87 protein-coding genes and 3 pseudogenes (1 of these 90 running past the window's edge) are annotated in these 115,343 nt (G+C 48.2%); 36 read left to right on the top strand and 54 right to left on the bottom strand.

Going from position 1 to position 115,343, the window contains the following annotated elements; genetic code table 11:
• Window positions 1-761, bottom strand: a pseudogene (locus QN395_RS08975) (glutamine--fructose-6-phosphate aminotransferase); the annotation flags it as partial.
• A gap of 308 nt (window positions 762-1,069) precedes the next feature.
• Here QN395_RS08975 and QN395_RS08980 point away from each other — a divergent pair.
• Window positions 1,070-1,531: an Lrp/AsnC family transcriptional regulator gene (locus QN395_RS08980; protein ID WP_416200132.1), complete on the top strand. Its 462-nt coding sequence runs from the start codon at window positions 1,070-1,072 to the stop codon at window positions 1,529-1,531.
• Between the two features lie 58 nt (window positions 1,532-1,589).
• Here QN395_RS08980 and QN395_RS08985 read toward each other — a convergent pair whose 3' ends face one another.
• Both QN395_RS08985 and QN395_RS08990 read right to left on the bottom strand, forming a co-directional pair.
• On the bottom strand, window positions 1,590-2,420 hold the full coding sequence (locus QN395_RS08985; RefSeq protein ID WP_323491891.1) for a transporter substrate-binding domain-containing protein: 831 nt from the start codon (window positions 2,418-2,420) through the stop codon (window positions 1,590-1,592).
• A gap of 437 nt (window positions 2,421-2,857) precedes the next feature.
• Complete coding sequence (locus QN395_RS08990; protein WP_323491892.1) at window positions 2,858-3,535, bottom strand: Crp/Fnr family transcriptional regulator; 678 nt, start codon at window positions 3,533-3,535, stop codon at window positions 2,858-2,860.
• A 135-nt stretch (window positions 3,536-3,670) separates the two neighbouring features.
• Here QN395_RS08990 and QN395_RS08995 point away from each other — a divergent pair, with 135 nt between their 5' ends.
• The 4 genes from QN395_RS08995 to QN395_RS09010 all read left to right on the top strand — a co-directional run bounded on the left by QN395_RS08995 (window position 3,671) and on the right by QN395_RS09010 (window position 6,448).
• Window positions 3,671-4,249 carry an HD domain-containing protein gene (locus tag QN395_RS08995; protein WP_323491893.1) on the top strand — a complete coding sequence of 193 codons (579 nt, stop codon included), beginning with the start codon at window positions 3,671-3,673 and terminating at the stop codon, window positions 4,247-4,249.
• A gap of 57 nt (window positions 4,250-4,306) precedes the next feature.
• Window positions 4,307-5,062 carry a class II aldolase/adducin family protein gene (locus tag QN395_RS09000; protein ID WP_323491923.1) on the top strand — a complete coding sequence of 252 codons (756 nt, stop codon included), beginning with the start codon at window positions 4,307-4,309 and terminating at the stop codon, window positions 5,060-5,062.
• Window positions 5,059-5,895 (top strand): SDR family oxidoreductase, encoded by an 837-nt coding sequence (locus QN395_RS09005; RefSeq protein ID WP_322120522.1) that lies wholly within the window; start codon window positions 5,059-5,061, stop codon window positions 5,893-5,895. Before QN395_RS09000 ends, QN395_RS09005 begins: the two co-directional genes overlap by 4 nt.
• A 259-nt stretch (window positions 5,896-6,154) precedes the next feature.
• On the top strand, window positions 6,155-6,448 hold the full coding sequence (locus QN395_RS09010; protein WP_323491894.1) for a YciI family protein: 294 nt from the start codon (window positions 6,155-6,157) through the stop codon (window positions 6,446-6,448).
• Window positions 6,449-6,542: 94 nt separating this feature from the next.
• Here QN395_RS09010 and QN395_RS09015 read toward each other — a convergent pair whose 3' ends face one another.
• The 5 genes from QN395_RS09015 to QN395_RS09035 form a co-directional block, all read right to left on the bottom strand.
• Window positions 6,543-7,610 carry a porin gene (locus QN395_RS09015; RefSeq protein WP_323491895.1) on the bottom strand — a complete coding sequence of 356 codons (1,068 nt, stop codon included), beginning with the start codon at window positions 7,608-7,610 and terminating at the stop codon, window positions 6,543-6,545.
• A 376-nt stretch (window positions 7,611-7,986) separates the two neighbouring features.
• Window positions 7,987-8,682, bottom strand: coding sequence for a tetratricopeptide repeat protein (locus tag QN395_RS09020; protein ID WP_323491896.1), 696 nt, complete (start codon window positions 8,680-8,682; stop codon window positions 7,987-7,989).
• A gap of 241 nt (window positions 8,683-8,923) precedes the next feature.
• Window positions 8,924-10,294: a bifunctional UDP-N-acetylglucosamine diphosphorylase/glucosamine-1-phosphate N-acetyltransferase GlmU gene (gene glmU / locus QN395_RS09025; RefSeq protein ID WP_323491897.1), complete on the bottom strand. Its 1,371-nt coding sequence runs from the start codon at window positions 10,292-10,294 to the stop codon at window positions 8,924-8,926.
• 230 nt (window positions 10,295-10,524) lie between these two features.
• Window positions 10,525-11,241 (bottom strand): anti-sigma factor domain-containing protein, encoded by a 717-nt coding sequence (locus QN395_RS09030; protein ID WP_323491898.1) that lies wholly within the window; start codon window positions 11,239-11,241, stop codon window positions 10,525-10,527.
• A complete protein-coding gene (locus QN395_RS09035) occupies window positions 11,238-11,807 on the bottom strand; it encodes a sigma-70 family RNA polymerase sigma factor (protein WP_322121654.1) in 570 nt (189 codons plus the stop codon). Before QN395_RS09035 ends, QN395_RS09030 begins: the two co-directional genes overlap by 4 nt.
• A 345-nt stretch (window positions 11,808-12,152) precedes the next feature.
• On the opposite strand from QN395_RS09035, the gene QN395_RS09040 reads away from it, so the two are divergent.
• A complete protein-coding gene (locus QN395_RS09040) occupies window positions 12,153-12,458 on the top strand; it encodes a DUF4148 domain-containing protein (RefSeq protein WP_323491899.1) in 306 nt (101 codons plus the stop codon).
• Between the two features lie 193 nt (window positions 12,459-12,651).
• Entirely contained in the window at window positions 12,652-13,149 is a 498-nt protein-coding gene (locus QN395_RS09045; protein WP_323491900.1) for an RDD family protein, read from the top strand.
• Window positions 13,150-13,242: 93 nt separating this feature from the next.
• On the opposite strand, the gene QN395_RS09050 is transcribed toward QN395_RS09045, so the two are convergent.
• A complete protein-coding gene (locus QN395_RS09050) occupies window positions 13,243-14,502 on the bottom strand; it encodes a tetratricopeptide repeat protein (RefSeq protein WP_322120514.1) in 1,260 nt (419 codons plus the stop codon).
• A gap of 596 nt (window positions 14,503-15,098) precedes the next feature.
• Here QN395_RS09050 and QN395_RS09055 point away from each other — a divergent pair.
• The gene (locus tag QN395_RS09055; RefSeq protein WP_322120513.1) at window positions 15,099-15,851 is read left to right on the top strand and encodes an energy transducer TonB; all 753 of its coding nucleotides are present in this window, start codon (window positions 15,099-15,101) and stop codon (window positions 15,849-15,851) included.
• Between the two features lie 39 nt (window positions 15,852-15,890).
• Here the strand turns inward: QN395_RS09055 and QN395_RS09060 are convergent, their stop codons facing one another.
• From QN395_RS09060 to xdhA, 7 genes are all read right to left on the bottom strand, one after another.
• Window positions 15,891-16,400, bottom strand: coding sequence for a TspO/MBR family protein (locus QN395_RS09060; RefSeq protein WP_322120512.1), 510 nt, complete (start codon window positions 16,398-16,400; stop codon window positions 15,891-15,893).
• Between the two features lie 58 nt (window positions 16,401-16,458).
• The gene (locus QN395_RS09065) at window positions 16,459-16,884 is read right to left on the bottom strand and encodes a hypothetical protein (protein WP_322120511.1); all 426 of its coding nucleotides are present in this window, start codon (window positions 16,882-16,884) and stop codon (window positions 16,459-16,461) included.
• A 277-nt stretch (window positions 16,885-17,161) separates the two neighbouring features.
• A complete protein-coding gene (locus tag QN395_RS09070; protein WP_322120510.1) occupies window positions 17,162-17,578 on the bottom strand; it encodes a DUF1801 domain-containing protein in 417 nt (138 codons plus the stop codon).
• Window positions 17,579-17,746: 168 nt separating this feature from the next.
• Window positions 17,747-18,124 carry a DUF4087 domain-containing protein gene (locus tag QN395_RS09075; protein ID WP_322120509.1) on the bottom strand — a complete coding sequence of 126 codons (378 nt, stop codon included), beginning with the start codon at window positions 18,122-18,124 and terminating at the stop codon, window positions 17,747-17,749.
• A gap of 263 nt (window positions 18,125-18,387) precedes the next feature.
• A complete protein-coding gene (gene icmF, locus QN395_RS09080) occupies window positions 18,388-21,666 on the bottom strand; it encodes a fused isobutyryl-CoA mutase/GTPase IcmF (protein ID WP_322120508.1) in 3,279 nt (1,092 codons plus the stop codon).
• A gap of 669 nt (window positions 21,667-22,335) precedes the next feature.
• A complete protein-coding gene (gene xdhB / locus QN395_RS09085; RefSeq protein ID WP_323491901.1) occupies window positions 22,336-24,693 on the bottom strand; it encodes a xanthine dehydrogenase molybdopterin binding subunit in 2,358 nt (785 codons plus the stop codon).
• Complete coding sequence (xdhA, locus tag QN395_RS09090) at window positions 24,690-26,207, bottom strand: xanthine dehydrogenase small subunit (RefSeq protein ID WP_323491902.1); 1,518 nt, start codon at window positions 26,205-26,207, stop codon at window positions 24,690-24,692. The genes xdhB and xdhA overlap by 4 nt, the downstream gene beginning before the upstream one ends.
• Before the next feature lie 580 nt (window positions 26,208-26,787).
• On the opposite strand from xdhA, the gene QN395_RS09095 reads away from it, so the two are divergent.
• Together QN395_RS09095 and QN395_RS09100 are read left to right on the top strand one after the other, a co-directional pair.
• A complete protein-coding gene (locus tag QN395_RS09095; protein WP_323491903.1) occupies window positions 26,788-28,569 on the top strand; it encodes a methyl-accepting chemotaxis protein in 1,782 nt (593 codons plus the stop codon).
• Window positions 28,570-28,725: 156 nt separating this feature from the next.
• Window positions 28,726-29,073 (top strand): energy transducer TonB, encoded by a 348-nt coding sequence (locus QN395_RS09100; protein ID WP_322120504.1) that lies wholly within the window; start codon window positions 28,726-28,728, stop codon window positions 29,071-29,073.
• Between the two features lie 420 nt (window positions 29,074-29,493).
• On the opposite strand, the gene QN395_RS09105 is transcribed toward QN395_RS09100, so the two are convergent.
• Complete coding sequence (locus tag QN395_RS09105) at window positions 29,494-31,719, bottom strand: M3 family metallopeptidase (RefSeq protein WP_322120503.1); 2,226 nt, start codon at window positions 31,717-31,719, stop codon at window positions 29,494-29,496.
• Between the two features lie 347 nt (window positions 31,720-32,066).
• On the opposite strand from QN395_RS09105, the gene QN395_RS09110 reads away from it, so the two are divergent.
• Window positions 32,067-32,579, top strand: a complete 513-nt coding sequence (locus tag QN395_RS09110; RefSeq protein ID WP_322120502.1) for a GNAT family N-acetyltransferase — start codon at window positions 32,067-32,069, stop codon at window positions 32,577-32,579.
• Window position 32,580: 1 nt separating this feature from the next.
• On the top strand, window positions 32,581-32,796 hold the full coding sequence (locus QN395_RS09115; protein WP_322120501.1) for a DUF3820 family protein: 216 nt from the start codon (window positions 32,581-32,583) through the stop codon (window positions 32,794-32,796).
• 246 nt (window positions 32,797-33,042) lie between these two features.
• Here the strand turns inward: QN395_RS09115 and QN395_RS09120 are convergent, their stop codons facing one another.
• From QN395_RS09120 to QN395_RS21610, 6 genes and pseudogenes are all read right to left on the bottom strand, one after another.
• A complete protein-coding gene (locus QN395_RS09120) occupies window positions 33,043-34,596 on the bottom strand; it encodes a sulfite reductase subunit alpha (protein ID WP_322120500.1) in 1,554 nt (517 codons plus the stop codon).
• Window positions 34,593-35,627, bottom strand: coding sequence for an FAD:protein FMN transferase (locus QN395_RS09125; RefSeq protein ID WP_322120499.1), 1,035 nt, complete (start codon window positions 35,625-35,627; stop codon window positions 34,593-34,595). The genes QN395_RS09120 and QN395_RS09125 overlap by 4 nt, the downstream gene beginning before the upstream one ends.
• A gap of 73 nt (window positions 35,628-35,700) precedes the next feature.
• Entirely contained in the window at window positions 35,701-36,519 is an 819-nt protein-coding gene (locus QN395_RS09130; RefSeq protein WP_322120498.1) for a DUF4198 domain-containing protein, read from the bottom strand.
• 112 nt (window positions 36,520-36,631) lie between these two features.
• Window positions 36,632-37,145: pseudogene (locus QN395_RS09135) on the bottom strand (DUF2271 domain-containing protein).
• A 123-nt stretch (window positions 37,146-37,268) separates the two neighbouring features.
• Window positions 37,269-37,925 (bottom strand): PepSY-associated TM helix domain-containing protein, encoded by a 657-nt coding sequence (locus tag QN395_RS09140; protein WP_322121653.1) that lies wholly within the window; start codon window positions 37,923-37,925, stop codon window positions 37,269-37,271.
• Window positions 37,926-38,603: 678 nt separating this feature from the next.
• Window positions 38,604-40,205: pseudogene (locus QN395_RS21610) on the bottom strand (methyl-accepting chemotaxis protein).
• A 570-nt stretch (window positions 40,206-40,775) separates the two neighbouring features.
• On the opposite strand from QN395_RS21610, the gene QN395_RS09155 reads away from it, so the two are divergent.
• From QN395_RS09155 to QN395_RS09165, 3 genes are read left to right on the top strand one after another with little or no spacing between them, the layout of a single operon-like run.
• Entirely contained in the window at window positions 40,776-42,071 is a 1,296-nt protein-coding gene (locus QN395_RS09155) for an efflux RND transporter periplasmic adaptor subunit (RefSeq protein WP_322120495.1), read from the top strand.
• 10 nt (window positions 42,072-42,081) lie between these two features.
• Window positions 42,082-43,323, top strand: a complete 1,242-nt coding sequence (locus tag QN395_RS09160; protein WP_322120494.1) for an ABC transporter permease — start codon at window positions 42,082-42,084, stop codon at window positions 43,321-43,323.
• Window position 43,324: 1 nt separating this feature from the next.
• Window positions 43,325-44,074: an ABC transporter ATP-binding protein gene (locus tag QN395_RS09165; RefSeq protein WP_322120493.1), complete on the top strand. Its 750-nt coding sequence runs from the start codon at window positions 43,325-43,327 to the stop codon at window positions 44,072-44,074.
• A gap of 30 nt (window positions 44,075-44,104) precedes the next feature.
• On the opposite strand, the gene QN395_RS09170 is transcribed toward QN395_RS09165, so the two are convergent.
• From QN395_RS09170 to QN395_RS09190, 5 genes are all read right to left on the bottom strand, one after another.
• Complete coding sequence (locus tag QN395_RS09170; RefSeq protein ID WP_322120492.1) at window positions 44,105-45,097, bottom strand: CysB family HTH-type transcriptional regulator; 993 nt, start codon at window positions 45,095-45,097, stop codon at window positions 44,105-44,107.
• A 19-nt stretch (window positions 45,098-45,116) separates the two neighbouring features.
• On the bottom strand, window positions 45,117-46,187 hold the full coding sequence (locus QN395_RS09175; protein WP_322120491.1) for a sulfate ABC transporter ATP-binding protein: 1,071 nt from the start codon (window positions 46,185-46,187) through the stop codon (window positions 45,117-45,119).
• A gap of 39 nt (window positions 46,188-46,226) precedes the next feature.
• Entirely contained in the window at window positions 46,227-47,147 is a 921-nt protein-coding gene (gene cysW, locus QN395_RS09180; RefSeq protein ID WP_322120490.1) for a sulfate ABC transporter permease subunit CysW, read from the bottom strand.
• Complete coding sequence (gene cysT / locus QN395_RS09185) at window positions 47,147-48,016, bottom strand: sulfate ABC transporter permease subunit CysT (protein ID WP_322120489.1); 870 nt, start codon at window positions 48,014-48,016, stop codon at window positions 47,147-47,149. Before cysT ends, cysW begins: the two co-directional genes overlap by 1 nt.
• A 145-nt stretch (window positions 48,017-48,161) precedes the next feature.
• A complete protein-coding gene (locus QN395_RS09190) occupies window positions 48,162-49,031 on the bottom strand; it encodes an EAL domain-containing protein (RefSeq protein ID WP_322120488.1) in 870 nt (289 codons plus the stop codon).
• A 524-nt stretch (window positions 49,032-49,555) separates the two neighbouring features.
• Between QN395_RS09190 and QN395_RS09195 the strand changes: the two genes are divergently transcribed.
• Window positions 49,556-50,089 (top strand): cysteine hydrolase family protein, encoded by a 534-nt coding sequence (locus tag QN395_RS09195; RefSeq protein WP_322120487.1) that lies wholly within the window; start codon window positions 49,556-49,558, stop codon window positions 50,087-50,089.
• 136 nt (window positions 50,090-50,225) lie between these two features.
• On the opposite strand, the gene fahA is transcribed toward QN395_RS09195, so the two are convergent.
• Complete coding sequence (gene fahA / locus QN395_RS09200; RefSeq protein ID WP_322120486.1) at window positions 50,226-51,563, bottom strand: fumarylacetoacetase; 1,338 nt, start codon at window positions 51,561-51,563, stop codon at window positions 50,226-50,228.
• 24 nt (window positions 51,564-51,587) lie between these two features.
• On the bottom strand, window positions 51,588-52,928 hold the full coding sequence (hmgA, locus tag QN395_RS09205; protein ID WP_322120485.1) for a homogentisate 1,2-dioxygenase: 1,341 nt from the start codon (window positions 52,926-52,928) through the stop codon (window positions 51,588-51,590).
• Between the two features lie 138 nt (window positions 52,929-53,066).
• Here hmgA and QN395_RS09210 point away from each other — a divergent pair, with 138 nt between their 5' ends.
• The gene (locus QN395_RS09210) at window positions 53,067-53,972 is read left to right on the top strand and encodes a LysR family transcriptional regulator (RefSeq protein WP_322120484.1); all 906 of its coding nucleotides are present in this window, start codon (window positions 53,067-53,069) and stop codon (window positions 53,970-53,972) included.
• Window positions 53,973-54,093: 121 nt separating this feature from the next.
• On the top strand, window positions 54,094-55,230 hold the full coding sequence (locus QN395_RS09215; RefSeq protein WP_322120483.1) for an alpha-hydroxy acid oxidase: 1,137 nt from the start codon (window positions 54,094-54,096) through the stop codon (window positions 55,228-55,230).
• Window positions 55,231-55,348: 118 nt separating this feature from the next.
• Here the strand turns inward: QN395_RS09215 and QN395_RS09220 are convergent, their stop codons facing one another.
• A complete protein-coding gene (locus QN395_RS09220; RefSeq protein WP_322120482.1) occupies window positions 55,349-55,810 on the bottom strand; it encodes an Hsp20 family protein in 462 nt (153 codons plus the stop codon).
• A gap of 309 nt (window positions 55,811-56,119) precedes the next feature.
• Between QN395_RS09220 and QN395_RS09225 the strand changes: the two genes are divergently transcribed.
• From QN395_RS09225 to QN395_RS09235, 3 genes are all read left to right on the top strand, one after another.
• Window positions 56,120-56,668, top strand: a complete 549-nt coding sequence (locus tag QN395_RS09225; RefSeq protein WP_322120481.1) for a thymidine kinase — start codon at window positions 56,120-56,122, stop codon at window positions 56,666-56,668.
• Between the two features lie 201 nt (window positions 56,669-56,869).
• Entirely contained in the window at window positions 56,870-57,247 is a 378-nt protein-coding gene (locus tag QN395_RS09230; RefSeq protein ID WP_322120480.1) for a hypothetical protein, read from the top strand.
• Between the two features lie 354 nt (window positions 57,248-57,601).
• Window positions 57,602-57,943, top strand: a complete 342-nt coding sequence (locus QN395_RS09235) for a hypothetical protein (protein ID WP_322120479.1) — start codon at window positions 57,602-57,604, stop codon at window positions 57,941-57,943.
• Window positions 57,944-58,217: 274 nt separating this feature from the next.
• Here the strand turns inward: QN395_RS09235 and QN395_RS09240 are convergent, their stop codons facing one another.
• The 4 genes from QN395_RS09240 to QN395_RS09255 form a co-directional block, all read right to left on the bottom strand.
• Entirely contained in the window at window positions 58,218-58,694 is a 477-nt protein-coding gene (locus QN395_RS09240; RefSeq protein WP_322120478.1) for a hypothetical protein, read from the bottom strand.
• Window positions 58,695-58,985: 291 nt separating this feature from the next.
• Window positions 58,986-59,543 carry a fasciclin domain-containing protein gene (locus QN395_RS09245; RefSeq protein ID WP_416200131.1) on the bottom strand — a complete coding sequence of 186 codons (558 nt, stop codon included), beginning with the start codon at window positions 59,541-59,543 and terminating at the stop codon, window positions 58,986-58,988.
• 426 nt (window positions 59,544-59,969) lie between these two features.
• Window positions 59,970-60,674 carry an SDR family NAD(P)-dependent oxidoreductase gene (locus QN395_RS09250; RefSeq protein WP_322120477.1) on the bottom strand — a complete coding sequence of 235 codons (705 nt, stop codon included), beginning with the start codon at window positions 60,672-60,674 and terminating at the stop codon, window positions 59,970-59,972.
• A gap of 151 nt (window positions 60,675-60,825) precedes the next feature.
• On the bottom strand, window positions 60,826-61,137 hold the full coding sequence (locus QN395_RS09255) for a high-potential iron-sulfur protein (RefSeq protein WP_322120476.1): 312 nt from the start codon (window positions 61,135-61,137) through the stop codon (window positions 60,826-60,828).
• A 359-nt stretch (window positions 61,138-61,496) separates the two neighbouring features.
• Between QN395_RS09255 and QN395_RS09260 the strand changes: the two genes are divergently transcribed.
• Window positions 61,497-62,501: a MerR family transcriptional regulator gene (locus tag QN395_RS09260; protein ID WP_323491905.1), complete on the top strand. Its 1,005-nt coding sequence runs from the start codon at window positions 61,497-61,499 to the stop codon at window positions 62,499-62,501.
• Between the two features lie 423 nt (window positions 62,502-62,924).
• On the opposite strand, the gene QN395_RS09265 is transcribed toward QN395_RS09260, so the two are convergent.
• Both QN395_RS09265 and QN395_RS09270 read right to left on the bottom strand, forming a co-directional pair.
• Complete coding sequence (locus tag QN395_RS09265; protein ID WP_322120474.1) at window positions 62,925-63,707, bottom strand: 3-hydroxybutyrate dehydrogenase; 783 nt, start codon at window positions 63,705-63,707, stop codon at window positions 62,925-62,927.
• Between the two features lie 10 nt (window positions 63,708-63,717).
• Window positions 63,718-64,464, bottom strand: a complete 747-nt coding sequence (locus tag QN395_RS09270) for an acetoacetate decarboxylase (RefSeq protein ID WP_322120473.1) — start codon at window positions 64,462-64,464, stop codon at window positions 63,718-63,720.
• Window positions 64,465-64,814: 350 nt separating this feature from the next.
• Between QN395_RS09270 and QN395_RS09275 the strand changes: the two genes are divergently transcribed.
• On the top strand, window positions 64,815-66,548 hold the full coding sequence (locus tag QN395_RS09275) for an alkaline phosphatase D family protein (RefSeq protein ID WP_323491906.1): 1,734 nt from the start codon (window positions 64,815-64,817) through the stop codon (window positions 66,546-66,548).
• A gap of 76 nt (window positions 66,549-66,624) precedes the next feature.
• On the opposite strand, the gene QN395_RS09280 is transcribed toward QN395_RS09275, so the two are convergent.
• Window positions 66,625-67,908, bottom strand: a complete 1,284-nt coding sequence (locus tag QN395_RS09280; protein ID WP_323491907.1) for a hypothetical protein — start codon at window positions 67,906-67,908, stop codon at window positions 66,625-66,627.
• A 403-nt stretch (window positions 67,909-68,311) separates the two neighbouring features.
• Between QN395_RS09280 and QN395_RS09285 the strand changes: the two genes are divergently transcribed.
• The 3 genes from QN395_RS09285 to QN395_RS09295 all read left to right on the top strand — a co-directional run bounded on the left by QN395_RS09285 (window position 68,312) and on the right by QN395_RS09295 (window position 75,994).
• Window positions 68,312-71,875: a transglutaminase family protein gene (locus QN395_RS09285; RefSeq protein WP_323491908.1), complete on the top strand. Its 3,564-nt coding sequence runs from the start codon at window positions 68,312-68,314 to the stop codon at window positions 71,873-71,875.
• A 460-nt stretch (window positions 71,876-72,335) separates the two neighbouring features.
• The gene (locus tag QN395_RS09290) at window positions 72,336-75,059 is read left to right on the top strand and encodes a circularly permuted type 2 ATP-grasp protein (protein WP_323491909.1); all 2,724 of its coding nucleotides are present in this window, start codon (window positions 72,336-72,338) and stop codon (window positions 75,057-75,059) included.
• Entirely contained in the window at window positions 75,056-75,994 is a 939-nt protein-coding gene (locus QN395_RS09295; protein ID WP_322120468.1) for a transglutaminase family protein, read from the top strand. The genes QN395_RS09290 and QN395_RS09295 overlap by 4 nt, the downstream gene beginning before the upstream one ends.
• Window positions 75,995-76,169: 175 nt before the next feature.
• Here the strand turns inward: QN395_RS09295 and QN395_RS09300 are convergent, their stop codons facing one another.
• The 4 genes from QN395_RS09300 to QN395_RS09315 all read right to left on the bottom strand — a co-directional run bounded on the left by QN395_RS09300 (window position 76,170) and on the right by QN395_RS09315 (window position 81,547).
• Complete coding sequence (locus tag QN395_RS09300; RefSeq protein ID WP_322120467.1) at window positions 76,170-77,921, bottom strand: hypothetical protein; 1,752 nt, start codon at window positions 77,919-77,921, stop codon at window positions 76,170-76,172.
• 31 nt (window positions 77,922-77,952) lie between these two features.
• Entirely contained in the window at window positions 77,953-79,224 is a 1,272-nt protein-coding gene (locus tag QN395_RS09305; RefSeq protein ID WP_322120466.1) for a RimK family alpha-L-glutamate ligase, read from the bottom strand.
• Between the two features lie 45 nt (window positions 79,225-79,269).
• Entirely contained in the window at window positions 79,270-80,793 is a 1,524-nt protein-coding gene (locus QN395_RS09310; protein WP_322120465.1) for a pyridoxal phosphate-dependent decarboxylase family protein, read from the bottom strand.
• Between the two features lie 376 nt (window positions 80,794-81,169).
• Window positions 81,170-81,547: a flagellar protein FlaG gene (locus QN395_RS09315; protein ID WP_322120464.1), complete on the bottom strand. Its 378-nt coding sequence runs from the start codon at window positions 81,545-81,547 to the stop codon at window positions 81,170-81,172.
• A 664-nt stretch (window positions 81,548-82,211) separates the two neighbouring features.
• Here QN395_RS09315 and QN395_RS09320 point away from each other — a divergent pair.
• Window positions 82,212-84,608, top strand: a complete 2,397-nt coding sequence (locus tag QN395_RS09320; protein ID WP_322120463.1) for a DEAD/DEAH box helicase — start codon at window positions 82,212-82,214, stop codon at window positions 84,606-84,608.
• A gap of 122 nt (window positions 84,609-84,730) precedes the next feature.
• Here QN395_RS09320 and QN395_RS09325 read toward each other — a convergent pair whose 3' ends face one another.
• Both QN395_RS09325 and QN395_RS09330 read right to left on the bottom strand, forming a co-directional pair.
• Window positions 84,731-85,858, bottom strand: a complete 1,128-nt coding sequence (locus QN395_RS09325) for a methyl-accepting chemotaxis protein (RefSeq protein ID WP_323491910.1) — start codon at window positions 85,856-85,858, stop codon at window positions 84,731-84,733.
• 129 nt (window positions 85,859-85,987) lie between these two features.
• The gene (locus QN395_RS09330; protein ID WP_323491911.1) at window positions 85,988-86,455 is read right to left on the bottom strand and encodes an MCP four helix bundle domain-containing protein; all 468 of its coding nucleotides are present in this window, start codon (window positions 86,453-86,455) and stop codon (window positions 85,988-85,990) included.
• A 491-nt stretch (window positions 86,456-86,946) separates the two neighbouring features.
• Here QN395_RS09330 and QN395_RS09335 point away from each other — a divergent pair, with 491 nt between their 5' ends.
• The 3 genes from QN395_RS09335 (at window position 86,947) to QN395_RS09345 (ending at window position 92,782) form a co-directional block, all read left to right on the top strand.
• Window positions 86,947-88,620, top strand: coding sequence for an acid phosphatase (locus QN395_RS09335; protein ID WP_322120461.1), 1,674 nt, complete (start codon window positions 86,947-86,949; stop codon window positions 88,618-88,620).
• Window positions 88,621-89,079: 459 nt separating this feature from the next.
• Window positions 89,080-90,372 carry an HD-GYP domain-containing protein gene (locus tag QN395_RS09340; protein WP_323491912.1) on the top strand — a complete coding sequence of 431 codons (1,293 nt, stop codon included), beginning with the start codon at window positions 89,080-89,082 and terminating at the stop codon, window positions 90,370-90,372.
• 10 nt (window positions 90,373-90,382) lie between these two features.
• Window positions 90,383-92,782 carry an EAL and GGDEF domain-containing protein gene (locus QN395_RS09345; RefSeq protein ID WP_322120459.1) on the top strand — a complete coding sequence of 800 codons (2,400 nt, stop codon included), beginning with the start codon at window positions 90,383-90,385 and terminating at the stop codon, window positions 92,780-92,782.
• A 279-nt stretch (window positions 92,783-93,061) separates the two neighbouring features.
• On the opposite strand, the gene QN395_RS09350 is transcribed toward QN395_RS09345, so the two are convergent.
• The 4 genes from QN395_RS09350 to QN395_RS09365 all read right to left on the bottom strand — a co-directional run bounded on the left by QN395_RS09350 (window position 93,062) and on the right by QN395_RS09365 (window position 98,648).
• On the bottom strand, window positions 93,062-93,820 hold the full coding sequence (locus QN395_RS09350; RefSeq protein WP_323491913.1) for a LytTR family DNA-binding domain-containing protein: 759 nt from the start codon (window positions 93,818-93,820) through the stop codon (window positions 93,062-93,064).
• A 71-nt stretch (window positions 93,821-93,891) separates the two neighbouring features.
• Window positions 93,892-95,268, bottom strand: a complete 1,377-nt coding sequence (locus QN395_RS09355) for a sensor histidine kinase (protein WP_323491914.1) — start codon at window positions 95,266-95,268, stop codon at window positions 93,892-93,894.
• Window positions 95,269-95,386: 118 nt separating this feature from the next.
• The gene (locus tag QN395_RS09360; protein WP_323491915.1) at window positions 95,387-95,896 is read right to left on the bottom strand and encodes an ANTAR domain-containing response regulator; all 510 of its coding nucleotides are present in this window, start codon (window positions 95,894-95,896) and stop codon (window positions 95,387-95,389) included.
• Between the two features lie 259 nt (window positions 95,897-96,155).
• Window positions 96,156-98,648, bottom strand: coding sequence for an alpha/beta hydrolase family protein (locus QN395_RS09365; protein ID WP_323491916.1), 2,493 nt, complete (start codon window positions 98,646-98,648; stop codon window positions 96,156-96,158).
• 578 nt (window positions 98,649-99,226) lie between these two features.
• On the opposite strand from QN395_RS09365, the gene QN395_RS09370 reads away from it, so the two are divergent.
• Window positions 99,227-100,753, top strand: coding sequence for a peptide MFS transporter (locus QN395_RS09370; protein ID WP_323491917.1), 1,527 nt, complete (start codon window positions 99,227-99,229; stop codon window positions 100,751-100,753).
• Between the two features lie 81 nt (window positions 100,754-100,834).
• Here QN395_RS09370 and QN395_RS09375 read toward each other — a convergent pair whose 3' ends face one another.
• From QN395_RS09375 to QN395_RS09390, 4 genes are all read right to left on the bottom strand, one after another.
• Window positions 100,835-101,503: a hypothetical protein gene (locus QN395_RS09375; RefSeq protein WP_323491918.1), complete on the bottom strand. Its 669-nt coding sequence runs from the start codon at window positions 101,501-101,503 to the stop codon at window positions 100,835-100,837.
• 87 nt (window positions 101,504-101,590) lie between these two features.
• Complete coding sequence (gene metH, locus QN395_RS09380; RefSeq protein WP_323491919.1) at window positions 101,591-105,376, bottom strand: methionine synthase; 3,786 nt, start codon at window positions 105,374-105,376, stop codon at window positions 101,591-101,593.
• A 254-nt stretch (window positions 105,377-105,630) separates the two neighbouring features.
• The gene (locus QN395_RS09385; RefSeq protein WP_323491920.1) at window positions 105,631-106,599 is read right to left on the bottom strand and encodes a TerC family protein; all 969 of its coding nucleotides are present in this window, start codon (window positions 106,597-106,599) and stop codon (window positions 105,631-105,633) included.
• A gap of 118 nt (window positions 106,600-106,717) precedes the next feature.
• A complete protein-coding gene (locus QN395_RS09390; protein WP_322120449.1) occupies window positions 106,718-107,404 on the bottom strand; it encodes a Bax inhibitor-1/YccA family protein in 687 nt (228 codons plus the stop codon).
• Between the two features lie 303 nt (window positions 107,405-107,707).
• On the opposite strand from QN395_RS09390, the gene nhaR reads away from it, so the two are divergent.
• The 3 genes from nhaR (at window position 107,708) to QN395_RS09405 (ending at window position 111,867) form a co-directional block, all read left to right on the top strand.
• Entirely contained in the window at window positions 107,708-108,607 is a 900-nt protein-coding gene (gene nhaR / locus QN395_RS09395; protein ID WP_322120448.1) for a transcriptional activator NhaR, read from the top strand.
• Window positions 108,608-108,760: 153 nt separating this feature from the next.
• Window positions 108,761-110,074, top strand: a complete 1,314-nt coding sequence (locus tag QN395_RS09400; RefSeq protein WP_323491921.1) for an ABC transporter substrate-binding protein — start codon at window positions 108,761-108,763, stop codon at window positions 110,072-110,074.
• A gap of 71 nt (window positions 110,075-110,145) precedes the next feature.
• Window positions 110,146-111,867: a diguanylate cyclase gene (locus tag QN395_RS09405; protein ID WP_323491922.1), complete on the top strand. Its 1,722-nt coding sequence runs from the start codon at window positions 110,146-110,148 to the stop codon at window positions 111,865-111,867.
• A 359-nt stretch (window positions 111,868-112,226) separates the two neighbouring features.
• On the opposite strand, the gene fmt is transcribed toward QN395_RS09405, so the two are convergent.
• Together fmt and def are read right to left on the bottom strand one after the other, a co-directional pair.
• Window positions 112,227-113,201 carry a methionyl-tRNA formyltransferase gene (gene fmt / locus QN395_RS09410; protein WP_322120445.1) on the bottom strand — a complete coding sequence of 325 codons (975 nt, stop codon included), beginning with the start codon at window positions 113,199-113,201 and terminating at the stop codon, window positions 112,227-112,229.
• Window positions 113,201-113,740 (bottom strand): peptide deformylase, encoded by a 540-nt coding sequence (gene def / locus QN395_RS09415; protein ID WP_322120444.1) that lies wholly within the window; start codon window positions 113,738-113,740, stop codon window positions 113,201-113,203. Before def ends, fmt begins: the two co-directional genes overlap by 1 nt.
• A gap of 151 nt (window positions 113,741-113,891) precedes the next feature.
• On the opposite strand from def, the gene QN395_RS09420 reads away from it, so the two are divergent.
• Both QN395_RS09420 and dprA read left to right on the top strand, forming a co-directional pair.
• A complete protein-coding gene (locus tag QN395_RS09420) occupies window positions 113,892-114,998 on the top strand; it encodes a LysM peptidoglycan-binding domain-containing protein (RefSeq protein WP_322120443.1) in 1,107 nt (368 codons plus the stop codon).
• 55 nt (window positions 114,999-115,053) lie between these two features.
• On the top strand, window positions 115,054-115,343 hold the beginning of the coding sequence (gene dprA / locus QN395_RS09425; protein ID WP_323491924.1) for a DNA-processing protein DprA. The gene runs 898 nt beyond the window's last position; only the first 290 of its 1,188 coding nucleotides appear in the window; it begins with the start codon at window positions 115,054-115,056; its stop codon lies off the right edge, out of view.

Here is a 115,343-nt window from a genome sequence, read left to right on the forward strand (position 1 = left end):
TAATGACGATACGGACCTAATTCTGCCTGACCGGTATGCGCATGCACGGTACGGACCTCGCGTTGTACTTGCTTGCCATTGGTATCTACAATCCAGACTTTTTGTAGTTGCAGATCAACGACGTCGCCTTCTTCCAGATAAATAATCTGGTCGGTTGTACCCGCCAATGCCATTGCATCGGAGGCTAGAAAGTTTTCTCCTTGACCTACCCCGACGATTAATGGCGAGCCTTGGCGCGCACCGACTACGCGGTGCGGTTCGTCGCGGCAAAACACAGCAATCGCAAATGCCCCGGTCAGACGTTTGACGGCGATTTGTACAGTTTCAAATAAGTCGCCGCTGTACAGATGATCGACCAAGTGGGCTATGACTTCGGTGTCCGTCTGGCTTTCAAAGACATAACCAACGGCGCTGAGTTCTGCGCGTAATTCTTCATGGTTTTCAATAATGCCGTTATGGACTAAGGCAATCCGTGAATTCTCGGCATCGGGAGAAAAATGCGGGTGGGCATTGGATGACGATGGCGCACCATGCGTTGCCCAGCGCGTGTGGGCGATACCGGTAAAACCAGCTAAACCTGTTTGTTCTATTTGCGCTTGCAACTCCGTCACACGGGCGGTGCTGCGTGAGCGTTGCAGATGTCCGTCGACATGTAATGCGACGCCGCAAGAATCGTAGCCACGATATTCCAAACGTTTAAGACCTTCAACCAGGACGGGAGTGATATTGCGTTGCGCTACAGCGCCGACGATGCCGCACATAAGAACCTCTTAATAAAAATTTGAGAAAACGATAAAAAAATAAAGTGAATAAATAAGGCCAGTAAATTCGACGCTAATAAGGCTAATAAGGCTAGTAAGGCTAGTAAGAATCTTCAGCCCAAAAACGCAATTAAACATAAGATTGCAAAATTACTAATTTCACAGGATTGTGTCATCGTAAATCAGATCAAATGAAATTATCTTTCAATATTTAATTAGATTTGAACTAAAATTCAATTACGACTATTAAGTGAAATTAAATTTCATTTAAATAAAATTTATTTATTTAAATTCCATTGGTGAAAAGTATGATGACTCTGGACGAACTGGATAAACGCATTTTGCAGCAGCTACAGCGAGATGCGTCGGTCAGCAATCAGGCCTTGGCGGAGCTAGTACATGCGTCGCCACCGACTTGTTTGCGGCGGGTTAAGCGCTTATTGGATGAGGGTGTAATTGCTAAGCAAGTAGCGATTTTAGCGCCCGAAAAAGTTGGTGCAGGTTTGACGGCGATTGTAGAAATTACCTTGGACCATCAGGCCAGCGAGCATCAACTCGCGTTTGAGAAACTGGTGTCGGAAGAGCCAGCAGTGCAGCAATGTTATCGGGTATCGCCAGGACCAGACTTTGTGCTGGTGATACAGGTGGCAGATATGTCGGCGTACCACAATCTGGCGCACCGTTTATTTGCGGGGCAGGCGAATGTGCGGAATGTGCGGAGTTTTTTCTCTATGCTACGGAGTAAGTTTGAAACGCGGATTGAGATTTGAGTGGCGGTGTAAGCCAAGGCTTAATCCATAGCTTAATCCTAGCGTTTATGTTTAAAACCTAACGCGGACGAATACTTTCTTTCAGTATGTCAGCGTCATAATGATTTTGAAAACTTTTCCAGACTGCGCCGGATTTTTCTGCTCGCTGGAGTAAATCTTTAAGTGACGCTTTGTCTTCTTCGCTGAGTGAAGATTTAGAGATATACACGCCGCTGTCACCCCAGGGTAGCTCTTCTATCGGTTCGTACCTGAGCTTATCTAAAATATCTTTCGCCCGGTCATTATCTTTAATCGCACCGACAAAAATCGATGGTGCCATGATCGTGATATGGGTCGTGTTGGCTTTTAACATCCGGGCAACCGATACGGGGTCTGCTTCCAGAACGACTCTGCCTTGTTTGTTTAACTCTTTGACCAGCGCTTGATACGCGTCGCCATAATCATAGCCGCGCACTAGCACGACCTTGAGTTCTTTACGATCTAATAATTCCTGGGCAGTTTTGATGACAGGGCGGTTGATGTCGATGGAGATGATGGTTGCTCGATTAAAGACGAGCGGTATAAATATTCCGTACTTATCCCTCGCAGGTGTTCTGCTGGCGGGTATTAATAAATCGGCTTTTCCTGTATTAAACAGCACTTCTAGGCGCGACCTCGGTACATCGCTAAAGTTAAAACTACAAGCTTCTTTGCTTCCAAAGCTGCGTAAAATCTCTGGATAAATGCCGCTGATATTGCCATCAACGATGGTGACGCTTTGTCCGGTGGCAGATACCGGGACGTTAATCTCCCGCGAGCATTTTGCCCCAGCATCTGTCGCGACCGCAGCCATTGCAACAATGACAGCAGCGGCAGCAATGGTACTTAATCGGTAGTTTTGTGCAAACAATGTATTGCCTTGCCTTGTCGGGAACTGTAGTCACCACTAAGTCGGCTTAAACCTACGCTGGTAGCGGGTGCTGTCAGCCATCGCTATCAGCCATCTACACCACTCCATAAACATAGGCTATCGCTGCTCGTGCCGCAATTGAATTGTCGCAACACCGAGACGTATCTACAAGCATTGATTAAAATATTTGCACTGTTAAAAAGACGTGATTCCTCATAAAAATAATATACTCCCCATTATTTTTATGAAAATAAGCCAATTGTCCAATGATTATATGGACAATCAATATATACATATTAGGAGTATATTTAAATTAAGAGCGCCATTCAGATAGGTAAAGAAATAAATTGATAGCTTATTGATGCCAATATGCGACATCAGCACGCAACCCGGCACATGTCCAATAAACCCTCATGAGTGTCGTTTTATGCTGATATTTATTTAGATAATTTCTCTTCGGCGATAATTTCTATACAGCGATAGCCAAGCTGGATGACGCCTTGTTGCACTAATAATTTGAGTTCTTTAGACAGGGTTTGCCGCGTAATCCCCAGCATCATTGCCAGCGATTCTTGCGATACCGTTACTTTGGGGCGCGCATCTTTTGCCATACTCGCGTCGCCGTGCGCCAGCAGTAATAATCGCCGTGCGATGCGGGCCGGGGTTGATCGCAGCGTGGCGTCTTCTACTATGCCGTAGAGCAAACGGATTCTCGCTGCCAACATACTACTAATCCCAAAAGCAAAAACCGGCCGCTGCATTAAGCTCGCAAACACGCTGCGCGGCAGTACCAAAATCTCGGTTGGCCCCATCGCGGTTGCATCATGCGTGCGCGGCTGGTGATCAATTAAGGAGATTTCGCCAAACCAAGTGCCGCTTTCCAGCACGACCAAAATTGCTTCTTTACCCGCCTCGCTCAGGGTCGACATTTTGATGGTGCCCGACAGCACGGCATAAAACCCACCCGGCGCATCGCCTTGACGGAACAGCATTTCACCCGGGCGCAAGCGCAGCAGCTCGACCGCGCTGAGCATGCTCTTACGATCACGCAAGGGCAAAGAGCCAAACCATGGGTTATTGGATAGTTGCGGTAACAAATCAAGATGCGCGTTCATGCTGGCTCGATGGTGGTTTTGTTGTGGTTATCGGTGAATGGGACTTAAATTCCAATTGTAAATAATTTGACAGTTTGCAGTGTAGCCTGGTTGTATGGTGTAGGCACCAAAGAAAAATTAACTGGAGTGAGACAAATGACTACCCGTGCAAATTTCGTCCGCATGCAGGACAGTACACAGCAAGACTGGCAAGTGATTGGTGCCGAGTTTATGCAGTTTTCTAAAGGCTTGTCGGATCGCGTGATCAAGCACTTGCAGATTCTGGAAGGCGACTACGGTGGCTTTCCGATTGACCGCTACACCCACTCGTTGCAAACAGCTACCCGCGCCTGGCGCGATGGGCGCGATGAAGATTACGTCGTCTGCGCTTTGTTGCATGACATCGGCGACACTCTGGGATCGTTTAATCACCCTGATATAGCAGCGGCGATTCTCAAGCCCTTTGCCAGTGATGCTAATCTGTGGATGGTGCAGCATCATGGGATTTTTCAGGGGCACTATTTTTTCCACCATATTGGTATGGACAAAGATATGCGCGAGCAATTTCGCACCCATCCTCATTTTGAACATACCGCTAGCTTTTGCGAGCTGTACGATAATCCTGCCTTCGATGCTAAAGCAGAGACCTTGCCCATTAGCGAATTTGAACCCATGCTCAGGCGCTTTTTTGCCAAGCCACGCAACACGATTTACAAAGCGGCATTGACAGAGTAACCGCAGCAATACCGTTTTAAAATTCCATCATAAAATTAGGAGATCAAAATGACACACATGCATATTCCCTCAATTAAAGATCAAGTCAGCGCAGAAGAATGGCAGCTCCGTGTTGATCTTGCCGCTTGCTACCGGCTGGTCGCCATGTATGGCTGGAGCGATCTGGTCTTTACTCATATCACTGCCCGTATCCCCGGCCCGGAACATCATTTTTTGATCAATCCTTATGGCCTGATGTTTGATGAAATCAATGCCTCTTCGCTGGTAAAAGTCGATCAGCAATGCAACAAGATTATTGACTCACCTTTCCCGGTTAATCCTGCCGGTTTTGTCATCCACAGTGCCGTGCATGAAGCGCGTGACGATGTGCAATGCGTCTTACACACGCACACCCGCGCCGGTGTGGCGGTCAGTGCGCAAAAATGCGGCGTACTGCCCATCTCACAGCAATCAACTTTTGTACTGGCTTCATTGGCGTATCACGAATACGAAGGCGTCGCTTTCCGTGATGAAGAAAAGCCGCGTTTGCAAGCCGACATGGGCAGAGCAAATTTCCTCATGTTGCGCAATCACGGTTTGCTGGTTGCTGGTAAATCTATCGCTGATGCCTTCCTCTCCATGTACACCTTTGAGGCGACATGCCAGATTCAATTGTCGGCACAAGCAGGTGGCGAGTTGACGCAAGTCAATCCATTGATTGTCAAAGGCGTGGCAGAAGCCATGCGGGTACAAACCGGCGGTCTTGGCGGTGCATTTGTCTGGCCATCATTGATCCGTAAATTGGATCGTACGGATGAAAGTTATAAGTTATGAGCGGGGCTGCAAAGTCAGCTTCCACATCCAAAGTCGTCATCATTACTGGTAGCTCTGATGGCATCGGTGCAGAAGTGGCGAGGCAGCTTGCCAAAACTTATGGCAGCAAACTTGGCTTGGTACTGGCTGCGCGCAATGAGGCTATGTTGGATGCGGTCGCGGCAGAATGTCAGCAGCTCGGCAGTGCAACGCTAGTGGTAAAAACCGATGTCGGCGATCAGGCGCAATGTCAGCAACTGATACAGCGCACGGTTGATCACTTTGGCCGGATTGATGCGCTTATCAATAACGCAGGCAAATCTGCGCAAGCCTTGTTGTCCGATGTCAGCGATCTGGGCTGGTATGAAGAACTGTTCCGTATCAATCTGTGGGGCAGCATCTGGTGTACTCACGCCGCTTTGCCGCATATCAAAGCAAGCCGTGGCAATATCGTCGCCGTGTCATCTCTGGCTGGCTTGATGGGCATTCCGGGACGTACCGCCTATTGCACCAGCAAATTTGCGATGAATGGTTTTTTTGAAAGCTTACGTCTGGAAGTTAAGAACGCAGGCGTCGCAGTCACCATCGCTTATCCGGGCGTAGTCGCCACCCAAATCCGTTATCGCGGCTATAACGCAGCCGGTGTGGCAGCAGGTAGCAGCGGCTTAAAGGAAGACGATGCGATGTCGGTAGAAGAATGTGCCAGTCTGATCATTTCAGGGATGGAGCAAAGACAGCGCGACGTCGTCATGTCGGGCAAAGGCAAGCTCCTACGTTGGCTAAAACTGATTGCACCAGGTCTGGTCGAGAAGATGGCGATGGCGGCGTTAAAGGACGAGGTCAGGCCGCATTAAAAATAGAAAGTCAATTTTTTGCTGATATTGTTGCTGATATTGTTGCTGATATCGTTGCTGATATCGTTGCTGATATCGTTGCTGATATCGTTGCTGATATCGTTGCTGATATTATTGCTAAATAAGTAGCCAGGCAGATCACAATTTGCCTGGCTTTTTTATTCGGCAGATAGACAGTCAATTTATTTTTACGTAAGCTAGTGACGTAGCGCGCAACTACTTTATTCAGCACACACTATTGTCCAGACCTGGAAACCGAATGTTCATCATCTCAATTACTTATACCAAATCCATTCCCGAAGTCGATGCTCTCATGACGCCGCATCGGGACTATCTGAAAAGCTATTTTGACAGCGGCGTATTTGTATTGGCAGGCCGCAAAGTACCGCGCAGTGGCGGCGTGATTTTAGCCAATAGCATGGACCGCGCAAAGATCGAATCCATCGTTCAGGAAGATCCGTTTTTTACCGGTGATGTAGCGAGTTTTGAGATTACTGAATTTGTCCCGTCGATGATGGCGGAGATGTTTGCGGGTTTGCTACCTGCGAGTTAGTACTTTAATGTAAACTAAAAAGCCAGACCAGATCAGCAGATCCTGTCTGGCTTTTTTACTTAACCGCTATTCAAGTTTTTAAGTTTTAACATAATTAAAATCGGTGTTGAATCCCAAATGTCGCTGCATTTTGGGTGCTGGCAAATCCAGCGTCATCACGTGATACGCCGACTAATTTATTGTTGGACGCTTTGGCATAAGCAGCGGCGACATACAGGTCGGTGCGTTTAGATAATGCATATCTGGCGCGCACGACGGTCAGGCTTGGATCAGCATCGGCACCTGCCGGTAAGTTTTTGATGTCCTGATAGTAGTACACGCCTGTCAAAATCCACGACGGTGTTAATTGATAATTAAGGCCTGCCCAAATCAGATCACTACGTAAATCAGTTGCACCAGTTGCCAGTGTCTTTTTGTAGTTGCGATAAGCGAGGAATAATTTCGCGGCATCGATTTCGTAAGACGCCGCAAGATGGATTGTTTTGGCTTTATCAATCGCGCCATTGGCGGCGAGTGCGCCATTTACCTGGTCATACACCGCAACCGCTGAGAATGGTCCGCTGCTCATACTGGCGGCGAGTGATAATTTGGCGCTGGCCGATGTGTCGCCCGCGACTTCACCCAACCCATAGGTTGCGCCCAATTTAAAACCGCTGCCATCAAATTGGTATTTCACCATGTTGGAGGTGCCCGTCAACATACCGTCTTTGCGGCCACCGGTAGCGCCAGCCGAGGTCGCCCAAGAATATTGGGGTGCGTAGCCTAGCGGATCAAAGGGCAAAATAAAATCATAAGTCGTGCTGTAAGAGCGCCCGGCAACGATACGGCCAAAATCGCCTTGCAACCCGACATTGGCCTGACGCCCAAACAGATCGCCGTCTGATGTGCCCGTATCGAGAATGACGCCGCCTTCCAATTGCCAGATGGCTTTTAATCCGCCACCCAAATCTTCATTCCCGCGAAAGCCCAGGCGGGATGTGTTCATGCCGCCGCTATTGAGTTTGAACACGCTATTTTTGTTAGCGTCAGAATTATTGGTGTAGCCAATATTGGCATCGATTAAGCCATATACCGACACATTGCTTTGTGCGGATGCTGAGTTGGCGATGGCTAGTGGCAGCAGGACGATACTGACGGACTTGCAGATTGTTTTAGTGTGCATTTTCTTGTCTCCCGATGGTGGTTGGTGCTGCTGAACTCGCTGGGCGTTCTGTTTTTCTCATGCGATTGGTACGGCGTTGCCGTCTTTGTCGCTGGTGTCTCAGCAAGCATATAACTGCGCATTCTATTTATGCTATTACTATGCGTCAGTCACGATCGATCGTAGCATCGTAAACCTTCAATTGGCTTTCAATGCCCGCCTGAATGTCGGTAGTTGTCGGGAGCGTGTTGAAAAACAACAAGGATTGCCCGTCGCTATTCTTGTTCATTTTTCGCTTGGGTCAGCGGCAGCGAGTGCGAACCAGTTTAGATTTGGCTCAACTTAGTTGGGCTATGTTGAGTTGGCTTTAGTTCAGTTCAGGTAGAGTTGTGCAAACCTATTTGCCAGATTCTGGCTTCCATTCTGCGGCTAATTGTTTGGCCTCGTCGATTTGCGCTTGGCTCATTTTTTTCTCGGCATATTGGCGGTACATCGCGGCAGCGTCGTATTCACCTGCCAGGCTAAACCATTTATATGCCTCGACACTATTTTGTGGCACGCCATTCCCTTTGAGGTAGAGCAAGCCAAGCTGGTATTGGGCGCTGGCATTGCCCTGATCTGCTGCCAGCTGTAAATAATATTTGGCTTGCCGAAAATCCTGGCGAGTACCAATCCCGCTAGCTAACATCGTGCCCAGACTGTATTGCGCATCGGCATAGCCTGCTTCCGCTGCTTTTTTATACCATTGCATTGCCTTGGCATAGTCTTGCACCACGCCCAGACCTTTGGCATACATACGCCCCAAATTGACTTGCGCCCGCACATTGTCTTGCTGCGCGGCTTGCTGGTAGAGCGACATCGCTTTGGCGTAATCACGCTGCACACCTTCGCCATTGACATACATCAAACCCAGATTGAATTGCGCATTCGCATTGCCTTGCTCTGCCGCTTTGCTAAACGCGGCAAGCGCAGCGGGGTAGTTTTGGTCTTCATAAAAACTAACGCCATTTTCAAAATCACCTGCCCTAGCCAGTTGGGCAGACACGGCAGACAGGATAAAAGCGCAGAGCAAAAGGGGACGGAAAACATTCATCGGAAGCTCGCTATCGGCATACGTAGTTGCAGGGAAAAATCAATTCTATTCACCATAATCCGCAGCCATCTTGCTGTCAACTTCTGGCTGCTTTGCAGCAGTATCAACGCAGGGCTGTGCTATGGTTAAATAATATACTCCTATATAGTATTTTTAATTGTCCAGAGAAAGTCTGGACAATAGGTCATATTTATCAATTTATGAGGGGAGTATATGGTTTTGAATCAGGTTTCAGCGTAATTTACTTCTTGATTTTCACCGGGCGCTGCCAGTTCTCTAGCGTGATTTGTCTTGCACGTGAGATCGTCAATTTACCCTCTGGCGCGTCTTTGGTCAGCGTGGTGCCGGCAGCCAGCGTTGCGCCTTTGCCGACGCGGACTGGTGCGACCAGTTGGCTGTCGCTACCGATAAAAGCATCGTCCTCAATTATCGTGCGGGATTTATTCACGCCATCGTAATTGCAGGTGATCGTACCGGCACCGATGTTGACGCGGCTGCCGATGGTGGCATCGCCAATATACGCAAGGTGATTGGCCTTGCTGTGCGCGGCAACCTGGCTATTTTTGATCTCGACAAAATTACCGACATGGACATCTTCGGCCAGCGTCGTGCCGGGGCGCAGTCGCGCATACGGGCCTATCTGCGATTGCGCGCCGACTGTCGCATCTTCAATATGGCAGAACGGTTTGATCACCGTACCGGCCGCAATATGCGCATCTTTAATTACACAATGCGCTGCGATTTGTACGCCGTCTTCCAGCGTGACTTTGCCTTCAAACACGCAGCCGACATCAATCATCACGTCGCGTCCGCACGTCAGGCTGCCACGGATATCGATACGGGTCGGGTCGAACAAAGTGACACCTTGCTCCAATAATTTTTGCGCCAGATTACGCTGATAGATGCGTTCTAATTCCGCCAGCTGCACTTTGCTATTCACGCCCAGGGTTTCCCACACGGCATCCGGTTGCGCTGATACGACGGGCACACCATCGGCGACTGCACGCGCGACGATATCGGTCAGGTAGTATTCGCCTTGCGCGTTGTTGTTCGATAGCGTGGTCAGCCATTGTTTTAGCTGTGCAGTCGGCGCGATGATGATGCCGGTATTGATTTCGGTAATGGCTTTCTCGGCTTCGCTGGCATCTTTTTGCTCGACGATACGCACAATCTTGCCACCTTCCCGCACGATGCGACCAAGACCTGTCGGGTCGTCCATGTCCGCCGTCAAAATCGCCAGCTTATCGCTACCCGCCGCCGCAATCAGTCGCTGCAAACTAGCGCTTGTGGTCAGCGGTACGTCGCCATACAACACTAGGGTCGGTACTTTTTCATCCAGCACCGGTGCAGCCTGCGCCACGGCATGTCCGGTGCCAAGCTGCGGTTCTTGTTTGGCAAACTGTAAATCGGGTGCACCAATCAAGCTCGGCACCTGATCGCCGCCATGACCATAAATCACGCAAATATTATGCGTGCCAGCATCAGTGGCAAGACTGCGCGCCGTATCAATCACATGCGATAACAAGGGTTTGCCCGCCAGTGGATGCAAGACTTTAGGCAAAGCAGATTGCATACGTTTACCCATACCGGCAGCGAGAATAACGACGTTCATGGAGAATCCTGTTAGATGATTTTTTGATGTTGAAATTTTATCATGGGGTGCCTGAATATCTAAACGACTTAGCGTCAGACAATCGAAAAGCAGCGATGCTTTTTCTTCCTTGAACGCATTCTACAGATCTTGCTATTCGTGTTTGAAGTCGCCGACTCAAAACAAAAAGGAGCAAGCCGTTAAGACGACTTACTCCTTTTTCAGTTTAACTGGCGACTATTGATCTATACCTATATCAGCAACCAGTTGCCTTTAAAGATGATCGGTCCGCTAGGTTTCTCGGGATTGCCTGAACCACCTTTAGGCTCCAGCGTCACCGCCAGCAGTGGCACATTATCGCTGTTCATATTGTCGGGCATAGGCAGCGTAATATTGCCGTTGTCTGCGACCAGTCCCAGTGATTTAACCGTCCCGGCTTTGCTGACTGCCCATAATTCCAAACTCTTATCTGCCGCAATATTTTGTGCTTTGACGATATGCACGATCAATTGCTTATGTTTGATATCGCCTGTGATCACTGCTATCGGTTCGGATTTGTCATTGGACAATGTTGCGACATAGCTGTTGGTCGGCGGCAGGGTTTGATCGACTTGTTTGCTCAACAAGACGGACACCATGACCAGCGCCATCGCAGTGGAGAACATGCCCAAGCCACGCCAGAAGGCGAGGTCTTCGCGCAGATTACGCCAGAACGCCCAACGGTCGGCACTTTGATTCAGTCCCAAACGTTTTTCCAGGCTTTGCCAGACGCTCGTGGCTGGTTGTGCAGTTTTGGCAAATTCTGCCATTGGTAGCAGATTGCCCTCCCACTGGCGCACCACTTGCTGTAATTGTGCGTCGCGGTTGAGCCAGCCTTCAAAGCGTCGACGTGCGCCGCCGCGTAAGGTACCAAGTACGTATTCAGCCGCTAGTTTTTGCTGCAAGTTGGGCTTATTTTGGATATTCATACTATCTCCATTTTGCCAAGGCAGGTGCGTAGCTTATCCAGCCCGCGCCGTATCCAGGTCTTGACAGTGCCCATCGGTAGTTTCATTTGTTCGGCTACTTCGCTATGTGACAGATCGTGAAAAAACGCCAACGCCATTGCCTGACGATGCAAACCTTCCAGACGTGACATACATGACGCCAGTGCTTTGGCATCCTGAGTCATTTCCAGTGACTGTATCGGGGTGAGATCGCCGCTCTCTAGCGCGTGTACGACATCCATATCAAAGTTATCCGCGTCAATTTCTACATCATGGTCGAGTCTGCGCAACAGATCAAAAGCGCGGTTACGCACAATGGTCGTCATCCAGGTCATCGGCGCGGCCAAACTGGCCTGATAAGTGGCGGCATTGTTCCAAATGTTGACAAAACTCTCTTGCAACACTTCTTCCGCCAGTTCGCGCTTAATTAATATACGCAGCGCGAAGCCAAACAGTTTCGGAGAAGTTGCATCATAAAGCGATCTAAACGCAATTGCGTCTTTTCGCGCGACGCCAGCGAGCCAGATATGCAGCTGGCCAGCGTCCATTTTGGATGTTTTTTGCAATTGGATATCCGTTTCGTATCTTGTTGTTACAAGGTGTTTCGAGGCGAAATAGCGCGTTCTGGAATAAGTGCCCAAATCATACGATAAGGGAAATGATTTTGCAGAAACTCTTCACAGTCGAATCGCATTATTCTTCTATTCGCAACAATCTATTGCTTATAGTCACCTTTATTGATTGATCTGGCTTGTATAGACTTGCTTCATCGATGAGCACGACACCGCAGCAACAGAAACAAACAGTGCGCGACTCACCGAGGCAGAAGAGATCCAATGTATCCCAAGCCTAGAGTCATCAACCTAATCATCTATCTTATTTGGAGAATTAAAATGAACGCGAAACAATTAATTGCTGCTTTTGCCCTGATCGCTACTGGTGTTACAACTGGTTCTGTTGCTTTTGCAGCGGATCACCAAGTTGGCGGCGAAGCGTATGTCAGTTTCCCTATTCCAAGCATGACAAAAACTAAGACAGACACTGTAAGCAACGGTAAAACCCGTGCCGAAGTTGTCGCAGAATTGAGCCAGGCACGTGCTGCTGGTTTGCCAGTCGGCGGCGAAGCATATGTGTCTTTTGCGCCAGCAAAAACACAGCGCCCAGTAGTTGAAGCGACACAGATTTCTCAAAACAAATAAGTCGTTTTTTCTCCGACATGAACGCCGTCCTTGTGACGGCGTTTTTTGTTTTGCGTAAGGTGATTAAGGTGAAGGTACTATTTAAGAGAGAAACTATCCGGCACGCTTACTAAGATGCGAACTTAATATCAGCATACTATGTCGTAGTTGTTATCCGAATATCTGCTTTTTTGTTCTTAGCCAAGGAATATCCATGCCACAAGATGAGGTTGACGAGTTGGAATACGTAGGATTTTGGGCGCGGGTTGGTGCTTGTATAGTTGATTCTTTACTTTTAGCCGTCGTGATATACCCGATCCTGATTGCAATTTATGGCTGGGCCTATGTCAGTCCGGCAAGTTCTGGTCTTGGCGCCGATACATTCTCGTTGGCACGGGGATCTGCCGATTTTTTAATGTCTTGGATTTTTCCAGCGATTGCGGTGATTGTGTTTTGGATAAAGCGCCAGTCAACGCCAGGTAAAGATGCTATTTCTGCCAAGATTGTGGATGCCAAAACTGGTAAAGAGCCGACTAAAACGCAATTGATTATTCGCTATCTTGGCTATTACGTGTCGACTATCCCGCTGGGACTGGGTTTGCTCTGGGTCGCCTTTGATCCGCGCAAGCAAGGCTGGCATGACAAATTAGCAGGCACAGTGGTGATCCGACGTAAAAAAGGAATTCAAAAAGTGGTTTTTGATGGCAAGTAATATCGGTATTGTTTACGGCAAATCGAGTTCATATTGTTAAACAAAAAAAGGGGCGTTGTTCACAGCGCCCCTTTTCATGATGCAGCTAAATTTTTACTTCATCAACATCCACAATCTAGCGATATCAGCAGAACCATCGTTACCTTGTACGGTTTTAAAAATCTCAGCAGCTTTCGCTTTGTCGCCTGACTGTAGGTATGCCATTCCTAAATGTAGCTTAGCTTCTTCAGGTGCTTTCAAGCCACCTTTGGCAATACCGTCGTTCATCAGTGCAATACCTTTGTCGTATTGCGCACGGATTACATAGTTGTAACCCATGTTGACCATACCAGTGCCATTTTTGGATGATTTTGCTGCGGCTTCGCCTGCATCCAGGGTTTTGGCATCGTCTGCTGCTTGCTTGTTTGCTTTGTCACGTAATTGTTTATGCTTGGCTGCGTCTTTACCTTGACCTAAGATGTTAGCCGCATAGCCCGCGTCAACCGCTTGTTGTGCCTCTAGTGGCAAGCCCGCCAGAAGTGCTAGTTCTGCCATTTCAACAAATTGCGGACCATCTTCTATATTGTTTGTTTTGAGTAACAGTCGATATAGATCCAGACGCAAACGATCAGAGAATCCTGGCTTGCGTTCAACACGGTAGATCAAGTCGCCCCAGTACTCTTTTTTGGGATAATACGTAACCAATAATTCTAAAACACCAATGTAGCCAGCATCATCTTTAAGTTGTTGATAACTATTACCTAGCAGGCGCAAATTATCGTTGTTAGGTGTGCGTTTAGCATCTTGATCCGCTGCTAGTAACTGCTTTAGCTCTTTCGCTGCGCCGGCAAAATCATTTTGCAGATACATAGCACGTGCCAGTAAAGTATGTACTGCCTGGCTAGTACTATCTTTTGCTAAATAGCGTAATGCCCACTGCTTAGATAAATCATATTTCTTTTCGTTGAAATAAGTACCTGCCATCGCTTCGATCAAGCGCAGTTTTTCAGGCTCCTGAAGGAAATTACTTTTCAGCATGCCTTCAAAGGAGGTCGCTAATAATTCAGTATTGTTCGTGCCTGACGCAACGACTGCTCGCATACGGTCGATCGCAAATATTTCATATGGTGTTTTATTTTCAATAGATTCAAGAGCATTAATTTTTTCTAATGCTTGCGGATACTGTTTGGCAGCGAGTAACTCCTGAATTTCATTAAGCGGTTTCCCCATTGCTGGACGCACGGTTTCAGTTTTTGCGGGAGCAGGTGCCGCCGCTTCAGTTTCTGCATAAGCAGTGGAGGCGGCAAACGGCAATGCGTTATAGCCAAGAGCCAAAACTAAGCTTGCCAAGACAAGGGATGAATTCTTTTTCATGTGCGTAAATTAAAGAGAGGTTTCACAGTGCTAAATTAAAGGCGCCGAGGAATATATTTTAAACGTGCAATGAACATGCTGCATCAGGCACGGTTCTGATAGTACAAATCATTATATCTGAGTGCGAAGCGCCATCTGTCAGTTCAGTGGGTTTGTTCATTCACTAGATACTTAGCGCAGTTTGTGCTGGATTTAAAAATCGCTGTATGACAAATTCGCCTCCTTTGATATTTTATATCCCCTTTAACAAATTTGAGCTAGCAAAGCACATTTACAAAAATGTGCATTTTTCTTATTTGCGCAGACGACCAGGCTCGTATTGGTTGGCGTATTGGCGCGGCATAACACTTATTGCGTATTTGGCACAGATCCTGCATAGAAAAGCGAGAATCGAATATTGCTTTATAGACTTATCTATAAAAGCATGGCAAATTATTATTTATATTTTTTACTTCAGTATTTGGCGCTATCTGTGAAACCTACCAAGCAGTGATAAGCATTGGATAAGTGTTTCGATACACAATTATTTTTTATAAGCAAAAACGGATCAGTTTTATTTTTTTGTAAATTTAATTTTTACTCTGAGGGAAGACCCAATGCTGGTGCACAAAAAAATAAAACCATCTTTTGGTTTGGCATTAAGCGTCATTTTTACAACGAGCTTACTTGCGGCCTGCCAGAAAACACCGCTGCCAGAAGAGCCAGCAAATGAGGCATCTGTCCCACAGAGTGCAGCGTCAGCGCCTACCGGCCTGGTCAAAAACCCCTACAAACACAGTGGAACAGCGGATGTCACCAAATGGATGGATATGGCCTCTACCAAAACGCCCGCGCAAATAGCTCAGGAAGAGAAGTTAGCAAAAGACGCAAAACTGGCGCAAGAGGCAAAAGCCTTAGCAGAGAAATCCGCAGCGAATTCCCGCGAGACATCAAAACCTGCCGCAGTTGTGCCGCAGACGGTTGCACCTAAAGTGATCGAGCCGGTCGCAGTTGCACCAGCACCAGCACCAGCACCAGTCGTTGCTGCTGCCACGCCAAAGACTACGCCTCCACCAACGCCAATGCCTGCCGCAACCCCCGCACCAGAGCAAACGGTTCTTAAATTATTAACCAGTACGCAACCCAAATTTCCTAACAAGGTTGCCCGATCCGGTATCACTAGCGGCGTAGTAAAAGCGCGTGTCCACATTGATACGGATGGCAAGGTCTCTCAAGTCGAAATTCTTTCAGCAAAACCCGCAAGACTGTTTGATGCAGAAGTTATTTCCGCCGTCTCTCAGTGGAAATATGCGCCTATCTCTAAGCCGCAAACTTTAGTTTTAGAATTTAATTTTAAACTGGAAGATTGAGGCAAGCATCGTTTAACGTTCGCAGCAAAATCTGGATGTTCAGCCTAAAATGCTAGGGTTAAGCGTCCATGTAGAATAAGTCAGACCGCAAGCAAAACTGACCCACGCCAGATAAGGCAATAGCAGCAAAGCGGCTACTTTATGCAAACGCCAAAAGGCGATGATCGTGCCAGCAATTAGTACCCAAAGCAGCAGTATTTCCACAAATGCTAAAGCTCCTTGGTGCCACACAAAAAATAACCAGGTCCACAGTGCATTCGCCGTAAGCTGCACAACAAAAATACCCAGCGCAGCACCAGCACGCTGCAACCCATAAGCACGCCAGACTAGCCAGACTGCAATCGCCATCATCAAATACAACAGCGTCCATACCGGACCAAAAAGCCAGGCGGGCGGTGCCCAGACAGGGCGCACAAGTTGCGTATAAAAAGCCCCCGCCTGCGCCGATGCAAATGCGCCTATGGCAGCCGCGGCAAAGGTGATGATAAACCAGCCGATGAAGCCGGTTATTTGCGTACTCAAGGGATAAAGAGAGTTAGTTTTTTGCATGAGCAACCTATGGTAAAAATAAAAAACCGGGTGGCAATATATGTCTCGAAAATCTGGGTTAAAACTTCAACATAGCGCATTCAGAAAGTGACCAGATTTTATCTTCGGACTTAGATGGTCGCACACTCTCTGGCGGCGCGACTTTTGGGAACAAGACCTTGTATCGTGCGGGCTTACCACCCAGCGATTCTGTCTTGAAATAACTTTCGTTACGCTCACGTGTCAGGCCGCACATGCCACGCAAGGTGAACATCGATGACGACACCGAGCCGCCAGAAATGAGACTGACCTCGACTTCAGAGTTGTCTGGGTTTCGTGTAGTTTCTAAAAAAAACATTTCTAGTGTTTTACCATTTTCTACCGCTTGGTTTTTGACTTCCAAGCGGAAAAGTTTCTCCTCCGCCTGCGCAGCCAGAGCGGTGAGAGCAACGAGAGGAGTGACCGATACAGCAGCGATGATTGCAGTAGCAAAGATATTCTTCATGGTTTTCTCCAAAGCGATTAAGTTTACTTACAGGTTTCGGCAGAATCTTTATTGCCCAGCATGTGATGCCATGAGCCATGAATAAGTTCTATTTAAATATACTCCCCCATATTTTTATCAAATATTGGTTAATGACCATTAAATATATGGACGATTAAGTATACTGTAATGGAGTATATTTATTATTGTAAAAAGACTTGTTGTCAGTGCTTGATATTTGTCACTGAATAAGCAGCTAAATATGCATCTAAACACATAACTGAATCGGCAGCAGAACTTATGGATAGCGGCGTTTCCTCTCGGCGACAGAACCGATAATAAGTTGCTCAAGGACTTTAAGATCGACATCGCTAAGCTTGCGGATGTACAAACAGGCTTTTGCTGTCTTGTGCTTTCCCAGTTTGGCTAGCAGTTCGTCATGATCGGGGAAGCTAGCTAAAATATAGACACTGATATCGCCCTTACGTGACGAGAAACCTGTCAGGCATGAGTCACCTTCGCGGCCACTCTCGTACTTATAGTGATGGCTGCCAAAACCGACGATACTGGCTCCCCACATCTGCGGTTTGTGTTTGGTCGCTTTGGCCATCAGCTGGCTTAAATCTTCACAATCCTTGCGCCTGCAGCCATCTTCAATTGCGGCAAGATAATCCTCCACGCTGGCCGCAGTCGCTTGCGTTTTGTTCTCAGCCATGGATTACCTTTTTAGGTTGAATCATATACGTGCAATTGGATAATGCTAACCGGATCTGCACTGATATATATAGACTTATTCCTGGTACTTCTTAGCACTATTATTCCTGAGATTTACATCCGATATTTAAATAAGTATTCAGACTCTGGCGCTAAGCTCCATGCTTATTTAGCCTACAGGCTTCTTGAGTGAGCGGTCGTTGCGACAGGCACTAAGTGGCTTTGCTTTGGCTGAGATAATCTTGGATACTTCATGTGACTCGGAGTTGGCAATGAGCTTAATACATGCGCAACCATAGCCATAATTATTGTTCGTCTTGACCCATTGCGAGGCCCCGAATTCTGGCCAATCACCGTCGGCTTGCGCGCCACCTTGCGTACTAATAAGCCATTCGCCTTCGCGGTCAACCAGCGATGCGTTCTGCGGCGTGGGATTGTGAAACCAGCCACATCGTAGCTTCGCGGTATCGGCATTCTCGCTAGCGCTGGCCGTCAATAAGAATGTCATTGTGAGTAGCAGTACGAGTGCTTGTTTTGATGTTTGCATACAAATATTGAAAGGCGAATCCAAAGCTCAGACATGCCGCATAATGCGACTCCCTACAAGGCATAAAAATATCATGTCGTTCGCCTTGACTGTCATATTAATTATGTAGAGTTTTAAAATAGATCCTCGCTTGCTACTTGTCTATGCATCAAAAAGGACGCTACATTTTACAGGTGAGATGAGCGCATCGCAGTCGCACCTATCGGATTAATAAAAATCCCGGCATAAAACCGGGATTTTTATTAATTGACGAAACTAAATAATTACATATTCCGCCGGTACTGCCCACCAACCTCAAACAACGCCGTAGTAATTTGCCCCAATGAACAAACTCGTGCTGCGTCCATTAGTTTGGCAAAGACGTTTTCATCATTGATAGCAGCTTGCTGTAATGCCGCCAGTGCCTGCGGTGCGTCTTTTGCGTGGCGCTGATGGAAGTCGGCCAGGCGGGTGAGTTGCGATTGTTTTTCTTCGTCGGTAGAACGAGCCAACTCAATTTTTTGTGGTGTCTCGCCTTGCTTAGGATTGCGGAAGGTGTTGACACCGATGATCGGTAATGTGCCGTCATGTTTCAGGTGTTCGTAGTGCATAGATTCTTCCTGGATCTTGCCGCGTTGGTAGCCGGTTTCCATTGCGCCTAATACGCCGCCACGTTCAGCGATACGCTCAAACTCTTGCATCACGGCTTCTTCAACTAAGTCGGTGAGCTCTTCGATGATGAAGCTGCCCTGAATAGGATTTTCATTTTTGGCTAAACCCCATTCACGGTTGATGATCAGCTGGATCGCCAGAGCGCGTCGTACTGATTCATCTGTGGGTGTCGTGATTGCTTCATCATACGCATTGGTATGCAGGCTGTTGCAATTGTCATAGATCGCAATCAAGGCTTGCAACGTAGTGCGGATATCGTTGAAGTCAATTTCTTGTGCATGCAACGAGCGGCCGCTGGTCTGGATATGGTATTTCAGTTTTTGGCTACGATCATTCGCACCGTATTTGTCGCGCATGGCAACTGCCCAGATGCGACGTGCGACGCGGCCAAGCACTGTGTATTCGGGGTCCATGCCGTTGCTGAAGAAGAACGACAAGTTAGCGGCGAAATCATCAATATGCATGCCACGTGCGAGATAGGCTTCCACAAAAGTAAAGCCATTCGACATAGTGAAGGCGAGTTGAGAAATCGGATTGGCGCCGGCTTCTGCGATGTGATAACCGGAGATCGATACCGAATAAAAGTTGCGCACTTGGTGATGTACAAAATACTCTTGGATATCGCCCATGACTTTGAGCGAGAACTCGGTCGAGAAGATGCAGGTATTTTGTCCCTGATCTTCTTTCAGAATATCGGCCTGAACCGTGCCGCGCACATTCATCAACACCCAGGCGCGGATTTTTGCGGCTTCATCTGCAGTTGGTTCGCGCTTATTATCGGAGCGGAATTTGTCCATCTGCTGATCAATTGCGGTGTTCATAAAGAAAGCTAAAATCGTTGGTGCTGGACCGTTGATCGTCATGGACACTGAGGTTGCCGGATCACATAAATCAAATCCGTCGTATAAGACTTTCATGTCTTCTAAGGTGGCGACGGACACGCCTGAGTTACCGACTTTGCCGTAAATATCTGGGCGGATCGCCGGGTCAGCGCCGTACAAGGTAACAGAATCAAAGGCGGTAGAGAGGCGCTTGGCGGGCATCCCTTGTGATACCAATTTGAAACGCTTATTCGTACGGAAAGGATCGCCCTCTCCTGCAAACATGCGGGTTGGGTCTTCCCCCTCGCGTTTGAAAGCAAAAACACCCGCCGTGAACGGGAATGATCCAGGTACGTTTTCTAACATCAACCAGCGCAAAATTTCGCCATGATCGACAAATCGCGGCAAAGCAACTTTGCGGATTTTTGTGCCAGACAAGGTGCTGGTCACTAACTGTGTACGGATTTCTTTATCGCGAATTTTGACCACATATTCATCACCGGCATACGCGGCCTGCATATCTGGCCACATGGTGATCAGCTTTTTGGATTCGGCATCCAGATGATGATCACGCTCGGTAATCAGATCGTCAAAGTCAGCCACTTTGCCCGCTTTAGCCAACATGCGTTTGGCTTCTTGTAATTGCTGACGTTCGCGGGCGATTGCTACTTGCTTGCCTGTGTGTTTGTGATAATGACGGACAGTATCAGCGATCTCCGCCAGATAGCGGCTGCGTGCAGGCGGCACGATGACGTTTTTACCGCTAGAAAATTTGGCGTTCACCGGCACCAACTTACTCGGCACAGCTTTCAGTCCGCGTTCAGTCAGCGCAGGTAAGATGCCTTGATATAAGGCAGTAACACCATCGTCATTGAAGCGTGACGCTTGTGTGCCATACACCGGCATTTCTTCCGGCTTTTTAGTCCACAGCTCACGGTTGCGCTGATACTGCTTAGCAACATCACGCAAAGCATCTAGCGCACCTTTGCGGTCAAACTTATTGATCGCGACAAAATCAGCAAAGTCCAGCATGTCGATTTTTTCCAGTTGTGATGCAGCGCCAAACTCAGGCGTCATGACATACATACTCAAATCCACATGCGGCACGATTGCGGCATCGCCCTGACCGATACCGGATGTTTCAACGATGATCAGATCAAAGCCAGCAACCTTACAAGCAGCGATCACATCCGGTAATGCTTGTGAAATCTCAGACCCAGCTTCGCGTGTCGCCAGCGACCGCATAAAAACCTTCAGCTTGCCACCCCAAGGGCTAATCGCGTTCATACGGATACGATCTCCCAGCAGAGCACCGCCCGATTTACGACGTGAAGGATCAATTGATATCAGAGCGATATTCAGTTGATCATCTTGGTCCAAACGAATCCGGCGTATCAACTCATCCGTCAACGAGGATTTACCCGCACCACCAGTGCCAGTAATACCAAATGCTGGTGTCTTGATGTTATCTGCCGCGGTCTGAATCGCATGACGCAACTCAGACGTAACGCGATCGTTTTCTAATGCGGTGATGAGTTGTGCCAGAGGACGATGTTTAGCGACCATGTCATCGCCTTGCAAACTGTCGATCTGCGTCGGAGCGTAACCGGATAAATCCGTATCGCAGGCCTGAATCATCGACAGAATCATGCCGACCAGACCCAAGCGCTGTCCATCTTCTGGACTAAAAATGCGGGCGACGCCATAAGCATGCAGATCGGCGATTTCGTCCGGCACGATCACACCACCGCCACCGCCAAATACTTTGATATGCGCACCGCCGCGTTGCCTGAGCAAATCGATCATGTATTTAAAATATTCAACATGACCACCTTGGTAGCTAGAGATAGCAATACCCTGTGCGTCTTCCTGCAAAGCGGCAGTAACGATTTCTTCAACCGAACGGTTGTGTCCAAGATGGATAACCTCTGCACCATTCGCCATCAAAATCCGGCGCATGATGTTGATCGAGGCATCATGACCATCGAACAGAGAAGCGGCAGTGACAAAACGTACCTTATTGGCAGGTTTGTATTCGGTTAATTTTTGGGCGATGGACAGGTCGGTCATGTCTTCCTCAACGGTCAGGATTTTTGTATGTTTTATCGATTTGACTACAAATATTCTTGGTAATTGTAGACGTTTCAATGGATAAGCTAAGTTATATGACGTTAACGTAAACGTCAATCTGAAAATTCACATTGGAAGTTCATAAAGCTGCAAACTCCATTACCACATCACGGCTAAAGGATTATCCAAATTTGGCGGGACGTCAATTAGCAAACTTTATTGAAGGGAGAACTCTACGAACTATTTATTTGCTCGTCGCTCCTGATAAAGATATTCAGGAATGACATGTGTGATTTTATCGCTTCATTTAATAAGGACATACGCAAAAACCAAAACCAAAACCAAAACCAAAACCAAAACCTCTCACCATAGTGACACTCATAGACGGCAACTGAGGAACAACCAAGGAGGAGAAAGGCAGATTTTCGTTCTTCTTCTGCGCCTCTAGGGTGAGAGGTCTTGATATTTTGTATCCAGCCGTCTGATTCCATGTAAATGGTCGCAAGTAGCTTTTCGTTTTTGCGTTAATGATTAATTGAACATTTTTTAGAAACCTGTAAAAAATGTCCAATCATTCTGCGCCTTCCAGGCCAAAATCGGGCTGGGAGGCACAGAATGATTGGATGTCCAATTCTAATGTCTATTCATCTCAACGAGTATTAACCAATATCAGCTAATAGCCTCCACCGCTCTTAAAATTGCCTCGCTCGTTGCTGGTGCCTGCAATGGTGGATTGCGCTGGTAATCGGCGACACTGGCGATGGCGTCGCGGATCGCGAAGAATACAGAGAACGGTAGCAATAACGGCGGCTCGCCAGTGGCTTTGGAACGATGGATACTGTCCGCCACGTTTTGGTTTTTATACAGCGCCACGCGAAAATCCTCAGGACAATCCGAGATCGCCGGAATCTTATACGTCGACGGTGCATGCGTGGTCAGTTTACCTTTGGCATCCCAGCATAATTCTTCCGTGGTCAGCCAGCCCATACCCTGGATGAATGCACCTTCTACCTGACCGATATCGATCGCCGGATTGAGAGAATTGCCGGCGTCGTATAACAGATCGGCGCGTAGCAATTTCCACTCGCCAGTCAAGGTGTCAATCACGACTTCAGACACCGCCGCACCGTAGGCGTAATAAGAGAAGGGATTGCCAGTCATGGTTTTTCCATCCCATTGCAAATGCGGTGTCGCGTAGAAACCGTCCGACCACAATTGCACCCGCGCCAGATAAGCTTGTTGCACTAACTCTGCAAAGCTCACGCTGGTGCCATTGCAAGTCACCTGTCCCGCAGAAAACAATACTGGCAATTGAACTGGCGATTCAGCCGGCAATTGAGTTGATCCGGCACTTTCCAACGACCCGAATTTGCTGATGGCGAAGACCGTCAGGCGCTCGCGTATCTGGCGTGCTGCGTCTTGTGCTGCTTTGCCGTTCAGATCGGCACCGGTTGATGCGGCAGTGGCAGAAGTATTCGCGATTTTGCTGGTATCGGTTGCAGTGACTTTGACCATCGATAGCGGCACGCCCAATTCATGCGCCACTACTTGCGCTACTTTGGTATGTAAACCCTGTCCCATCTCGGTACCGCCGTGATTGACCAGAATGGTGCCATCGGTGTACACATGCACCAAGGCGCCTGCCTGATTGAGATGCGTAACATTGAAGGCGATACCGAATTTGTGTGGCGTCAGTGCCAAGCCTTTTTTGAGTATCGGACTGGAGCGATTGAATGCTTGTACCGCAGCACGGCGCTGTTGATAGTCACTCGTTGTTTCCAACCCGGCAACCAGTTCGTGAATAATGTTATCGACAATTTTTTGTCCATAATGGGTCACATTGCGACCTTCGGTATCGTTGCGACCATAGAAGTTGAGCTTGCGAATATCCAGCGCATCTTTACCCAGGTTACGGGCGATGTCGTCGATGACATATTCGATAGCCAACGCACCTTGCGGGCCGCCAAAACCCCGGAACGCCGTATTCGACTGAGTATTCGTTTTGCCGCAGAGCGCCATGATTTCGACATCCGACAAATAATAGGTATTGTCGAAATGACAGACCGCTCGGGTTGCGACTGGACCAGATAAGTCGGCAGAAAAACCTGCTCGTAAGACCATCTCGATTTTGGCTGCCAGAATTAATCCGTGTGCATCGTAGCCGACTTCGTACTCGTAATAAAACTCGTGGCGTTTGCCGGTCACCATCATATCGTCATCACGATCAGCCCGCAATTTGACCGGACGTTGCAACTGCATGGCACACAAAGCAGCGCAGGCGGCCCACAATGCGGATTGCGACTCTTTACCGCCAAAACCGCCGCCCATGCGGCGACATTCAACTTGTACTTGATGCGCAGAAATCGCTAGCGCATGTGCTACCACATGTTGCATCTCGCTCGGATGTTGAGTGGAGCAGTATACGTGCATGCTCTGATCTTCTTTTGGCAGCGCATAGGCAATTTGACCTTCCAGATAAAACTGTTCTTGTCCGCCGACCTGTAATTGTCCCTGCACTTTATATGGAGCACTCAGCAAGGCTTGATGCGCATCACCACGGCGTAAAGCCATCGGTGGCAATACAAAGGATTGCGCCTCTCTGGCCGCTTGCGGCGTCAAAATCGCTGGCAAATCTTCGTATACGATCTGCGCTTTCCGCGCGGCTCTGCGCGCCAGATCATGGCTGCTGGCGACGACCACAAAGATCGGTTGGCCTACATATTCGACTGCGCCATCCGCCAAAATCGGATCGTCATGCAGAATTGGGCCGCAGTCGTTGGTGCCAGGAAAATCGCTGGCCACATAGGCAGCAACGACGCCTTCAGCCGCTTTCACGGCATCCAAGTTGATGCTGATTAGCTTCGCATGGGCTCGTTGCGAAAGTCCTAGGGCGGCATGCAAGGTGCCACGCAATTCGGGAATATCATCGGTATACGTTGCAGTACCGCAGACATGCAAAATCGCCGATTCATGCGGATGAGCCCGACCGACTTCTGCCCACGGAGGGATTTGCGTTTCGTGCTTCATGCTGACGCTCCTTCCAGCGTATTTGCCGCAAAGACATCCAGTGCATTGACCGGCAAGGGAGCGTCAGTGCGGGTTTCCAGCCAGAAGCGACGCAGCAAATTCTGCGCTGTTTTCATACGATATGCGGCGGAGGCACGCATGTCGGAGAGTGGCACATAGTCTAGCGCCAGCGCCGCCATGGCTGCTTCTACTGTAGCTTGATTCCAAGGCTGATTTTCCATAGCAGCTTCGGCATGAGTTGCGCGTTTTGGCGTTGCTGCCATGCCGCCAAAGGCAATACGTACCTGACTTAGCTGGTCGCCATCCAATTGCGCAGAGAATGCGGCGCATACAGCAGAAATATCCTGATCAAAACGCTTTGCTAATTTATAGGTGCGGAAAATTCGCTTTGATGTTGAGAGTGCCACCGGTAACGGTAATGGGATCTTGACCGCAGCGACGATTTCTTCCGGCAGCAGATCTTTTTTCTGATACGCCAGATAAAAATTTTCTAATGCTAGCGTGCGCTCTCCATGCACGCTATACAGCACGACTTGCGCCCCCAGCGCGATCAGCCAGGGCATAGAATCCCCAATCGGCGAGCCGTTGGCCACGTTGCCGCCCAAGGTGCCAACATAACGTATGGGCAATGAGGCAAAGCGCTGCCATAAGTCATTAAGTTGCGGATAATGCTGGCAGACCGCACGGTAAGCATCATCCAGGCTCACGCTGGCGCCGATATGCAGCATGTCCGTATCGACAGACAGTTGATGAAGTTCTGCGACCTGTCCGAGATAAATAATATCGCCCAGATCCCGCAATTGCTTGGTCACCCACAGCCCGACATCGGTAGCACCTGCCAGCAGACAGGCAGTTGGTTTTGCGGCTCGTAACTTAGCCAGCTCTGCTAGTGTCCGCGGTGCATCAAAGCGTTGGCCTTGATGTGTATAGGCTAACGAATCTGATCGTTGCATGCTGCGCAATACCGATATTAAATTGGCTTGATCGAACGATTGCTTAGGTAGGGCACACATCTTATGTGCCGCATCGATAATCGGACGATAGCCAGTGCAGCGGCACAGATTGCCGGACAAGGCCTCGTCAATTTGCTTGCGTTGCAGCGGAAGGTCGCTATCGGTCTGTTTCAAATACAAATCCCATAAGGACATCACAAAACCAGGCGTGCAGAAGCCGCATTGCGCGCCATGACATTCCACCATTGCTTGTTGTACGGGATGAAGTTGATTGCCGGTCTTTAAATCTTCAACTGTAAAAACCGCTTTGCCGTCCAGTGTCGGTAAAAATTGCAGACAAGCGTTGACCGACTTCATCTGTAGTTCATCCCGCTTTGATGGATCTTGTGTCAGTTCGCCAATCACTACCGTACATGCGCCGCAATCACCTTCTGCGCAACCTTCTTTGGTGCCGGTGCAATGCAAATCTTCACGCAGATATTGCAGCAAAGTTTGAGTCGGGGATGCATCCGTGATGTGATGCTGTTTGCCGCGATAGTAGAAACGAATGGGGTCAGACATGAATGCTCCGGCAAGTATTTTTTGAGGACTGTTGCTTCGCTGTCAAATTTGGCACAGAATGGCACATAGATAAGTAGCTTTTTCTCTTGTTACAGATTATCACTCAAGCACTAAATTGCCATACTAGAATGATGATGCGCAATATCAATCGTCAAGCATTTCAGCAGAAATTATCAATCGTAGCGAAGAAAATTTTGTAGTATTGTTCAATCGCTGTAATTAGTTCAATTGCTTAAAAATAAGACACATTAATGACATAAATAAATAGAAATACTTTCTGATCTTATTGTCAAAAATGCTAGTTTAAAGATGTATTCGAGTTACAGAAAAAACCTTGCCACACGGAAAAAATAGCGTATATTCTTCCCCCTATATGCTTAATTTTCTTGCTTGGCGCAATGCTTGCTTGTAAAAAATTGATTCATAAACTAATCACGTACTACGCACTAAAAACGCGCATTTGCATTAAAAGCTGTATGACCACTTCTCGTTTTTATAATCGGCTATGCAATGAAAAAAGCAAGCTAGTTGTTAAACCAGTAGGTGGATTTTTAATTCCTTACTTCAATCAGACAGAAATATGAACTTCACAAAAATGAAGGTTGGTAAACGTTTGGGACTGGGTTTTGCATTAGTGCTTGCCCTGCTGATTGCGATCACCGCGCTTGGCATTACCCGGATGTCACAAATCCAGAGCCGGTTGGAAAAAATCGTCAACGTCAACAACGTCGAGTCGCGTCTGATCATCGACATGCGGGCGATTGTGTATGACCGCATGGTCTCGCTGCGCAATTTGACCTTGCTCAACGACGCTGATGATATGGCACCAGAAATTGCCAAGATCGCAGAACAGTCTAAAAAATACACCGAAGCTGAAGCTAAGCTTGCTTCGATGTTTGGTGCAGAGTCCTCCACCACGCCAGAAGAGAAAGCCATGCTGGCTAAACTCAAGGAGCAAGAAAACGCTTCTGCCGCATTGCCTGCTAAAGCCCAAGAATTGGGTATGGCAAACAATGCAGAGGTAGCTACCGTTACCCTGATCAAAAAAATTCGTCCAGTACAGAAGAAGTGGTTAGACGCTTTGGATGAGCTGGTTGTATTAGAAGATAAATTGAATGTGCAAGTCGCCCAAGATGCGCAGTCTGCTTTTGCCGCTGCGCGTAACTTGATGCTTGCATTGGGTGGCCTGGCACTGCTGGCGGGGATTTTTGCCGGTGTTGTGATCACTCGCAGTTTGCTCAAACAATTGGGTGGTGAGCCTGATTATGCGGCACATATCGCCAGCCGCATTGCCGCTGGTGATTTGGCTGTTGAGATTGAAAACCATAGCAGTGACACCACCAGCCTGATCGCAGAAATGAAAACCATGCGTGACAGCCTGGTTAACATTGTTGGTCAGGTCCGTACCGGTACCGATACGATCGCCACCGCTTCCAGCGAAATCGCCAGCGGCAATCTTGACTTGTCTTCCCGCACTGAACAGCAAGCCAGTTCTCTGGAAAAAACTACCTCGTCAATGAAAGAGTTGACCACCACCGTTAAGCAAAATGCAGACAATGCGCGTGAGGCGAATCAATTAGCGGTCTCCGCATCGGAAGTTGCACGTCAGGGCGGTGTTGTGGTTTCGCAGGTGGTTGATACGATGGGATCAATCAGCGATTCCGCTAAAAAGATTTTTGACATCATTAGCGTCATCGACGGTATTGCTTTTCAGACCAATATTTTGGCTTTGAACGCAGCAGTCGAAGCAGCACGTGCAGGTGAACAAGGTCGTGGCTTTGCCGTCGTTGCAGCAGAGGTACGTAACCTGGCACAACGCAGCGCTGCTGCTGCAAAAGAGATCAAAACGCTGATTGGCAACTCGGTAGAGCAGGTTGAAATCGGTAGTAAGTTGGTTGGGCAAGCGGGTGTCACGATTGATGAAGTCGTCTCCAGCGTGAAACACGTAACTGACATCATTGCTGAAATCAGTGCTGCCAGCCAAGAGCAAAGCGTCGGTATCGAGCAAGTTAATCACGCCATCATCGAGATGGACAGCATGACTCAACAAAATGCCGCGTTGGTAGAAGAAGCCGCCGCTGCTGCGCAAAGTCTGCAAGATCAAGCCGCAGAGTTGGCAAAAGTCGTCAGCATCTTTAAACTCAATGCGCTAGAACAATCTTTTGTTAAAGTACCAGCACCAGTTCGCAAGGTCGAGGTTTCACCAATCAAAGCCAAACCAAAAACAATGGTCAAAGCCTTACCTTCTGCCAGAGCAACGGCAAAGCGCGCAGCAACCAGCAGCGCCAGCAAAACCAGCGCCAGCAGCAACGCAGCGCAGCGTAGCAGCCCAGCGAGTGCGGACGAGTGGGAAGAGTTCTAATCTAAGCTGCGACCGCGACTGTAGTTGCGGTCGTAGCTTTTAATAGTTTTGCTGATCAGTTCTTATCTGGCCAAACTTTGCAACTTGTTGGCTAGAGACGTATAACACTATTTGTGGCACAATTTTTATCTTACTTTGACAATGAAGAGTCTGTTTATGAACGCACGTTTATCCGCCATTGCCAGCGCTGTTCTACTTGCAGCGGTTGCTAGTTCTGCTATTGCAGCAGATGTAACGCCAACCATTGATAACAAATCCTGCGATCCACCAAAGTACCCAAAAGCTGCCTTGATGAATGAAGAAACAGGCACCGTATCTATGGGATTTTTGGTCGCTGTGGATGGTAAAGTCAGTGAATCAAAAGTAGAAAAATCTAGCGGTTCCAAGAGTTTGGATAAAGCTGCTTTGTCCGCGCTGAGCCAATGTAAATTCAAACCAGGTACCAAAGACGGTAAGCCAGATCAGGTTTGGACTAAGGTAGATTTTGTTTGGAAATTGGAATAAGTCTAAGATAAATTTAAGCACTAGATAAGCTAGAAGTGGCTCGCTTGATATTTGTTTTATATATCGAGTGCAGCATATACTCCCCTAGTTTTTATGCTAAATAGCCCGATTGTCCAAGTTTCTTCTGGACGCTCTTAAAATACTATGTGGGAGTATTTAGCATCCGTTGCGATACTTTAAGTCAGTCTAAAGTAGGTTTGAACATAAAAAAGGGAGCCATTGGCTCCCTTTTTTATTGCTCCAGCTCGTATGTGTCCGAGGTTTAGTTCTAGTGGGGATTGCCCGAACAATGAGTAATCCCATCTTGCTTCAATTTGAATCAGAACCAGAACTCAAACTACAAAAAATCTGCAGCTGAGTTTGTCGCTAAATCGTAGCTAAGTTTGCAGTTAAGTTCTCGGTAAAGTTCTCAATGAAGCTTTATTTACTACCAGCTTCAGCCTTCAAGCCACGACGGATCAGTAAAGGATCTATCTTGGCATCCCTTCCGCGGAAGCTACGGAAAGAATCCAGCGCATCTACACTACCACCGCGTGACAGCAGTTGTTGACGGAACCAGTCACCGTTTTTGCGCGTCAGGCCGCCGTTTTCTTTAAACCATTCCACTGTATCAGCGTCCAGCACTTCACTCCAAAGATAGGCGTAATAACCAGCTGAATAGCCGCCGGCAAAAATATGCGAGAAGTAGGTGCTGCGATAACGTGGCGGTACTGGTGCAAAATCAACGCCAGCTTGCTTCAGCGCAGCCGCCTCAAATGCGAGCGCATCAGTCGGCACCTGCGCTGGCGTCAGTTGGTGCCAGCGTTGATCAAGTAAGGACGCCGCGATGTATTCCGTGGTGGTAAAGCCTTGATTAAACTTGGCGGTAGCACTCAATTTCGCCAACAACTCTGGTGGCATTTCTTCCCCAGTTTTGTAGTGGTGCGCATAGTTTTTCAAAACCTCTGGCCAGACTGCCCACATCTCATTCACCTGGGATGGATACTCGACAAAATCTCGCGGTACGCTGGTGCCTGAAAAGCGCGGATAACGCACGTTGGAGAACATGCCATGCAAAGCGTGACCAAACTCATGGAAGGCCGTGCGTACTTCGTCATAAGTCAACAAAGTCGGCTGACCTGCTGGTGGTTGCGGGATGTTGAGATGATTGGCAACGACCGGTAGCGTTCCGAATAAACCAGATTGCTCGACATACGCATTCATCCATGCACCACCACGCTTGTTGTCACGAGCATACATGTCGGATAAAAACAGCGCCATCGGTTTGCCATCCGCATCAAATACTTCAAACACGCGCACTGTCGGGTTGTACACCGGCAGGTCTTTGCGTTCTTTAAAGGTAATGCCATAGAGTTTGGTCGCTGCAAAAAACACGCCATTTTCCAGCACATTGCTCAGCTCAAAATAAGGGCGCAATTGGCTATCATCAAAACTGTATTTTGCTTTGCGCACTTGTTCGCTATAAAACGCCCAATCCCATGCGGCAAGTTTGAAGCCGCCTTTTTTAGCATCGATCAGCTTTTGCATTTCTGCGGCTTCTTTCTTTGCATTCGCGACTGCGGCTGGTGACAATTCACCCAGCATTTTATTCACGGCATCCGTAGTTTTAGCGGTCTCATCTTCCAACTGATACGCGGCATGATTTGGGTAACCTAACAACTGCGCGCGTTCAGCACGTAACTTCGCCAGATCAATCGCCACCTGACGATTATCAAATTCACCGCCATGATTGCCACGCTCGATCGAGGCGTCATACAGGCGTTTGCGGATAGCACGATTCACCAGATTGGCTTCATAGGGCTGACCAGTCGTGTTCATTAACGGAATCAGATATTTGCCTTCCAGACCACGTGCTTTTGCCGCACTGGCAGCACTGGCGATCTCGTTATCGCTTAAACCTTTGAGTTCTGCTTTGGTATCTACCAGTACAGCAGACGCATTGGTTTCTTTCAACACGTTTTGGCTAAAGGTCGTGCCCAGACTTGCCAGTTGAGCATTCAGTGATTTGAGTTTGACTTTGTCGGCATCTGACAACTTAGCGCCAGCACGTACAAAATCGGTGTAATAGCGTTCCAGCAAGCGACGCGATTCAGGGTCCAGGGCGAGTTGAGCACGCTGCTCGTACACTTCATTGATGCGCTGGAATAATTTGGCATTTAAGGTAATCGCATCACGATGTGCCGCCAGCTTAGGAGCCAGCTCACGCGATAAGGCTTCAATCGTCGGGTTAGTATTGGCACCCGCCATACTGAAGAATACGGTGGAGACGCGCTTCAGAGTCTGGCCGGCACGTTCCATCGCAACTACGGTATTCTCAAACGTCGGCTTGGCAGAATTGTTCGTAATTGCATTGATCTCAGCTGTATGTTGCAGCATGCCTTCGGTAAAAGCAGGAGCGTAATGCTCATTTTTTATTTTGTCGAAAGCCGGTAATTCATACGCCAGCGTACTGGCGGCTAAAAAAGGATTATTGGCATCGCTGGTAAGCGCCAAAGTGCTACCTCCGGATGACAGTGTTTTTGTATCCGCAGCTGAGGTGGAAGGTGTTGAGGCAGATGCGGATGACTGGGTTGGTGGCGTATCTGCTGCCATGCTGGTATGGATCGCCAGGCTGGAGCAGAGCAACATGAACAGAGATTTGGACATGAGGTTCTTTTCTATGAAAGTAGGGTGTGGTGGGATATAAATCATAGCATCAGGCGATGGTTTTAAGCAGCTAATCTGGGGCATCAGCGGGGTGCCCTTATAACAGCGCAAATGAAGTGAAAGTTTTTATTCCTTACAATATACTCCCCGTTATTTGTTGTAAAAACCGCTTATTGTCCAACAATTACATGGACGATTAAAATATACATAGTGAGAGTATAAATTGAGTGAGGGAAAAGCGTTTGATCTTCAGTGCGCTAGAACATGGCTGCAAAAGTACTTGTTTCACTATCAGTGTCCGGTAATAATCCAAGAACTAATTAGTTAAACAAAATAGCAGGGGTAGCATGCCAATAATTGAACTCCATCTGGCTCAACCGTCCGACTACCTCAGCATCGAAAATATGATGCAGTTTTATAGCTATGACTTCAGCGAGTGGCTGCCTTTGTCACCCGCTTTGTCATTGGGGCAAAACGGCTTATTTACGATCCGTCCTAAAGCGACGTATTGGGCGCGGCCGACTACTCAAGGATTCATCATCAAGGTAGACGGCGAGGTGGCTGGTTTTGTCACCGTGGATGATGAAGTTAATTATCCGGAGCTTGATCACAATATGGGGTATTTTTTTGTGACCCGGCGTTTTCGCGGTAAAGGTGTTGCGAAGCAAGCGCTTGGTTTGTTATTGCCACGGTTTGTCGGACGCTGGCAGATTTTTCATATTGATGACAATCGTCCTGCGGCTTTATTCTGGAAAAAGTTTATCGCCGATTACACCCACGGTGCGTTCTCGGTGCATCGGGAATGGATTGATGAGATGCACTGTACCTTGTATCAATTTGAGCAGAAGGCGAAGTCGTAGTATGCGTCCAGAAGATTTGCAACTGCTCGTCACACGCACGATGCCTTACGGTAAATATAAGGGTCGCGTTCTGGCTGATCTGCCCGGACACTATTTGGGCTGGTTTGCCCGCGAAGGGTTTCCGAAAGGGGAGTTGGGATCGCTGATCGCCTTGATGTACGAGCTGGATCACAACAACCTGCGTCAGTTACTCCATCCTTTGAGACCACCGAAATAACCGAGATCTTCAACCCAGATTTTCCATTGGAACAGCGACAAGTGTGCCTTTGGCGGACTGACTGGCTAGACGCGACGACAACGCAAGCTGCATCTTGCTAGAAGGAGCAACAACGCCGGCAGTTCGCCAAAGGTGCAATTGTCGCTGTAGCGTTTCTACTCAAATCGCGGTGGTGCTATCCCTCTGAACACCGCACGCCGTCTGCGTTTTTTGCGAAGTAGTAGCGGTCTAATGGAAAATCTGGGTTCAATACACATCGCGTCGATAACGACCCTCATCCTTTAATTGCGCTAAACAATCTTCACCTAAAATCTGGATCAGCGCCAGGTCGACACCTACCGCCATCCCAGCCAAACTGCCACAAACATAGATTGCCGCACCGTCCTTAATCCATTGTTGAATCGCGTTTGCGTTTTCCAAAAGCCGGTCTTGTACATACACGCGCTGTCCCTGGTCACGAGAAAAAGCCAGATGACATTCTTGAAGTACACCCTTAGTTTTCCACGCTTCTATTTCTTCTTGATGGAAGTAGTCAAAGGCACGATTGCGTTCGCCAAAAAATAAATAATTGCGCAAATATCCTAAGCTTGCGCGATGTTTGATGTGCGCGCGCAAGCCAGCCAGACCAGTGCCATTACCAATGAGTATCATCGGTCTATCGGCCATCGCATCTGTAGGTGGGTGAAAACTGCGGTTCTCACGCAAACGTACCGCAATCTTGTCACCGACTTGTGCGTACGCTGTCAGCCAGCCAGAGCCGATACCCAGTTTGCCATTGGCTTGCTGCATCTGCCGTACCAATAACTCGATTTGACCATCACTATGGATGGATGCAATGGAGTATTCCCGGTGCGGTAGAGGGGTGCGTTCAGTGGCTGGCGTCGTATCGTCAGGTGCGTACTCTGGACCGATTTCTACAATATCGCCCGCTTGCCATAGCGGCAGCTCGGTGCCGCTTGCATGATCTGGGCGCAGTGTGATGTGGAAGGCGGCACTGCCTGCGCTGCCAGGATTTAACAGCCGACGTTCAGTCAAAATCCAGTTGCTATACCTAGGTGCTGTCCAGTCGGCTAATTCGGTATGGCCGCTAAGTACGCCAAGGTGATGTTGCCAGTGCCGTAGCGCGCCTTCGTCGCTGTTATCAACCTCAATTAAATCAAACAAAGTTTCCGCATGGTTATGCCGTAACCAATGCTCCAGCCTGTGTCCAAAAGCGCAATAGTGTTGGTAGTTGCGGTCACCCAGCGCCAGAATGCTGTAGCGTAATTGTGTGATTGGCAGAGTTTGGCTCATCAACTTGCGTGCAAATCCGGCTGCGCTATCCGGCGCATCGCCTTCTCCCGTGGTGCTGACGACAAATAAAATACGTTCAGCTTGTTGTAGTCGGCTCGCATCGATTTGTGCGATAGAAAGTAGCTCTACCGCCATGCCGCCAGCTTGCAAACTCTGCGCGGTCTGACGCGCCAGTTGTTCGGCATAACCGGTCTGGCTGGCATGCACGACGAGTATTTTTTTTGCGTTATTTGCTACGTCTGTAGTATTGATGTTGCTCACGAAAGTTGCAGAGGCGATCGCGATGCGACGGCGATGCCGCTGCAAGATGGCAGCGCAAAAAAGTATATAGGCGATGACGACTAAAACTGCCGTCAGATTACGCTGTGTTACTGCACTTAGCGGATGATATTGCTGAGATTGGCTAGTCCAAATAGTCCAGACAGTCCATACACTAAGCGCAGCGAGCAACAAAACACTCGTCACCCAAAAAATACTTGCGCCTAATTTTTTTAAATATGAATTCATTCTTCCAGCATCGCCATCAGGGCTTTGCTCATGTGTTCTGTAAAGGCAGGCGTATCGTCGTGCCTGGTTGCCGTATCTCTGCAAACAAATAAAGCAGCAACATGTAGTTGATTGGCATACGCCATCCCTTGTTCTAATCCCATGACTGTCATGGCGGTGGCCAGCGCATCGGCGATCATACATTCTGCATGCAGCACGGTGACTGCAGCCAGATTATGTGTCACCGGATAGCCTGTACGCGGATCAATGGTGTGGGAAAAACGTTGTCCTTCGTAGTCAAAATAACGACGGTAATCGCCTGATGTGGCGATGGACAATCCATGCAGTGCAACGATGCTGGCAGTGCTAGTCGTTTGCGCTTGCGCTTCTGTTTGTACTTGTTCTAGCTCTACCCACCAAGGTGTGTTGTCCGGTTTAGTGCCCAAGCCACGCAATTCTCCGCCGACTTCGACCAGATAACTGAGTACGCCTTGCGCTTCTAAATATCGCGCTATCTGATCAACGCCAAAGCCTTTGGCAATCGAAGATAAATCAATCGACAAACCACCCGTCTGATACACATTGTGCTTCAGACGATCGACTTGTAATTTTTGATAACCGGATTGTCGTCGTGCTTGCTCCAATACTTCCTTACTTGGAATTTGTCCGGCATTTTTATCAGGACCAAAACCCCAAAGATTAACTAAGTGTCCGATGCTAGGGTCATACGCGCCGGCTGTCTGCTGTGCGATAAATAAACCATAATCCAGCACTTTAAAAAACTCTGGCGGCAGCACATGCCAGCTCCCGGCTGCTGCCTGATTAAAGCGACTGATATCAGAATCAGCCAGCCAGGTACTCATCTGCGCGACTACCTTATCTAGCTCTTGTTGCATGCCATTCTGGAGTTGTGCTGCGCTGCTATGTTGAGGGCGTACCAGTTTGACTGCCCATGTGGTGCCCATAGTCGCACCAGAAAAATCTTCTATGCACGCACCCACAGACAATGCCGCTGGCATTGTCATGTGGGTAGGAATAAAGACATGCGTCATGCCGTTGAAATTCAGTTGAAGTTCAGTTGAAGTTCAGTTATAAACTGATGCGCTAATTAAAAATAACATTCGATTATTGCGGCAGAACTTCCAGTGTCGCTGAATAATTTGCCCGTCGTTCTTTAGCGCCTTTGACCGTTGATTTGTCATCTTTAACCGAGGCTTCTAGCCAATACATACCAGCCGTTTTCCAGGTAATCGTCAGCTTGCCATCTGCATCGGTCGTCAAGGTTTGTTCGCCTAAATTCTGGCGATAACGAATGCCGCCCGGAATGACGCTAACACTGACATTGGCGGCGGGTTTGCCATCTAATACCAGACGGAAACTGGCGTTCTCACCGGCGACCAGATCATTCGGATGCGTAATCGCTTGCATTTCTAATCCTTTGCCGGTGACTTCTAATGCTTTTGTGCTCGGCTTGCCGTTGGTGACAAAGGTTTCGATCCGGCCTTGCATCTGGCTGATGACGACATCTTCTGCATCTGCAGGGATTTCTTTGCTGATGTTTTCTGCTGCGCCGCGCCAGCGTTTTGGTACACCTTTATCTTTGTAGCTGGCAAACACCGCGTTGTTGAGCAAGCTTATTTTGTAGGTGCCGATTTTTTCCAGATGCAGATCAAAGCTGCTGCGTAGTTTGCCTGTATTGGCGTTTTCTTCTTTGGCGTTGCTGCCATCCGGTGCCGTGATCAATAAGCTGTCTAGCTTTAGCGGCTGATGATCCATGAAGAAGACATCCGTAGCCGCGGCTGCATCAATGCTGACCCATGGCGCATTGCCTGCGGTAATAGTCGATGTCGGCAATAAGAAAGCGCGATGCGCCTGTGCCGCCAGTGGCAAACTGAGAGCGAGTGAAGCTAGTGATAAAGCGATGATTTTGGTAGCGGGTTTCATACTATTCCTTGCAGATATTGAATGTGAAGTAGCGCATCAATCGAGATGCAAATTAAGATGCAGTGTTAAATAAATGCACACCGAGATTGCAACTCAGAGTAAAGCGTAGCACTTAAGGTTTGACGTTGAGTGCAATTGCGCCCAGCTCATTGCTACCTTGTGCTTTGGCATTTTGTTCTGTCTTACCACCCCATTGGAAAGGTACTTTGACCACTTCACGCCCACCACCTTCACGCGCTGCTTCTGTCACTAACTGGTAGTCGCCAGCTGGCAGTTTGGCTAAAGCACCTTTGTCGCCTGCAAAATTCAGCGTGTATTCACCCACGACACGGGTTGCACCACTCACACCATCCACTGGCAATTGCAAATCGCGTCCGCTACGACGCCACCATTGACGTAAATCTTTTAAATATTTTGAGGCCTTCGTTATCGCGCTTTTTTAAGTCATACCAAACAGCCAGATTGCCAGCGAAAGTCTGATCGGATTTTTCTATCCACATCGCAACATACGGACGGTGATACTCAGCCACATTCAGGCGCGGTACTTCTAATTTAACGGTCAGATCAGCAGCCATGGCAGAACTGCCCAACAAACTGGTGATGGCAAAAGGGAGCAACTTACGCATACAAAAAACCTCTTGGTAAATAAAATACAGTTAACGATGATCGCTATTCATTGAAGATATAGCGGATTGTGCAGGTAAATTAGCTGGCGGCTGAGCTGGCGTAAGTAAAACAAAATCAATACATCAATGCATAAACAGAATCGCCAACAATAGCGGAAGCACTAATCCTAAACCGACAATGGGCCAGGTAATAGGGCGATTGCCTGCATGCATTTTGAGCAAAAACAATCCGGTGATACAAAAAATCAGACAGGCAACTGCGAAGATGTCGATAAACCAACTCCATGCACTGCCGGTATTGCGCCCTTTGTGTAAATCGTTGAAATAGGCAATCCAGCCGCGCTGGGTTTTTTCATATTCCAACTCGCCTGTGTCCAGCGCAATACGTAGCCAGGCATCGCCGCCGGGGCGCGGCAAGGATACGTACACTTCCTCCGGCGACCATTCAGCTGGTTGATCGCCGACGCTGATGGACTGCTGTTGATCCAGCCATTGCCTCAGATCGTCGGGCAGGGGATCTTGTGCGTCTTTGCCGTCTTTAGCGCTGTGCTTAGTTTGTTTTAATGTTGCCAGTATCGCCGCAGGAATTTGACCGGATTTTTTGGTGACTTGGGGATGCGCCTCAATTTGGGCGGAATGATTGAGCGTGATGCCGGTCGTAGCAAACATCAGCATGGCGATCAAACATAATGCTGAGCTGATCCAATGCCATTGGTGCAGATGCCGCAGCCAGAAAGCGCGCGTGCTTTGTTGGCCAGCGATCGATTTGCTTGTTGGCATAAGCGGCGTGATTGGCTTGCTTAAATTCGTGGATTGCTTGGACTGCTGTTTGGACTCGTCAGTGAGTTCGTTTGTCCTGGTGTTGCCCGTCATGTTTGTGCGTTGCCATTCAAATCAATATTATAAATGCGAATAATTCTCATTATATCTAGTAAGGCTGAACTTAGGCAATAGGTTTGCTGTTTTTTATTCTTCTATTTTTATCGGTGATATTTTTTACCTTTTCAATATACTCCCCATTTATTTTATTAAAAATGTCATATTATCCAATGATCCTTTGGACAATTTAAATATACTGGCTATGAGTATATTTTTTATCTTGCTTGTATATTGTCCGTATCTTGTTTCTAAATATCAGTGACTTGATCAGCCCGAGGATTGTCACGCTCGATTCAGGCCAAATTAAACCCAGATTTTCCATTGGAACAACGCCAGTCAGTTCGCCAAAGGCACACTTGTCGCTGTAGCGCTCCCACCCAAATCGCGGTGGTGCTATCCATCTAAACACCGCACGCCGTCTGCGTTTTTTGCGAAGTGGTAGCGGTCTAATGGAAAATCTGGGTTAAAGCCTGAATCGCTCATTCATTTGCGACGCGGTGCTGCTAAAGCGCGTGTGTTTGCCGATCTTGCGTTACTGTGGTTTTCGATCGCCGAGATCGTTCCGGTGTTCTGCGCTTTTTACGCTTTGACAGTTTGTCCGTCCAGAAGTTTAAAGACCACCACGACTTGCGATAATTTTTCTGCCTGTTCATGCAAACTCGCTGCCGCCGCCGCAGCTTGTTCTACCAACGCGGCATTTTGCTGCGTCATTTCATCCATTTGAGTAATGGCTTGGTTGACTTGTTCTATGCCAGTGCTTTGTTCGCTGCTGGCGGACGTGATCTCGCTCATGATGTCGGCAACACGTTTAACTGAACTGACGATCTCGGTCATGGTTTCGCCTGCTTTCGCGACTAACACACCGCCGGCATCGACTTGATCTGCGGAGTCGTTGATCAGCGATTTAATTTCTTTCGCTGCGGATGACGAGCGTTGCGCCAGATTTCTGACTTCATTCGCAACTACCGCAAAACCGCGCCCCTGTTCTCCCGCGCGGGCCGCCTCTACCGCCGCGTTCAATGCCAGGATATTGGTTTGGAAAGCGATGCTCTCAATCACAGAAATAATATCGGTGATCTTGAGCGAACTTTGTTTGATTGATTCCATTGTCTCAACCACTTGCGCTACGACTTGTCCGCCTTTGCCTGCCACCTCCGATGCCGACAACACCAGTTGATTAGCCTGCCGCGCGCTGTCTGCATTTTGCTTAACGGTCGAGGTTAATTCTTCCATCGAGGACGCGGTTTCTTCCAGTGAACTGGCTTGCGATTCTGTGCGTGACGACAGATCGGAATTGCCAGAAGCAATCTCGCGCGAGGCAACCGTGATCTGATCCGAGCCTTGCCGGACATTACTGACGATGCCTGCCAAGCCTTGGCTGACGCCATTGATGGCTTGCATTAACTGACCGATTTCATCCATGCGTCCCACATGCAATTGTTTGGTCAGATCGCCAGCGGCAAGTTGCTGCGATACCTTCGTTGCCTGGATCAAAGCACGACTCACCATGTAGCTGACTGCTTTATGAATGATCTAGGCCGTACCAGCTAAAGCCAGCACACCAAATAACAGATACCAGTTGCGCAACTCGGTGAGCGCCGGCGCGTGCTGCTCGCTGACAGCGATTACGGCTGAGCTAAACATCCAGACATATAAACCCATAATGCAAGTGATTACGCCAAACGTCATCAAGGCCACTTTGCTGGCGACACTCATTTGATGGACTTCGCTGACATCAATGCCGACAAATAAAACTGCAATCAATCGCCCGCTGCTATCCAGCACCGGGTCATATTGCGTCATATAAGGCTTACCAAATAATGAGGCGTAACCAACGTAAGATTTACCCGACATGACCAGCGCATAACCCGGATGCGCGCGGTCTAACGTCGTACCCAATGGGCGCTCACCGTTGGGCTTTTTAATCGAAGTCGTAATCCTGATCAGGTCGTCGCCACTTTTGACGAACACCGTAGCCGACACGCCAGTTTCAGCAGTAAATTTATCCAACAATCCAAAGTTCAGATTTAAATCAGTCGAACCGCTTTTTAACGCTGGCGTCAATTTGCCCATCACATCAACCGAACGACCCGCGTCGACCGTGATACTGCTATGTAAACCCTGCCGAAGTTTTGTTGCCGCCTGACCCACTTGCTTTCTTAGGGACGTAAATTTTTTCATGGATAAGTTCTTTCGCTTGAAACTGGGCTGTGGAAATCTGGCTGGGCTTTACTGCGAAATTGGTTTGGACAGCGTATTCGTGAATATTGATAACATTAAAACTTTTATAACTCTGTCATGTTTTACCTGAAAATACAACTATGTAACAGAGTGTAATTGCAATATTTTATGTCTATGGTGTTATTCAAACACTAAAAATAGTTAACCATAAAAAAACCCATTCGTTTGATATGTATCAATGAGTACGGGTTGTTACTTATGCATACTTCGGATGTCTTACAAGTTACCGTGACCGCATCTGCTGCCATCGCTTATTCCGTATCAGTTAGTTTGACGCTGCGTGCATTGTTGCTAACGACGAGATGACCTTCTCAATCGAGATGCCGAGCGCTTGTCAGCTTCACGATCGTGATTAAATCTCCACACTAAGCGCGTTAATGCACAAAGAAATAGCGTTTTGGCGATATAGCATGAGCTCTTCAAACGATATGAACCGATATCGCAGTCGCACAATCGTTCCAGTGCACCAGCGTGTCACAAAGACAAATAACTGATCGGATAGGCATCGTCATGTTGGACAAGTCAGTCTTCCTAAAGTACAAGTGGAAAATAGTGGCTGGCTTGATTGTCGCCAGCTTGTTTTTCGCCTTTTTGACGATCTGGTGGCGTGGACCACAAGTCTCCGTAGTCAGCGTTGTACGGCGAGATTTTGTTCAGTCAGTGGTCGCCAGCGGCCATGTCGAGACCCCGCACCGGGTCGATATCGGAGCACAAATCACAGGCACCGTCGTCAGAGTGCCTGTGATCGAAGGGCAAATGGTAAAAGCGGGCGAAGTCCTAATTGAGCTTGATACGGCAGAGTTGCTTGCAAATGAGCGTCAAGCGCGATCTGCTTCAGTACAAGCGCAGACCCGTGTCCGTCAGTTGCGTGAGGTTCAGGCGCCAGTTGCCGAGCAGGCTTTGCGTCAGGCACAAGTCAGTCTGGATAATGCAAAAGCGACATTGAAGCGTAATCAGGATTTATTCCAGCAGGGCTTTATTGGAGCAGCTGCTCTGGACGATGTGCGTAAGGCGGCTGAACTTGCCGATGCGCAGCAACGGACTATGCAAAAGCAGTTAGAAACGACACGTCCATCGGGTAGTGATTTTGCCTTGGCAGAAGCGAATCTGATCGGTGCCAATGCCAACGCAGATGCAGCGAGCGCGCGCGTCAAATACGCAAGAATCATTGCTCCTGTGGGTGGGATATTAATTAGTCGTGCGGTTGAGGTGGGTGATGTAGTGCAGGCCGGTAAAGTCTTAATGACCTTATCTCCAGATGGACGTGCACAATTGGTTGTACAAATTGATGAGAAAAATCTTCGCTTGTTAGTCTTGAATCAAACAGCGATTGCTTCTGCAGATGCATACCCTAAGTTGCTTTTTCCGGCAGCATTGGTCTATATCAATCCCAGTATCAATGTTCAGACCGGAGCGGTTGAAGTCAAACTCGATGTATCGAATCCGCCTCAGGTATTAAGACAAGATATGACGGTCTCGGTTGATATTGAAGTCGCACGCCGGCCTCATGTGTTATTAGTTCCTGTCAGCGCTTTACTAGAAAGTGACAAAGCTCCTCCATCTTTGTTGAGAGTAGAGCAGCACCATGCCATACGACGTACGGTCAGTACCGGTCTTCGTAGCGGAGGATTGGTTGAAGTACTCAGCGGTGTGGATGAGGGCGACCTCGTTCTTGCATCACCTGGCACGATCAAGTCAGGCGCGCGGGTACGGGTCATTGCATCCGGCACGGTGATGAGCAGCCCGGTGTCGAATTCAGCCGCGAGTCTGCCAGCCAATTCAGCCAATAAGCCAGTAGCACAATGAGGAGCGAGTGATGTTAACAGCCTGGCTTCCATTTGAATGGATTGTTGCTATTCGCTTCTTACGGGAGGGGCGGCTACAGACTGTATTTATCATTGCAGGCGTTGCTATCGGGGTTGGCGTAATTGTGTTTATGTCCGCTTTGCTCAGCGGCTTGCAGTCTAACTTTATCAAGCGTGTTTTATCAGCACAAGCCCATATTCAACTATTACCTCCGCAGGAAGTCACCCGTCCGTTACGACCAGTTGTAATTTCAGCGAATACCGAAGTCGAAGGCGCGATTATTCAACCACCCTTGCAAAGAATAAAGTCGATTGATCAATGGCAAGCCGTGGCAACACAGATACGTGCCATGCCCGATGTCCTCGTGGTATCGCCTGTCGCTGGCGGATCGGCTCTGGTGGTACGCGGCAGCGTCAGTCATGCGATTACGGTCAGCGGGATCGAGCCTGACTTGTATTATCGGATAGTGGATATCAATGACAAAATAGTACGAGGAAAATCGAGTATTTTAGGGACAGAGATACTGATCGGGACAGAATTAGCCAGCGACTTGGGCGTCGACGTAGGGGATAAATTATTGATTTCGACAGCGAGTGGTGCGACCAGCACGCTCACAATTTCAGGGATTTTTGATTTGGGGAATAAAGGCGCAAATCAGCGCAATACGTTTATCGCATTACATACCGCGCAAAGCCTGTTGGGTTTACCAGGCGGCGTGTCCAGTCTTGAAGTCACTGTGCGCGATGTTTATGCTGCGGAAGTGATTGCGCAACAAATTACTGCCGCGACCGGTGTAGAGGCAGACAGCTGGATTAAAACCAGTGCCCAATTTTTTGCCGCCGTCAGTGCGCAAACTACTGCCAACACGGCAATACGGTTTTTTGTTGGTTTGTCGGTCGCGTTCGGGATTGCGAGTGTGCTGGTTGTCGTGGTGGTTCAAAAGTCACGAGAGATCGGAATACTGCGCGCCATGGGGATTTCTCAAGGACAAATACTCAGAGTGTTTTTATTGCAAGGCGGCGTACTTGGTCTCGGCGGTGCGGTCGCAGGCTGCGCTATTGGTGCTATGGCCTTGGTGTTGTGGCAGCGGTACGCGCGAAATGCGGACGGCACGGCCTTATTCCCCCTACAGTTTGATCCGGCTTTATTCATTACCGCATTATTATTGGCAACGATGACCGGACTGCTCGCCGCTTTTGCCCCTGCTTTAAGAGCGGCTCGTCTTGACCCGGTGGTGGCAATCGGTGGCTGATATGACCTCTGCATCCAACGTGACTAATCCCCTTCCGGAGTTGCCTGCTTCCCCGGAAAAATTGCCAGTTGGCGACATCGTTGTACAACTACGTGGCGTCCGAAAGACATTCAATATAGGAACCCCGATTGCGACAGAAGTACTGCATGGTATTGATCTCACCTTACATCAAGGTGAATTTTGTGCCGTAATGGGACCCTCCGGTTCTGGCAAAAGTACCTTGCTCAATATCGTCGGGCTACTGGATCGTCCGTCAGCAGGAACCATCGCGATCTGTGGCGAAGAGACGACTGCACTTGATGACAAAGCGGTGACTCGTTTGCGAGGTCACAATATTGGTTTTGTCTTTCAATATCATCATCTGATTACCGCATTCACTGCGCTCGAAAATGTCATGATGCCGATGCTAGGTGCGGAGGAATTTCTGAACAAGCAAATGCAGGAGCGCGCAGCAGCTTTACTCGGCGATGTGGGTCTGACAAACTGGCAAAATAATCTGGCGGGCAATCTAAGCGGAGGACAGCAGCAACGCGTCGCATTAGCACGTGCGCTCGCGATGAATCCGGCTTTGCTGCTAGCGGATGAGCCGACGGGTAATCTCGATACCAAAAGCGCTGATGAAGTTTTTAACTTATTACGGCGTTTTAATCACGAACAAAAAACGACTATTTTATTTGTGACCCACAATCCTGACCTGGCTAGCCGCTGTGACAAAACAATACAGGTAATTGACGGCCTGGTTACTGGTTAGCGACTATCCTTATCGTAGACCAGGTAGTGCTCATGATTCTTGCTCAGGTGCGATTGCGAGCTGGATGTGTTCGCGTTTTAACTCGGGTGCAAATTGCAAAATAAAATCCAGAATATAGCTACGCAGATAGGCACCGCGTCGTACTGCAAGTCGAGTCACGTTTGGCGCAAACAAATGACTGGCTGGCAACGCTTGTAGTGCGCTATAACGGTTGGCAATATTTCCTGCATTACCCGCATTGCCATGAGCATCGGTTTGTTTTTCTACCGCCATTTCTGCTACCAGACCCACACCTAAACCCAGAGCAACATATTGCTGAATCACGTCGGAGTCCATCGCTGTCAGCACAATGTCAGTCCGTAATCCTGCATCTTTAAATGCTTGGTCGATGTGACCGCGCCCGGTAAAGCCGACGTCGTAGGTGATTAATGGGTAATTCGATAAATCTTCCAGCGTGATCGGTGTCTGACTGACCTGAGTTTTGCGCAGCAGCGGATGGCCGTCTGGCACAACGATTACGTGGTTCCATTGATAGCATGGGAAGGAGACTAAATCTTTAAACTGCGACAGACCTTCAGTCGCAATCCCTATATCTGCCTTACCCGATAAAACCCATTCCGCAATATGTTCTGGCGAACTTTGCTGGAGTGCGATGCGCACATCGGGAAAACTATTTCTAAATCCCTGCACTACTTTTGGCAGCACGTAACGTGCTTGCGTATGCGTGGTCGCAATCGCCAGCGTGCCTTTGGTTTGATCGGAATAATCGTCACCAGCTTGCTTCAGATTTTCTGCTTCGAGCAACAGACGCTCGATAATATGCAAAATGCCTTTACCCGGTTCGGTTAAGCCAGTCAGGCGTTTGCCGTTACGCTCGAAAATATCGACGCCAAGTTCTTCTTCTAGCTCTCGAATTTGGCGACTCACACCGGGCTGCGAGGTGAATAAAACATTCGCCACTTCAGTCAGGTTATAGCCGCAACGGGCAGCTTCGCGGATAGAGCGTAATTGTTGGAAATTCATAATGTGTCTGGCAAAAAAATTAGAGAGACGTCTGATCGACAAAGACAGCCAATCGTTTGGGCTTCACTACCAATACTTCACCGACTTTGAGTTTTAGCTGGTTGTAGCGCTCGCTAGAGATCATGGCCTCCAGCAAATCGCCATTGTCGTCACGCTCCAGTTCCAGTTGCGCTAATGGTCCTATGCTGTGTACGCGGCGTAATTGCACCACCAGACCATCCGCACCGGGTGAATAGCGATCAATTTCCAGCTCGTGCGGACGGACATAGCCAATACCTGTCGCGTCACGGGTCGCTGCATGATCTGGCGCATCAAAAGCAACGCCACCAGCGTCCAAAGTACCTTCATGGATACGACCACGGAACAAGTTAACATTCCCCAAAAAGCCGTACACAAAAGGCGATGCCGGATTTTGGTAGACCGCTGCCGGTGCGCCGATTTGTTCCACCTTACCTTGATTCATTACAACGATTTTGTCGGCGACTTCCAAGGCTTCTTCCTGATCATGCGTGACAAAAATACTGGTGACATGCAAATCATCATGCAAGCGCCGCAACCAGCGGCGGAGCTCTTTACGTACCTTGGCATCCAGCGCGCCAAACGGTTCATCCAGCAGCAAGACGCGTGGTTCCACTGCCAACGCCCGCGCCAGCGCGATCCGTTGCCGCTGCCCGCCAGATAACTGCGGTGGGTAGCGATCTGCCAGCCAATCGAGCTGGACCAAGTCGAGTAATTTATGCACTTTCTCTTTAATCACAGCGTCCGAGGGGCGCAAGGCTCGTGGCTTGACCCGGAGGCCAAACGCGATGTTCTCAAAAATCGTCATGTGCTTAAACAGCGCATAGTGCTGGAACACAAAACCAACCTGGCGTTCACGCACATGCTGGGCTGAGGCGTCCTGACCATCCAGTAAAACTTGTCCTGCATCGGCATGTTCCAGTCCGGCGATGATGCGTAACAGCGTAGTTTTTCCGCAGCCAGACGGACCTAAGAGTGCGGTTAATTCACCGCTAGGAAATTCTAGCGACACATCATTAAGCGCAGTAAAACTGCCGAATTTTTTTTGTAAATGCTGAACTGCGATACTCATGACTTGCTCCTGAATTCTTACTCTTGAAATTTTCTTAATTTACTCTTGCGGAAGCGCCTGATTTTCTCGTGTTCGCCATTCAACAATCGACTTCAGCGCCAGCGTCAGTAATGCCAGCAAAGTGAGCAGTGATGCCACCGCAAAAGCCGCAGTAAAGTTGTATTCGTTATAGAGAATTTCGACTTGCAAAGGCATGGTATTAGTCTCGCCACGGATATGCCCAGACACCACCGATACCGCGCCAAACTCACCCATGGCGCGGGCGTTACATAAGATCACGCCGTATAACAAGCCCCACTTAATATTCGGTAAGGTCACATGCCAGAAGGTTTTCCAGCCAGAGGCACCGAGTACCAAAGCAGCTTCTTCTTCCTCGCTACCTTGTGCCTCCATCAAGGGAATCAACTCACGCGCAATGAAAGGGAAGGTCACAAAAATAGTCGCCAGTACGATGCCAGGCACCGCGAATAAAATCTTGATGTCGTGTTCCCGCAACCATGGACCAAGCCAGCCTTGCGCACCAAACAACAAGACATAAATCAAACCAGAAATCACAGGCGATACCGAGAACGGTAAGTCAATCAAGGTCAGCAAAAACTGTTTGCCGCGGAACTCAAATTTAGCAATCGTCCAGGCAGCGGCGACACCAAAAACCAGATTCAGCGGTACCGCAATGGCGGCGGTAATCAACGTCAGTTTGATGGCGGACAAAGCATCCGGTTCGACGATGGCCTTAAGGTAAACTTCCCATCCTTTTTTAAACGCTTCAAAAAATACGGCTGCCAGCGGAATGAACAAGAACACAGTTAAAAAAGTCAGCGCCGTGATGATTAGCAGCGCACGAACCCATAAAGGTTCTAGCGTGGCGGACAAACTAATTGCCGGTTCGATACGACGTGGTGCTGAAGTCTGAATTGGTGTCTGAACTGGCGGGGGAAACGCAATCGGGGTGCTGGTCATTATGCAGGCTCACTTTTGTTACGGTTGCGGCTCCAGGATTGCAATAAATTGATCGTTAGTAGCAAGCTAAAGGACAGCATCAGCATGACGACAGCAATGGCGGTCGCACCGGCATAATCGTATTGCTCTAATTTTGTGATCATAAACAGCGGGGTAATTTCGGACACCATAGGCATATTGCCGGCGATAAAAATCACTGATCCGTATTCACCCGTGGCCCGCGCAAAGGCCAGCGCAAAGCCTGTTAGCAGAGCCGGCAAGATGGTTGGCAAAATCACTTTGACAAAGGTTTGCCAATGACTGGCGCCCAGACTAATGGCGGCTTCTTCTAATTCTTTTTCGGCTTCTTCCAACACCGGTTGCACGGTGCGCACCACAAAAGGCAAACCGATAAACGTCAGCGCCACTAATACACCCAGCGGCGTAAACGCAACTTTGATACCTAGTGGTTCCAGATATTTTCCCAACCAGCCATTGGGCGCATACAGCGTTGCCAAGGTGATCCCGGCAACCGCAGTCGGCAGCGCAAACGGCAAATCGACCAGCGCATCAATCAGACGTTTGCCCGGGAATTTATACCGCACTAACACCCAGGCTACGATCCCGCCAAACACCACATTGATCAGCGCGGCTAAAAACGAGGCACCAAATGTCAGGCGATAAGACGCCAGCACCCGCTCCGACGTGACGGTATTCCAAAACGCCTCCCAGGTCATGGTGAAGGTTTTTAAAAAAATCGCCGACAGCGGGATCAACACAATCAGGCTGAGGTACAGTAGAGTAAATCCCAAGGTCAGATGAAAACCCGGGATAACTCTGCTGGGAGCATTGCGCTGTTTTTGCAGCTTAGGAGTGAGTGAGAATGCCATTCGTTATTACTTATTTAGCCGTTGAGGGGCAATAATGGCACTCGCTCGTTATATAGAAAACGATTTTTTTCGAATGTTGATAGACGAATTTCGTATAAAGGGCAGGATTTTTTGCGGGAAGTTACCGGTCATATAAGTATTTTGCTCAAGCAGCTTTCGCAGTCTCGTTATCGACGCCGAGGCTGGCCTTGGGTGTATCCAGCAAAAATCCCTGCAAGAAATAAGGCAAAGTCTGGTTGGCTGACAGCTCTTCTACAATCTGTGTCAATGATTGCAACTGCTGATCTGTCTCTATCCGCTTAAATATGACGCGACTACCGAGTTGATTTGCATGCTTCAATAAAGTCCGCAATGAGTCGTGTTGTGCAGACTCAGCCCCAGCGTCCTTGGCGACAACCTGGCGTACATCAATCTTGATGACATCGGGACGTATTTTTGCCATGAGCTCCAATGCCTGCAAGGTATCGCTCGCATGCACACCTATCCTAAAACCGTTACGTCGGTAATTGTCTGCTACGTGTTGCAGCATCCAGCGTTGATTAGGAATAATTTGTGGCAATTGCAAAACGATCTGCTGCTGCGGCAACTCCAGCAGATGAAGAATCCGCCGAAACGCCGCGCCATGATTACCTTCTACCGCGGTTAACAAGCGGGTGTGGATGCTTAAAAACAAATCCAATGTCGTTGCCTGCGATGACGCTTGCTGGTAAAAATTGATCGTATGCAAAATCCGGCATAAGCGATCTAGCTCTACCGACTCATCATCATTAGCGGCGTGGTCAAGCAATTTCCAGATATGTAAGCCCCCGCCATCAACAGCATAACTACGGGCATAACCATCATAAGCCACGATGTGCTGATCCAGATGAGCACGAACTGGCTGAAATGTACTCGTCAAGGTCGAATGAAAATATCGCCCCAAAGCCTGACCTTGCGCATCCAGACGGATGTGAGTGTTAGCTGGATTGGCAAGCTGTAAATGCCGCAAATATTGTTGTAAAGCAGGAGATGTCATGTTGACTCCAATGCGTATGTCGGTAAAAAATACGCTTGATATTGAATATACTCCCCACTGAATTATTAAAATATGCTCTATCGTCTAGGAATTACATGGACAATTAAATATACTAATAGGGAGTATATATATTTAGCGAAAATGGGTTTTACCAGAACACTCAGTAAAACTTTAATAAAGACGTTGCAACCAATATCGACCGTCGATGCTAGTTTTGATTGCATGCCATCGGTTATCGGTTATCGGTTATTGCTGTTTGTGCCTTGCAGAATAAAACACACTACAAAAAATCAGAACTAATCGTTTCGCGGTTGGATAGTTGGTTTGCGCATATGCGCAGAATTACACTATGTCGCAGTGGATATCTGGGATTTGCTCCAAGGACTAGGTAGAGTGGCAATTTACGCAAAACAAGCTTATAAAAATTAATCGTCTATGTAAGCGACCTAATATGACGCCGCATATACGATCCTATAAAATTACGTATCTGCTTAGTTACTCATAATGAAAACTGACTCCAAACTATGAAAACAGCACTGTTAATCATCGATGTCCAGCAAGGTTTATGCGAAGGTAAGTACACCACTTTTGAATCGCAACGTGTCATTGCCAACGTCAATATGGTGTCAAAAAAAGTGCGAGATGCAGGTGCGCTCGTGATCTTTATCCAGCATGAGTCATCATCAGGTTTACTGACATTTGGTAGCAAAGCTTGGCAACTGGCGGACGGTCTTCATATTGAGCCAAGCGACTTACGGCTTCGTAAGACTGCTTCAGATTCTTTTCATCAGACGGAGTTAGATGCTTTGCTGAAACAGCATGCGATAACTAATCTGATTATTTGCGGTATGCAGACAGAATTTTGTGTTGACACCACGGTGCGCAGAGCATTGGCGTTGACTTACCCTGTGGTCTTGGTTGCGGATGCACATACCACTGAAGATAGCGAGATTTTGACTGCCGCGCAGATCATCCGGCATCACAACCGCACCCTCACCAATATAGACAGCTTTGGGGTAGTCGCTGTTGCCGTTGCGGCGAGCGATGTGCTGATCTAACTAAGATATAAGTTAGATAAGTTATATAAGATGAGTCAGGCGTTTATGGTTTAGCGACGGTCTGTCAGTACATCGATAAAAAAAGCGCATGCAAAATTCATTTTCATACGCTTTTTTTATTTAATCAGTTCACAGTTTAAAATTGTCTTGCAGGCAGTAAAGTCCCTTCAACTTCCCCAAAACCTATCCGTGGCAAGCCTGACTTTTCCGTCCAGGCGCGCATGATGATGGAGTCGCCATCTTCCATAAATGTGCGTTGCTCGCCATTGCTTAATATCAGTGGCTGTTTGCCGCCGACACTCAGTTCCAACAACGATCCTGCTTCTTCCGGTGTAGGACCTGATTGAGTTCCTGAACCGAGTAAATCTCCAGCGCGCAGGTTACAACCGTTGACGGTGTGATGCGCCACTAATTGCGAAACGCTCCAGTAAGAATGACGGAAGTTAGAAAGCGATAAACGCTGCGCAGGCAGGCCTTGCTCACGCATAGATTTGGTTTGTAGCAAAACTTCCATCTGCACGTCAAATGCACCTTGTTCGCGCACCGCTGCAGAATCCAGATACGGTAGCGGTTGTGGATCTACCGCGTCACGTTGCCATTGCAAACGATAGGGTGCCAAAGCTTCTAGCGTAACGACCCAAGGCGAAATCGTGGTGGCAAAATTCTTCGCTAGGAAAGGTCCTAGTGGTTGGTATTCCCAGGCTTGCATATCGCGTGCCGACCAATCGTTGAGCAAACACAGACCAAACACATGCGATTCTGCATCATCAATCGCTACCGCATCGCCGATTGCATTACCTTGCCCTACAAAAATACCAATCTCGGCTTCATAATCAATCCGCTTTGCTGCGCCAAACACCGGAGTTGTCGCCGTCGGTGGCATAGTTTGTCCGACAGGGCGACGGAACTGCTGACCAGAGATCACAACCGATGATGAACGACCATGGTAGCCAATCGGTACCCATTTGTAATTGGGCATCAGTGGATTATCAGGACGGAATAATTTACCCACAGCCGTCGCATGATGGATGGAAGTGAAAAAATCGGTATAGTCACCGATGTGTGCAGGCAGAGCATATTCCGCATTTGCTTGCGGCACTAAAGCACTTTTCAATAAATCTTGTTGCGACATGCCTTCACGCAGCGCTCGCGATAGTTGCAGACGTAATGTTGTCCAGGTCGCGTTGCCTAATTCCATCAAGGCATTTAAGTGAGTACTGCGGATCGCCTGATCAAATGCCGTCGATTTTAACGTTGAAAAAACGCCTAGCGCATATGCTGCTGCGAGATCCAAAATCTGATCACCAATCGCGACACCGATACGGAAATTTTCTGCAGTCCCTTTCTTGCGGAATACGCCATAAGGCAAATTTTGTATCGGAAAATCGCTGTTGATATCATTCGCAGAGGTGACCCAGCTACGCAAGTTAATATCGTGGGTTTCATTCAATTGCAGAGTCGCTTGATTGCTCATATTGAGGTTCCTATTTGGATATCGTTAGGCTTGATTGGGATTGAAATTTTTCTTGATACCCATCCAGCATTGGTAGTAATCGGCTTGCAATTGCGGAGACGTCATTGCCGCACGCGTCGGTTTGATGATGGTACGAGTCTCGATCATAAAGGCCATGGTATCAGCGATCTTATGCGGTGCGCTGGTGTCGGCCTTACTGGCTTTGTCAAACGTACCAGCATCCGGGCCATGACCACTCATACAATTATGCAAGCTAGCGCCACCGGGTCTGAACCCTGCGGATTTAGCATCATACTGGCCGTGGATTAAGCCCATAAATTCGCTGGCGATATTACGATGGAACCAGGGCGGGCGGAAGGTATTTTCTGCTGCTAGCCAGCGCGGTGGAAAGATCACAAAGTCGATCGTATCAACGCCCGGTGTATCACTGGCAGATTGCAAGACTAAAAAAATCGACGGATCGGGATGGTCATAACTGATAGAGCCGATGGTATTAAAGTGCCGCAAGTCATATTTGTAGGGCGCAAAATTACCATGCCATGCAACGACATCCAGCGGCGAATGGCCGATTTTGGCAGACCACAAATTGCCACTAAACTTAGCCAGCAATTCAAAATCACCTTCGCGGTCTTCATAGCTCGCATGCGGAGTCATAAAGTCGCGTGGGTTTGCCAGGCCGTTGGAGCCTATTACGCCCAGATCCGGTAGCTTAAACGTGGCGCCAAAGTTCTCGCAAACAAAGCCACGCGCGGCACCTTCCGGCAGCGTGATTTGAAACCGGATACCACGCGGGATGACAGCGATTTCTTGTGGTTCAATATCGATGACGCCGAGTTCAGTTTTAATGTGCAAACGACCTTGTTGCGGAATAATCAGTAACTCTGCATCAGCATCATAAAAAAACCGATCACTCATATCGAGATTCGCCGCGTACAAATGGATAGCACAACCGCTTTGTGCGTCCGCTGAGCCATTCCCCGCCATCGTCATCCACGAGTCAATAAAATCAATTGCTTTATCCGGCATCGGCAACGGATCCCAGCGTAATTGATTGGGTGTCGATGGTACCTGATCAAACTGATTGGTCATCGCGCCATTATCAATTTGTACGAAGGGCTGATGCATTGCCGCTGGCCTGATCCGGTACAACCATGAGCGGCGATTGGAATGGCGCGGTGCGGTAAATGCCGTGCCAGAAATTTGTTCGGCATACAAGCCATACGCACACTGCTGTGGTGAGTTCTGATTTTTAGGCAATGCGCCAGGCAAGGCTTCGGTAGCGAATTCATTCGCAAATCCGGTTTGATAGCTGCGCTGGACAGAAGAATAGGCAGAATCAGCGGAATGTTCTTTAATGTGGGGCATGACAGTTCCTATAGAAATAAGCGCAATTTTGATGTGACATCAATATAGTCCAGCTAGTCAAAACCTGCGACATAAATACAAAAATGTACTACATTCATAAAATCAATAATGGTTGAAAACTTTTTAAGCGATTTTTAAATGATAGAACCGAAAGACATAGACCTGAACTTACTGGTAATTTTTCAGGAAGTATTTCAGGACAGGCAAATTTCATCCGTCGCAAAAAAGCTAGGACTATCCCAACCCGCTGTTAGTAACGCGCTGGCAAGGCTGCGCCGTACTTTTGATGATGAATTATTTGTCCGTACGGCGCTTGGGATGCAACCCACGCCCTTAGCCATCAGCTTTGCCGAGCCAATCGCTAGCGCTTTAGAAAATATTCGCCGGGCATTAAATCAACAAGAGAGTTTTGATCCCGCAAGCAGCAAACGGCAATTTACGATTGCGATGACGGATGTGGGTGAGGTTTATTTTATGCCTGTGCTGGTGGAGCGATGTCAGTTATTGGCACCACAATTACAGTTTTCTACCGTCCGCGCCAGCAGTATTGATCTGAAGTCCGAGATGGAGGCTGGTCGGGTTGATTTAGCAATTGGCGCATTTGATACGATTTCTGGCGCACTCTACCAGCGCCGACTGTTTAAACAAAATTATGTCAGCATGTTCCGTAGTAGCCATCCTTTAGCGGGTGACAAAATCAGCTTGAGTGATTTTTTAGCAGCACAACACTTGATCGTGGCATCGCAAGAGAGTCCTTACGATAGGATTAATCAAAGCTTGGATAAGGCAGGCATTAAGGCCGCAGCACATTTTTGCGTGCCACATTTTGTGGCCGTACCTTACATAGTCAGCACGACCGATCTGTTAGTGACGGTGCCGCAAAAGCTGGCCGAGCGTGCCGCAGCGCCGTTCAATTTAAAGTATGTTCGCCCGCCGCTACGCTTACCCTCTTTACAAACGAATATGTTCTGGCATCGCCGCTATAACCAGGACGAAGGTAATCAATGGTTGCGCCAGTTTATTGCAGAGCAGTTTGCTGAGTAAGTCAGCTTGTCAAACTAATGGGGTGAAAATCCTTCACCCCAGGACTGAAAGCTTTTCTGCCATCGCCATAAAGTTTTGCCCTACACTTTGTGTCTATAATTAATTGTGACGGAGAATCACCATGCCCATCATCACCTGCGTAGAAGACTTGCGTTTACTGGCAAAAAAAAGGGTGCCGAAAGCCTTTTACGACTATGCCGATAGTGGCTCGTACACAGAGAGTACATATCGCGCGAATACCGATGATCTGGCCAAACTGAAGCTGCGTCAGCGGGTTGCCATCAACGTTGATCAGCGCTCTACCCGCACGACGATGGTAGGGCAAGAAGTTGCCATGCCTGTCGCGATTGCACCGACAGGGTTGACGGGCATGCAATGGGCTAATGGCGAGATGCTGGGCGCAATCGCAGCAGAAAAATTTGGTATTCCTTTCACGCTCTCCACCATGAGTATTTGTTCGATTGAAGATGTGGCGAGCGTTACTACAAAACCATTCTGGTTTCAGCTCTATGTCATGCGCGACCGCGGCTTTGTCAAAGAAATGATACAGCGCGCAAAAAATGCAAAATGTTCCGCTTTAGTGCTGACGTTGGATTTGCAAATTTTGGGTCAGCGACATAAAGATATCCGCAACGGCATGTCAGTTCCGCCAAAACTGACGCTGGCAAATATCCTTGATCTGGCAACTAAACCAGCCTGGGCACTACGCGCATTAACTGGTCGTAAAACCTTTGGCAATTTAGTTGGACACGTCAAAGGAGGTGATGGGATTTTAACGCTGAGTCAATGGACTGCAAGCCAATTTGATCCAACCTTAAATTGGGATGACGTGGCCTGGATCAAAAAAGAATGGGGTGGCAAGTTAATTCTTAAAGGCATCTTGGACGTAGAAGACGCTAAATTAGGCGTCGCAGCCGGTGCCGATGCGATCATCGTCAGCAATCATGGTGGTCGTCAATTAGATGGCGCAATGTCGTCCATACAAGCATTGCCAGCTATTGTGGATGCGGTCGGACACTTAACCGAAGTCTGGTTTGATGGTGGCATTCGCACTGGTCAGGATATTTTAAAAGCCACTGCTTTGGGCGCTAAAGGCAGCATGGTTGGACGTGCCTTTTTATATGGCTTGGGTGCGATGGGTGAGCAAGGCGTGACTAAAATGCTGGAGATTTTGCACAAAGAATTAGATGTCAGTATGGCACTGACAGGTACTAAAGATATTCGTGAAGTTGGGCGACATAATCTGGCACAGCTGTAGAGATTTAACAGGGCGGATTACTGAAAAATCGCTACACAGAAAATATCTGTGCAGCGATTTTTGCTATTGTCTTGTTATAAATCGGAGCGATATCAATTCGTGATATCGCTCCGATCTTTTAAGCCGCTTCTAATTCCGCTTGTTTGACGATATGCAAGTTATCGCCATCAATTGCAATTTTTCTTGGCTTATATACTTCAGGTACTTCGCGAACTAATTCTATATTCAATAAGCCATTATCTAGTTTGGCACCAATCACTTTGACGTGATCTGCCAGGCGGAAACGGTGCTCAAAATCACGCGCTGCAATACCGCGGTGTAAGAAGGTGGATTGGGTCTCATCCTTCTGTTTTCGACCAACAATTTTTAAGGTGTCTAATTCGCTTTCCAACTCTAGTTCAGAGCGCTCAAAACCAGCGACAGCCATCGTGATGCGGTATTTATCTTCGCCGATCAATTCTATGTTGTAAGGTGGATAGCTGGGGGCTGCATCAGTACGTTGCGCTTCATTAAATAAATGCGCTAAACGGTCAAAACCAATGGCAGAACGGTACAGTGGGGCAAAGTCAAAATTACGCATGATATATCCTCGAAATAAAAGTAAGCGATATGAAAAAAAACTATTTCAGCTCCATGCTGAATAAGCTAGCAAGCCTCTGTTGAGCACTTGCTGATACGGATATGGGCACACTGTTTTAGAATTTCAAGACTTTATTTTTTCAAAAATTTTTCAATCAGATTTATTATTTTTATTAAATAATTTTATCGTTGATTTATTTCATATTTTTGTAATGAGTAAATTGATGCTTCGGTTATCTATTGCCTGAAGCGGAACGAATGGATTTACAATCACGTCCGACATTGGAATTACAATTAATTAAAAAATTTTATGGCAAAACTTTATTTCAGATATTCAGCAATGAACGCAGGTAAATCTACTGCCATGCTACAAGTCGCTCATAACTATGAAGAGCAAGGACAAAAAGTGCGTCTGTACACGGCGGCAATTGATCATCGTTACGGTCAGGGCAAAGTGACATCACGTTTAGGCCCGCAGCGTGATGCGGAGATATTTGATGCCGACTACGACTTTTTACAAGCCATCCCGCAAGTCAATTGTGTGTTGGTAGACGAAGCACAATTTTTAACAGCGGCTCAGGTACGTCAGTTGCATCAGCTCGCACAAGTCAAAGGCGTACCGGTAATTTGCTACGGTTTGCGTAGTGATTTTATGGGCGAGCCATTTCCTGGATCGGCTTATTTATTGACACTTGCCGACGATATTGAAGAGCTAAAAAATATCTGTGCGTGCGGGAAAAAAGCCACTATGAATATTCGTCTGGATGCCAATGGCAAGCGTGTTAAAGCGGGTGAGCAAGTAGCGATTGGTGGCAATGAACGGTATCAACATGTATGCGGAAAATGCTTTTATTCTTGAGAAATTTTCTTCTGCTTAGCGCCTGTGCGATTTCCTGTAATACGTAAAAATACAAACGGAAATAAAAATACGCAGTAACAATTCGCAACACTTTACCTGTCAACAGAAACTAAGCGAGTGGCGTTTGAGAGATACGTAGATTGACTACGTGAAGTAAATAAAAGCCGATAAAGGCAAACACACTCAAGAACAGGATTAATCATGAACAAGCTGATCACCACACTCGTCGCTACTACTTTCGTCATGGGTACAGCGTTCGCCCAAACAACTACGACAGCGAAACCTGTAGCGCCATCTGCATCGGCCTCTGCTAGTGCTAGTGCTTCAGTCGCTGCCTCTACCACCACAGCACCAGTCGTTGGCAAAGCTGCTACGGCTTCTTCTGCTACCCATATCATTAGCAAAACAGCGAGTGCAACGACACCAGCTGCATCTGCTCCGATTGCAAAAATAACGCCAGCGTCGGAAGAGAAGTTAGATGCGAAAACTGAGGTTAAACAATCTGAGCCTAAGCATAAAACTCATGCCAAAGCGAAAGACGTAAAAACTGAGGATGTAAAACCAAAACCAGCTCAGTAATTAGTTCAAGAATGTATTTGTATTTTACTAAGTGTACTTTGTTAAATAAATTGCATTAGACGCGACTTTTTAACTCAGTCCACAACAAAAATCCGGCGCTTTAAACGCCGGATTTTTTATTTATATATTTATATTATTTAGACTGCTATTTACATAAATAACATTTTATTACCAAATAAAATTGCAAAAAAAGTTTAAATCAAGGCCAAAACTACATAAAAAATGGGTTTTTACAGAGAATTCCAAAAAAAATCCAAATTCTTGTCAACCAAGATGGGGAGATAAACGCTTTTAGCTACGAGGATAAGACATTTCTGTAACAGAAATGCTCCGATAAATAGGGAGTACTTACAAATGATCTACGAATTATTAATCCGCTCTTCTGGACAAAATACAGCGTCATCCAACAATCTGGTTTGGATCGATGCAAATTTATCGACACGATCATTTGAAAAATGGCTCACAGATCGCTCCCTGTTAAATAAAACTGGTAACGCACCAGTTGCGCGCTGGAGCATCATGCAAACCGACAGACCAGCTCATTTCAAGCTTGACAGAGATACAGCGGCGCTGGAGCACCACATCTCTGAACTGATCAACGGTAATCAAGTCATCAAAGCCGTACCTGATGCGTTGAAAGCCTTAAAGGCGTTCCAGTTAGCATCCGTCACGAAAGAGCTTGCTGAAGTTTTTTAATCAGGGCTTACGCAAAGACGTCCCAGCGGCGTCATGCATCCTAAGTTGATCTTCTTCTCAGAGCAATTTTACGTAAGCCCGGCCGGTTCGTTTCAGGTTTAGTTCATTTCAGATATGTGTTCAGTCTAACTTGTCTGATTAATTAAAAATCCCTCATCGCATGTTGAGTGCCGTGGGGGATTTTTAATGCCTGCAATTCGCACAATAAAAAGTCGGACAATTATATTTAATTGTCCGACCAGCGATATCAAATCAAATTTAAATTAATTTCAAATTAATTATCTTTATGACCTCTGCCATGGTCATCTCCTCGGCCATGATCGTCATCTCTGCCTTTGCCGTGACCCCGGTCATGATCCCTATCAAAGTCTCTGCGATCATCGCGGTAGTCTCTTCCGTGTTCATGTTCTCTGTAGCGCGGCACATAGACATCGCGGTACCAACGTTCTTGCACAAAATAGACTGGCTGGCCGCAGGCATTATAGTTGCCGCAATATTTACGCCAATTTTTTTGATGTCCAGGTGGTACGTATAAGTACATTGGTTCTCTAACGACACCTACGGGTGCTGCATAGATCACTGTTGGCCTGCTGTAAACGACTTGTGGGCCTGGTACGCTGCCTATATCAATGCGACCGTACATACCTGGCTGCGCGATGTTGATGGAGACGCCGATGTCCGCAGCAAACGCAGATCCGGTTGCTGCGATGATGGACGTTACTGACATCGCTAGTATAAATTTTTTCATCATTTCTACCTCATACGCCTTGCGGCAATATCTATACAACGTTACCCAAACACATCCGTTGACCTAATAACGATTGCTGCTTCTGTTATGTTAGATGAATAGACTGCATAAAGTTCAGTCCTAGATGCATTTGTACAAGAGACGCGCAATAAAAATGCAAATGGTGTGTACTGCGAATGGTTCGCGCTACACACCATAGGAGAGCAACATAGTAGTCGCTAAGCAATAAATTCGACTACTAGGATCTCTAAATTAATAACAAATGCGTCAAAAATCAGCGCAGCATTTGACCAATTATTTTGGCATTAAAACTGTATCAATCACATTGATTACGCCATTAGATTGATACACGTCATACGTGCTGATATTGGCTGTGTTGCCGCTTTCATCCATGACTGCAATATTGTGTTTTCCGTTCATGGTGAACATCAATTTACCACCGCTTGCCGTTGGCAAAGTTGCTTTACCGGACTGCTTGGTGATCTCGCGTTCGAGCGCCATAAAATCATACTTACCTGGCACCACATGGTAGGTCAAAATTTTTGTCAGTGTTGCTTTGTTCTCTGGCTTGACCAATGTTTCTACTGTGCCTGCCGGTAGTTTGGCGAAGGCTGCATTGGTTGGTGCAAATACGGTGAAAGGACCTTTGCTTTTCAGTGTATCGACCAGGCCGGCTGCTTTGACAGCCGCGACTAATGTTGTGTGATCTGCGGAGTTGACGGCATTGTCAACGATGTCTTTACTTGGAAGCATACTTTGACCACCGACCATCACGGTCATGTCAGCAGCATAGCTGGCACCGAACGTCATCATGGATGCTACGAACAGAATTGCTGGGCTAAATTTACGCATGTCTATCTCCTGAAGAATTACTTGTGCATGATTGCCTAATCATTTACGCGAGCAAGGATCAATCGGATTCAAGAAATAAAAAAATAAGTGATTTAACTCTATAAAAAACGGCATCGTTACTCTAATAAAAATCAGTCGTTTTTTTATTGAAGATAGAAAATATCCATTTGAATTTCCTATCTATTGATGGATATACTAGTAGAGAGTATATATTAATTGTCCACGTATTATTTGGACAGTGAAGGGTTTTTTATAAAATTGATAGGGAGTATATTGAATTAACTGAAATTAATCTCAATTAAAAGAGCGTAAATTTGTGATGATATTTGAGCGCTAGTTGTCCTTAATTAGCTGAGAAAAATATATTCGTAAAAACAAAATCTAAGTGCATTTTTTTAGCCTATTTTTGATAAAAATTTCTCAGTTTTACCAGGGTAAAAAATCACCGCGATAGTCTAAAAACTGCCCAGAATTTTCTGGCATAAGTTGATCAATTACTGTGAGCAGACGTGTCGCCGCGGTGGAAGGCGTTTGCACCTCCAGCCCCGTTTTACTGAATGGCGATGACAAAGATGTTTGTACCGTGCCCGGATGCAGCGCGACGCAAATTGCTTCGGGCTGGCGTCGATTTAATTCTATCGCCGCGGTGTGCACGAGTTGATTTAAAGCAGCTTTAGAGGCGCGATAACTATACCAGCCACCTAAGTGATTATCGCCAATGCTACCGACCTTGGCTGACAACGTGGCGAATACCGATTTGCCTTCGCGCGGCAGTAGAGGGAGTATGTGCTTCATCAACAAAGCGGGACCAATCGCATTGATTGCAAATGATTCCATCATGTGTGCAGGATCTAGTTGTCGCCAGCTTTTTTCTGGTTGCATTCCATCGCGTTGCAAGAGTCCTGTTGCATCAATAATTAAGCGCGGTACGCCAACGCTTGCGATGTATTCCGCGCAGCTTGCAATCGAAGATTCTTCCAGTAAATTTAGTGCAGGAAAACTGCTACGGCTAAGGCCAATAACTGTTTTAAAAGTGCCGTTGTTTTCTAATGCAGACAGGAGTGCGCTGCCAATGCCGCCGGTCGCACCAATCACCACACAAACGCTGTCTTGTGGAAATGAATTCATCATTATTTTGGGTCTGTAGTGACTTTTTTCGTTGATCTGATCAACGTTCAGAAATCAACATTCAGAAATCAACGTTCGGAGATCAAAATTGGTAAAACCTTGATCCCCGAACGCATTAATGTCACATGTCAGTGATTATCGTCACTTGGCTTAATCAGGCTTTTTTATTCCATGCACTGCACCAGCCTTTGGCATTTACCTGCTTGCCACCGACTGCACCGCACACAGCCCACGCATCGGTACTTTTACCTTGGAATAATTGGCAGCCAGCGCAATTGCTGTTGGCGACTTTATTGGGATATTTTTTGGCATCGATTTTACTCGCATCGTTTTTGTAACCGAGTGCGGTCGCGATAGGATCGCTTTCTTCCAAATGGACTGCTTGAGCTGACGCAATATTTGCAGTGCCTAACAAAATTGCAGTGGAAGGGATGGTGGTAAATATGAACTGCCGGCGGGTTGTCATAGTATTTCCTTTAAAAAGGGACTAAAAGTGTATAACTGAGTAAATCAATCAATTGAACAGTCGATAAATGAGGCAGCAAGCTAAGTATGAGCAATCAATTGATGCGCTAATTTATCATCAAAAAATAATTCAAGTGAGCGTTACGTTGCACCGTGTTACCAGTCGGAGATAAAAACTTCTATTTTATTGAACTGGGTTTGTATTACTAATTTAGGCTGTTATCCGATTTATGTCCAGAACTTGAATCGATATACTGTGATAATATCGGTTCATTGATGTGTCAATTGCAGTATTTACTGTGTATTTGTCTGAAGTTAGATTCAACGTGAACTGGGAAAATTATGGCGTCCGAAAATAATATGAATGACCCACATGCGGCGACTTACCGCAGCGGTATAGCGGCTCGTTTGGCTGGTGTGCCGGTTGAAACCTTGCGGGTGTGGGAGCGCCGCTACAGCGTGGTTGGTCCGCGTCTGAGTGAACGTGGTCAGCGTTTGTATTCGTCAACAGAAATTAAACGCCTCACTTTGATCAAGCAACTGGTTGATATGGGGCACTCAATCGGTTCCATTGCTGCACTACCGACCGATGCTTTGATCGCGATGCGTAGTGCCGCCAGAACATTAGAAGCGCCGCCACGACTCGCTGGTGAGCTTGCCCGTGAGTTGCGGGTTGGATTGATCGGTCCACTGGTGTCATCTCGTCGGTTTGAAGAAACCTTATCGGATAACGCGCTCAGAGTTGTGGGACGCGCCGTCAATGTAGTCGATGCCACCACCAATTTGCAGAACGTGCGAGCGGATGTCATCGTGATTGAGTTGCCGCTGTTAAATGAGGCGACTTTCGACACGGTAGCGGGTATCAAGAAAATGTTTGGTGCCAGCCAGGCGATCGTTTTATACCGTTTTGCACCGAGCGCGGTGATCCGGCGCCTGCGGTCGGTCGGGCATGAAGTCGCACGCGCACCTTCAGACGCGATTGAGATTGAATCGCTTTGCCGCGCTCTACTGAAATTGCCGCAGACGGAGGAAAAAATCGTCGCTCCGGCGAATGAACTGGGTGACCCGCCACCTCCAAGATTCGACGAGCATGCCTTATCTGAGTTGGCCAATGCGACCAACTTGGTGTACTGCGAATGCCCACGTCATTTAGTTGAGCTGGTCACCAGTTTGGGCAGCTTTGAGCGTTACAGCGCCGAGTGCGCCAACCGCAATGCCGATGATGCCGCTCTACATCGTGATCTGCAACAAACTGCCGGACACGCCAGAGCGATTTTAGAAAATGCCTTAGTAAGAGTGGCAATTGCGGAGGGTTTGGAATTGCCGCCGAGCATGAAAAGGGTGACGGAAGAGACTGTGAGTTGAGTATTGAATTGAGCGGTGAGCTATTAGGTGCAGCGTCGCTTTTGCGTAAAGTTTTACTAACGTTGAAAAACGGGCGTAGCACATTTAAATATTCTTGCAGAAAAAATATACTCCCCGATATTTTTATTTAAATAAGCCGATTGTCCAAAGAATAATTGGACGATTAAAATATACTATAGGTAAGTATGTTGATTTATCAGTTGAAGCCCAGACTAAATGTTGGACTTATTTAAAGAAATTTCGCAGACAGATTCCCTTCAATCAATCTGCAAAAAATCTAAAAATAAGTCCAGCCATTCAGCTAATAATTCAGGCTACTACTTGGTCGATCAATTAGTCGATCAATTAGTCGATCAATTAGTTAATCTAAGATTCAATCCTGGATGCGCTCAGTTCATCTACATGAACGAGTGATCAAACCAGTTATTGCATATGCCAGCCGTGGCTGACGGTAATGGATTGACCTGTCAGCGCATTGGAACCAAATGCGGCGAGGAATATCGCGGTTTGTGCAACGTCTTGTACCGTTGTAAATTCGCCATCGACGGTTTCTTTCAGCATCACGTTTTTAATCACTTCTTCCTCGGTAATGCCCAGTTCTTTGGCTTGTTCTGGAATTTGTTTATCGACCAATGGCGTGCGTACAAATCCCGGGCAAATGACATTGGCGCGGATGTTATTTTTCGCACCTTCTTTAGCAACGACTTTTGCCAGACCAACCAGACCATGTTTAGCCGCAACGTAAGGTGCTTTCAACGGTGACGCCTCGTGCGAGTGGACCGAGCCCATATAAATGACTGAGCCACCTTTACCGCTGGCGATCATCGCGCGCATGCAAGCGCGGGTGGTGAGGAAAGCGCCATCAAGATGAATAGCGATCAGTTTCTTCCAATTATCCAAACTCAGATCTACGATAGGGCTGATGATTTGTATACCCGCATTGCTGATCAAGATATCCACGCTGCCATAAGCGGCGACAGCATCTGCTACGCCTTTGTCCACTTGCGCTTCGTCAGTGACGTTCATCGCCACGGCCATTGCAGTACCGCCTGCTTGTTCGATTTCTTTGGCGGTCGCGGTGGCGGCATCCAATGCCATATCGGCGATTACAATCTTCGCGCCTTGCTTAGCGTATTCCATGGCGATTTCTTTACCGATACCGCTGGCAGCGCCAGTGATCAGAGCGACTTTATCTTTGAGTAACATGAGATTTCCCTTATTTGGATTGTTGCAAATAGTCGTACGCGACGGTGCCATACGGCAGCGTCAGGTCGGCCAGAATATGGACAGCAGATAGTATTTCCAGCACTGGCAGCGCTGCCACTGGCGCCAGTGCATGCGGACTTAAATCTAATGCGCCGGGTCCGCCCCAAGCGCCTTTGATGATGATATCGGTCAAGCTATATTGCACCAGTTCGCAGATGCGAGGTGTGCCGTCCACGTGGGGAATAATTTTAAGCAAAAAGCTGGGCGCTGCCATCGATTTTTTGACCGCCTCCACATCCAGTTTGGTGTGCTTAAATCCCATCGTACCGGTTGCAACACGAACATCACTGTAATCCAGCGTGCCGACCAGCGTATCTTTATGGACTTTTAATTCTGGTTCGCCCAGTTTTTTTGGAAAGCCCCACAACTCGCGGCCAGCCGCAATCGGAGGATGATCATTGAGATACATGCTGTGAACGTAGCCGCCTTCCACACCGTCCAGCGTGACGGGGATGACTTGTCCAGATTCACAATAATGACCAAAGCCAGTGGAGTCTGGCATGTTGATAAATTCAAATTTGACGATAGGTTCCGTCATCTTTAGCGGCGCCGGAATCACTTTTTGTAAAAGCTCGGGATCAGTCCGATAGGTGATGATTAAAAATTCGCGGTCAGTAAAGCGATACGGTCCAGGCGGGAAAGCAGAATTGCTATATGGCATCGCAAACGCATTGCGACGGATTTCATCTTCGGTCATAAACGTAATCCTTGATGTGGTAAGTGAAGAGAGCGTACGCTGTTACAAAAATTAGTACAAAACTGAGTACAAAACCTATAGAGGATTTAGCTAATTCGTCAGCAGAATTGTCGGCCAAATCGTTAACCAAATTGGCGGCTATTTATCAAGCCTGTCTACCAACTGAAGACATCACTATAAGCTGATTTCATATGCTACATCTGTACGACAGAGCACATATTATCCAGTTCATTAATTTTACAAATGTTACTTATAGAGTGGATGCTCAGTTTGGGCATAATTTGTATTGGACGTCATACCGTTGACATAAGCGGTGAATAAAATCGGCCTCCTTTGAGGAGATACCCAAGATGAAAACCAACGAGCCAACGCAAGACGCGCTTATACAAAACACAGAGTCACCAAAAAATCTGAGCCGTCGTGGCTTCGTCATTAAAATGTCATCCGTCGCAGCAGTAGTCGCCTCTGGCGGTGTATTGACTGCTTGCGGCGGCTCTAATGCGGATGTTAATTTAGAGCAGGCATCATTCAACTACGGCATTGCCAGCGGCGATCCGTTATCTGACCGGGTAATTTTATGGACCTATGCAAAAGTATCTACCGACGCATCGGTGGATTTGCAATGGCAAGTGGCGACGGATGCGACGTTTTCTACCATCGTTTCTTCCGGTAAAACAACCACGACAAAAGATACGGGCTTTACCGCAAAAGTTGATGCGACCGGACTCAGCCCTAACACAGAATATTATTACCGTTTTATCGCCGCCAATAACAGCGTATCGGCAGTTGGGCGTACCCGCACTTTGCCTGTCGGGAACGTGTCAGAAGTCAAGCTAGCCGTATTCTCTTGCAGTGATTATCCTGCCGGTTATTTCAATGCGTATGACTCCGCAATCTCATCTGGCGCGCAATTTTCTTTGCACCTAGGCGACTATATTTACGAATACAAAGATGGCGTTTATCCACCGGCTGCCACTGCGGTTACGGCGCGTATTTCTGCACCTGCGAATGAGGTCGTCACCCTCGCCGATTATCGTGCCCGTCATGCCTTACATAAAGCCGATCCGTATGTCAAAGCACTGCATGCCCGCATGCCTATGATTGCGATTTGGGATGACCACGAGTTTGCCAATAACGCGTATATGGATGGCGCAGAAAATCATGACCCAGTCACGCAAGGACCATGGGCGGCGCGCAAAGCTGTAGCGAGCCAGGTTTATCACGAATGGATGCCCATCCGTACATCGGATCCGACCAATTTGTTAAAGATCTATCGCTCATTTGATTTTGGTAATTTATTGTCGCTACATATGCTGGATACCCGCATCATCGGTCGTGAGCACCAGCCAGACCGAACTAATGATGCATCTGGTCGTGACATCGCTGATCCGGCGTTTTTGCCGTATGCCTTCAACAAGAATAAGCAGTTGATGGGTGCAACTCAGCAAGCTTGGTTGGACACCCAAATGACTGCATCCAAAGCGACTTGGCAAGTGCTGGGCAATCAAACGGTGATGGGCCGTATTCAATTGCCCGCATCTGTGCTGTCGACGAATCTGAGTGCAGCATCTGTGACGGCTTATTTGACAGCAAAAGCGACGCCAGTTGCATTGCAAACTCAAGCGCAAAAGGATTTGCTGGATTTGAGTAAAAATCCAAAAATTTCCTACAATTTTGATAATTGGGAAGGCTATCCCAACGCCCGCGATGCACTGTTCACGTCTGCCAACAAACTCAAAGCAGCGAATAAGAAGTTTTTGGTGTTATCCGGCGATAGTCACAACGCTTGGTTAAATAAATTAACTTTGCCGGATGGCACGCAAGTCGGCGCAGAGTTTGCCGGGATGTCGGTGACTTCATCAGGATTTGAGGGCGTTTTCCCGCCAGCAGTAGTGCCGCCAGCCACCTTGGCTGGTACGATCAAAGCGCTGGTCGATGACATCAACTATATTGATACCTCACGCCGTGGTTATATGTTGATTACCGTCAATCAGAACGTGGCAAAAGGGGATTATATTTACGTCAGTTCGGTCACTAGCTCGACTTACACTACATCGACCGATACTCTGACTTATGCGGGTTAATACGGCAGCTTAAATTGTATAATAGTGCAGGTGGCAGCAACGCTGTTTCACCTGCACTGATTAGCCGATCTAAAAGCTAAAGCGCTGCCGGCGTTTTGATATACGCTTTCCACAAATTCTGGAATTGTCCGCCATCGGTAAGGATCGTCGTCTGATTGGGAGCACTTGCACTAAATACAACACCAACGCCGCCAACTTTGGTAAATTCTGCCGGGTGAGTCAGTATGTAATGCACACGATTATCGCGGTAATGCCCAGGCGTACCGCCAGGTGTAGCCGAAGGCACGCCCATCGGCATTTGCCACCACAACACAGGTAAGCCGCCGATACCTTGCTGGATAATCGAGACTCCACTCAGGTAGTCATGGAAGTTGGGCGAGGTCAAATTCGACTCGTCCCAATACAGTGCCGCAGTTGAATGATTGCACTCGCTTGGCGATGGCAACACCTCATAGCAACCCGCATCACGGTCTATCGTTTGTTCCACAATGAAATCTGCTTTTGCTGCACCTATCTTAGTCATAAATTGCGCTACATCCGCTTCTTTACGACCAAAGATCGATACCGGAAAACCGACCAACGCCTTTGGCGCATATAGACGCGCAAGCGTTAACATGCAGCCAGCAATACCAACAGCGTCATTTGTCAGTGCAGAGCATTCAGACATAATTGTCACTTGTGCCGAGAGTTTGGTCGGGTCGCCACCAGGCGCCTGGCTTTGCACATAACCCCAAAAATCGGGCTCTAAATTGACCAAGGCTGGACCATCAAATTTCTTTAATTCAGTAAACAGTAATTTTGTCTGCGCCCAATATTTCGTCATAAAGTTGGCATCCGTCAAACCAGATAAATTGCCATCTCCATTTTGTGCCATCTGATACAAAGTAAACATCGGCACAGCACCAATATTTTTTGCATTAGTTGCCGTGATACCGACATATGCACCGCTAGGCACATTCCAGCTAGGCCATGCGGTATTACCGACGCCAACCAAATACTGATCATAAATATCGGGTGTGATTGACTGTGCTTTGATATCTGTGGTCGACATGCCCGAGCCAAGCCCAACCAAAAATTGTGTTGGCTTTCCCATTTTTTGAGCCAGCGTCGCAGGTACAGAAAACGGTATCGCCGGAGCCACAGCAGAAGTAGATCCGGATGTAGTAGCAGAGCCGCCACCGCCGCAGCCACTAACAACGCAAGTTAGTGCGGATAATAAATAAAACCTATATGGGAAAGGGCGCATGATGAATAAGGGTAGAAGTCGTATAAATTTTTGCCGAATAAACTTGTTCGATTCATTTAAAGCATATCGTATTCTGGCGTTGGAAAATACACGTATTTGAACGAGATTTTCCATTGAACCGCGATCACTTCGTAGAAACGCAACTAGGTGCACCGTTCAAAAAATAATGTCTTCCCCATTTTTTTGATTAGTGCTCTACCTGTTAGTGCTGAAAAGCTATCAAAAAGTTTCTTTTCATGTATTTTATCCGCCACATGCTTTAGAGCAACGCTCGTCAGTCGTGCCAATGACACATCGCTGGCGTATCATTCAAATTTAAGCTTGATTGTCCTTTGGGATCGCGGCAAATGTGTATTTGGCGATCCAGTGGAAAATCTGGGTTAAACAGGCAGCCTTTTTAAGTTTTATCGTGTTTTATATGGGCATGAATCCTGCTTTTATGAAAACAGAACGACTTTGACGCGTTTTGGCGCAGCTTTCTAGCGCTGTTTTAACCTTTATCGAAAGGCAATATCGAATGGCTATCCGTGTCGCATTGCATCACAAAACCAGCTACCGTTATGACCGCCTGGTTGCTCTTTCTCCGCATGAGGTGCGCCTGCGTCCAGCGCCTCACGCACGTACGCCAATTTTGTCTTACTCACTGACCGTCGCGCCGGAACAGCATTTCATCAACTGGCAGCAAGACCCCTACGGTAATTACATCGGTCGGTTTGTTTTTCCTGAAAAATCGGATGTGCTGGAATTTACTGTCGATCTGGTTGCCGATATGACGGTGATTAATCCTTTTGACTTTTTTGTGGAGAAATACGCCGAGCATTTTCCTTTTAGCTACCCTGCGCAATTGAGCGCAGAACTTAGCCCTTATTTGCTGACCGAAAAACCGGGTGAATTGCAGACCAAATGGGTGGAGGACGCACGTACTGCGATTCTGAAAAAAGATTTGCTGACCAATGATTTTCTGGTTGCCATCAATCAGCGTTTGCAAGGCGATATCGGATATTTGCTCAGGATGGAGCCAGGCGTACAGACGCCGGAAGAAACCTTAACCAATCGCTCCGGTTCTTGCCGTGACAGTGGTTGGTTATTGGTGCAAATTTTGCGTCAGATGGGTTTAGCGGCGCGCTTTGTATCGGGCTATTTAATCCAGCTTACCGCTGATCAGGAGGCATTAGATGGCCCTAGCGGTACCACCGTCGATTTCACCGATTTACATGCGTGGGCGGAAGTGTATATCCCGGGTGCCGGCTGGATTGGTTTAGATCCGACCTCCGGCATGCTGGCCAGTGAAGGGCATATTCCATTGGCGTGTACGGCGTTGCCCTCTTCTGCGGCACCAGTGACGGGCTTTACCGATAAGGCCGAAGTGACTTTCCACCATGAGATGACGATTACCCGCATCCATGAAGATCCGCGCGTGACCAAGCCGTATTCCGACGCCGACTGGAAGGCGATTGATCTGATCGGCCAGCAAGTCGATGCAGATTTAAAACGACAAGATGTACGGCTGACGCAAGGCGGCGAGCCAACCTTTGTCTCGATTGATGATATGGATGGTGCTCAGTGGAATACGCTGGCGCATGGTGATAAAAAACGGGAATTGGCCGGCGAGCTGATGCACAGGCTAAAAAACCATTTCGCGCCTGGCGGCATGCTGCACTACGGTCAGGGAAAATGGTATCCGGGTGAGCCTTTACCGCGCTGGGCTTTAAATATTTATTGGCGGATTGACGGTCAGCCGATGTGGCTGGACGCCAGCTTATTCTCGGATGAGAAAAAAGCCGATGGGTATACCAATGCCGAAGCATATCTGTTTATGACGGCGCTGGTTAAAGCGCTGTCACTGCCAGAGGGTAGCCAGATCCCAGCCTACGAAGATGTGATGCAACAGGCGCAGCGCGAACAGGGTTTGCCCGTCAATTTAGATCCGCTGAAAGCTGATTTAAAAGCGCCAGAAGAACGTCGGCGCTTAGCGCGTTTGCTGGAGCACGGCCTTGGCGAGGTGGTTGGTTATGTATTGCCACTAAAGCCAAAAGACACCGATCCGAGCATCTCTTTGGGGGTTGCCTGGCGTACCTCGCCGTGGCCAATTAAGCGCGAACATTTATATCTGATCGATGGTGATTCTCCGATGGGTTTGCGCCTGCCGCTGAATGCATTACCTTGGGTGCAGCCAGAAAAAGAAATCCATGAATTTGATGTAGATCCATTCTCCCCGCGCACGCCTTTGCCTTCTGCCAAAGACGACAAACCAGTGACCATCAACGGTGCTAATAGTGCAACAAATGCCAGTGTTGCTGCTGACAAAACCAAGCCTGCTCCATCAGTGCCAACAATTGTTTCTTCAACTAAAACAGCCGCGAGCGGTGCCAGCCTGGCACCGCTGACAGCCGCGATGGCAGCACATGCCGCAGTGGTAGCGGCTGCAACCTCGGCGGGAGCAACGCCGGCCGCCGTCGCTGCTTTAATGGGGAAATCTCCTGCCACTTCTTCTACACCCGCCAAACCAGTTTCGCCAGCGGCGAGCTTAAACAAATCTGTGACAGAGCCGCGTGATGTCATCCACACCGCTTTATGCGTGCAGGTACGTGACGGCCGTTTGCATATTTTTATGCCGCCGGTAAAGCGGATAGAAGATTATCTGGCCTTGGTCAATGTGGTCGAATACACCGCCGCCAAGCTGAAGTTAAAACTCTGGATTGAAGGTTATCCGCCGCCACGCGACCCTCGTATCAAATTACTCAGCGTGACGCCCGATCCGGGTGTGATTGAAGTCAATATTCATCCGGCCGCAAGCTGGAATGAGCTGGTCTACAACATGTCTACGCTGTACCAAGAAGCGCGTCTGACGCGTTTGGGTACAGAAAAATTTATGGTCGATGGTCGCCACACCGGCACTGGCGGTGGCAATCACGCCACGCTTGGCGGTGCCACCCCAGAAGACAGTCCGATGTTGCGTCGGCCAGATTTGTTGAAGAGTTTAATCACCTACTGGCAAAATCATCCTGCCTTGTCGTATTTATTTTCAGGTACGTTTATCGGTCCGACCAGTCAGGCGCCTCGGGTGGATGAAGCGCGTGACGACAACTTGTATGAGCTGGCAATCGCCTTCCAGCAAATGGATCAGGTACTGCCGACCATGCATCCGGGCGATAAGCCTTGGATGGTCGATCGCTTGCTGCGTAATTTGCTGGTGGATTTGACCGGGAATACGCATCGCTCCGAATTTTCTATCGACAAACTGTATTCGCCCGATGGTCCCACCGGCCGTTTAGGCTTGGTCGAATTCCGCGCGTTTGAAATGCCGCCGCACGAGCGCATGAGCCTGCTACAAATGCTGCTGCTGCGCGCACTGGTCGCACGTTTTTGGCGTCAGCCTTATCAAGCCAAGCTGGTTCATTGGGGAACGTCTTTGCATGATCGCTGGATGCTGCCGCATTTTGTGGCGCAGGACATCCGTGATGTCGTGAAGGATTTGCGCGCTTCCGGTTATGCGTTTGAAGAGCATTGGTTTGATCCGTTTATTGAATTTCGCTTCCCGCGTTTTGGTACCGTGGTGTACGAAGGTGTCGAGATGGAATTGCGTCAGGCAATTGAGCCTTGGAATGTGCTGGGCGAGGAAATGACCGGCGGCGGCACTGCTCGTTATGTAGATTCTTCCGTCGAACGGATGCAGTTATTAGTTCGCGGCTTAACGGCTAGGCGTCATACGATTGCCTGTAACGGTCGCATGTTGCCGCTGCATCCGACCGGTATCCCGGGCGAATACGTTGCAGGCGTCCGCTTCCGTGCCTGGAGCCCTTGGTCGGCATTGCATCCCACAATCAAAATTCAGGCGCCGCTGACGTTTGATCTGGTGGATACCTGGAGCGGTCGTGCGATTGGTGGCTGTACTTATCATGTATCGCACCCCGGTGGTCGCAGCGAATCCAGTTCGCCGGTGAATGCCAATGCCGCAGAGGCACGCCGTTTTGCGCGGTTTTGGTCGCACGGGCATACACCGGGACCGATGTTTGTCCACAAAGAAGATCTCAATCCTAGCTTCCCAATGACGCTGGATTTACGTTGGCAGGTATACTAAGGGCTAGCCGGAGCGCTGTCGGAGAGAGTAGAGCGAATCTACGTTCTCCGACTTGGCTGAATAGTGCAGGGAATAAACAAGATATCAGGGCGAACAACAACATAATATGTTTCTGCACTTGTTAACCTGGACTAAAGTTAAATTAAATACTGATAGTAAGTATATTTAGTTGTCCAGGTAATCATTGGTCTATATGGTCATTTTGAATAAAATTGGGGGGGGTATATTGCTACGTGCAGAATTTAGAGGTAATTTTCAGCGCCCCCGGCATCTCAACTTTTGTTCTCCCGTATTCAAAAAAATGAATGCGTTGCAGATGGTAGATGGTGAGTAGCGTTCGCCAAAATCAGCAAATAGGTAATTTAAGTAGCTAAGTAATTCAGTAATTAAGCAATTTAGTAATAAGGAAGCACAGATCAATACCGTCTGCGCTTGATCTCTGAAAGAAATCATTAGTCTTATGTCGAGTCAACTGCTTGCGAACTATCCTGTAGCACAAGGTAGTTTTGATGAAATGCTGGATAGTACCCACCAGCCGCGCGCGCATTGGCGAATTTTGCTGGATAGTTTATCGGCAGAGCCGCCCGATATGATGCGTCAGCGCATCGAAACAGTGCAGCGTCAGGTACGCGAAAACGGTGTCACTTACAACGTCTATGCCGATGCCAAAGGCATGCAACGCCCTTGGGACTTAAACGCACTTCCGCTGATACTGCCGCAAGACGAATGGGCCGGGATTGAGGCCGGAATTATCCAGCGCGCCACTTTACTCAACCGCATTTTGTTGGATGTGTACGGCGACCAAAAATTGCTCGCTCAAGGTTTATTGCCGCCAGCATTAATTCATGGCCATGCCGGATTTTTACGACCTTGCCATGGCATGCGTCATCGAGATGGCGTTGCGTTGCATTTTTATGCAGTGGATATTGCCCGCGCGCCGAATGGCCGCTGGTGGGTGGTGGGCGACCGAACCCAGGCGCCATCCGGTGCCGGTTATGCTTTAGAAAATCGTGCCGTGATGGCGCGGGTTTTCCCTGATTTATTGCGGGACCTGAAAGTACAAAATCTGGCAGGATTTTTTAGCACCATGCGCGACAGTCTCGCCCATTGGGGACGCCAGTGCGCCGCCAACACCCCAAATGCTGCACCTCTGCGCGACAGCGAACCGCCACTGATTGTGCTGCTCACACCGGGGCCGTATAACGAAACTTATTATGAGCAAACCTATCTGGCGCGCTATCTGGGTTTGCCGCTGGTAGAAGGTAGCGATCTGACCGTGCGCAATGGCATGGTCTGGCTTAAAACTTTGTCCGGCATGCAAAGGGTGCATGTGATTATGCGCCGGGTCGATGATGATTTTTGCGACCCTTTAGAACTACGTACCGATTCTGCCTTGGGTGTGGCCGGACTCACGGAAGTCGCACGCCGTGGCAATGTATTGATCGCCAATAGCTTGGGCTCTAACTTGCTGGAATCAGGCGCCTTACTCGGCTTTTTGCCCTCGCTTTGCGAACATTTATTAGGTGCGCCGCTCAAGATGCCATCGGTCGCCACCTGGTGGTGTGGTGAACCTGCTGCGCTGGAAGAAGCCATCACTAGACTCGACCAACTGGTGATCAAACCGAGCTTCCCGCAGTTGCGTGAATTCCCTGTCTTTGGACAAGATCTGAAAGGTGAAGCGCGGACCGCATTTATCGCAAAAATGCGCGCCAATCCTAAAAATTATATAGCACAAGAATTGGTACGACTATCCCAAGCCCCGGTCTGGAAGCTAGGCACGCCAGACAGCTTAAGCGCCAGCGCCGTCGGCTTGCGGGTCTATGCCTGCGCCACACCTAAGGGATATGTTGTCATGCCGGGCGGTTTGACCCGCGTGGCAACTGGCCCCGATGCGCGCGTGATTGCCATGCAGCGCGGTGGCAGTAGTAAAGACACTTGGGTGCAGGCCAATGCCCATATCGATACCCATCATTTATTAAAGCGCACTACCACTAGTCGTGATCTGATTCGTGACGATACACATTTATCCAGCCGCATGGCCGAGAACTTATTTTGGTTTGGTCGTAATGCAGAGCGTTGCGATAATGTGGCTCGACTGACGCGTGTGTCGCTGAATTTTTTATTCAATATTTTGTTAGAGGATCGCGGTGCAGAATGGCCTGCGGTGAAAGCCTTGTGTGCATGGTTTCAACTGATTAATCTCAAGCCAGTCAAAGTCAAAGAAGTGCCGCCGGGAGGCACCCCCGCAGTAGTTCACGCACTGAGCCAAACGCTGACTCAAGACCAAGACAAAAGTCAGGCACAAAGCCAATCTCAAGGTCAGGGTCAGTCGCAAAGCCAATATGTAAACCAAACGCAAAACCAAAACCAAAACCAAACTCTGGTACTAAAACCCACCGCAGACATGGTGTTAACGGATGCTGAGATCGAAGCCGAAATGCTGCTCGGCGTGGTCTCGCCAAACGCCACCGGCTTGGCACGACAACAGCAACAACTGTACGACATCGCCAGTAAATTGCGTGAACGTTTATCCGTCGATAACTGGCGCGCACTCAACCGTATGGTGCAACGTACCAGTACCGAAGCGCAGACACCACAAACTCGACAAACTCTATCCCAAGCCGAAGTCATGAGCATACTGGATGACGCCGCAGCCACCTCGATGACCATGGTCGGTTTCGCCCTCGATGGTATGAACCGTGATTTGGGCTGGCGCTTTATGTCGGTTGGCCGGCGTCTGGAGCGCCTACAATTTCAGACCATCGTTTTGCAACGCGCCTTGGTGATGGATGTCAATGGCGATCTCGACTGGGTATTGGAATTGTCAGACAGTACCGTCAGCTACAACGCCCGCTATCAGTCGCAACCGGAGTGGTTGCCTGTACTCGATTTGCTAGTTCTGGATGACAGCAATCCGCGTTCTATTGTTTACCAGGTAGAGGGAATTTTAAAAAGCCTCAGAAAATTAGCCGTCACATATGGTCCCTGTGGTGCGGAACAGTTTGCACCCATCAGAGAAGAATTAATCGCGTTGGTGCCAGAGACGGATTTATATTGTGGTAACGCGCATTTGATCGACCTCTTATATCGCATCAAAATCGCCAGCGAAGCCATATCAGAACAGATCAGCGCACAATTTTTTAGTTACACCGGCGATCAGCAAACAAAGTCCCAAGCAGCATGAATACTTTAGTCGACAATAATAGTGCCCCAGTGCGCTACCGTGTAGTGCATGAGACCCGTTACACCTACCCAAGCCTGGTCACCTTATCTCAGCAGTTTTTGCACATGACACCGCGGGACTTTGCGTACCAACAGACAGAGTTCCATCAGATCGTGATGGACCCAGGCGAAGATGACGGGGTCGATGGTGTTGATTATTTTGGTAACGGCACCCGTCACGTGACAATTACGGTGCCGCATAAAACCTTGCTGGTACATGCAGAATCTGTAGTTGCGCTCAGCCCGCGCCGCGATCTTAGTCAGATCAGAGGCACCATGGCGTGGGAGCATTTACGCGACATGATGCTGCAAGTCCGCAGCCCGGCAACCTTAGAAATTTGCCGCTATTTATATGCCTCGCCGCATATCAGTTGTGGCGATTTGCTGGCGCAATATGCGCGCGTCAGTTTTACCCCGGGCAGGCCATTGCTGGATGCGGCAATGGATTTAACGCGGCGTATTTTTGACGATTTTGAGTTCGACGACAAAGCTACTGAGATCTCCACAACCTTAGAAGAATTGCTGGAATGGCGGCGTGGCGTATGCCAGGATTTTGCGCATTTAATGATCGGTTGTTTGCGCAGTCTGGGTTTGCCAGCCCGCTACATCAGTGGCTACATTCTCACGCACCCGCCTGCCGGACAAGCAAGACTGATCGGTGCCGACGCATCGCATGCCTGGGTATCTTTATTTTGCCCGGGACTGGGCTGGATTGATTTCGATCCCACCAACCACTGCCTGGTTCAGCGCGAACATATCACCTTGGGCTGGGGGCGGGATTTTAGCGATGTCACACCGATGCGCGGTCTGGTGCTGGGCGGTAACGGTCAAGAACTACAAGTCAATGTCACCGTCATACCGCTCAACGAAGAATTTGCAGAAGCCTTGCCAGCGTAAGGAACGCTCAGCACATTGCTCAGATTAAGCTCGATATTTTATTATACTGGTAGGATGTATATATGGGTCGTCCAAGTAATCATTGGACAATCAGCATTATTTATAAAAAATAATGGGGAGTATATGATTGGTACATCTTATGTGTTTGGCGGGAATGACGTTGAATCAAGCTGATTTAACTCCGCTGGCTGACATGCTGGATCAATACGATTGTTTTATCTAAAACCGCCAATGCCTTCGCAATGACCTGTGATGCTTGTTGGCCTTGATTGGCTGTCGCTTCCACAATCAACCTGGCGCTGGCGCACAGGCGCAAAGCACTGACGGGTAATCCAGCCCGCTGACCACATAAAACCGGTTGTCCCAGCTGGCACCGCAATGCTACTACTTTACCAAATTCTTCAAGAAATTCGCCACCAGGCGCGTCGCCAAATCCCAAATCAGAACGCCCGCTCAAATCAGGTAGTAACAGCCGGTATACCTGCATCGTTTGTTCCCGACTCAATGGTGTTGGATGGTCGCGATGATCCGGCGTTGCAGAGGCACAAAGCAAAAAAGGGAAAATAGTCTTTTGTTGATCCCAGCTTACTTCAACGTTCAACGCTTGTCTGTCCAATCGCGGTACTGGCACACTTTGCAGCTCCGGATGCTTCTCCAGATAGTCTGCAAATGCCGCTGAGAACTGTTCTAAAAATTGGACAATCGCTGTCTCAGGTACCGCCCGAAATGCGCGTAACTCCTCCAGCGCCGCCTCCCAGCGCAGCAATAATCCAAAGTTGGCCACATGCGCCAACGCATCTGCCGCTGCCCAATCCTGCGGCCAGTCTGCGCGACAAGAATATGGCTGTAAGGCCGGCGGCATGCTGATTCGGCGTAAGCTTTGTGCGATATCTGGTGGGATCATCAGCACACCAGAAAATGTGGGCCCGGTTAAAAATTTAGAGCCGGTCAATGCCACCATAAAATGATGTGACAAATAGCCATGCAAGCTCGCGTTCGATAATCTGAACTGGCAAGCATCCACTAACACCGTCACCGTATCAGGTAAGCGGTGGCTTAGTTGCTGCGCGCAGGCAATCGAGGGCGCTATCATTCCGGTTTTGGTGACATCAACCAAGGTCAATAAGACTTGTTGACCGCGCGTTACGGCATTATTGGCGAAGGACGCAACCTCGGCATCCACCTCGTCGGTGGCTCTCGGTGTGCCGTCGGACAAGCGGATGGCTACCGTGACGACTTCAATCTGAACATCAGTTTCAACGACAGCATCGGTAACAGCATTAGCAATAATACTGGTGCCGACCGTGACCGATTCGCCCAAGGCAGAGCGGCTACTAAAGTGCCTGCCCGCAACTGCCATCGGTACGCCGCTACCGGTTTCTTCCGCCTCCATCATGATTACGAGCAGCGATGCTGTTTTGCTGAGGTCTTCGCTTTTTTCTTTATTCTTTTCTTTATTCGTTTCTCTATTCTGCCGCGCTCGTTGGGCAACAAGCTGAGCTGCAATTAAATGTAAATCGGTGCCCGAAGCGGCAAAGATTAAATCGGTACCGGATACTTTATCAAGCTCACATAAGTGATTTAATTCTTGCCGTACACGATCAAGTTCATGCTGGTAAATAATCTGGGGTGTTTCAGTATTTAACGCCACAAGCAGTTGTTGCCTTAAGCTATTTGCCGCTGCAAAAGCGTGGGTGGAAATAGTCGACGCAGTCGACGAGCCATACGCCAGCAGTGCATCATTGGGCAACGATTGGCAGCCATATTTGTTGGACATACCATCCTCATCTTGCCCCACTGCGATTGCAATCCGCGCATCGCCGCCATCCCGTAAAAGTTGCTCGGTTGGTGGCAACTTGGCAGGTGCAAGAATCTGTTCAGCAACTGCTGCCAGATTCTTGGGTTTAATGGCAATAGATGGAATCATTCATTGAGTATTCATTTAGCATCCATGATGGTCATGAACTTTGCTGGGGCGCAAGCGCCGCAGTTTTAGCAACCATAGACCGGAACGCGGTAAACAATTTTTGCATCTGCGGCTGTTTGTACGGATACAAATCAACCGGGTCCATCGAGTGCACAATCATGTCGCTATCCACTTCAAAAATCAGTAACTGTCCGTCACTGGTTTCTCCGCAATCAATGCCGACATAATCCAGACCTATGCGCTCGCTAATCGCTCTAAAAGCAGCTTGATGACGCGGCACAAAATCAAACTGAAAACTGGCCATAAAGCGTTCTTCTTCCGCCCGTTTTTCCGGGCTATCCGCCATACCTGCATTCAGATAATGGATCATCCAATGAGAAGAAATTCCCATGTGAGAAATGAATGGTTGACCATCGATCAGCATGATTCTGTATTTTCTAAAAAATCCATCCTCACTGCGATAATCGACAAAACGAGCGATATAAAATTCATCGCTGAGCATGCCCATCAGATAATCGGCGATGGCGCTGGGAGACGTAATTTTTTCTAAGCCCTGACCGGCATGCGATCCCACTGGACGCACAATAATGGGGAAATCACCATCGGACAGCAGACTGGTGATGGTCAGTTCTTCATTGGCGATCTTACGTAGAGTTTTGCGGTCTATCCGCACTGAGGTTGGCATCACAACGCCGTCTGCCGATTGTAATAAGGCACAGGCATTGTCGCGCCCCAAATGTGCAATCCGTCCGGGCATGTTCAGCACAGGTCGAGGCCAATCTTGGACGATATCTTCTAATGCTTCTAACAGCGCGTGGTTATCATCCGACTCACCCACGGCGACAAACATCACATCATGCTCAGGCAAGGCGGGCAGGGCAGGGATACCATCGCCAACGTAGAGTAAATCCAGCGCGATATCGGCGTTTTCTAATAAAAATTCTAGCGGCGTATTCGCCATTAAATCACCTGCGGCCATCAGTGCCAGTAAACGGATTTTTGGAACAGCCGTGGTCGGCACAGAATACAGTTGCTGTATTTTTAGCGCCTCCATTTGGGTTGCTAATGCTGGTTCACTATGACCAATCAAGAGCAGCAAAGTCGCCAGGTCCATCATTACATTGCCATCATTCGGATGCTTGGTCGCATACTCAATCAGCTCTGCGCCAAAAGGCTTTAAATCCACGCCAGAAAACGCTAATCGCATTAGCGGCGCCAGACCGATAAATGTATGTTGGCTGTCCTCTTGTGGCGCCGGTGCGCCAGCTCCATTTGCTGCGTTGTCTGTGTCGGGAGTTGTCATAATTTTTCGCTGATCTGATTCAAAATTAGAGAGTATTTAGTGGTATTAATTCGCGTTAGATGCTGCAAGTGAGTTACCAAACCGTATCGCTGCTGTGATGAGTGCATCGACATCTATTTCACGAGTGCGATGATTAACAATCGCTGCGCGGATGGCCAGTTGGCCGTTGATGATGGTGGTGGAAGGCGCTGCAATGCCGGACTCCTGGATGGCAACGACAATCTTCGCATTAATCTGATCAATATTACTTTTGTCGGTATTACTTCCGTCTGCCACATCGAGATCAAGCTTAGCACCGTGGTAGCGAAAACAAACAATATTCAACGACACCGGGGCTAGTAGTTCTAGCCCCGGCTTGGCTTCTATCTGCTGCCGCATATACTGCGCTAATTTACAGGTGGTAGAAATCACCTGACCTAGTCGCTCTGCGCCGTACACTTGAATCGTGAACCAGGTTTTAAGTGCCCTGAATCCACGTGATAAATCAGGACCAAAATCACAAGGCCAGGGCGAACCTGCCGCCATGCCTTTGGCTTCGCGTCGCAAATAACTGGCTGGCGTGGCGAAGGTATCGTAGTGCGCCGCACCGTCACGCACCAGAATAAAACCGGCGTCATACGGCACTTGCCCCCACTTGTGGAAATCAAATGCGATCGAATCTGCGCGCTGTATTCCCGTCAATCGCGGAGCAATATCGGGGGCCAACATCGCCAGCGCACCATAGGCACCATCGACGTGGAACCAAAGATTTTCGCTTTGTGCGAGATCGGCCAGTGCTACTAAATCATCCACCGCACCAACATCGACGGTACCTGCAGTACCAGCAATAAAAAACGGAGTGAATCCGGCCTGGCGATCAGCTGCAATGGCGGTTTTTAGCGCGGCAATATCACATTGAAAATCGGCGTTCATCGGTATTTGTCGCAAAGCGTTCATGCCAAGACCAGACAAATCCATGGCTTGCGCGATGCAACCATGCGCCCCTGCAGACGTGTAGGCAACCAGACGTTTCGGGCTGGCAGCGATGCCCGTATGACGAATCTCCGTGCCCAGTACACCAGTTCTGGCGACGAGCACCGCAATCAAATTTGCCATTGAGGTACCAGTGACAAATAAGCCGCTGGCGGTATCTGGGAAGCTGAATAATTCGCGCATCCACTGCACAACCTGGCGTTCTACTTCCAGCGGTATCTGGTCGCGGCCACCGAGATTGGCGTTAAGGCCGGCGGCTAACATTTCTGCTACCGTTCCTACCGGTGTGCCACCACCATGTACCCAACCCATAAAGCCGGGATGCGTATTGCCCACTGCATAGGGCAGTACATTTTGCATAAACGTTTGGTGTACATCGGTCAGTTCGCTGCCATGCACCGGCAAGTTTTGCCGAAACTGCTCACGCGTCGCTGCTGGAATTGGCTGCCAGACCGGGCGATCGCGGATGTGCTCTGCATAACCCAAAATATCGTCCAGCATGCGGTGCGCTTGCGAACGGAATTCTTGCCACGCAAGCGGATCAGCAGGGTCAAGCGAATCGGGTAGATCAAGCGAATCTGCAGACATCTTTTGCATGCTTTTTCTCAGTTGTGAGGTCGGAACTTAGTTTTAACTCAGATTTTCCATTAGGCTGCTACCAGTTCGCAAAAACTTAGACGGCATGCGCTGTTCCAATGGAAATCTAGATTTAATTATCAATCAAAATAGAAAAGTCCAAGCAAAGAATAAGTGCTTTTTCTAAGCTCAAATCAAAAATCAACAGAAAATACGGCAGAAGAGGATGGTGGGAGAGTTGTTGCCAGGTGCAAATCAGCTTTTGAACCAGCCTGCGCGTGGCAGGCTGTTTAGTGTAGGCGGTTTCGTGTTGTAGGTTTAGCCGACAAGGTTTAGGCTTGCGTTGGTGCTAGCGTTGATCCTAGCGTTTGTGAGGGGGCGGATGTTTAGCGCTGGTTTACGCTTTATCGTTGATTAAGAGTCCCTGCAATTTAGCCAGATCTTTTGCCACTGCCAATACTTCTACTGACGGAATTTGTCGTAATACCGTGTTGGTTTGAGAATCAACGATCTTGATGACGACTTTTCCAGAGTCATTATCAATACTGAAATTGACACTATTGTCAGAGTTGATAAAGTTATTAATCGCATCAACCGATTTTTTCAGCTCCGCGTTACTGACCGGCGCGGTGGAGGCGGCTTGATTGTCGGTGCTGCTGGTCGCGGCGACAGTCGTGGCATTTGCAGATTTTGCAGCAGGTGCAACGGTTTGTAGCACTGGCACAGGCGCACTGGAGACGGCGTTGCCGCTACCTGTTATTTGACTGATACTCATATCATTTCCAATACTAAATAAATACTACAAACCTGATTTGTGCCGCTGTATGCGCCACTTCATTTGCTACATCAATGCAACTTCGTCCCTACAAAACGCAATTTTCTAGCTTAGGATGGAATGATGGATTACTAGGTTTATCGGTCAGTTTTCCGAAAAGTTGAGCTTATTTTTAGGTCTAAGCAAAATATTGTCTACTCAGCGATGCCGTGCAGAATCTAGCGTGCTAGTTTTCGGGTTTGCAATCTGATTTTGTGATTTTACAAATCGATTACCATGCTGATATGAATATACTCCCCGTCATTTTTTAAAAAATCGGCTTACGTGCTTGTAAATGTATGGACAACTTAAATATACATAAGGGGAGTATTAATTTAGGGAGGAGTTCAAGTAGTATTTCTGGTGTAATCACCAGCGTAAAGCAGCGTTACGGAAACGCTGCAGTAGCAGAATAGAGGTGCATGCACTTTTGTCATGTTTGCTGACATTTGCTCATACTGGTTGACCATCTGATCGGCTAAATCTATTTAAATCAATTCAAACCAATTCAAGCCATACTCCCTCATCCACACAAACTCAGCCCCGCCGCTCTCACAAAAGAGTAAACTACGCCTCATATGGCTGCGCATTCGCGGAGCTAGCCCTGATAAGAACTGAGAGCACTATGTCCGATACCCCAATCCCCTTATTTTCTGATTTGCATCTAAGCGAACCGCTGTTACGCGCTTTAAAAGATGTCGGTTACGAATCCCCATCACCGATCCAGGCTGCGACGATTCCGCCGCTGCTGGCAAATCGTGATGTATTGGGTCAGGCACAGACAGGTACGGGTAAAACCGCAGCGTTTGCGTTGCCGATTTTGTCGCGCATTGATATCAAGCAAACGACGCCACAAGCTTTGGTGCTGGCACCGACCCGCGAATTAGCGATTCAGGTGGCAGAAGCCTTCCAGCGTTATGCCACGCATATTCCGGGTTTCCATGTCTTGCCAATTTATGGCGGCCAGAGTTATGGCCCGCAATTGTCCGCATTGCGTCGTGGCGTGCATGTGGTAGTTGGCACACCTGGTCGCGTGATTGATCATCTGGATAAGGGATCGCTGGATTTATCCAAGCTTAAAACTTTGGTATTGGATGAGGCCGATGAGATGTTACGCATGGGTTTTATTGATGACGTAGAACGTATTTTGCAAGAGACACCAGAAACTCGTCAGACGGCCTTATTCTCTGCCACGATGCCATCCGCGATTAAGCGCATTGCCCAAACTTATCTGGACAATCCGGCAGAGATTACCGTCGCCGCCAAAACCGGTACCGCCGACAATATCCGCCAACGCTATTGGCTGGTTAGCGGCATGCACAAGCTGGATGCCTTGACCCGTATTTTGGAGGCAGAAACCTTTGACGGCATGATCATTTTTTCGCGCACCAAATTGGGTACGGAAGAATTGGCAAGCAAGCTGGAGGCAAGAGGCTTCTCGGTTGCCGCAATCAACGGTGACGTACAACAACAGCAACGCGAACGCACGATTCAACAACTCAAAGATGGCAAGATCGATATCCTGGTTGCCACCGACGTTGCCGCCCGTGGTCTGGACGTAGAGCGTATTAGTCATGTGATTAATTACGACGTGCCACATGATCCGGAAAGCTATACCCACCGTATTGGTCGTACTGGTCGCGCAGGCCGTAGCGGTGAGGCAATTTTGTTCATCACCCCGCGTGAAAAAGGTTTGTTGAAATCGATAGAGCGTTCTACCCGCCAGTTAATTTCACCATTAGAGTTGCCGACTATCCAGGCGGTGAATGATGTGCGGATTGCTCGTTTTAAAGAACAAATCAGTCTGACTCTGGCCTCCGGCGATTTGGCTTTATTCCAATCCGTGATTGAAGACTACGAGCGTGAAAATAATGTCCCCGCGATAGAAATTGCAGCGGCGCTGGCAAAAATGGCTCGTGGTAACGAACCGCTTTTACTCGATAAGAATAAGCGCCCAGCCAGCGACGATACCTGGAACAACGAACGCGCAAGCCGCACCAATCAATTTGAGCGTAGTGATCGTGGTGACAGAGGCGACAGAGGCGATAGAGGCGACCGGGGTGACCGCAACGACAGAGCGGCACGCCCAAGTTTCGCGCCAAGAGAACGTGTAGAACGTCCGGCCGATGCTGGTATGAAAACCTTCCGTATTGAGGTCGGCCATGCGCATGGCGTAAAGCCCGGCAATATCGTCGGTGCGATTGCCAACGAAGCGAATATCGATTCTAAACATATCGGACGTATTGAAATCTATGACGATTACAGTGTCTTGGATTTGCCAGAAGATTTACCGAAAGATTTGTTAGACCATTTAAAATCGGTTCGCGTCGCAGGTCAGCAATTACGCATCAGTGCTGATCGTGGTGTTGGCGGTAATAGTGGCAACAGCGCAAATGCAGCATACGAAAAACCAGCGTATGAAAAACCAACTAAGCCACGCGCAACACCCGACAGCAAACTCACCGCTGCCGTCGAGCGCGCAGCCTATGCCGACAAGAAAGAAGAGAATCTTGCCGAGCGTTTTGGTGATGCCGCGGATCGTCCAGCCAAATCCAAAAAAGATCGTCCGGCCAAAGTGCAATTACCCGTGCAAAGCTATCGTATTGAAGTCGGTCGTGAGCATGCAGTCACACCGAGCAATATCGTCGGTGCCATCGCCAATGAATCTGGGGTAGAAGCCAAACTGATCGGTCGTATCGATATTTTTGATAGTTACAGCCTGATCGATTTACCACAAGGCATGCCGAAAGAAATCTTAAAGCATCTGAAAACTGTGTGGGTCGCAGGCAAGCAGTTAGACATCAGCGAAGCAAGCGGTGACGGACCAGAGACTTTTCCAAAACCGGCAGCAAAGAAAACTGCTTATGCGGCAGACAAACCTGCTGCGAAGTCAGGATTTAAATCTGAATCCAAACCCGAATCTAAGTCTGCTTTTAAGTCATCAAGTGCAGCCCCTAGACGCGTAGCAGATGGCGGCAAAGCACCGCCCAAATCACCACGCAAGCCGGGGAAATTCGCCTAAATTCTTCCGGTAAAAAACAGTAATCGCGCTTCTAATGCCTATAAAAAAAGCTAACGAGACTCAGTAAGAGCCGCGTTAGCCTTTGGTCTATTCTCGCAGTTTCTGAAATTCTCTACATCAAGTTAAAATTCTTCCCAATCATCTGCCTTGCCAGCGGGCTCTTTTGCGACTTGTCGGGTTTTCGCAGGGTTGCTGATCTTGGTGACATTCGATGCTTTCTTCGGTGCTAGAGTTGCCGCTCTTGTCACTGCTTTCGCTGGTACTACGTTAGCCAGTTTGGGTTTGGTATTTTGTGCTTGCATGCCGTCCAGTTTAAACACACTCACCAGCTGCGCCAGACTGCTAGCTTGATCTTGAAGTGCTTCGGCTGCGGCCGCCGCTTCTTCTACTAATGACGCGTTTTGTTGGGTAACGGTATCCATCTCAGTGATGGCCTGGTTGATCTGCTGAATACCACTCTCTTGCTCTTGCCCCGCGGAGGTGATCTCGCCCATGATATCTGTGACCCGCTTAACACTGGCGACGATCTCGTCCATAGTGGTACCGGCTTGACTAACCAGGACGCTGCCGGTTTCTATCTTCTCGACGGAATCACCGATCAAGGTTTTGATTTCTTTAGCGGCACCAGCTGAGCGTTGTGCCAGGTTGCGCACCTCGCTGGCGACGACCGCAAAGCCGCGCCCTTGTTCGCCGGCTCTGGCGGCTTCCACCGCGGCATTTAAGGCCAGAATATTCGTCTGAAAAGCGATACTGTCAATCACGCCGATGATGTCGACAATTTTCTTGGCGGAGTCATTGATGGACCCCATCGTTGAAACGACTTTCGCCACCACCTCGCCCCCTTTCACCGCCACGTCAGAGGCAGATACGGCCAGCACGTTGGCTTGCCTTGCGTTGTCGCTATTTTGTTTAACGGTCGAGGTCAATTCTTCCATCGAAGATGCGGTTTCTTCCAGCGAACTGGCTTGCTGCTCTGTGCGCGAAGACAAATCCAGATTGCCCGATGCGATTTGGCTGGAGCCAGTCGCAATCGACTCTGTACCTGCCCGCACCTGACCGACAATATTTTGTAAGCTGGCATTCATTTCTTTTAAAGCTTGTAGTAGTTGGCCTGTTTCGTCTTTCGTAACGACATCTATACGACCCGTCAGATCATTCGATGAAATCAGCTTGGCAATGCCCACCGCTTCCGCCAGTGGACGGGTAATACTAACGGTAATAAACCATGCGCCTGCAACGCCTAACAACAAGGCGAGTATGCCTAGACTGATAATCAGCGTGCGACCACTTTTATAATCCTCAATAGATTGTTTGCCTGCTTTGATGACGCTGTTATTTTCAAATTCAACAAATTTTTGTAGTGCGACGACATATGCTACCTACGCTGGTCGCATGCTTTTTAACAGTAGTTCTTTAGCTCCTGCGGTATCGCCCGCGCTGACTAGCTTTAAGAAGTCATCCTCGGACGGGACATAAGCTAAACGGGTCTCGATCACGGTTTGCAGCATCGCCTTCTCATCCGTGGCGGTGACAGTTTTTTGCAATTGATCCAGATATTCTTTACGCGCCCGCTTGTCATCCATGACGGCATCGACTTCTACCTTAATTTTGTCTTGTCCCTCAAGGATCAGCATATTGCGGGTATGACGCGCGGTTTCCATCAAACGGAAAATCCAATTATTCGCCGTCATTAATTTCGGCAAACGCTCCTCGTTGGTGGCGTTGATATCGTCATTCAAGCTGGACAAACGCGACAAACCTACCATCGTGAGTATGGCGAGCAACAACAGTACCAAACCAAAACCTAGTCCCAACCGGGCACCTACTTTTAAATTTGAAAACGTCATGCTCTTCTCCATGTCTATAAAAAATCTGAGTGCGGTGGTGGTGATTGTGGTTGTGATTTATCTAGTTATAGCAGAGTCCCGTTAGTCCAATCATATAAATGATTGTGACCGCCAGGCAAGTAAAAACAAGCTGGCGCTTACAAATCAGTGTGCCTTAATACCAAAATGCAACCTAGGTGTAAGCAGCAATATTTAACGGTTATTATGTAATAAATGGTAACGATTATCTGGTGAGCCATCGTGTGTGCATTACTCGCAGTCATCGCATAGTTGGAATTCATATAATCGCAGCGTTTAGACAAACAAAAACCTGCTAACACTACCAATTTATATAAGCCGATATCACTTATTTCGCCAGCTTACATCGCTGCGTTGATCATCCTAAAATGCTATATTGCTGCATAGAATTTTCTTCACCTGCTGCCTTAAGCGCTACACCATTCTCAGTTCATTTTTGCAACAACATTGACCGATCAATCTCAGGAATAGAAATGTCAGACAAACCCGCCTCAACTGCGACCGCGACCGATCATACCGATCTTCCCACCGATCCTTCTCGTCGGCGCTTATTGCAAGGTGCGGCCGCGGCGGGTGTCGTTGGCAGCCTTCCGATGATGGCCGATGCAGTGACCAAAAAAACGACCAGGATCGTGGCAGGTTCCCTGGATACCAAACTCAAGGCGCATATCAAAAATGTGGTCGTGATTTATCTGGAGAATCGTAGCTTCAATAATTTGTTTGGTAATTTCCCTGGGGTACGTCAGGCTTTGTCCGATGTCCCTGCTGCGACTTTTACGCAAAAGGACAGAGACGGCTCGATTTTGCCAAGTTTGCCCAAGGTCTGGGGTGGCATGGTGCAGCGGGGGCAAAATCTGGGCGGCAAGCAATACCTGATCGCAGAAGACAAAATCAGCGGCTTGCCGAACGCGCCATTCCCTTTAAAAGATGCGGAGGGTTTACCTCTGCCAGAATCAGTGATCACCCGCGACCTGTGGCATTTGTTTTACCAAAACCAGATGCAAATCAATGGCGGTAAAAACGACCAGTTTGTTGCCTGGGCAGATTCTGGCGGCTTGACGATGGGACATTATGGCGAGACCCATAAAAATCTCGATCTCTGGAAAATCGCCCAGCAATATACCTTGTGCGACAACTTCTTTATGGCGGCATTTGGTGGCTCTTATTTAAACCATCAATTCTTAATTTCTGGTCGCACCCCAGAATATTTTGATGCGCCCAACACGCCTGCCAAAAAGAAGATCGCCGTCACCGAAGATGGCATTACCGGCAGCAGATTGGCGGTGGACAAAGATAGTCCCGCGTCCGCCTTAAACGGCAGGCCAAAGTTTGTCAACGATGGTGCGATTACGCCAGACGGCTACGCGGTGAACACCATGGCGCCGCCGTACCAGCCTAGCTATATCAAACCCGCGCCAGGCGGTGACACGGCGGTGGCTGATCCGCAAGACCCGAGTACTTTGCCGCCACAAACTTACAATACCATTGGTGATTTGCTGTCACAAAAAGGCGTTAGCTGGGCCTGGTACGGTGGCGCATGGCAAGTTGCGCTGGAGTATAAAGGTGGTGGAGAAAAACCTAATTTCCAATACCACCATCAGCCATTCAATTACTTTAAACAATTCGCACCGGGAAGCGCTTCACGGGCAGAACATCTGCGCGACGGTGGCTTAGGCGATAGTCCCATTTCTAATAAATTTTTAGCCGACGTGATTGCCGGAAAACTGCCTGCTGTCACTTTCTATAAACCGCAAGGTAATCTCAATATGCATGCGGGTTACTCGGATATTGAATCCGGTGATCAGCATGTTGCCAATGTCATCGAGCATCTGAAAAAAAGTCCGCAATGGAAAGACATGCTGGTAGTCATTACTTTTGATGAAAACGGCGGCTGGTGGGATCACGTCGCACCACCCAAAGGTGATCGCTGGGGGCCAGGTTCCCGCATTCCGGCGATCTTGGTTTCACCTTATGTGAAGAAGGCAAATGTTGATCACAGCTTTTATGATACGACATCCATCCTGAGGTTTATCACGCGCTTGCATGACTTGCCTTTGCTGGAAGGATTGAAGCTACGCAATATTGCGTTTGCAGAGCGAGGCGCATTGCCACCGGGTGATTTAACCGGCGCACTTAGCTTTGTCTAAGCGTGCCCAGAGATTTTTTTGCGATTAAATAGTAGATCGTTTCTATATACTCCCCATTATTTTTATAGAAAATTCCATAATATTCAGTAAATATATGGGCACTTAAAATATACACACTATGAGTATATAATTTATTTTGGATATATTAATGCGCCATACGAGCACATTGTTGCTGATAATGAGGGGACTGAGTAAGTTCAATGATGACTGATGTGCAGGCAAAAAATGTATGATGCCGGGGCGCAGAACGTGGGCGAAATCGTTTTTTTACTTTACGCCTTTGAACTCATTTGTTTTCCACTTGGAAAAGTTTTATTGCTAATAAAACTACAAGTATTTTGCTTTTTTGTGTTTCCTTAACACAAACGTTGAAAAAGATGGATTTTTAAGAAATGCCGTGTTACTAGTATTATTTATACAAAAACAGCTCATGAATCAAGGTATTTAGCGAGGCGCTTTATGACTGACATTCATACACAATTTATTGACCTGTCCGAACTAAAAATCGGGATGTTTGTTTATCTCGATATTGGATGGATGGATCACCCTTTTCCGGTCAGTAGTTTTGAGATCCGGAGTAATGAACAAATTGCCACTTTGCATTCCTTGGGTCTGGAACGCATTCGTTATGCCCCTACCAAAAGTACGCCCGAGCCACGTTTGCCTCAAACCGCACATAGCGATCAGCTAATAACGCCAAGACCTAGCGCCAAAGAGTTAGCCGATTCCAGCAAGCTAGCCAAAAGCCGTAAAAGGCGTGATCTGCTCGCTAACCAACAATCCAGTCTGGTTGCCTGTGAGCGACAGTTTTTACAGGCATCGCAAACTTTTAAACATGTCACCGATACTATCCACGCGCAGCCCCATCTTGCGCGAGAACATACTGAGGCTCTGGTGCGTAGTTTTCTGGGTGAAGTGCTGGGTGAAGGCGAAGCGGCAATCCGGCTATTGTCAGAAAAAGCGGGCGAAAGAACCTCGCTGCATTCTATCAATGTGACCATCATCTCGCTGTTGTTAGGCAAGGCTTTGCATCTGGATAAAGCCGACATGCTGGAGCTGGGCATTGGTGCGCTACTGCATGATATCGGCAAGATGGAATTACCAGACCGCCTGCGCTGGCCGGAGGATCATTTTACCCATGCCGAACGCCAGTTATATCAAGACCATGTACTACATGGAGTGACAATCGGTCGCAAATTAGGTTTATCTACTAACGCGACGCTATTAATCGCGCAACATCATGAGTTCGCGGATGGCAGCGGTTACCCTAGCCATATTCTTGCCGACAAAATATCGCCACTGGCGCGGATTGTCGCGCTGGTCAATCGTTACGATAATTTATGCAACCCTGGCAATCCGGCGCTGGCGATTACGCCGCATGAGGCGCTTTCGCATATTTTTACTCAAAATAAATTCCAATTTCATGCCCCGACTTTAACCGCGTTTATCCGCATGATGGGTATCTACCCGCCCGGCTCCGTCGTGCAGTTGACGGATGATCGTTTTGCGCTGGTCGTGTCGGTCAATTCAGCGCGTCCGATCAAGCCACGGGTGGTGATCCATAATCCTGAGATCCCGCGTGACGATGCTTTAGTGATTAATTTAGATAAAGAAAAAAAACTGGGCATCCATCGCAGCCTCAAGCCCTTACAACTACCTAAGGCCGCTTACGATTATTTGTCGCCACGCAAACGACTATGTTACTTTTTTGAGCGTGGTCGTGAGCTCGAGGAAGCAGGTGCAGAATCATGAGAGCGGCGTCATGAAAACGCATCAGTGGCAAGCCTTGATCGAAGGCATGTTAGAGGCCGTTTTATTGGTCGATCCGATTCAGTTACGCATACTCGCAGCCAACCGTTCGGCGCACGCTCTACTGCATTTAGAGACCGGCAGCCTGATTGACAAACCAGTGGTAGAACTGGCCGCTGCACCAGAGGATTTATTCTTTTGGGAAGACGCCGCCGCAGGCTTGTCAGACAATATATTTTCTGAAACCTTATTGCAGCGCCCTGACGGCAGTACGGTGCAAGTTGAGCGCCGGGTAAGCTTAGTGCATATCGGCCTGGATATCACCATCTATGTAGTCGCAATCCGTGACCATACCAATCAGCGTCAGGTAGAAAACGAGTTAGAAAAACTCATCGCTGAATTGCGTGCCACATTAGAATCTACCGCCGACGGTATTCTGGTAACAGATCTTGATGGCGGCATCCGCAGCTACAATCATTTATTTGCCAAACTCTGGAGTCTGCCGGAAGAACTATTGACTCAGCGTGATGACAATGCAATTTATGCTTGGCTGGATAAATGCATGGTTGATGCCAGTCATTATGGCGAGCGACTGGGTGCCATCAACCGCTCGCCATTGATGGAAGCGACCGACGTGCTGGTGCTGCGTTCTGGCAAAATATTAGAGCGCGTGACTCTGCCGCAATATGCGCGTGGTCGCGCAATTGGCCGGGTGTATTCCTACCGCGACATTACCCAAAGACTGGCAGATGAGGCACGCTTACAACTCGCGGCCAAAGTGTTTGAATCTAGTACTGACGCGATTTTTATCACTGACAGCGACCAAAAAATTATCACGACCAACCCGAGTTTTGAGCAGCTTACCAGCTACTCAGAACAAGAGATGATAGGCAAAACGCCGAGTGATTTTTTTGCTGAAGAGACCAATACCGTTTTAGTCGAACAATTATTAGAAAATCTGGAAACCAAAGGGTTTTGGGAGGGTGAATTGTGGAATCGCCGTAAAAATGGTCATGCCTATTTATGTATGATCTCTCTGGTCAGAGTACAAGACGAGAGCGGCGCGACCATGCATTACATCGGCTTCTTCAAAGACAGGACCGAGACTCACACTGCCAAACAGCGCATAGAAGAGTTAGCGTTTTCGGATGTCTTAACGGGTTTGCCCAATCGTCTGTTATTGGCAGAGCGCATCAAACAATCGATCACTCTAGCCAGCCGCAATAACGGTACATTTGCGCTGTTGTTTTTGGATCTGGATCACTTCAAACAAATCAATGATTCGCTCGGGCACCCCTTTGGTGACCGGGTTTTGATCGATGTGACTGAGCGACTGAAAAAATGTATACGCCAGGTAGACACCGCGTCGCGGCTTGGTGGGGATGAGTTTGTGCTACTGCTGCATCAGGCAGACGCGAATGGTGCAGAAATTTGTGCCAGGCGTGTGCTGGAGGAGCTCAGCGCGCCGTTCACACTGGACGGGATGAATTTTTCCGTCACTTGCAGCATCGGCATCGCGCTATATCCTGATGATGGCACCAACATGGATGATCTGATCAAAAACGCCGACAGCGCCATGTACCATGTGAAGGAAAGAGGGCGCTCGGATTTTCGTTTTTATCAGCGGCAAATGAACATCGGTTTGCTGTCCCGCATGAAAATCGATCATGCGATGCGTCAGGCCCTAGAGCACCAGACTTTCCGTCTGTATTACCAGCCCCTGGTTAATCTGGACAGCGGCAAAATCTTTGGTGCGGAGGCACTGATCCGTTGGCATGATAAAGACTTGGGCGAAGTCAGTCCGGCGCAGTTTATTCCTATTGCAGAAGAAACCGGCGTCATCGTTGCAATCGGTAATTGGGTGCTGACCACCGCCGTTAAACAAGCTGCTTTATGGAACCTGGGCGACCAGCAGATGCGGATTTCTGTCAATGTATCGGCGCTACAATTCCAGCAAAGTGATTTTGTAGAAAACGTCGCAAGAATCCTGGACGAAGCCGGTTTGCCACCGGACCGGATAGAACTGGAACTGACCGAATCGATCTTAATCCGGGATGCAGAAGAAGCCTTGGTCAAGCTCCAGTCTTTGGCTGATTTGGGTGTGAAGATGGCGATTGATGATTTTGGTACGGGCTACTCCAGTCTCAGTTATCTGAAGCGTTTTCCGATCAACAAGCTCAAAATCGACCGCTCATTTGTCATGCATTTACCGGACGACGAGAGCGATGTCGCGATCGTCACCGCCATCATTAGTCTAGCCCATGCGCTTAGACTGAGAGTGATCGCAGAAGGCGTAGAAACCGAAGATCAGCGCAATTTCTTACAAACTATGAACTGCGATGAGCTACAAGGTTATTTATATTCGCCAGCCTTATCCTCACATGATTTTGAGGCCAAGTATTTGCGGAATTGAGCTTGGCGATGTATAACTGGTAGTGGTACGCCATCTGCACCGCGACGTCGACAAGTGTGCTGCACAGGGTAAACGGTGTGCATGGCGCACTTTACTAATCAATATACTCCTCCTATTTTTCATAAAATACGCCGTATCGTCCAGACTTTCTATAGACAATGGATTAATACTCATCAGGAGTATTGACATTACGTTGTATATCAAATACGCCAAACAATCTTATAGTTTTAGTCGCGTTCAGAAAAATTAAGCGAAATTTAGCAAGGCCAGGTAAAAAAATCACATCGCTTTAAAACGCCATGCATAGGCTTGACTGACCTTGAGCTTCTCTTTGGAACCGCGCAGTTCCACAGTAAATTTGCCCATTTCGTCACGGTGTGCTCGGGTGATGGCATCGGCGCGGATGACGATGCTGCGATGAATCTGCCAGAATAATTCCGGGTCTAGACCGTCGATGATTTCTTTAAGAGATTTACGGACATGCGCCTCGTCCTCACTGCTGACCACGCGGGTGTATTTTTCATCTGAACTAAAGAACAGAATTTTTTCCACCGGGAACATCTTGATCGTATCGCCAACGCTGGCGCTGATCCAGCGTATCCGTTCTGCAGCCGGTGTGCGTAAGCGTTTGTCGAGCTCGAGCATCAACTGGCTGACATCGGGGATGGCTTGCTTGCTGGAGAAGCGCTGCTTTAAACGATCAATCGCTTCTTGTAACCGCAATTGTGAAATCGGCTTGAGCAAATAATCAATCGCACCTGCTGAGAATGCTTCTAAGGCATGGTTATCGTATGCGGTGGTGAACACCGCATGGCAGCGCCCTTTGACGGCGTTGGCAACATCGAGGCCGCTCAAGCCCGGCATACGGATATCCAAGAATGCGATATCGGGTGCATGCTCTTGTATTGCTTCCAGCGCATCGGCGCCATGCTCGCATTCGGCAAGAATACGCAACTCTGGCCACTGGTCGGCCAGCATGCGGCGTAATTCTTTCCGGGGTAAATCTTCGTCGTCGGCAATGATGGCGGTGGTGGTCATAATCGTAGTCGTAGTCGTCTATAGAATGATGGCGAGATGTTGAGATGTCGAGTGCAGCGAATAGTCAGAACTTATGCGGACAAAGGTAAAACAATACTGGCGATCACGCCGCCTTCGGGGCCAGCTTTGAGTGTGAGACTGGCGTGCTTGCCGTACATGGATTGCAAACGCTCCTGAATATTGGCCAGACCAATGCCGCTGCCCGATGTGGTGCCACCAAAACCGACGCCGTTATCGGCCACGGACAATTCTAAATATTCTTTGTCATCCTCATGCGCTATCACTTTTGCGGTAACCGTAATATGTGCTGGCCCTATCTTTGGCTCTATGCCGTGTTTGATCGCGTTTTCGACCAGAGAGATCAGCATCAGCGGCGGTAAGGCAGCATCGACCACATCCGACTCTACCGAAAAACTCAGGCGTGGAATCCGCGCCTGCATCAAAGACAGATAAGCCCGCACGGCTTCTAGTTGTTTGGATAAGCGAGCCTGCTCAGCGCTGCCGTCGTTACGCATTTGTGGAATAGTCGCCCGTAAATAATCGACTAGATGATCCACAATTGCGGTGGCCCTGCCGGGTTCCGTCAGAATCGCTGAACGCACGCCGGCCAGTGTATTAAACAAAAAGTGCGGTTCCACTTGCGCCACCAAAACGGATAAGCGCAACTCAGCCTCACGACGTGCCTCTTGCTCGCGCCGCAGTTCTTGCAAACGCAAGGCTTCGACCAGACGTTTGCGCTGGCGGAAGAACAGCCACAGATCAACGCCGCCACCTGCGTAGATCAGAAAACCAGCCGCGGTTAAATTTCCCACAATATCGCCAGCCATGATGGTGGATGAATTGCTGATCCGATCGCTGCTCTCTTTTGGCTTGCCAGTAGTTGCACTAGCCGCACCAGCCGCCGCACCATCGCTTACGCCAGCAGAAAAAGCAGAAGATGTACTTGCAGGTTTATTTTTCGGATGCTCTTTGTCGGTATCTATTTTTGCGTTGGCATCGAGGTAAATGGTGATGTTTCCATCGCCATAGGCAACATATTTTGTCGCGTAGCGTGTGCCATTAAAGACGCCGTAGCTGAAAGCAGCGCCCAACAACAAGGCAAGAATTAATAGGACTACCTCTTTTTTCTCTCGGTAGTTGCGTTGCCTGACCCAGACCGCGGCTAAAGTACCGACCAGATGCAAGCTAAAAAAACTAATCGTAATCGGTATTGCGGCTGTTAAAAATTTGCGCATATCTGAATTGATCATTAAGCCAATCAGAGCGCAAAACAGTAAGGTGGGGATTAACACGCCGAAGCAAGCTTGCATGCGGTAGCGATACCAGGTGCGGGAAAAAACCGGATAGTTACGGGCGCGGGTCAACCAGGTATCACTTTGCAGCGAGACTTCTGACGGCAGCGGTTGGTCTATTTGTCGCTGATGTAAAGCGGATGGAGTTGGTGTCATGGCAGATCCTTACGTAGTGACTGCACTGTAAGGTTAACCCAGAAAAATGGGGAAGAATGCGACAAAACGGGTTTCAGCCGGATGAGTTAATACTGGGCGGTGACGAACGTGACAGGCGCTATCCCTTTTCTGCACTATCTTGAGAGTCCGCATTACGAACAGGACTAGTAACAGAACTAGTAACGGCGTCAGAAGCAGCGTTGGACGCAGTATCGGAAGCAATATCGACAGCAGCATCAGTTGGCTTGCTAGCTTGTTGCTTAGCGATCCGGATAATCGTATTGCGGATCGATGCCAGTACCGCGACTGAGTTAAATGGCTTCACAATAAAGCCTTGCACGCCGCGTTCTTGCGCTGCTTGCAAGGTCGGCGCATCAATTTTTGCCGATACCAGAAAAATTAAAGCTTTTGGTAATTCTGACCGCAAGGTATCGAGCAGGGTTAAGCCTTCTTGATTGGTTTCGCCGATATCAACACAGACGATTTGTGGTTTGAGTTTGGCTATCCGCGCTAACACCGCGGGACTGGTATTGCCGTCCCCCACGATTTCGTGGCCGCCAGTGGTCAATACGGAGCTGAGCAAGTTACGCGCAACTGCCTGGTTATCGAGGATGACGGCTTTTAACATAAAGAGTTTTAGCTTAGATGAGGGAGTAGAAGTAGCATAAATGAAAACCTCTGCTTTGTGCCAAGAGAATGTTGCTGATATATGTTGCCGTCAAATATTTCTTCTACATACTAGATGGGAGTACCATAATTCTAAGCCTTATCGTCCATACATTGTTTGGACAATCGACTATAAATTATAGATACTCCCCCGATATTGCTATATTTTGCCTGGAACTGTATCTCGGTTAAAGCATTTTTAGACGCTCCCGGGCGTCGGCTTAATTGGACTTGGCATTCTTCACATACTTATCTAGCCATTGATCCTGCTCATATAACATTTGCAAAATCGATTCGCGGGCGCGATAAGCGTGGCTCTCGTTTGGCAGCGTCACCAATTTAGCCACTGCGCCCAGACCTTGCAATGCCTGATACATGCGCTCACTTTGTATCGGGAATGTACCCGGATTATTGTCCTGCTCGCCATGGATAAACAGAATAGGGTCTTTGATCTGGTCTGCAAAATTAAATGGTGCCATCGCCTGATAGACCTCTTTCGCATCCCAGAAATTGCGGTCTTCGGATTGGAAGCCAAATGGCGTCAGGCTGCGGTTATAAGCACCAGAACGCGCAACCCCGGCGCGGAACAGTCGGGTATGCGCCAGCAAATTCGCGGTCATAAATGCACCGTAGCTATGGCCGCCAATCGCAATCTTGCTGCGATCTGCCACACCCAGACGCACGACTTCATCCACTGCGGCCTCGGCATCCATTTTCAGTTGCGGCAGATAGGTATCGTTCGGCTCTTGTTTGCCTTCGCCTACAATCGGCATCGCAGGATGATCCAGCACAGTGTAGCCGCGTGCCAGCATGACCTGCGGCCCCCAATAGCTAATCCGGTTGAACTTGTAAGGAGAATCCTTGACCTGCCCGGCCGCTGCCGCAGATTTAAATTCCTCCGGATATGCCCACATCAGCATTGGTCGTGGACCGTCGCGTTTAGCATCATAGCCAGGCGGTAAATACAGCGTTGCCGACAATGCCACGCCATCGGCGCGCTTGTAGTTGATCTGCTGTTTTTGCACCCCTTTAAATTGTGGTGTCGGGTGCGGAAACTGCGTCAATGCGCGTGGTTCGGCAGTCGTACTCAGATCGCGCAGATAAAAATTTGGCCGCTCGTCGGCGCTTTCGCGGCTAGTAATTAGATGTTTGCCAGCGTCATCTAATACGGTCAGCACTTGTTCATAAAACGGTGCGGCAGAGCGCCATAAGCGAGTGGTTTTCTTCGTCGTTAAATCAAAGGTATCGAGGAAGGGACGATCGCCTTCAGGGCTGGCCCCGGTACCCAGCAAGAATAGAGTGTTGCCATCAGCTGCAGTGCGTAAGACCGAGCGGCCAAAATCGTTAATGCGCTTGGACGGATTACCAGGGTCGGCATAACGGTCTTCGGATTTGTACGAGAAGATCAGCTCAGGTTTTGTTTGCTCTGTCTGTCCTGGCTGGACGCGCCAGACGTGCACATCGCGGGTCTTCCACCAATATTCGGTGACCAGCGCCAAGTCATCACGCCCCCATTCCACATCGGCAAAACGGGTCGCCAGGTCTAGTAATTTTTTGGGAGCGCTTTCAGGATTTGTCGCGTCGAATGGTGCCGCTTGCTGAAAAACCGTATCGCGTACTGCAGCCTCTTTATTCGGATCACCATCATCTTGCGCTTCCGCCCAATATAAGGTCGCAGGTTGATCACTACGCCAGCCATAGTTGCGCGGTCCGGTTGCTACAGCATCATTGCCTGGCGGCAGACGGTCACGCAATGGACGCTCCGTCATAGTTTTCAGCTTCTTGCCTTGCATGTCCCACATTTCTACCAATTGTGGAAAGCGGGAAATCGGCAGCATGTTGGAATACGGACGGCGCAATTGCGTCGCCAGGATGTATTTGCCATCGGGTGAGGGTTGCGCGGCTAGCAAAGTCGTGGCGACGCCGATGCGTTGCAGCTCGCCTTTGGTCGTGACGATAGCGAGCTGGCTTTGCAATTGCCAATCTAGCATATCGGCGTCGGCTGGAGATTTCAACATGTCGGGATAAGTCCGGTTTTGTGTGACCTTACCGCCCAGACTTTCTTGCACATTTGGCCCCGTTGGCGCAGTGGGTGCGACAGGTGCTGCAGCTTGCTTGAGCGGATTGACCCGCACCAGCAGTTTTTGCGGCGTATTTGGCGTTGATGAGGATAAGCCACTTAGCCAAGTAAAACCACCACCGGCAACTGCATTTAAGGGTTCTTTAATCAGGCGATGCGCGCTGGCTTTTTCTACATCCAGCAACCACAGTTCTACACCACTATCGCTCCAGCGGCTAAAGGCAATCCAGCGTTCGTCTGCTGACCAGGCAGTATCCGCAATCCGCGGATTATCAGGCAAGCCAGTGACGCTGCGGGTTTTGCCCGTCGCTACGTCAAGCAGCGACATACCGTCACCAAATTCAAACCGGCTGGCAGCACGCATTTTGCTGTTAATACGCAAACCTGCCAGCTTAAGCTCGGGTTGCGCCACATCGGCGATAGATGGCAAACCAGGCAAACTCACCAGCAAGGCCACTTTACGCTGCGGCCCCATTTGGAGAGATGGCCCACGCGGGGCGTCGACTACAGCTTGCAATTCAGCCGCAGGCATTTGATAAGTATTGTTCACGGCAGGACTTTCGGCAGCGCTGACAGCAGACATCATAGCCAGACTCATCAGCGAAGCAAAGATTTTGATCGGTGTAGTACGCATGATGCCCTTTAATAAAACGACTGATTAAAAAAAGATCGTACAAAGGAGGCGAGAACAAAAAAAATCAGTCAGGAAATTGTCTGTAGATTTTTCTGTTGTGATCAATGGCGATTGATTATGCCGTCAGCCCTATCGCTATGCAATCTCAGAGATTGATAGCATCTTAAGAAAATGACCGCTGCTGAAGTAATAGTGACATCAAAGAGCGTCGCAAATAGCGCGCCATTAAGCGTCTAGCGCTGACAGCCGACCAAAACAGAAATGACACATAAAACAACGCCAGACGAATTGATTTATACAAAATACCGAAAAAAATAATGTCTATCTGCAATTTCAGCAAACAAATATCGGTTCTGGCATTAGCCGGACTTTGCCAGACTAGGCACATGGTAAGCTAGCCGCCGAATTGATACCATTCGCTTAAAAAATAAGCAAACCAGGGCCAGCAGATATTTGTCAGGGTTAAACAATATTGAGTGACGGTAGCATGCGAGCTTACTCCCAATCGCATTGAGCAAAATTCAAAAAAGAGCAGGACAAAATCCCTTTTTATCCAAAAACTGATTACGGAGAGTCATTTGAACAAAATTCAAAATCCTGGGGCACACACTATTTTGGGACATCCAGATAGTTTGTTCGTGCTGTTTTTTACAGAAATGTGGGAGCGTTTTTCTTACTATGGCATGCGCGCTTTGCTGGTGCTGTTTTTAGTCACCGAGATTGCTAAAGGCGGCTGGGGCTGGACTCGCGCTGATGCGACGTCGCTGTACGGCTGGTACACAGGCCTAGTGTACTTAACACCGATCTTAGGCGGCTATATTGCAGACAAAATACTCGGCAGTCGTAGAGCGGTAGTGTTAGGTGGCTTCATTATCGCGGCCGGACATGCTTGCTTATTGTTTGATACACCCACCATGTTTTATACGGGTTTAGGCTTAGTTGTTGCCGGTACTGGTTTGTTCAAACCGAATATCTCTGCCATCGTTGGTCAGTTGTATACCAAGGACAATGAGAGTGGTCGCGACGGTGGCTATACCTTGTTCTATATGGGCGTCAATTCTGGTGCTTTCTTCGGTATTTTATTGTGCGGCTATATCGGTGAAAAAATTTCCTGGCCTTTAGGTTTTGGTCTGGCAGGTGCTTTCATGTTGTTAGGCGCTGTACAGTTTTATTTTGCCCAAGGTATTTTTGGCGAAATCGGTCTCTCTAAATCACAACAAACCAGCACGGTCGTGCATGAAGAAGCTGCACCTCATATTGTCGCTGATCGTTTAAAAGCGATTTGTGTGTTCTCTTTCTTCACCATCTTCTTCTGGTTCGCGTTTGAGCAATCTGGCGGTTCTATGACCATTTTTGCAGCCGACTATACTGATCGTTCTTTGATCGGCGCAAGTGGAATGGTTTTCAAAATCATTAATAGTCTGCTTACCGTTATCCCGACCTTGATTTTGTCCTGGTTACTAGTGAAATTATTTGGTGGCACGGCAAAGAAATATCTGATGTCCAATATGCTGCTGGTAGTTTGCATGGCATTGATCTGGTCGCTCGTGATCTGGATGTTGTCTCGTGAATTCTCGCTCGATCAATCGAGTGTCCCAGCGACCTGGTTTGGCGTTTTAAATTCGTTTTTCATCGTTATTCTGGCACCGATGTTTTCTAAAATATGGGAAAAATATTGGAATCCAAGCGGTCCCGTGAAGTTTGGCGTTGGCTTGGTCTTGCTGGGTTTAGGGTTTGCCGCACTGTCTTATGGCTCGGCCAGTATTCCTGCAGGTGCAAAAACAGCCTCTGTCAGTATGGTTTTCTTAATCGTTGCTTACTTGTTTCATACAATGGGCGAGCTCTGTATTTCTCCGGTCGGACTGTCTTACATCAGCAAACTGGCGCCACCGCGCTTACTGGGTTTGATGTTTGGTGTCTGGTACCTGAATACTGCGATCGCGAACAAGCTGGCAGGCGTTACCGGTAGTTATATCGATCATATTTCTGAGACCTACTCGCTGTCGACTTTCTTCCTGATATTCACGATCATTCCTATCACTGCTGGATTGGTATTTATGAGTTTGAATAAATGGATGCGTGCAAAAATGCATGGCATTGAGTAAATCGTACTAAATAGTTGTACCGTCCAATAAAAAAATCCCGCGAAATTTGCGGGATTTTTTTATATCTTTGTAGCGTAAGTGCTAATCCTCCGCCATCCAAAAAAATACGGTCGTGAGCCTTTTGTCGTGGTCTTCACTACCAAAGTAAGCAGTCGCGCTGTGCACCAGATTGGCTTTGTATAAGACCATGCGGTTATAAATATTTTTCAGACGACAATCTTCTTGCCATGCTTGTGGTGGCAAAAAGCGTACCTTGAGCGCATCGAGTAAATTGCGATGTGGTGGAGGGCAAATATTCCCGCTTAAAGTGCCATCGGGATAACGTAGACGGAAGATGCTGGTACCTGCATCCTCGGGCGCATTCGGTGTCAGATAAATGACGGCGGCGTATCTGCAAAAGACGCGACTATCGGTATGGGGCCGTGCACCGCTCTCAGTCGCTCCGACCATTTGCCCAACATTGTGATCCAGCTTTTGCCCATCCGGTGCGGTGGTCACCCAAATCTTATCTTTACCCGTCACCGTTTTAACCCATTGCTCTATCGGTGCCATTTCCTCTGCTGTTAACGCGTCATGCACACGCTTACCTGGCCAGGTTTCTTTGGTGTGGGGGAAACCCAGTTGCCAGTCATGGCGCGTCAAAATCCGCTGGCGTACTGCATCTGGATCAGGCAAGGCATTATCGAGTATCCAGAAGTCGGTTCCCTTTTGCAGCGTGATATACGGTAAAGACGGGCGACTCATCAACATCGTAAGGATTCCTAAAAAGCCTAAAGCGCATACAAGCTTGGATTTACATTGGCTATATCGTGTACATCATCTTACAAACAAAACTCGTCACAGATTAGGCGCTAACCATCGTTCAACTTCATCCTTCGTCACACCACGGCGCGCAGCCATATCCAGTACTTGGTCATCCGCAATCTTACCGACATTAAAATATTTAGATTCTGGATGTGCAAAGTAAAAACCGGATACCGCCGCACCCGGAATCATCGCCCACGATTCGGTGATATACATATCGATTTCTTCGCACTGCATCTGCTTGAACATTTCCGTTTTGACCGTATGCTCGGGACAGGCTGGGTAGCCCGGTGCCGGACGTATACCTTTATAGGATTCTTTAATCAACTCGGCATTGGATAAAGATTCATCCGTTGCATAGCCCCATAAATCTTTCCGAACGCGCTCATGCAGATGTTCTGCAAAGGCTTCTGCCAGACGGTCAGCCAGGGACTTCAGCATAATACTGCTGTAGTCGTCGTGAGCATCTTCAAAACGTTTTTCGTATTTCTCTATGCCTAAGCCGGCGGTAACAGCGAACATGCCGATATAGTCTGCAATGCCACTGTCCTTGGGCGCGATAAAATCGGACAAACATTGGTTAGGACGCTGCACACCTTCAATGATAGGTTTTTCTGTTTGTTGACGAGTACCGTAGTAAGTCAGTGCGACTTGAGTGCGGGTATCGTCGGTATAGATTTCGATGTCGTCATCATTGACTGTGTTGGCAGGGAGTAGTGCAATGACACCGTTGGCACTGAGCCAACGACCATCGATGATTTTCTTCAACATCGCCTGACCTTCGGCAAATACTTTGGTGGCCGCTTCGCCTACGACTTCATCTGTCAGAATTGCGGGGAACGGTCCTGCCAAATCCCAGGTCTGGAAGAACGGACCCCAATCAATGTACTGCGCAATCGTCGCCAGATCATAATTTTTAAAGATACGGCGACCAATAAACTTCGGCTTGACAGGCGCATTAGCACCAACAAAATTGAGCTTCATTTTATTGGCGCGTGCTTGTTTTAACGTGACCATCGGCGTAGCTTTTTTGTTTGCGTGCTGTACGCGAATACGCTCGTAATCGGTAGCCAGATCGTCCATATATTGATCGCGGCTCTCTGGTGTCAGCAGCGATTGCGCGACCGATACTGAGCGTGAAGCATCAGGCACATACACCACTGGGCCATCGTAATTGGGTGCAATTTTTACTGCGGTATGCGCGCGGCTGGTAGTTGCGCCGCCAATCAGCAGCGGTATTTTTAGCATGCGGAAATGAGGGTCGCGTTGCATTTCTTTTGCGACATAGGCCATCTCTTCCAGTGACGGTGTGATCAGGCCAGAGAGGCCGATGATGTCGGCATTTTCTGCTTTGGCTTTAGCTAAAATTTCTGAGCACGGCACCATGACGCCCATGTTGACGACTTCAAAATTATTACATTGCAAAACCACGGTGACGATATTTTTACCAATGTCGTGGACGTCACCTTTGACGGTGGCGATGACAATTTTGCCGCGGGGTTTGTTGTCGCCACTCCGCTTTTTTTCTTCTTCAATATACGGGACTAAATGCGCAACGGCTTGCTTCATAACACGGGCAGATTTAACGACCTGTGGCAAAAACATTTTGCCTTGGCCAAATAAGTCGCCGACGATATTCATGCCGCTCATCAACGGACCTTCGATCACCTGAATTGGTCGTCCTCCAGCATCCATGATTTGTTTACGAGCTTCTTCCGTATCTTCTACTATCCATTGCGTGATGCCGTGCACCATTGCATGCGAGAGGCGTTTTTCTACAGACTCGCTACGCCATTCCAGCGTGGCTTCTTCTTTCTTGCCGCCTGCTTTGAGGGTGGCCGCAATTTCAATCATGCGCTCGGTCGAGTCGTCGCGACGGTTCAGTACCACGTCCTCCACCCGCTCACGCAACTCAGCATCTAGTTCGCTATATACGCCGACCATACCCGCATTGACGATACCCATCGTCATACCTGCCTGGATTGCGTGATACAGGAAAACGGTATGAATCGCTTCACGCGCCGGATCGTTGCCGCGGAAAGAGAAACTCACATTGGACACACCGCCACTGATTTTGGCGCCGGGCAAATTTTGGTGTATCCAGCGCGTCGCGTTGATGAAATCGACTGCGTAATTATTGTGCTCTTCAATACCGGTGGCGACTGCAAAAATGTTGGGGTCAAAGATAATGTCGTAAGGATCAAAATCGATCGTATCGACTAACAACCGATAAGCACGTTCACAGATTTCTATCTTACGATCATAAGTGTCGGCCTGACCTTTTTCATCAAAGGCCATGACGATGACGGCGGCACCATATCGCTTACATAATGTAGCTTGTCGCAAAAACTCGGCTTCGCCTTCTTTCATCGAGATGGAGTTAACGATGGCCTTACCCTGCACACATTTTAGTCCCGCCTCAATCACCGACCATTTAGACGAGTCGATCATGATAGGCACGCGAGCAATATCCGGTTCTGAGGCGATCAGGTTTAAAAAGCGTGTCATGGCAGCGAGCGAATCGAGCATCGCCTCGTCCATATTGATGTCGATGACCTGCGCGCCGTTTTCTACTTGTTGGCGCGCTACCGCTAAGGCTTCGTCGTATTGTTCGTTCAGAATTAGACGGGCAAAGGCTTTAGATCCAGTAACGTTGGTGCGCTCACCTACGTTGACGAACAGAGAATCCTGATCAATCGTAAATGGTTCCAGACCAGACAGCCGCATGCAGTTGGTAATTGCTGGGATTTGACGCGGCGTGATCGGCTTAAGCAACTCTGCAATCGCTTTAATATGTGGCGGTGTCGTACCGCAACAGCCACCAGCAATATTAATGAAGCCACTCTCGGCAAATTCTTTTAACAAGGCGGAAGTGTCAGCAGGTAGCTCGTCAAAGCCGGTGTCACTCATAGGATTGGGTAGACCGGCGTTGGGATAAATACACACAAAAGTGTCTGCAATCTTAGAGAGCTCTTCGGCGTAAGGGCGCATTAAGGTCGCACCTAATGCGCAGTTCAAACCTATCGTTAAAGGCTTGGCATGGCGTACTGAGTTCCAAAACGCAGGTACGGTTTGACCGGACAAAATACGACCTGATGCATCGGTGACAGTGCCTGAAATCATGATCGGCAAGCGGGTACCAGATTCTTCAAAATACTGGTCAATCGCAAATAAAGCGGCCTTGCAATTTAAGGTATCAAAAATAGTTTCAACCAGCAGCACATCTGCGCCACCCGCGACCAAACCACGGGTTTGTTCCAGATAAGCTGCAACCAACTGATCAAAGGTCACATTGCGCGCTGCAGGGTCATTCACATCTGGCGAGATCGACGCCGTCTTGGGTGTGGGGCCGAGGGCGCCTGCGACAAAACGTGGCTTGTCTGCGGTTGAATATTTGTCGCAAGCAGCACGGGCGATTTTGGCGGCGGCAACGTTCATCTCATAAGCCAGATGTGCCATATGGTAATCATCTTGCGCGACAGTGGTAGAGCCGAAGGTATTGGTCTCGATCAGATCGGCGCCGGCGGCGAGATATTGCTCGTGAATTTCTTGAATAATATGCGGTTGGGTTAGTGACAATAATTCGTTATTGCCTTTGACAAATAATTCTCTAACACCTTCCGGACCCGTGAAGTCTTTAAAGCGTTCTCCACGGTAATCCGCCTCAGTCAATTTGTATTGCTGAATCATCGTCCCCATCGCACCATCTAAAATCAGAATGCGTTCTTTCAACAACGCGCGCAGACGTGCTTCGGTAGAGATCGCCGTTATTGCGAGTGAATTTTGGTCAGAAACGACGGGAGAGTTCGCGGTGGTCATGGGAGATGCTCTTTAAAAACAAAAAAACCCGATCAGCTCATACAGACAATGCAGGCGGGATCGGGTGTTCCTTTTAGCTGCACTTATTACGCGCCCGCAATCTGAGTGTCAAATCGGCGCTATTCGGTATAAATTATAGCAGTTTGCGTGCGGAAACCGTTTGCTAGCTTAACTTTGTTGTTTTCAAAAAAAGAGCGCACTACCAAAATCAGTAATGCGCCCAAAAGGGATCGAGACTATAAAACCAACTAAAACTAACTTTTACTACGCGTTACTTTATGGCGAGTGGCAATCAAGCTAGCAGCAATAGAACTTGCCAAAATGCTGCCAATAACTAACAAAGATATTGACGTAGGAATATGGGTCCATTCAACAATCAGCATTTTTATCCCGACGAACATCAACACAAAGGCGAGACCAAATTTCAATAAGTGGAAGCGGTTCGCCATGTCTGCTAGCAAGAAATACAACGCGCGCAGACCCATAATCGCAAAAATGTTAGACGTAAATACGATAAACGGATCGGTAGTTACTGCAAAAATGGCTGGAATTGAATCAACTGCAAAGATGACGTCAGACACTTCAATTAATATTACAACTAACAGCAGTGGAGTAAAAACGCGTTTGCCATTTTCTACTACGCTGAACTTTTCTTTACGGAAGTCCTCAGTAAATGGGATCCATTTCTTCAAAAAGCGCAGGACAGGGTTTGCGTTCAGATCATGTTCTTTTTCTGCTGCGACTAACATACGGAAACCCGTAACCAGCAAAAATACACCGAACAAATATAGTACCCAGGCAAATTGTGTGACTACCCAAGTGCCAGCCAAGATCATCGCGATGCGCATGACGATGGCACCCAATACGCCGTATAACAAGACTTTGCGCTGATATTGCAGCGGTACAGCAAAGTGACCAAAAATCAGCAGAAAGACGAATACGTTATCGACGGACAAGGATTTTTCAATAACGTAACCTGCCAAAAATTCCATTGCTTTAGCATCTGCTACAGCGCGCCCGAAAGTGTCCGTCAAATACATCCATAGGCCAAAGTCAAACAGTAAGGCCAGGCTGACCCATACAGCTGACCAGATAGCAGCTTCTTTTACGCTAACTTTATGTGAACGCGAACCGCCTAGGGCAACTACGTCGAGTACAAGCATGCCCAAGACGAAAGCAATGAAAACTGCCCACATCCAAGGTTGCGCGATACTGTGAATCATTGAATTTCCTATTAAATCGGGTCGGTAGGAGAGGCGGTAGAAGTTATGTGTGGTCTATACAGAGTGCCGTTTGGCTGGGGCATACATTCTTATACAAGATGCGCACCCCAGCTGAACTTTATTCTTTATCGATAAAACCCAATAATTGCAACAGACTCAGGAAAAGGTTAAGGATCGTGACGTATAAGCTAACTGTAGCCATGATGTAATTGGTTTCGCCACCGCGAATGATGTTGCTAGTTTCAAATAAAATCATGCCAGACATGAGCAATACCATCGCAGCAGAGATCGTTAATGACAATGCGGGGATTTGGAAGAAAATTGCGCCCAGACTTGCCACAAAAGCGACCAGCATACCGATCATCAAAAAGCCACCCATAAAGCTAAAATCACGTTTGCTCACCAGCACATACGCAGACAAAGATAAAAAAATAGCGCCCGTCAACCCCATTGCGCTCATCACAATCCCTGCACCGCCTGCCATACCGAGGTAATGGCTGATGATTGGTCCTATGGTCAATCCCATGAAGCCTGTCAGTGCAAAGACAAATAAGATGCCTAAGCCGCTATTTCGGAATTTATTAGTTAGGAATAGCAGACCAAAATAACCAACCAGCGTAATAATCATGCCCGGGCTAGGTAGGGCGAAAGCGATGCTGGCTGCGGCCGTCAGTGCGCTGAATAACAGCGTCATTGAAAGCAGCATATAAGTGTTGCGTAACACTTTGTGGCTAGCATCGACATTGCTGTCGCTGTAATCCACGGTTTGCACGTTGCGTAAGGCGGAACGGTCTAAAATTTTCATGCTTTTCTCCTAAAATGTGGAAAACCTTAAAAGCTAAACTTATTTATTCGGACATTGCCAATACTAACCAAGCGATAATGCCAGTCAGAAAGTAAGTTTTTCGCCTTTTTATACAAGGTGACCAAAGTATAGTGCGCCTCAATTAGTAATAAAAGTCGAATATAATTGATAAATAGTTCGTATAAAACGAAGTGTTTAGAAATATTGTAATCTTAAAATTTATGCAAAACCGCCGCAGTGCCTTGCTGGGACAATTTTGCGTAAGTCCTAAATCTATTCAATTTTTATTGGGTGCGGCCAACGATGACGAGCCTTAATTACAAGCATCTGCATTATTTTTGGGTCGTTGCCAAAGCGGGCAGTATTGCCCGTGCTAGCGAGCAATTGAACCTGACACCACAAACCATCAGCGGTCAAATTAGTTTGTTTGAAGATATTCAAGGCGAGCAATTATTTAAGAAGCAAGGTCGCAATTTGCAATTGACCGAGGCGGGGCGCTTAGTATTGGGTTACGCAGAAGAGATTTTTTCTTTGGGACAAGAGCTGGAAGAAGTATTGCAGCACAGACCAACCGCGCGCACGCTGCAACTGCGTGTTGGCGTGTCAGATGCGGTAGCTAAAGCCGTTGCTTATCGTTTGTTAGAACCTGCCTTAGCGTTACCGCAAACTTTGCGGATCAATTGCCGCGAGGGCAAGCTGGATGTCTTACTTGCTGAGCTGGCTTTGCACAAGCTCGATATTGTGATTACTGATAGCCCGATGCCACCCACGGTCAATGTACGTGGATTTAATCATCAGCTTGGAGAGTGTGGCATTAGTTTTTTTGCGACGGCTGCTCTGGCGCAGCAATATGGCGAGGCATTTCCTGCGTGTTTGCAGGGCGCGCCTATTTTATTGCCCGGAGAAGATTCTGCCTTACGTTCTAAACTGATGTTTTGGCTGAACGAAAAGCAACTACACCCGCGAATTGCCGGAGAATTTGATGATAGCGCTCTGATGAGCGCCTTCGGTCAAGCGGGGGCCGGTTTTTTTGCGGCGCCATCTGCCATTGCTGATATGGTTATACGTCAATACGATGTGCAGCAGGTGGGGCATACTGACGAGATTCGCGAGCAGTTTTATGCGATTTCTGTACAACGCAAATTGACGCATCCGGCAGTATTAGCGATTACCCAAGCGACCCAACAGAATCAAGTTTCTTAATACAAGCGCTTACAACAGTCTCGAAAGTAGTGCGCTTTTATCTGATTTTCCGCCAATGAGTCGTATCTTCTGGTCGGAAAGTTGTGCTTCAATAGACATTGAATTGTTGATCTTATAGATGCTGTAGATACTACAGCCAAGCCGGAAAAATACATGCATAAAGCAGCAAATAACGGCATCACCAAGACGCTCTTCGTTCAACTGCCTTTAGCTATGCTTGTTTGCATTAGCGTTGCATGTAATAAGCCAGCGGAGCAAACGGTAGCTACTAGCAAGCCAGTGCCACAAACCACTATTACCGCTTTAATCTGGGCGCCTGATTGGCCAGAAGAAATGCAGCGTATCGCCGATCAATTCAGCCAGGAAAACCCAACGATCAAAGTCGATGTGCAGTTTATGATCGGTGATTCTGTGGAAGAAAATCTCAAACCAAAAATCGCAGCAGATCATCTTCCCGATATTATTTCTATCAATCCTAACGCCTACGCTGCCAGACTCGCAGATCAGGGAATTTTGATTGACCTTGGTGAGACTACCTCGTGGAATAATATGCTGGACTCATTAAAACCTGACTGGACATCATCCAAACGGCGCTACTATGGTATTTCTGGCGGCGTCGCTGCGACCTTGATGTACTACAACCGGGAGATGTTTGCAAAAGCGGGCATCAGCAAACCACCGGGTAATTTTGAAGAATTCTTAGAGGTCTGCGAGCGCCTTAAAAAAGCGGGTTTCATCCCTATCATGTGGAATGGCGGGTTCCCGAATATGTTGGGTAACGGGCCGTTTAGTTTTGGCTTTGCAAATAATGTCGTCGCCAAAAATCCTGACTGGAAAAACAAAATCGCCCACGGCATGTTGGATTTGAATACGCCAGAAGTTGCGGAGATATTTGAACGGATCAAGCTGGTCGCCGATCGTGGTTATGTCCAACCCAGCTACATGAATACTAATTATGACGACGGCATTAAGCTATTTACTGAGGGTAAAACAGCGATGGCTTTTCATGGTACCTGGGCGGCTGGGTTATTAATGCACGGCAAGGGCTTTACCTCTGGGATTTTTATCCCGCCTTGGAACGATGCTGATCAGACCGTGGTACCTGTGATTGGCAATGAGACGGGGTTTGCCGTATGCGACACACCCAATAAGCAGGCGGCGCTGAAATTTTTAGATTTTATGAATGGTAAGGGATACGCTATTCAGCAGAATAAGCGCCAGAATATTTCTCCATTTAAGAAAACTGAAGGCAAGATTGTCAGTGATCCGCAAATTCTGGATTACATCGCCAAGGTGAGTCAGTATCCGCTGACAGCAAATCCTTATTATTCGTCCTTACCTGCAGAGACAATAGAAATCTTGCATCCCTTGTTGTTAGGTGTATTGTTTGGCAAGAAAACACCGCAGGAGGCAGCCTACGCATTAGATGCCTCCGTCAAAGATGAAGCCAAGAAAAATAATCAATGAATCAGGCAATCCTACATGTCAATACAAGCTAAATTTCGACAGAAAACGTTACTAGAAATGGCTAGTTTACTATGCGCGCGCTACTAGATTTTTTTTCATCAGGATTAAGAAAAATAGAAATCCGATATCGGCTGACGATCTCTTTTATATTGCTGTCGTTATTACCTTTGATTGTTTCTGGTTATATTTCTTATCTCGAATCAAGCAAGGCAATTCAAGACAAGGCAAGGTTATTTTCTACGGAGATAGTCAAGCAGGTATCTAAGAATATCCAATTGCAAATGGGCAGAATAGAAACTGCTAGTGAAGAATTAGTACTCTCCGACCGGGTACAAAATGCGTTAGACAATTATGACGGTGATGATGAGGCTGCTAAAATCACTGCCCGCTCAGATCTAACCAAAGCCTTAATAGAAAAATACGGTTCCTTCACTTATATCAATCAAAAATATTTTTTGGACCGCGAGAATCGTATCCTCGATTCACAAGTATTTTCGCAGTTGGGCAAAGGCGTGGTGGACGTCGTCACTAAAGCGCCATTCATGCATGGTCGCCCGTATTGGTGCACTTACAGTATTTCAGCCGGACAAAAGAGTGTGGTCATGCTGCGGACTATGCATATCAAAGCCAATAATCATCTGGCGGGTACCTTATTCGTGGGCATAAAGCCTTCTTATTTCTCGACTATTTTTGATAACGTTGATTTGGGAAGTAATGCCAATACCTTCGTAGTGAACGGTACAAATGGCGAGTTAATTACCTCGTCGAATAAATCGATCAATATGGTGATTGAGCCGCTACTTCTGGAGCAGGTTGCAGCAAGTCTAAAAAACGGTATTGACACCAACTTTACCTCTTATGCCGATCAAGGCAGCAACACCTATCTTGCTGCTTTTTCCCGCATCCCGAACACGGGCTGGTACGTTATCAGCACGATCCCTTTGCACAACCTGATTGCAGAGGCTGAGTCGGTCAGAAATAAGATGATTTTGATCGGATTGCTGTGTTTTATCTTTGCGATTTTGTTGTCGCTGGTGATCTCGCGCAGTATCGCCATGCCGCTCAAAAAACTAATCGCTATCATGAAAGAAACCGAGACTGGCAACTATCAGATACGCATGACCTATGAAGGCAAAGACGAGATCACCGCGCTCTCTGCCAAGTTCAATGAAATGGCAAGTAAAGTCCATGAAAATAATGAACGGCTAGAAGAGCGCGTCAACGAGCGAACCCGCGATCTGGAACTGGCAAACAGTAAACTCGCTGCCATCAGCGCAACGGATGGGCTGACGGGTATTGCCAACCGTCGTCGCTTTGATGAGGTACTCGCTAGCGAATGGCTGCGAGCTATGCGCAATAAACACCCAATTGCATTGCTGATGCTGGATGTGGATTGGTTTAAAAAATATAACGATCATTATGGTCATCTGGCTGGTGATGAATGCCTGCGCAAAGTATCGAACATATTAAAGTCCAATTCTCGTCGTGCCAGCGATTTGGTGGCCCGCTATGGCGGTGAAGAATTTGTCCTGATTGCCGCAGAAACTGATTTCAGCAGCGCGATGATATTAGCCAATACGATTTGCGAGGCGATCGCCAGCAGCGCTTTGCCACACGCGAGTTCGCACTATGGTTATGTCACGGTAAGCATTGGTGTGGCAGTACTGATTCCAGAAGAAGGGCGCTTGCCCGAAGCTTTGGTAGACAGAGCTGATCACGCTTTATACAGCGCAAAGGCGCTTGGTCGTAATAGAGTTGTTTCGGCTGAATCAAATACTGCTGGGGCGGTATGATTTGAATGGTTTTGCTGCAGCGTTTTTTGCAAATAAAATCCCAGTAAATTAATGAAAATAACGGGAGTATATGTACTTATGTGCCTTATCGTCCAATAAATATATGGACAATAAAATATACAGTATGGAGTATATTAAATAAAAGCAGATGTATCTTAGAGATATTTGGCGGAAATAAACGCCGATCATAATTGCAATGTGAGTCCGGTAGGTCGCTGAGCGCAATACCGATCTCGGGTGGAATGTAAACATCATTGCCGGTTCAAACGCAAGTTCAAATACAGATTCGCGGATTCAAACATCAGCGTCAATTCAGCAGACGCAACAGGTGCAGCGCGGCAGAAAATTAAGCTAAAGTTTTAGCGAGAGAATTGACTGCCGACTTCGATCACAAAGCCCTTGAGAAATTCTGCAACAGGCAAGCGCTTACCGCCGGGTTTTTGTAGCTCGGTCAAACGTAGGCATTGCTCGCCACAGGCAACCACCACACCTTCATGCGCGTTAGCGGCAATGACTCGACCCGCTGGTCTGGTTTCTGTGCCGGATGATGGCTTAACGGCTTCAGCACGCCAAATTTTGATGACACTGCCATTCATATTGGCATGTGCCCCGGGAAAGGGATTGAAGGCACGGATTTTCCTCGCCAAAACATCGGCGGCTAAATTGAAATCTAATGCAGCTTCTTCTTTACTGATTTTGGCAGCATAAGTGACTCCTTGTTCGGGTTGCACCGTTGTTTGTATGGACGCTTGTACTTCCTCTAAAGCCCGCAGCGTTTGTACTATCATTTCGCCGCCAAGTTGCGCCAGTTTGTCATGCAAACTACCGGTGCTGTCATCCGTCGCGATGGCAATACTTTGCATACTCAGCATAGGCCCGGTATCTAGTCCTTCTTCCATCTGCATAATCGTGATGCCGGTCTCGCGATCACCGCTTTCAATCGCGCGATGAATAGGTGCAGCGCCGCGCCAGCGAGGTAAAAGGGACCCGTGAATATTGATGCAGCCTAGTGGTGGGATGCTGAGAGTCGAGCGTGGCAAAATCAAACCATACGCGGCAACCACCATCACATCGTGCTGCGTATTGCGTAACAGATCGTGCGCTTCTTGTGCGATTTCTGGATATTTACCGTCTAGTCGCAAAGAAGTCGGCTGCGCTACCGCAATCCCATGCTGCAGGGCAAACTGCTTGACCGCGGAGGCGTGCAATTGCATGCCACGACCCGCCGGACGGTCCGGTTGGGTCAACACTAATGGGATTTCAAAGCCTGCTGTATGAATGGCTTGTAGTGCAATTGCGGCAAATTCGGGCGTGCCGGCAAAAATGATGCGCATCAACGTGCTTTCGACGATGGATTCCGACCAGTGCGTTGTTCTTCGCGCTCTTCTTTGAGCATTTTTGTTTTGATGCGATTGCGTTTGAGTGGTGACAAATACTCGACAAATACTTTGCCTTTGAGGTGATCCATTTCATGCTGAATGCAAACGGCCAACAAGCCATCAGCGTGGATTTCAAATGGTTTTCCATCGACATCCAAAGCGCGGACTTTGACTTCTGACGGACGTTCAACCCCATCATAAATACCAGGTACTGACAAACAGCCCTCGTCATAGACTTTTTTCTCTGCACTTGCCCAGATAATTTCTGGATTGACGAACACGCGCAAATCGCTATTGGTTTCGGAGGTATCGATTACCACCAATTGTTCGTGCACATCGACTTGAGATGCCGCCAGGCCAACGCCCGGTGCGTCATACATGGTCTCGGCCATATCGGCGGCAAGTTTTTTCAGGCGTTCATCAAAAACGCTGACGGGTTTAGCCACTTTATGCAAACGTGGATCAGGATAACGGAGGATATTTAGTATAGACATAAGACTTTTCACAACAACGAAAGGGCGTTGCAATGCGGTTTTTCTTGCTACTTCAATGATTTATAGGCAAAATTTGATTCACTTTGGCAAGTTGTTACTCGCCTATCTGCTTTACCATCTAGCATCCAGCACCACGCATCGGACAACATTCATGAAAAAGTTTAGCACAATCGCCTTGCTTCTCGCAGTTGCCTTCCCCGCGATAGTCACTTTACCCGTTGCAGCGCAGGATGTTGTCAGCACAGTTCGCACTGGCAAATGTACCTTTTTGCCGGATGCGCCAGATAAGCATGAAGTAATCAAAGGCGATACTTTGTGGGGAATTTCTGGCACATTTTTAAATAATCCTTGGTGCTGGCCAGAAGTATGGGGCATGAATCGTGAAGAGATTCGTAACCCCCACTGGATTTATCCGAACCAAATCGTATATTTCGACCGAGTTAATGGCCGTTTGCGTTTAGGCAATCCAATTAGTGGTGCAGGTTCGGTCAGTACTTTGGCAAATGGTTCTGTAAAACTGCAACCTCAAATCCGCAGCGAATCTTTAGATTTGAATGCAATTACGTCGATCCCGTCTAATCTGATTGAGCCTTTTCTGGTGCAGCCCCTGATAGTAGAAGAGAAGACCCTTTTGAACGCCCCGCGCATCGTAGCTGCCCAAGAAGGGCGCGTCAATATGGCAAAAAATGATAAAGCGTATGTACGCGGTGACTTAAAGGGAGGCACATCCTTCCAGGTGTTCCGGCCGGGCGTACCACTAAAAGATCCAGACACTAAAAAGGTAATTGCTTATGAGGCGGCATTCTTAGGGACGGTCAAGTTGGATCGTGTTGCTAAGACTGCGGATGGTGTGGATACTTTTATCGTCAGTAATTCAAAAGAAGAAATGACTGTCGGTGACCGGCTGGTGCCAGTGCCGCCTATGCCGATTCTAAATTATATGCCACATCCACCCGAGCAGACTGTCAGTGCACGTGTTGTTTCGATTTACGGGGGTGTTAATACGGCGGGACAAAACCAAATTGTCAGCATCAATCGCGGCGCTAATGCAGGTCTCAATCTAGGTACTGTTTTGCAATTATCCCGCTATGGCAAGGTTATACAAGATAAAACAGATAACAAAAATGCGATCCGCTTACCGGATGAGCGATATGGCTCTTTATTTGTTTTTCGCGTTTTCGACAATATTTCTTATGGCTTGATCATGAATGTCACTGACGCTGTTGCTGTGGGTGATGTTGCTAGTTCACCTGAATAAATTGTCAACCTACGACCCAAATATCAAGCAGCAGCAAACAGCAACAAATAACAGCATGTTTGTAACAACGCAAAAGACTGACTTAGCTGACGATACGGACTGGCAGGATTGGCTTCGGCTAGAGCAAACCTCAGGTGTCGGGCCAGAAACTGCCCGTAAGCTGTTGGCCGCATTTGGATTGCCAGCGCAGATTTTTGCAGCAAGCTTCTCTGCGCTGACCCAAGTGGTATCGGAAAAAATTGCACGTGCTTTGCTGCAGGTGCCTTCCGATCAACTTCAACAACAAATCAATCTTACCCAGAATTGGTGCGCATCGCCTGGTAATCAGGTAATGACCTTGGCCGA

Origin of the sequence: Undibacterium sp. RTI2.2, from assembly GCF_035018705.1 — a bacterium.
Lineage (GTDB): Bacteria > Pseudomonadota > Gammaproteobacteria > Burkholderiales > Burkholderiaceae_D > Undibacterium.

Coding starts and splice junctions, on each gene's coding strand:
- QN395_RS09040 (WP_323491899.1), top strand. CDS start 12,153: ATGAACGCGAAACAATTAATTGCTGCTTTTGCCCTGATCGCTACTGGT.
- QN395_RS09075 (WP_322120509.1), bottom strand. CDS start 18,124: ATGCAAACATCAAAACAAGCACTCGTACTGCTACTCACAATGACATTC.
- QN395_RS09070 (WP_322120510.1), bottom strand. CDS start 17,578: ATGGCTGAGAACAAAACGCAAGCGACTGCGGCCAGCGTGGAGGATTAT.
- QN395_RS09030 (WP_323491898.1), bottom strand. CDS start 11,241: ATGAATATCCAAAATAAGCCCAACTTGCAGCAAAAACTAGCGGCTGAA.
- QN395_RS09125 (WP_322120499.1), bottom strand. CDS start 35,627: ATGACGCATGTCTTTATTCCTACCCACATGACAATGCCAGCGGCATTG.
- QN395_RS09055 (WP_322120513.1), top strand. CDS start 15,099: ATGCTGGTGCACAAAAAAATAAAACCATCTTTTGGTTTGGCATTAAGC.
- QN395_RS09045 (WP_323491900.1), top strand. CDS start 12,652: ATGCCACAAGATGAGGTTGACGAGTTGGAATACGTAGGATTTTGGGCG.
- QN395_RS09220 (WP_322120482.1), bottom strand. CDS start 55,810: ATGCGTAATTTTGACTTTGCCCCACTGTACCGTTCTGCCATTGGTTTT.
- QN395_RS09100 (WP_322120504.1), top strand. CDS start 28,726: ATGAACGCACGTTTATCCGCCATTGCCAGCGCTGTTCTACTTGCAGCG.
- QN395_RS09230 (WP_322120480.1), top strand. CDS start 56,870: ATGAACAAGCTGATCACCACACTCGTCGCTACTACTTTCGTCATGGGT.
- QN395_RS09305 (WP_322120466.1), bottom strand. CDS start 79,224: ATGACAACTCCCGACACAGACAACGCAGCAAATGGAGCTGGCGCACCG.
- QN395_RS09160 (WP_322120494.1), top strand. CDS start 42,082: ATGTTAACAGCCTGGCTTCCATTTGAATGGATTGTTGCTATTCGCTTC.
- QN395_RS09155 (WP_322120495.1), top strand. CDS start 40,776: ATGTTGGACAAGTCAGTCTTCCTAAAGTACAAGTGGAAAATAGTGGCT.
- QN395_RS09115 (WP_322120501.1), top strand. CDS start 32,581: ATGCGTCCAGAAGATTTGCAACTGCTCGTCACACGCACGATGCCTTAC.
- QN395_RS09010 (WP_323491894.1), top strand. CDS start 6,155: ATGTTCATCATCTCAATTACTTATACCAAATCCATTCCCGAAGTCGAT.
- QN395_RS09015 (WP_323491895.1), bottom strand. CDS start 7,610: ATGCACACTAAAACAATCTGCAAGTCCGTCAGTATCGTCCTGCTGCCA.
- QN395_RS09405 (WP_323491922.1), top strand. CDS start 110,146: ATGCGCGCGCTACTAGATTTTTTTTCATCAGGATTAAGAAAAATAGAA.
- QN395_RS09175 (WP_322120491.1), bottom strand. CDS start 46,187: ATGAGTATCGCAGTTCAGCATTTACAAAAAAAATTCGGCAGTTTTACT.
- fmt (WP_322120445.1), bottom strand. CDS start 113,201: ATGCGCATCATTTTTGCCGGCACGCCCGAATTTGCCGCAATTGCACTA.
- QN395_RS09265 (WP_322120474.1), bottom strand. CDS start 63,707: ATGTTACTCAAAGATAAAGTCGCTCTGATCACTGGCGCTGCCAGCGGT.
- cysT (WP_322120489.1), bottom strand. CDS start 48,016: ATGGCATTCTCACTCACTCCTAAGCTGCAAAAACAGCGCAATGCTCCC.
- QN395_RS09270 (WP_322120473.1), bottom strand. CDS start 64,464: ATGACCGAAGATGAAATCCGTCGCAATGCGTTTGCGATGCCATATAGC.
- QN395_RS09110 (WP_322120502.1), top strand. CDS start 32,067: ATGCCAATAATTGAACTCCATCTGGCTCAACCGTCCGACTACCTCAGC.
- QN395_RS09000 (WP_323491923.1), top strand. CDS start 4,307: ATGCATATTCCCTCAATTAAAGATCAAGTCAGCGCAGAAGAATGGCAG.
- QN395_RS09165 (WP_322120493.1), top strand. CDS start 43,325: ATGACCTCTGCATCCAACGTGACTAATCCCCTTCCGGAGTTGCCTGCT.
- QN395_RS09400 (WP_323491921.1), top strand. CDS start 108,761: ATGCATAAAGCAGCAAATAACGGCATCACCAAGACGCTCTTCGTTCAA.
- QN395_RS09140 (WP_322121653.1), bottom strand. CDS start 37,925: ATGCCAACAAGCAAATCGATCGCTGGCCAACAAAGCACGCGCGCTTTC.
- QN395_RS09280 (WP_323491907.1), bottom strand. CDS start 67,908: ATGGAAAATCTCGTTCAAATACGTGTATTTTCCAACGCCAGAATACGA.
- QN395_RS09290 (WP_323491909.1), top strand. CDS start 72,336: ATGTCGAGTCAACTGCTTGCGAACTATCCTGTAGCACAAGGTAGTTTT.
- QN395_RS09275 (WP_323491906.1), top strand. CDS start 64,815: ATGAAAACCAACGAGCCAACGCAAGACGCGCTTATACAAAACACAGAG.
- QN395_RS09065 (WP_322120511.1), bottom strand. CDS start 16,884: ATGAAGAATATCTTTGCTACTGCAATCATCGCTGCTGTATCGGTCACT.
- QN395_RS09340 (WP_323491912.1), top strand. CDS start 89,080: ATGACTGACATTCATACACAATTTATTGACCTGTCCGAACTAAAAATC.
- QN395_RS09195 (WP_322120487.1), top strand. CDS start 49,556: ATGAAAACAGCACTGTTAATCATCGATGTCCAGCAAGGTTTATGCGAA.
- QN395_RS09295 (WP_322120468.1), top strand. CDS start 75,056: ATGAATACTTTAGTCGACAATAATAGTGCCCCAGTGCGCTACCGTGTA.
- QN395_RS09300 (WP_322120467.1), bottom strand. CDS start 77,921: ATGATTCCATCTATTGCCATTAAACCCAAGAATCTGGCAGCAGTTGCT.
- QN395_RS08990 (WP_323491892.1), bottom strand. CDS start 3,535: ATGAACGCGCATCTTGATTTGTTACCGCAACTATCCAATAACCCATGG.
- QN395_RS09350 (WP_323491913.1), bottom strand. CDS start 93,820: ATGACCACCACCGCCATCATTGCCGACGACGAAGATTTACCCCGGAAA.
- glmU (WP_323491897.1), bottom strand. CDS start 10,294: ATGAACGTCGTTATTCTCGCTGCCGGTATGGGTAAACGTATGCAATCT.
- QN395_RS09035 (WP_322121654.1), bottom strand. CDS start 11,807: ATGGACGCTGGCCAGCTGCATATCTGGCTCGCTGGCGTCGCGCGAAAA.
- QN395_RS09210 (WP_322120484.1), top strand. CDS start 53,067: ATGATAGAACCGAAAGACATAGACCTGAACTTACTGGTAATTTTTCAG.
- QN395_RS09170 (WP_322120492.1), bottom strand. CDS start 45,097: ATGAATTTCCAACAATTACGCTCTATCCGCGAAGCTGCCCGTTGCGGC.
- QN395_RS09235 (WP_322120479.1), top strand. CDS start 57,602: ATGATCTACGAATTATTAATCCGCTCTTCTGGACAAAATACAGCGTCA.
- QN395_RS09005 (WP_322120522.1), top strand. CDS start 5,059: ATGAGCGGGGCTGCAAAGTCAGCTTCCACATCCAAAGTCGTCATCATT.
- QN395_RS09120 (WP_322120500.1), bottom strand. CDS start 34,596: ATGAATTCATATTTAAAAAAATTAGGCGCAAGTATTTTTTGGGTGACG.
- QN395_RS09365 (WP_323491916.1), bottom strand. CDS start 98,648: ATGCGTACTACACCGATCAAAATCTTTGCTTCGCTGATGAGTCTGGCT.
- QN395_RS09050 (WP_322120514.1), bottom strand. CDS start 14,502: ATGAAAAAGAATTCATCCCTTGTCTTGGCAAGCTTAGTTTTGGCTCTT.
- QN395_RS09225 (WP_322120481.1), top strand. CDS start 56,120: ATGGCAAAACTTTATTTCAGATATTCAGCAATGAACGCAGGTAAATCT.
- QN395_RS09345 (WP_322120459.1), top strand. CDS start 90,383: ATGAAAACGCATCAGTGGCAAGCCTTGATCGAAGGCATGTTAGAGGCC.
- QN395_RS09390 (WP_322120449.1), bottom strand. CDS start 107,404: ATGAAAATTTTAGACCGTTCCGCCTTACGCAACGTGCAAACCGTGGAT.
- QN395_RS09355 (WP_323491914.1), bottom strand. CDS start 95,268: ATGACACCAACTCCATCCGCTTTACATCAGCGACAAATAGACCAACCG.
- QN395_RS09250 (WP_322120477.1), bottom strand. CDS start 60,674: ATGATGAATTCATTTCCACAAGACAGCGTTTGTGTGGTGATTGGTGCG.
- QN395_RS09330 (WP_323491911.1), bottom strand. CDS start 86,455: ATGACGTTTTCAAATTTAAAAGTAGGTGCCCGGTTGGGACTAGGTTTT.
- QN395_RS09360 (WP_323491915.1), bottom strand. CDS start 95,896: ATGTTAAAAGCCGTCATCCTCGATAACCAGGCAGTTGCGCGTAACTTG.
- QN395_RS09335 (WP_322120461.1), top strand. CDS start 86,947: ATGTCAGACAAACCCGCCTCAACTGCGACCGCGACCGATCATACCGAT.
- QN395_RS09105 (WP_322120503.1), bottom strand. CDS start 31,719: ATGTCCAAATCTCTGTTCATGTTGCTCTGCTCCAGCCTGGCGATCCAT.
- QN395_RS09315 (WP_322120464.1), bottom strand. CDS start 81,547: ATGAGTATCAGTCAAATAACAGGTAGCGGCAACGCCGTCTCCAGTGCG.
- def (WP_322120444.1), bottom strand. CDS start 113,740: ATGTCTATACTAAATATCCTCCGTTATCCTGATCCACGTTTGCATAAA.
- nhaR (WP_322120448.1), top strand. CDS start 107,708: ATGACGAGCCTTAATTACAAGCATCTGCATTATTTTTGGGTCGTTGCC.
- QN395_RS09215 (WP_322120483.1), top strand. CDS start 54,094: ATGCCCATCATCACCTGCGTAGAAGACTTGCGTTTACTGGCAAAAAAA.
- hmgA (WP_322120485.1), bottom strand. CDS start 52,928: ATGCCCCACATTAAAGAACATTCCGCTGATTCTGCCTATTCTTCTGTC.
- QN395_RS08995 (WP_323491893.1), top strand. CDS start 3,671: ATGACTACCCGTGCAAATTTCGTCCGCATGCAGGACAGTACACAGCAA.
- fahA (WP_322120486.1), bottom strand. CDS start 51,563: ATGAGCAATCAAGCGACTCTGCAATTGAATGAAACCCACGATATTAAC.
- QN395_RS09420 (WP_322120443.1), top strand. CDS start 113,892: ATGAAAAAGTTTAGCACAATCGCCTTGCTTCTCGCAGTTGCCTTCCCC.
- QN395_RS09260 (WP_323491905.1), top strand. CDS start 61,497: ATGAATGACCCACATGCGGCGACTTACCGCAGCGGTATAGCGGCTCGT.
- icmF (WP_322120508.1), bottom strand. CDS start 21,666: ATGACCGACCTGTCCATCGCCCAAAAATTAACCGAATACAAACCTGCC.
- QN395_RS09320 (WP_322120463.1), top strand. CDS start 82,212: ATGTCCGATACCCCAATCCCCTTATTTTCTGATTTGCATCTAAGCGAA.
- QN395_RS09255 (WP_322120476.1), bottom strand. CDS start 61,137: ATGACAACCCGCCGGCAGTTCATATTTACCACCATCCCTTCCACTGCA.
- QN395_RS09020 (WP_323491896.1), bottom strand. CDS start 8,682: ATGAATGTTTTCCGTCCCCTTTTGCTCTGCGCTTTTATCCTGTCTGCC.
- QN395_RS09095 (WP_323491903.1), top strand. CDS start 26,788: ATGAACTTCACAAAAATGAAGGTTGGTAAACGTTTGGGACTGGGTTTT.
- xdhA (WP_323491902.1), bottom strand. CDS start 26,207: ATGTCTGACCCCATTCGTTTCTACTATCGCGGCAAACAGCATCACATC.
- QN395_RS09375 (WP_323491918.1), bottom strand. CDS start 101,503: ATGTTGATGAGTCGCCCGTCTTTACCGTATATCACGCTGCAAAAGGGA.
- QN395_RS09245 (WP_416200131.1), bottom strand. CDS start 59,543: ATGCGTAAATTTAGCCCAGCAATTCTGTTCGTAGCATCCATGATGACG.
- QN395_RS09385 (WP_323491920.1), bottom strand. CDS start 106,599: ATGATTCACAGTATCGCGCAACCTTGGATGTGGGCAGTTTTCATTGCT.
- QN395_RS09060 (WP_322120512.1), bottom strand. CDS start 16,400: ATGCAAAAAACTAACTCTCTTTATCCCTTGAGTACGCAAATAACCGGC.
- QN395_RS08980 (WP_416200132.1), top strand. CDS start 1,070: ATGATGACTCTGGACGAACTGGATAAACGCATTTTGCAGCAGCTACAG.
- QN395_RS09130 (WP_322120498.1), bottom strand. CDS start 36,519: ATGAAACCCGCTACCAAAATCATCGCTTTATCACTAGCTTCACTCGCT.
- QN395_RS09310 (WP_322120465.1), bottom strand. CDS start 80,793: ATGCAAAAGATGTCTGCAGATTCGCTTGATCTACCCGATTCGCTTGAC.
- QN395_RS09190 (WP_322120488.1), bottom strand. CDS start 49,031: ATGACATCTCCTGCTTTACAACAATATTTGCGGCATTTACAGCTTGCC.
- QN395_RS09285 (WP_323491908.1), top strand. CDS start 68,312: ATGGCTATCCGTGTCGCATTGCATCACAAAACCAGCTACCGTTATGAC.
- QN395_RS09240 (WP_322120478.1), bottom strand. CDS start 58,694: ATGATGAAAAAATTTATACTAGCGATGTCAGTAACGTCCATCATCGCA.
- xdhB (WP_323491901.1), bottom strand. CDS start 24,693: ATGAAGCACGAAACGCAAATCCCTCCGTGGGCAGAAGTCGGTCGGGCT.
- metH (WP_323491919.1), bottom strand. CDS start 105,376: ATGACCACCGCGAACTCTCCCGTCGTTTCTGACCAAAATTCACTCGCA.
- cysW (WP_322120490.1), bottom strand. CDS start 47,147: ATGACCAGCACCCCGATTGCGTTTCCCCCGCCAGTTCAGACACCAATT.